Below are 115343 nucleotides of genomic sequence, written 5' to 3'. Positions count from 1 at the left end.
GCGAGCCGATCGACATCAAGGCCGGCGACGCCCTCATGTTGCCGGCCAACACCACTGGCGTGTGGGACATACAAGAAACGCTGCGCAAAACCTATGTACTGATTTTCTGAGGATCTATTCAAAGTTTCGCGAGCTAGAGCAATGCAAGGCAAAAACAGGCGAAGAACGCACTGGGCTCGCACTCGAGTTTACGCGCTGTAAATGAGCATTACTCGCTGCGCTCGCCCCTTCGGGGCCGCACTGAAGTGCGTTAGCCGCAAGCGGCTTGCTGAGCCTGTTTTTAACGCAGCAGTGCCGACGCGCAGCAGACTTTGAACAGATCCTGACTGCTGCCTCCACAACATCGACAACAATCGTTGAGGTCTCCCATGCTGAAATCGCTCATCCCGCTCATGCTCGTCGCCTCGGTCAGCCAGGCAGCGCAGGACGTACGCATCTACAACTGGACGGACTACATCGCTCCCGACACCCTGAAGAACTTCCAACAGGCCAGCGGCGTAACGCCCCACTACGACGTCTACGACAGCAACGAAACCCTCGACGCCAAGCTGATGGCCGGCCGCTCCGGCTATGACGTGGTCTTCCCCTCCAACCACTTCATGGCCCGGCAGATTCAGGGCGGCGCGCTCAAGGAGCTGGACAAAAGCCAGCTGCCCAATTGGCAGAACCTCAACCCGAAGCTGCTCAAGGCGCTGGAAGGCAACGACCCGGGCAACCAGCATGGTTTCCCCTACCTGTGGGGCAGCACCGGCATCGGCTACAACGTCGAGAAGGTCAAGGCCGTACTCGGCGATGACGTACCGCTGGACTCCTGGGATCTGATCTTCAAGCCCGAGCTGATGGCAAAACTGAGCACGTGCGGCGTGGCGATTCTCGACAACGGCCCGGAAATGCTGCCCATCGCCCTGCACTACCTGGGCCTGCCGCACCACAGCCAGAAGCCCGAGGACTACAAGAAAGCCGAAGCGCTGCTGATGGAGATGCGCAAGAACGTCGCCTACTTCCACTCATCCAAATACGTGGGTGAACTGGCCAATGGCGACGTCTGCATGGCGGTGGGTTTCTCAGGCGACATCATGCAGGCCAGCGCCCGTGCCAAAGAGGCCGGCAACGGCGTCGACATCGCCTACGTGATTCCCAAGGAAGGCGCGCCAATGTGGTTCGACATGGTCGCCATCCCCAAGGATGCGCCCAACGAAAAGGCCGCCTACGCCTTCATGAACTATCTGCTGGAGCCCAAAGTGATCGCTGGCATCAGTGACTACGTGCACTACGCCAACGGCAACAGCAAAGCGGACGCGCTGGTCGACCCGGCACTCAAGGCCGACACCACCGTCTACCCGCCCGATGACGTCATGGAAAAGCTATATGCGCTGGAAGCCATGCCACTGAACATCGACCGCATCCGCACGCGGATCTGGACGAAAGTGAAGAGCGGCACCTGAGGTATCTGACGTAACGGCGAAGGGCTGGCGTTCGCAATGAGCGCCAGCCCAGCCGTCAGATCCACAGATCGTTTATCGCCGTACGCTCACCGCCCTCCTCTCCGGTATTCAGCACACCACGCGGCTCGATGAGCATCAGCTTCACCTCTCGTTCGGCGTAAGGCTTGTGCTCCACACCCTTGGGCACCACGTACAGCTCGCCGCTGCCCAGCGTTACCTGGCCGTCACGGAAATCGAGTCGCAATTGCCCATCGAGGACGAAAAAGGCTTCGTCCGTCTCGGCATGGGAATGCCAGATGAAATCGCCCTGCAGGCGCACGACCTTGAACTGGTAGTCGTTCATTTCCGCGACCACTCTGGGTGACCAATGATCATGGATCAGGGCCAACTTCTGCTCGAGGTTGACGGGGTGTTTCGATGACGGATTCTGGCTGGACATAGGCGGCTCCTCGGTTGGTTTTCACCACTCTAGCGAGGCGCCGGAGCGCTATCTTGTACGATCCTGCAACCCGACCATGCTCAGCCAGCGGGCCGGAGACAGGCCGAAGCTTCTGACGAAATGACGCGTCATGTGGCTCTGGTCGAAGAATCCGGCGATCAACGCCGCGTCTGCCAGGCCGATACCCGCCAACGCCAGCTCACGGCAGCGATCCAGCCGGCGCATCGTCACGTAGCGGTAAGGACTGGTGCCGAACAGCGCGCGAAAGTCACGGGAAAGACTCCAGCGCTCGCGCCCGCTGACATGCTCCAGCTCGTCCAGGGTGATGCTCGCCCCATTGCGGCTATGGATGTAATCCCTGGCCCGCTGCGCAGCGCGATAATCGAACACGCGACGCCCGCGACTCTTGCCGGCGACCGTATCCAGCGCGCGAGCGAGGTCATGGATGGCGTCGTCTTCCTCCAGCGGCTCGAGAGGGTGATCCATCGCCTGCATGAACGTCTCGGTGGCCCAGCGCAGACGCGCGTCATCGCTGAGCCCACCCGCGATGAAGGGCAGCGGTTTGCCACCCAGCACCTGCTGGATCAGCACGGGATCGATATAGAGCATGCGATAGCGAAAACCGTCCTCGGTGCCTGCCATCCCGTCGTGCAGCTCGTCTGGATGCAACACCAGCGTGCCGCCAGGAAGGCTGTGCCGCATGGCCCGCCGGTAACGAAAACTCTGCACGCCGGACAGCGTGCGGCCAATGGCATAAGAGTCGTGGCGATGCGGGTCGTATCCGTGGCCGCTGAAATACGCCTCGATACGTTCCACCCGACCCGGCACGTGGCTGCGCAGCACCCAGTCGCGGCCGTTCGTATCTGTGCCCATGACTCGACTCCCCTGCCGCTGCGCTATCTGACGCCGCAACAGTAAATCGACTTGGGCTGGAAGTCTCTTGCCGTGTGCTTCCGGCTGGAAACGAGCGACGGCGCCAGAGGGGCTTTCTCCATAGATCCAGCCCTCTGGCGCCGCCATCACCGGCTAGCGGGAGTTCTCCGCTGTGGCCTGCTCGACCTCGTCTCGGCGGTGCAGCCACTGATAGAGCGCTGGCAGCACCAGCAGGGTCAGTGCGGTGGAGGAAAGAATTCCGCCGATCACCACGGTCGCCAATGGCCGCTGAACCTCGGCCCCGGTACCGGTGGCCAATGCCATGGGCACGAACCCCAGCGAGGCAACCAAGGCGGTCATCAGCACCGGTCGCAGGCGCGTCAGGGCTCCCTCGGTGATCGCTGCGGACAACGGGCGCCCCTCTTCGCGCAGGCTACGGATGAAGGCGATCATCACCAGGCCGTTGAGAACGGCCACTCCGGATAATGCGATGAACCCCACGCCTGCAGAGATCGACAGGGGAATATCACGTAACCACAGCGCCATCACACCGCCAGTCAGTGCGAAGGGAATACCGGTGAAAACCACCAGGCCATCCTTGAGGTTGTTGAACATCATGAACAGCAAAGTCAGAACCAACAGCAGTGCAACCGGCACCACGATCTGCAGCCGCTTGGCCGCTGACTGCAACTGCTCGAACTGGCCGCCCCAGGTCGTCCAGTAGCCAGTGGGTATCTGCACGCCTTGCTCGATACGTTGCCCGGCTTCCTCCACGAACGAGCCCAGGTCACGACCGCGAACGTTCGCACTGACCACGACCAGGCGCTTGCCGTTTTCACGACTGACCTGGTTGGGCCCCAGCACCAGATCGAGGCTGGCGACATCCGCCAGGGTAATGAACTCGATCTGATCCGCCGCACTGCCGGGGCGCGGCGGGATGGGAATGAGTAGGCGCGACAAACCCTCCACGTCAGTTCGCAGTTGATCCGCAAGGCGCACGACGATGGCGAATCGGCGGTCGCCCTCGAACACTGTACCGGCCTGCTGCCCGCCCACCGCGAAGGCGATGGTGTCCTGCACGTCGCCGATGTTCAGGCCGTAGCGCGCGACTTTTTCGCGATCAACGTTGATGGTCAGCATCGGCAAGCCGGACGTCTGCTCGACCTTGACCTCGGAAGCACCGCTGATCGATTCCAGCACCTCGGAGATTTCGCCAGCGGTCTTGTTGAGTACGTCCATGTCGTCCCCGAATACCTTGACCGCCACATCGCTCCTCACCCCGGAAATGAGCTCGTTGAAGCGCAGTTGAATGGGCTGCGACAGCTCGTAATTGCTCCCGGCCACCGTGGCACTGACACGCTGCAGATCGGCGATCAGGGCTTCCCGTGACTTGTCCGGATCGGGCCACTGCTCTTTGGGCTTGAGCATCACATAAGCGTCGGAAATATTCGGCGGCATCGGGTCGGCGGCAATTTCCGCGGTGCCGGTTCGGGCGAAGACGCGCTCGATCTCCGGCATGTTTTCCATCAGCGCGGTTTCCAGACGGCGCTGCATTTCCACCGACTGTGTCAGGCTGGTTCCGGGTACCCGCAGCGCCTGCAGGGCAAAGTCGCCCTCGCTCAGGCTGGGCACGAACTCGCTGCCCATTCGCGTGGCGACCAGGCCGGACAGCGCGACCAGCAGCAGAGCGGCGGTGAACACCGGGGTACGATGGCTCATCACCCACGCCAGAACCGGCTGGTAAGCGCGGCGGGCCGAGCGCATCACCACGCCCTCCTCTTCCTTCACCTTGCCGGTGACGAACAGCGCAATGGCGGCGGGCACGAAGGTCACGGACAGAATCATCGCCCCCAGCAGCGCAATCACCACCGTGAACGCCATGGGGTGGAACATCTTGCCCTCGACACCGGTGAGGGCAAAGATCGGCAGGTAAACGACCATGATGATCAATTGACCGAAGATCAGCGGACGCCTGGCTTCTCTGGACGCCGCGAACACCTCGCGGAATCGCTCCGCGCGGGTCAGCATGCGGCCATGGTGCTGCTGCGCATGGGCGAGCCGGCGGATCGAGTTCTCCACGATCACCACCGCCCCATCGACGATGATGCCGAAATCCAGTGCCCCCAGGCTCATGAGGTTGGCGCTGACGTTGTTGGCGAACATCCCGGTGAAGGTGAACAGCATCGACAGCGGAATCACCATCGCGGTGATGATTGCCGCACGGATATTGCCCAGGAAGAGGAACAGCACGGCGATGACCAGAATCGCCCCCTCGATGAGGTTCTTCTTGACGGTGGCGATGGCCTTGTCGACCAGGTTGGTTCGGTCATACACGGCGACGGCCAGCACCCCTTTCGGCAGCGAGCGGTTGATCTCCACCAGCTTGGCCGATACGGCTTGAGACACGCTGCGACTGTTCTCGCCGATCAGCATGAACACGGTGCCGAGTACCACTTCACGGCCGTTCTCGGTCGCCGCGCCGGTGCGCAACTCACGGCCAATCTGTACATCCGCAACGTCACTGACGCGAATCGGCGTACCGCCGGCGTTCGAAACGATGATGTTGGCGATGTCTTTCTCGTCCGATACCTGCCCTGGTGCGCGAACCACCAGCTGTTCGCCGTTACGCTCGATGAACCCCGCGCCCACGTTGGCATTGTTGCGCTCGAGCGCGGTGATCAGGTCGCTCAGGGTCAGCCGGTAGGCGGCCAGCCGCCGGGGATCCGGGGCGACCTGAAACTCCTTGGCGAAACCACCGATGGTGTTGATCTCCGCGACACCGGGCACGTTGCGCAATTGCGGCTTGATGATCCAGTCCTGGATGACCCGCAGATCGGTGGCGGTATAGGCGGTACCGTCTTCCTTGGTGGCGCCGGGCTGGGCTTCGACGGTCCATAGAAAGATCTCCCCCAGCCCCGTGGAAATCGGCCCCATCGCCGTTTCCGCGTTCACGGGAAGCTGTGCGCGTGCCATCTGCAAGCGTTCGTTGACCAACTGCCTGGCGAAGTACAGATCCGTACCGTCTTCGAAAATGACCGTGACCTGAGAAAACCCAGAGCGCGACAGAGAACGTGTCTGTATCAGTTGCGGCAGACCTGCCATCGCGGTTTCGATGGGAAAGGTCACGCGCTGTTCGGTTTCCTGTGGCGAAAAGCCTGCAGCAGCGGTGTTGATCTGCACTTGGACGTTGGTGATATCGGGGACGGCATCAATCGGCAGCTTCTGATAGCTGGCGATCCCGACACCAGCCATCGCGAGTACGAAAAGCAGCACGACGAAGCGCTGCTCGATAGCGAACTGGATAATACGTTCGAACATGAGATTTCTCGCTGGTAGCCGTCAGTGGGCGTGGTCTGCGGAGCCTTTGCCAAGCTCGGACTTGAGGATGAAGCTGCCCTGCGAAGCAACGGCGACGCCGGCACTCAAACCCTGCGTGACCTCGACGAAACCATCGCTGGCCACGCCCAGCCTTACCGGCTGAGCGACGAATCCTTTCGCGACCCTGACGAACACCTGAGGCTGCTCATCGATACGCTGCACGGCAGCTGCGGGGATGGTGACGGCAACCTCACGCGATGCGGTCGCCACCTCGATGGCGACGGGCAAGCCAGGCCGCCAGGCACCATCGGGATTGGTCAGCACCGCACGAGCGGTCGCGGTGCGCGTCTGCTCGCCCAGCAGGCTGCCGATGTAGGAAATACTGCCCTCCACTTGGGTCTGCAGCTCAGGTGACAGCACCTGAACCTTCTTGCCGACCTGAATGGCCGCCAGATCCTTTGGCGCGACGTTGAACGTGGCCCACACATGATTCAGGTCGGTGAGGGTGAAGGCGTTGCTCGATGCATCGACCACCTCACCCAGCACGAAATGCTTCTCCACGACGGTGCCGTCGAACGGCGCACGCAGCTCGTAGCGATTGCCCTGGGATAACGCTCCTTGCCCACCCAGCGCGTTCATCTTCTGCCTGGCATTACCGAGGGCGATATCCGCCTCCTGCGAGAGCTGGCGTGCCTGCAGATAGTCCTGCTCGGCGGAGATGCCGTCCTGCCATAGCTGCTTCTCGCGGTCGAGGGTGGTTCTGGCCAGCTCGCTGCGGCGCTGTGCTGCGGCCAGTTCGCTGCGCTGATCGGAGATCTGCTGGCTGGCGATTACCGCCAGCGTCTGGCCCTTGCTGACCATGTCGCCCAGATTGACGGGCACACTTTCAACCACGCCGGTAATTCGTGGAACCACATGGGCGGTACGATCCTCGTCGAAGCGAATCTCGCCGGGGAGCCGAGCCGTGGAGTCGATGACCCGAGGTTGCGATTTCTCGCTCTCGATCCCTGCAATGCGAATCTGCTGCTCCGTCAGTTCGAGCAGCCCTTCGGTTTTCGAGTAGGCGAACTCGAGGGCTTGCCCCGCCTCTCGCACGATGATCTTGGCATCGAAGAAATGCGGTTCAGCGATGCCTGTCTGACTGACGAAGGCAGCCTCCTGCGGCGTGAATACAAGCGTCACGAGCTCACCCGAGGCGCGCTTGACTTCGAGGATGACGGTAGTACTTGCTGACGGGGCGATGGGCTGATCATCTTTCGACAGGTAGATGGACATCGGCTTAGAACCGTCCTCGCTTTCTGGAGCCACCAGTTCCAGGCTGAAGACACCCTGGGTATAGATTTCGCCGCCGTTGGGCCCGGCCTCGTCCTCGTCATGCCCGCTCTCGCTGTCGGCGTGCCCCTCCTCTCCATGACCGGCGGCACCTTCGCTCGCGTGATCGGCCGAGCGTTCATTCAGGTACCAGGCGCCACCAGCGGCCACGCCAATTCCAAGGGCGAGGCTGATCGCCAAGGCCAATTTCTTACTCATGAATACTCCCGAATGGATAAGCCGGGCACCTACCGAAGCAGCAGGCGCCCCATGGCGATTCTGAAAATGGAAACCTGCGTAATAGGCTCACTCGACAGCGGTGACGTCACCAAGGATGCGTTCGAGCTGCACCCAGGATTCAGTGGCCGCAGACAACGCCTGGATGTATTGCCCACGCGACTGGATCAACGTGCGCTGCGCGTCGAGCACATCGAGGAAGCCGAACTTGCCCATCTCGAAACCACGCGCGGTGCTTTCAACGGCGTTCTGGGCCGAGGGCAGGATCATCGATTCGAAGGAGCGGATTTCCTCCTTGGCCATCAGCCACTGATCAGCCGACGTGGCGATTTCGTTGCGCAGCCGCAGCTCGGTGGCATTGCGCTGGTCACGGCTCTGATCAGCTCGGCGCGCCGCCGCCAGGATATTTCCCTGGTTACGATTGAAGAGCGGCAAGGGCATGGATAGCCCGACCAGGTTCACGCGCTCGCGGTCGGCAGCGCTGTACTGGCTGCCGATGCTGACGTCCAGATCAGGGATGCGCTGCGTTCTTTCCAACGCGAAAGAAGCCTCCTGCTGTTCGATGGCCAGCCTCGCAGAACGCAACTCGGCACTGCCGCCAAGTGCCGACAGCAAACGGGAAACGGACGGCAGCTCCGGAATACGGGTCGCATCACCTTGCAGCCGAAGCGTGTCGGCAACCTGTTCCTCGCCCAGAACGAGGCGCAGACGAGCCTTCGCGATGCCCTGATCACGGGTGGCTCGACTGGCTTCCAGCTGCAGTTCGGCAAGTTGCACCTGGGCGCGCGTCAGCTCTATCGGTGAAACCTTGCCGGCCTTGACTCTGCCCTGTGCAATGCCGAGCGCGCGCTGCGCAACTTCACGGGACTCGTTTGCCAGCTCGACCCGCATGCCGGCCTGCAGGGCTGCGTAAAAAGCCTGGATAACGTCCGCCCTCAGCGCGTTGCGGCTCTGCTCTACCGTGAGGGCAGCGACATCCATGCCACGCTCGGCGAGATCGACACGCGCCCCGCGCTTGCCGCCCAGTTCGATGGGCTGAGTCAGTTGCACGGTGGTGGTTCGCGTATCGCTGCGGGTGTCTTCAACCTCCCACGACAACTGCGGGTTGGGCAGCAACCCGGCCTGTTTACGTTCGGCCTTGCTGATATCCAGCTCCCAGCCGGCAGCCGCCAACGTGGGGTTGTTCTGTTGGGAAAGCCGCAGCGCCTCAGGCAGCGTCAGAGCCGCGGCACTGGCATTGGCCTCCCCCGCCCACAGAAAAACCGTCGCGGCGAGCACCAGCGTTATGCCTCGTGGGCATCTAAAAAAACCTGGATTGGCAAACAATTATTAAGCCCCCAATCAATACAGTATCGGCACCACAGTGCGGCAGCCGAACGATCGATAACTATTCGAAGTAGTGATTGGGGCCAAATCTAATTAGGCGCGCTTATCGCCAAGGTGACTGCAAGATTACAAATATGTAATCCACTCTTTCAGGGAAAAATTTTGCATTAAGATCGCCTCGCCAAATAACCCTGCCGGCAAGCGCTCATGTCGCTCGGTCACTGGCAAGCCCAACGTCCGCAAAAATCGGAAAGACCTCTCACAGGGCTGCGTCAGGTTGCCACAGCCCCCGTAAATAGAGGTCAAGGGCCTTTACCTTGAAGTCACTACAGGGTTTAGGATTTCTTGATCCGCTATAGAGTTTTGTCCCCAAGAACAACGATCAGAACAATTACCAAATCAATCCCTTCAGGTAACTCACTATGCGAATCCTAATTATCGAGGATGAGCCTAAAACTGCCGAATACCTCCATCAAGGCCTTAGCGAAAGCGGTTATGTGGTAGATAGAGCAGCAACAGGTATCGATGGCTTACATCTGGTCAAACAACATATTTATGATTTGGTAATACTCGATGTGAACCTGCCGGAAATGGATGGCTGGGACGTACTCGAGAACATAAGGCGCAGCACCAGCACGCGCGTCATCATGCTCACGGCGCGCGGTAGGCTGGCCGACAAGATCAAAGGGCTGGACCTTGGCGCAGACGACTATCTGGTAAAGCCGTTCGAGTTTCCCGAGCTGCTGGCCAGGGTCAGGTCACTGCTGCGGCGAACGGAGCAGGCGCCGGTACCAGACGTCCTGAAAGTGGCCGATCTCGAGCTGGACCCGGGCAGACACCGGGCCTTTCGCGGCGCTCAGCGGATCGACCTGACGACCAAGGAGTTCGCGCTGCTTCACCTGCTCATGCGCCGCTCGGGTGAAGTGCTCTCACGCACGCAAATCATCTCACTGGTGTGGGACATGAACTTCGACTGCGACACCAACGTGGTCGAGGTTTCCATTCGACGCCTGCGCGCCAAGATCGACGACCCGTTCGACCACAAGCTGATCCACACCCTCAGAGGCGTTGGCTACGTGCTCGAGGAACGCCCGTGAAGCCCGCCAGGCTGTCCATGCGCCTCGGCCTTTCGGTGGTGTTCATGGGCGCGGCACTGGTGGTTCTGCTGACGATGCTGGCCTACTTCGCACTGACTCACGAGCTGTCTTCGCTGGCGACCGAAAACCTGCGCGGCAAGCTCAGCCAGATGGAGCACAGGCTCGCTGAAGACAAGCTGACCATCCGCGACCTGAGAGGCCAACCACACGAACTGCTAGACCTGGTGCTCGGCCATGACAACCTGCGCCTGACCATCTATGAGTCGGGCGCCCAAGTGCGCGAGCTGCTCAGCATCAACGATTTGCCCGCTGCTCCGCCTGCCAATGACACGGCGCAGGGCAAGATCACCTATGGCAAAAGCACCGATAGCCGTGACCACAACATCCTCATTGCCACGACGGCGATGCGCCTCGTCGATGGTGAAAAGATCATCGTGCGCCTCGCCATGGACCGTACCAACGACGAAGACCTGCTCAGCGCCTACTTCAAATCCACCCTGGCGGCACTGCCGTTCGTGCTCCTGTTCATCGGCGCCGGTGCTTGGTGGGTGGTGCAGCGTGGGCTCAAACCGCTGAAGCGCTTCGGCAAGATAGCCTCACTGGTTTCCACCCAGGATCTGACCCATCGCATACCGGTGGAACATCTTCCCAAAGAGCTGGGCGAGTTGGCAGAAGGCATCAATTTCATGCTTCATCGCCTGGATGGCGGTGTTCAGCAGCTCTCACAGTTCTCCGACGACCTTGCGCACGAGCTGCGCTCGCCCATCTCGAACCTGATGGGCAAGGCCCAGGTCTCGCTGTCCAGGCAACGCACTCAGGAAGAGTACAAGGCGGTTCTCGAGAGCAGCATCGAAGAGCTCGAAAGAGTCAGCCGTATCGTTTCCGACATGCTGTTCATCGCCCACGTCAGCCACCCGGCTGCGCTGGTGAAATTCGAAGCGATCAGCCTGAGCGATGAAGTGAGCCGGGTTGTCGATCTGTTCCATATGGCAGCGGAAGAAAAGCACATAACCCTCACCATCGAAGGTACCGGCACGCTGCGTGGTGACCGGCTGATGATCCAGCGAGCCATTTCCAACCTGCTCTCCAATGCGATCAGGCATACACCGACAGGCAACACCATCGACCTGAACATCGAAGAACGCGAAGGCTCGACGACACTGTCCATCCGCAACCCCGGCAGCGGCATACCGCAGCAGCACCTACCGCATATCTTCGAGCGTTTCTATCGCGTCGACGCCAGCCGGTGCCGGGCAGATGGCGGTACAGGGCTGGGGCTGTCCATCGTGCGTTCGATCATGAGCCTGCACCACGGCAGTGTCAGTGTTGACTCCACCGTCGGCCAGACAACTATCTTCCGGCTGACTTTCCCCAGCTAGAACTTCCTGGTTATTGAATAGACGCTTTCAAAAGCGTTTCCTGTCAGCAATGTAATATTCACGCCACGCTGGCGATAGCATCGACAACAGATAATGACTGCACATTTAAAGAGGAGTGTAGTTATGAAAATTAGTAAGTATCTGGTTGCCTTTGTCCTGCTGAGCGGTGCGTCTTTTGCTCAGGCCAAAGTGTCAGTCGAGAAACTCCACGAGAAGTACCAGAACGAAAGCAGCGCCATCATGCAGGAGTACGCGGCGAGCACGGGCAAGCCCGCCCCGCTGATTCGTGACTATGCCTATGGCATGAAAATCGACGTGGCGAAGTTGGTGCACACGACAGAAGACATCAGCACCTGCGGAAACTTCAAGAAGATCATGAGTTACGAAGACTCCCAAGGGAAGCTGCATTCCGTGCGCTATACGATGCCAGGGCAATGCGTCAACCAGCGATGATGCTGAAGTGACGTCTACGAAAGCCGCCTCGACAGGCGGCTTTTTACTGCCTGCGATTCGCTACTCCCTGAACAGGAAAAATGGCAACGATGACGTTATAAACCAAGCATAAAAAAGGCGCCCACCAGGGGCGCCAGGATTCACCTCTTCCAAAGGAGCATAAATGCTTCAAAGGTGAATAGGGTGAGCGCTCGAAGAACTCCGAACGCTGCAAGGGACATGCAATGACTATATCCGGCGAAGATAACAAGAGCGTTGTTGGAACATTACAATCCTGCAATCAATCACTAGTTACCTTTACATACACAGCACCTACTAGAGAACGCTGAGTGGGTATTCGACTATCAAGCGAACTTCGTCCAGATCCGACTCGAACTGAGTCGCCCGTGTGTTGGCCTGACGAATGCGGAAGCTCATATCCTTGAGCGATCCAGTCTGCACGATGTATTTGGCTTCGAAGTCCCTCTCCCAGCGCTTTTGGTCGGTCAACGGATTGCCATCTGCATCCCGGCGCATGTAGACGCTGTTGGCATTGGAATAGTCGGCGTCCGTTCCTTTGCCATACCGCGCCATGAAGGACAGCCCTGGCACGCCGTAGGGCGCCATGCTGAGGTCGTAACGGAGCATCCAGGACTTTTCCTTGGGCGAGTTGAAGTCGCTGTACTGGATCGAGTTGTCGAGGTAGATGGAGTCGGCCTGGCGCAGGTAATCGAAGTCGTCGTCACCATTGTTGCGCTGGTGCGTCAGCGCCAGTGTGTGAGCACCGAACTGCACGCCAAGCTTGCCGCTCCAGATGCTGTTGTTGAATTCACCCAGTTGCTGGGAGCCTTCGTCCACCGCCTTGTAGTAATTGAAGCCACCGATCAGTGCCACCTCATCGCTGATCGGGTAGCGCAGGGATGTACCCACGTAGTACTGATCCCATGCATCTTTCAGTCGGCTGCTGTAAGCGCTGAAGCTGACGTTTTCATTGAGGCTGTAATCACCACCGAAGTAGCCGACCCACGGCGAATCGACACCACCCGCGTAAAAGGTCGCGAAGTTGTCGCGCATGTTGCTCGACACCGGCTGGCTCATCGAGTGCAAACGACCACCCTGCAGGGTCAGCCCATCCAGGCTGTTGTTGACGAAGGTAACGCCGCGGAAGGACTCGGGTAACAATCGCGAGTCACCGTAATGAACGACCGGCGTGGCAGGAAATACATCACCGACCGTCACCGTGGTATCGAATGCCCGCGCCTTCAGTGCGCCACCGACCTTGCTGTAGTCGTCGCGCGCCTCGCCATCGCGATCCACCGGCAGGACATCGAACGAACTGCGCCCGCCATTACGGCCACCGCCGGTGTCGAGCTTGATACCGAGCATGGCAAAGGCATCGACGCCAAAACCAACGGTGCCCTGGGTGAACCCAGACTCGAATTTGCCAATGATGCCGTGTGCCCAGGCCTCGGAATAACCGGCACCACCCGGCGCGGTTTCGCCGTTGCGATGATCACGGTTGAAATAGAAATTACGGTTGAGGATGCTCAAACTACTGCCTTCGATGAACCCCTCCTTCTGCTCATCCGCAATTGCACAATTGCTTCCAACGATCGCTGACATGACGGCAAGCGACAGTGCGGCTTTTTTCTTCATGGTTGCTCCAGACGTTAAGGCAGTTTTCTTATAGATAGGTGGCGCTTTTGTAATTCGTGAAACGTTGGCCAAACGCTATCTTCCGCCCGGGAGCTAACGCCAAGGTGATGGGGAAATTACAATTCTGAAAGGAATGAGTAGCCACGCGAACCATGCGTTGACGGCCACTTTTACGGGATGTCTGCCATTACGAGAATGAGCAGGAAGTTGCCCGCGAGTAGTCTGAAGACCGGGCCTACTGCAATTGAAAACGGCCTTGCAAGGCGAGCATTGCTCTGGCGGCGATGCGGGTATCGATGGGCTTCAAGGAGGGGTTGGGTCTGGCACACACCTGGTGCCGATCGGCGAATTGGCGATTTCGCGGTGAACGGCGGGTTGTATGGGAAATCCCCGGGGCGGCTTGCCCGCCCCGGGGTTCAGGACTTACTGATTACGTGTCACGCGCCAGATGGTATTGGCGAGGTCATCGGCGATGATCAGTGCGCCTTTCGGGTCAACGGTGACACCCACCGGCCGACCGCGGGTTTTGCCCTCGTCGGTACGGAACCCTGTGGCGAAGTCGATGGGCTCACCAGCCGGACGTCCGTCATTGAACGGCACGAAGATCACCTTGTAGCCCACCGGATTGTCGCGGTTCCAGCTACCGTGCTCACCGACGAAAACGCCATTGGCGAACTGCTCGCCCATCTCCGGGATGGAGAAGTCGACACCCAGCGCGGCGACGTGGGAGCCCAGGCTGTAGTCCGGTTTGATGGCACTTGCCGCCTTGTCCGGATTACCCGGTTTCACCCGCGTATCAACTGTTGTGCCCCAGTAGCTGTAGGGCCAGCCATAGAACTCGCCTTCACGCACCGAGGTCAGGTAATCCGGCACCAGGTCAGGGCCCAATTCATCGCGCTCGTTGACCACGGCCCACAGCTGCCCGGTCTCGGGCTGAATGGTCAGTGCCGTGGGGTTACGCAACCCGGTCGCGTAGGGCTTGTGAGCACCGGTCTCGGCGTCGACCTGCCAGACCAGCGCGCGGTCGGCTTCGACTTCCATGCCGCGCTCGCCAATATTGCTGTTGGAGCCGATCCCCACGTACAGGTACCGACCGTCCTCGCTGATGGTCAGCGCCTTCGTCCAGTGATGGTTGATCGCGGACGGCAGGTCGGTGACCTTGGTCGGTGGGCCACCGGCTTCGGTCTGCCCATCTTCATAATCGAAGCTGACCAGTGCATCCTGGTTGGCGACGTACAACTTGCCCTCGAAGAAGGCCAGGCCGTAAGGCGCGTTGAGGTTTTCGGCGAACACCGTCTGCACCTCGTAGGTGCCGTCGCCATCGGCATCACGCAGCAGGGTCAGGCGATTGCCACTTTTGACCTTGGTATTGCCCTGAGCCTTGATATAACCCGCGATCACGTCCTTGGGCTTGAGCTTCGCAGCGTTGCCGCCGCGGCCTTCGGCGACGAGGATATCGCCATTGGGCAGCACAAGCGTCTGACGCGGAATACGCAGGTCAGTGGCGATCGCCGTGACGCTGAAACCCTCGGGCACGGTAGGCTTTTGATCGCCCCACTCCTCTGGTTCGGCGATCTTCATGCTGGGTAAAAAACCGCGTTGTGGTTCCGGCAGTTTGGGATCCGGGCCACGGTGCATGGTGGTATCCGCTTCGCCGCCGCAGGCGCTCAGCAACAGCGCCATGCTCAGGACAGTCAGTGAGCTTGCAGTTCTCATTCGACACCTCCCGAACGCAGGCCGCTAAGACCGATCCACGCCGTAATGGTGATCAACAGGGTCACTATCACCGACAGCACCAGGCTCGCCGGCATGATGGCCCAGGCGTCTTTCGCGTGCTCGAAGGCGTTGACCAGCCCGAGTACCCAGGTAATCAGCAACAGCAGGAAGTACATGACCGGGCGCCCGGCCTTGCGGTCGGCACGGATCAGATTGACCAGCGCGAACAGCAACGCCAAACCGGAGAACAACAACCCACCAGCGATTAGCCAGGCGGCGAAGTTGCTCCACTGGATCTGGAAGGTCTTGTAGTAGGCGACGTCGCTCAGCAAGGCGCCGAGAAACAGGGGGACGGCTCCGGCAAGCAGGATCGCATGTAGCGGGCTTGGCGTGCGTCGATAGACGGGGTGGGTGGTAACGGTCACGGCGGCTCCTTATCGTTCAGCGACACTGGATCGAGGCTCGGTACGAATGCACCAGCCCGTCAGGCTCGCGCTGACTGCGCATAGGAAAGGATCGCGCTGCCGGAACGTTAGTTCACCTCCATTTCCCGACGGAAATATTTTGAAAAATCGACTGCATTGCTCAACAGAGAATCTTCCACAATCGGCTGCCTGGAGTGAAAGTGCCAGGCAGCCGATTGCACCTCAACGTGCAGTACTGCTGCATCATCGGCGTATGCAGCAGTCGTTCAGGGCTTGGGCAGATAGCCCGGCAGTGCCTCTACCCGCTCGAGCCACCGCGCGACGTGGTGGTACGGGCTGAGATCCACACCGCCTTCAGGCGCCAGCACGACGTAAGGGTAAACCGCACAATCGGCGCCACCCGCCTGGTCACCTGCGCAAGCCCGAACTACCTGCGCAGCGCTCCGACCATCGACACACCGCAATCACTGAGCGAGCACGCCTGCATCGCGCTGGCCTCGCAAGGCCGCCACTGGTACTACCGCCACTAGGGCAAGGAACTCACCGAAACCATCACACCTAGGCCGGTATGCAACCAGATCCGCGCTGCCAGCCAGGCCAGCGTGGAAGGGTTAGCAGGCCGTTGAAAAACGTTGGCGAGGCAGCCAGCGCAAGGCAAAAACAGGCGAAAAAGCGGAGTTTACGTGTTGTAAATGAGCATTTTGAGCCTGTTTTTAACGCCGCGATGGCCACGCAGGTAGTTTTTCAACAGCCTGTTAGGCATCACCCGGCTGATGCATTACCAGGTGGCGGACGAGCTCGCCAATGACCGCCTGGTGAGAGTCCTAGAGGATTTCGAGCCGGTGGATTTGCCGATCCAATTGATCTACCCGCATTCCCTGCAGCTCTCTCCGCGGGTGCGCGCACTCGTGGAGTGGGCATGCCCGCAGTTGGAGAAGCTTGTGCCAGATCCTTGCAGCCCATGACGATCAGCCCAACAACCCCTTGAAGAACTGCGAGGCGTTTTCGTCGAGGGTGGCGATGTCGTAGCCGCCTTCCTGCACCACCACACAAGGCAGGCCAAAGGCGCGGATACGGCGCCCCAGTTCCCTGAAGCCGGCATGGCTAACCGAGACCTTGGACTGCGGGTCGTTCTCGTAGATGTCGAAGCCCAGCGAGAGCACCAGCACCTGCGGGGCGAAGTCGCGAAGGGCCTGTTCGGCCTGGCCGAGGTAGGCGAAGAAATCCGCTTCGGATGCGCCATGGGGCATTGGCAGGTTGAGGTTGTAGCCCTCCCCTCGGCCACTGCCCTTCTCGTCATCGAAACCTGCCACCACCGGGTAGAAGTTGGTCGGGTCGCCATGGATGGAGATGTACTGCACATCGTCACGCTCGTAGAAGATCTCCTGGATGCCCTGGCCGTGGTGCATGTCGGTATCGAGGATGGTCACCTTGTCGAAGCGCGCCCTGAGCACTTCGGCGGCGATGGCGGCGTTGTTGAGGAAGCAGAAGCCACCGGCTCCTTCGGCACGGGCGTGATGGCCCGGCGGGCGGCACAGGGCATAGGCCTGCGGCTCGCCGTCACGCACTGCAACAGCGGCAGCGACTGCCGCTTGCGCTGACCAGTAGGCGGCCTGCCAGGTGTGCTCACCGATAGGGCAACTGCCGTCGGCCAGATAGCGTGCGGTCTTGCCGAGGATGCCGCGCAGCGGATTGTTCTCGCGGATGAAGATGTTCGACATCACCTCGTCGCCCCAGTCTTCGTCCACTTCGTGCCACTGCGTGTAGGCGTCTCGCAAGTACTCCAGATACGCGCTGCTGTGCACGGCATTCAGCGGCGCAAGGCCGTGATCCTCGGGTTCGATCAGCGCGAAACCGAGCTGGCGCGCCATGGCCAGCAGCGGATCGATACGCGCCGGTACTTCCTGGGGCTCGCGCATCTGCCCGCGGGACAGGTAAGAGCGTGGGTGATGCAGACGTTGGTGCGGATGGAAGAAAGTCTTCATGGCGATTCTCGTCAAAGCGTTGGTCTCGCGGTGCCGGCGGCCAGCACCGGGGCTGACGGCCAGCAGCGCTTGTCGTTTCAGTAGCCCAGTTCGGCGTCGACCTGATTGTTCAAGGGCAGGCCGGCGTTCAGGCGTTCGAGGTTGTCGGCGATCTGGCTGGCGATGCAGGCATCGGAGGCGGCAGAGGCCATGTGCGGCGTCACCCACACACCAGGCACTTGCCACAGTGGCGACTCCTTTTGCAGCGGCTCCTCGGCGAACACATCCAGCAGCGCGCCGCGCAGTTGACCGCTGGCCAGCGCTTCGAGCAGGTGGCTCTCTTCCACATGCTCGCCGCGGCCGCAATTGACCAGCGCAGCACCCTGAGCCATGCGTGCGAACACCTCATGGTTGAGCAACCCGCGAGTCGCTGGCGTCAGCGGAAGCAGATTGACCAGCAGGTCGAGGCCGCCAAGAAACTCAGGCAGCGAGGCGTCCCCGGCGAAGGTGGCGACATCCGGGAGCTGCCGCGCGGTGCGGGCCCAGCCACGAACGGTGTAGCCCGCCTGCGCCAGCCGCAAGGCCACCGGCGTACCGATGGAGCCCAGGCCCATGACGCCGACCTTGAAGTCCCGCGCGGTACGTTGTACCGGCCGCTGCCACTGCAGGCTCTGGCGACCATTGAGCACCTGGTCGAAGCCGCGGTGAAAATGCAGCACGCCCCAATGCACGTATTCGGCCATGCCTTGGGTATGGTCGGGGTCGACCACACGGCAAACGGGAATCGAACCCGGCCGCGAAGGGTCATGTTCCAGATGATCCACGCCGGAACCGATCGAATGGATCAGCCGCAGCGCCGGCAGCCGGCCCAAACTTCCGGCCGCGGGATACCAGCACACCGCGACCTCGGCCTGCTCGGCGCCCTCCTCGCCTGGGCGCAACACCTGCAGATGCGGCGCATGTCGAGTGAACAGACCGGCCAGCCAGTCTTCCAGTTTCGGCTCTCGGCAGAGCAATACGATGCGCGCCATGAGCCTAGCTGCACCAATCGTTGCGCTGATCGTCGATCAGGCTCAGGGCGGCCTGCCAGGCCAGGTCAATGATGCCCTCGACTCCATCGCGGGAGAACTGCGCCGCGGTATGCCGGCACACTTCTTCACTGGGGATGTTCAACGCCACGCCTGCCGCCATCGCCTGAATCTGCGCCTGGCAGGCACGCTCGAGAAAATAGATCTCGTGGAAGGCATGCGCCACGCTCTGACCGCCGGCCAGCAAGCCGTGGTTACGCAGGATCATCGCGTTGTGCGTGCCCAAGTCGGCGACCAAGCGAGCACGCTCATCCAGCGATAGCGCGATGCCTTCATAGGTGTGATACGCCAGGTTGCCATAGAACTTCAGGGCATGCTGAGTGAGCGGCAACAGGCCGTCACGCTGGGCAGCCACGGCCATTCCGGCGGCGGTGTGGGTGTGCACGATGCACTGCATGTCCGGCCGTGCAGCGTGAATCGCCGAATGGATGACAAAGCCGGCCGCGTTGACCCGACCCTGGCCGTCCAGACGATCCACGACATTGCCGTGCAGGTCGATCAGCACCAGATCGCTGGCGCGCATCTTCTCGAAGGCAACGCCATAGCGGTTGATCAGAAAGTGATGCTCGGGCCCTGGCACGCGCAGGGTGATGTGCGTGTCGATCAGGTCGGTCATGCGGTAGTAGGCGACCAGCCGGTACAGCGCGGCCAGGTCGCAGCGGGCCTGCCATTCGACCTCGGTGAGGGTATTGGGTTTGCTCATGGGGTAACGGCCTCCGGGTTGGTCAGGCTGACGGGTTGCCGCTCGCTGGCGCGCAGGTGGGCCAGGCCGATGACGCCAACCAGCGACATCAGCGCGAGGATGCTGAAGAACAGCGCCAGCGGCCACCACTGCCCGGCGTACTGCCCGGCCAGGTAGGTGCCGATCAGCGGCGTCAAACCACCGGTCAGGCCGCTGCCCAGTTGATAGGCAATCGAAATGCCGGAGTAACGCACCTGCGCTGCAAAGGCTTCGGCCATGTAGCCGGCGATCGCCGAATACAGCGCCGCCAACAGCAATACGGCCAGGGCGATACCTGCCGTCATGTAGATGAGGTTACCGGTCTGCACCAGCATGAACATCGGGTACGGCACCAGCATGCACAGCCCCGCCACCCATTTGAGGAAGCGCCCCTCACCAAAGCGCTCGGCGAGCAGTGCCGAACACGGCTGGGAGAGGAACTGCAGAATGGTCACCAGGAACAGGCAGTCGAGAATGGTCGACTTGGATATGCCCTGATACTGCGTCACGTAAGTGATCATGAAGGTGTTGGTGAAGAAGAACCCGCCGGAACCGATGGTCACCGCCAAAGCGGCGAACAGGATCTGCCGCCAGCTATGGCGGATGACATCCTTGACCGGGCTCTTGGAGGTCTGCTTCTGCTCCTTGACCTTAGCGAACTCCGGCGACTCGGGAACACCGAAGCGGATGAACAGCCCTACCATCATCAATACGCCACTCAGCAGGAACGGCACACGCCAGCCCCAGCTCATTAGCGCGTCCTGATCCATCTCGCTGATGGCGCGAAAGGCGATCAGCGCCAGCAGCAGGCCAGCCGGGCTACCCAGTTGCGCGAAGGAGGCAAAGAACACCTTGCGGCCCTTGGGCGCGTGCTCGCTGGCCATCAGCACAGCGCCGCCCCACTCGCCACCCACCGAAATACCCTGCAGGAAGCGCAGCGCGACCAGACCTATCGGGCCCCAGATACCGGCCTGGGCGTAGGTTGGCAGCAGGCCGATGCAGGTGGTCGCCACGCCCATCAGCACCATGGTGAACAGCAGCATCTTCTTGCGCCCGAGACGATCCCCGAGATGACCGAACACCACCCCAGCGAACGGCCGCGCGATGAAACCGACAGCGAAGGTGGCGAAGGCGGCCATGGTGCTCAGCACCGCGTTGTCACTGGGGAAGAACAGCTGCCCCAGCACCAGCGCGGCGGCGAAGGCGTAGATGTAGAAATCGTAGAACTCGATCGTGGTGCCGATGAAGGCGGCCGCCGCGGCACGGCGCGGCGTGGAGGTGGGTGTAGTCATCGCAAGCTCCCGGATTCGTTTTTATAGGCAGGAGAAAAAGCACATCCCAGGTGCGGGATCGGTCGCACTCTGGCGGTGCATTGCCAGATCATGCCCCCGCCCCTATGCTAAGCAAAGCTTCTAATATCAATACTCAAGTATAAGCAATACGGATAATCGAACACCCATGAACCCCGGCCACCGCAACCCCGAGGCCCGTCGTTTCCTCAACGACCGGTTGGACTGGAACCTGCTGCGCACCTTCCTGGTGATCGGCCAGGAAGGCAGCATCAGCCGCGCCGCAGCCCGCCTGCACCTGAGCCAGCCAGCCGTCAGCCAGGCCCTCAAACGCCTCGAGGAACAGCTGGAAAGCGCCCTGGTAATTCGCAGTGGCCCACGCATCGCGCTGTCCAGGGCCGGCGAGGAAGTCATGCAGATCGCTGCCGAACTCTACGGCACCGTCTCGCGCCTCGGCCCGGCGCTGGACGCCCCAGAGGAAAACGTTGCCGGCAAGATCCGCATGCTGATGATCAGCCGCATCCAGTCGAGCTTCTACGACGACTTCCTGGCCAACTTCCATGTCGACTACCCCAGGGTCGAGTTCGAATTCGACGTGCTGCGCAGCTCCGACGTGGTAAGCGCGCTGCTGCAGAAAACCGCCTCCTTCGGCCTGAGCCTGTGCCGAACGCCGCAGTCACGCCTGGAACAACGGGTGATGCTCAAGCAACGCTATGCGTTCTTCTGCGGCAAGCGCCACCCCCTGTTCGGGCGCAAGAACCTGAAACTCGGCGACCTGCAAAGCGAGAACTTCGTCAGTTTCACCAGCGACCAGATCGGCGGCAACCTCTCGCCACTGACCATATTCCGGGATCAGCAGGGCTTCACCGGCCGCATCGTGGCCTCCTCGCCCAGCCTCGACGAAATACGCCGCCTGGTCGCCGCCGGCTATGGCATCGGCTGCCTGCCGGAACATATCGTCGCCAAGGACGTGCAAGCCGGCGAAGTCTGGCGCCTGCCGCCTGCCGAAGGTGTCATCGACGTGGACGTCTACCTGCTCTGGAACCGCGACCAGAAACGCACCCACGCCGAAGCGATCTTCCTGGAGCGCTTCGAGCAAGCGTTGCGGGCGACGGAGTTGCAGGATCGGTTTTGAGCAGCGATGCAGGGGCAACACCGCCTGCATCAGCCTTGCGCACCGACTAGAGAAATTCCACCCCTTCGCACTTGTAGGCACCGATGAACAGGTCGTCGGTGAGAATTTCACCGTCGAGGTTGAAGCAGAACAGGTAACTCTCGGTGCGATCACCGATCTCCACGCTCTTGAGGCCGATGCATTCGTTGGGGTGGCCGGGTACCAGCTTGAACGAGGAAATGCCGCGCTCGGGCACTCGTTCACCAATCTCCAGCACTTGAATGTCGCTAAAATCCTCACTGGCGATTACCAGCTTGTTGCTACCTCTCTCGCGACCGTCGACCTCCTCATCGAAGGGCTCGGTAGATACCTTGCGGGGGAAAAACAGCCATTGGCGTCGGTACGGATGCCATTCAGCCGCCTCATGGATCACGTACCCCTGCTCGCCCACGCCCAGCGCTTCGCGGATCAGTGCATAACGATCCTGCCAATCGATGCTCTGCAGGCCGTAGTCACGGCCGACCACCTTCACCCACTCCTCCTCGGGACGCTTGCCGTGGCTACCGACTACCAAGTGATCGCCCCAGAGCGTGGCCCATTCGCTCTTGAAGCCCTTGAAGCGTTCATCGCCGCTGCCGGTCATGAGGATCTGTCGCGGGATCAGCTGGTTGTGCTCGCGTATCTCGCAGACTAGACCGGTGCGGTCGTCGAAGGTCAGCAGGCGCTTGCCGAACATCACCAACTCGGAGAATTCCGCACCCCGACCGCCTTCGGCGATCAAGCTGACCAGCTGGAATTCGCCACCTTGCTCGGGCAAGATTTCCTCGAAGCGATAATGCGCGCGACCCGCTTCGTCAACAACGCGGTGCAGGCGGTCATGCCGCAAGGTCGAGCGCCAGGCGACCTGACCATCTTCCAGTTCGATCTGCGAGGCATGGTCTTCGTCGGTGATGATCGCCAGCAAGTATTCATTGGTCTGGTCATCGTATCGCTCCAGGCGCTGGCGGTCGGCATCGAAGTGGGTCATTTGGGTAGTACCTTTACTGGATTGCAACGGCAGACCCCCGCCACGGCACCTCAGTTCAGAACAGTTGCAACGGCTCAGCGATTTCGAGGACGTGGGCAGCACACAGAGAGAGATTCGTCCCCTATTGTTCTATAGCGCTTCGGTAGTTGCCGGATCAGGCGCCAGCTTTGCGGCATTTCCACAGCGGGCGGTTTCGGTCAACAGCACCGCCGACGCGTTGATCTGCTGGCCATTGTAGTAAGACACCACCGGCTCCGTACTCAGCGCGCCCTGACCCGCCAAGGCATAACCGCGCTCACCACACAGCTTGCTCGCCTTCTTGTCGATGGCCTTCAGTAAGGCCTCTTTCGACTGGAAAATGTTGCCGTGAGCGGTAAGACGATACTCACCGGGTGCCACCTCCTGGTAATTGGTGATGGCGCAGCCGGTCAAGCACAGCAGGGGAATAAGCAGTAGTGAACGCATGATGGCCTCCTTGGCCTTATTCGAAATCAGGGAACAAATAGGCCGCAAATAGGGGCAGACCACGATTGGTGGGGCGTTAATCGTGGTCTGCCCCTATTTTTCACTCGCCCAGTTCTACGGCCAGAAAATAAATCTGTCCCCTTTTCTATCATGTGAAAAATAAATCTGTCACCTTTTCTCTGTCACCTTTTCTCTATTCCCACTCAGCTCCTGCAATCGCCCTAACCTACCATCTCCTTTATGAAGCGAAGCCCCGCTTCATCCCGAATTGCATAGATACTTTCATACTGAAAAGAAAGAATGAACCTACAGCTTTCCCTCTCAGCCAGGAAACTCAAAAAGCGCTTAATATCATCATAACTTTCTGCAAGAAGATTACCCGGACAATGAAATGCGCCTCTTACCCCTACCCCCCAACTTACATTTATTTCTTCAGTCACGACCTCCTCAAAACCATGACACTCTCGAAATACAAAGTAAGCATTAGATCCCTCAAAGTTTCCTGACACCCCATCGCCATCAACGGAGATTTTTGCTCCGAATTTAGATAATACTGAAGAAATCCCCCTCATTGAGATACCAGACTCCACTTCAAGACTCATAGTTATTGTCATTTTGCAACCTCGATGACCTTAAACTCACCATTCTTCATAAGATATAGCTTCTTCAAACCCTCAACCGGCCTGAGGGTCAAAGCACTCTCGAAAAAGGGGACAGATTTATTTTTCTGACACTTTCCTAGGCCTACCCTGACCCCGTAGCTCTATCCGTTGTCCTTGGACTCTCTCTATTTCATCCACAAAACGAGCACTACCGGTTAACTGCCCTCTCTGAAGTGCAGTCCGGATCAGTTCAATTTCACTTGACGTTACAGCTTGGCGCATGAACTCCATATAACGGATACGACGCCTTTCAGGCGTATCGCCAAGTGCGATGAAGCAAGGGTCAATATCCAACCAATCACTGTCCGCTTGATCAGTGGCGCGCATCTGGTAACTCGACCAGGGGTAGTCACCTGCCTCGGCAACCATACGGGCCCGAACCGGGTTTAACTCGATATAGCGGCAGCAGGCAAGTAAGTAGGCGTCTGACTCGACCACACTGGACTTGTAACGGCTCTCCCAGAGAGTGCCGGTGCGCCCTTCCAGACGATTTCTATACCGCGTGGCACGCGCTGCCAACGCCTTCATCAACAGTCCCAACCCAGCGATGGCCTCACCGGGCGCCAGCAGTAGATGGACATGATTTGTCATCAGGCAGTAGGCGTAGACCTTGATCCCGAAGACGTCTTTCAACTCGCGCAGATCAGCAATATAACGTTGATAATCCTGATCGCCGACAAAGACCACCTGCCGATTATGGCCTCGCTGCACTACGTGATGCGGGTAGTTAGGCACCACAATGCGTCCCATCCTTGGCATAACAACCTCCTTCCATTAAGGCTTTCAGCTTAGTCGATCATGTGAAAAATAAATCTGTCCCCTTTTCTTACATCCATTCCCCCTGCGACCGCACCGAGCGATGAAAAGACGGTCTCTGTCCTATACGATCGCCACCAGGCAACGATTCACCGCGCCACAGCGTGACCTATTCAGACACAAGGACTATCCCCATGAAAGCCTTTCAGATCGGCAACCAGCAAGGCCTGGACAGCCTCACCGCAACCACTCGCCCCGCCCCGATTGCAGGCCCGGGCCAAGTGCTCGTCGCCCCACGCCTGGTCAGCCTGATCAGCCGCGATGTGCAACTGCTGCGTGGTGTCTACGGCGCGCGCCAGGCACCAGAAAGGATTCCGGTCTCCGAAGGCGTCGGCGATGTCATCGCGGTAGGCGCAGGTGTGAGTAACATCAAACCTGGCGATCGCGTGGTCTGCGGGCATTTCCCCAACTGGCTGGAAGGTGAATTCCGCCCCGATGTATTCGCCCATGACATCGGCATATCCCACGACGGCTGGCTGGCCGAACGGGTCGTATTACCCGCCGCCGCGGTTATTCAGGTGCCGGCTTCGCTCGCCGACCAGGACGTTGCCGCACTGGCCTCGGCCGGCCTCACCGCCTGGAACGCGCTGATCGAAGTGTGCAAGGTCAAACCGGGCGAGCTGGTGCTTTGCCTGGGCACCGGCGGCGTTTCGCTGGCAGCGCTGAAACTCGCCAAGCTGCGCGGCGCACGCGTGGCCATCACCTCCTCCAGCGACGAAAAATTGCAGATCGTGCGCCAGCTCGGCGCCGACATCACGATCAACTATCGCCAGCATCCGGACTGGGCCGCCCAGCTCATGGCCCTGACGGATAACGGCGGCGCCGACGTGATCATCGAAACCGGCGGCCAGGACACCCTGGGCCAGTCCATCGCGGCAGTCGCCGCCAACGCACGCATCGCCGTGATTGGCGTAACCCCTGGGCAGCAATCGCCGATTCCGAATTACCTCTCGCTGATCCTCAAGAACGTGACCATCCGCGGCATCGCCAATGGCAGCCGCACAATGTTCCAGGAACTGCTACGCGCCACCGAAGCGAACCGTATCGAAACGGTGATCAGCAAGACCTTCAAATTCGAGGAGGCGCCGGCCGCCTATGCGTACTTCGCGGCGCAGAAGCAGGTGGGGAAGGTGTTGATCGAGTTCGGTTGAGCGACTTTAGTACGGGAGCAAAACAGGTAGGCGAGTTATCTGTCCGCCTACCTGCTTAGCTCAGGGTGCTCCCGATACTCCCCGCCAATTTCCGTAACGTTTCGCAGCACCACTGCCCGGCAATGGTTGATGCTCAGTCAGCATTGAAGCAGATGCCGAGTACGGGAAAAGGGGACTGGATGCGAGCCAGAAAGGGGAAAGGGGACAGATTTATTTTTGGCCCGCAGAACTGAGCGAATAAATAAATCTGTCCCCTTTTCCCCTTTTCCCCTTTTCCCCTTTTCCCGATCTCCTTCAATTGAGACCCTCAGCTTAGCCAATCAGGAGGAAAATAAATCTGTCCCCTTTTTCCCTTTCTTTTCCGCTTTTTCCCTTAAGGCGTTAAGGCGCCGGTACACCTGGGAACACTTTATTCCACAATATTCCCACCAAGTAGCTTTTAGCATCACTTTTATCATCTGCTGGATAGACAACATAACTGTCATTATCAAGCAACTCAACCCAAAGAGCAGATTGATCATTAAAAAGCCCAAGCAATTCATGCTCTATTTTTTCTCTCTGACGCTTATCATTTAGCACACGCCCCAAAGCAGCGAATGCCTCACTTTCATCCAAACCAACATCCACCGAAAATATAGAGCAGAGTAGGTTTTTTATAACTGGATAATCCTGCATAACATCACCTAGATGGGAATATGGTTATAGTTTCCCATTTTTTTGTAACTGCAAAAAGGGGACAGATTTATTTTTGGCCCGCAGAGCTGAGCGAATAAATAATCTGTCCCCTTTTTCCTTCGTCCCCGCCCCCCGAAACCGACTATAAATATATCATGTCCAGTTCTCATCAAACTCGGCCCTATAGCCATTCTCAATACGCTCAACGAGTAGCGGCGCACTAATAATGCCGTCAGTAGGATACTTTAGCTCATCAGTCGTTAGCTTTCTTTCAAGCCTAAAAAATTCAGTACCATCCCATAGCCAAAGGGAACCGCCAGCCCCCCCATTCCTAGCACGAAAAGTAGGAAAGCTTTTCAATACTTCAGGAATTTCAACATTCACGACAACAGAAACAAGCCCTTGGTTGACAGCAGATTGGGCAACAAAAAAAGCAGAAAACTGCACTCCACCTGCAACAACAACAGAAAAATCCTTAGGCTGCTGATTATAAAACCCTTGAAAAACACGGATCAAAAAACCAAACTCTGGATGTTTATGGGTGACTTGTGCGTATGATACACCCTCTGAAGTCAACACCTGTAACACATCGCCCAGCTTTATTCTTTTGGCCATTTAGAACCCCTCACATCCGGCATCTTTCAAAAGTTTAGCACCCCAAACCAAAGCAGCTTCATACTTTGTTGGATTTTTTACGGAAAAAAGGGGACAGATTTATTTTTCTGACACTTCCTAGGCCTCCCCTGACCCCGTAGCTCTATCCGTTGTCCCTGAACTCTCTCTATTTCATCCACAAAACGAGCACTACCGGTTAACTGCCCTCTCTGAAGTGCAGTCCGGATCAGTTCAATTTCACTTGACGTTACAGCTTGGCGCATGAACCCCATATAACGGATACGACGCCTTTCAGGCGTATCGCCAAGTGCGATGAAGCAAGGGTCAATATCCAACCAATCACTGTCCGCTTGATCAGTGGCGCGCATCTGGTAACTCGACCAGGGGTAGTCACCTGCCTCGGCAACCATACGGGCCCGAACCGGGTTTAATTCGATATAACGGCAGCAGGCAAGCAAGTAGGCGTCTGACTCGACCACACTGGACTTGTAACGGCTCTCCCAGAGAGTGCCGGTGCGCCCTTCCAGACGATTTCTATAGCGCGTGGCACGCGCTGCCAGCGCCTTCATCAACAGACCCAACCCAGCGATGGCCTCACCGGGCGCCAGCAGTAAATGGACATGATTTGTCATCAGACAGTAGGCGTAGACCTTGATCCCGAAGACGTCTTTCAACTCGCGCAGATCATCAATGTAACGCTGATAATCCTGATCGCCGACAAAGACCACCTGCCGATTATGGCCACGCTGCACTACGTGATGCGGGTAGTTCGGCAACACAATACGTCCCATCCTTGGCATAACAACCTCCTTCCATTGAGGCTTTCAGCTTAGTCCATCAGCAATAAAATAAATCTGTCCCCTTTTCCTGTCCCCTTTTCCTGCATTCAAATTACCCTTGCGGGCTAGGTGCAACCTCTTCACCATTTAAATATACTGAAACTACGCTACCCTCCCATCCGTAGCAAATAATGCCCTTATCGAAATATTCGACTTCGAAACACCCATTCCCCCCAGCTCCAACAACATCAACCGAGACACCAGGCTCAAGCAAATACTCCTCAGCCCAAGGCTCGATAATAAGCAAAATACATTCAGACGTCCCATTAACACAGCTTATCTTCATAAAATGTCAATCCCAATTATCTAAAATCTTCTGCATGAGTGCAACACGATTCCTAGCAGTGAGATTGTTTGAATTTCTATTAAACTCATTAGAGTAAAAATCTCTCCACTGAGCAGCCATTTGTTTCGTCAATCCTTGCGCTTGCATTGAGGCAACTTCTGAGTGATTGATAGTATCGATGCGATTGAGTGCTCCCTCTGGCCTAGCCCCCCAACCAATTACGTCTTTCCCAAATTGGCTTTGAGTCATTCCTTGAGGCACTAATGGTCGATCTAGCTTAGGAACTGCAGGATTAGTTACTCCTTTAGGAGTATCAGTAGCGGCATTACTCCCTTTGATATCAGGTTTAGGCGTTGTCGAGTTTACACTGATTACCGTTTTACCGCCCTTACCAGAAACAGATCCAGTGAGAATACTACTAATCAACCCACCACCATTGATCAGTTTCTGATCAGACTCGTATGTCTCGGGCTCTAAATCATATCCTTCAATTTTCTCTGCAATAAGCCTGCCCGCAGCTTCGTTGAGTGAGTCAAGATAATTATTTATGCTTTGCCCAATATCTGTTTGAGCAAACGCTTGCTCAACAGCAAATTGAATGATCCCTTTTGGCCCACTCAAGCCCGCCACTACTATCCCAACCGCTAGCGCATTCTTGGGGTTTTTATCGATATAAATCTGAACATTTGCGGCATGATCTAAGATCTGCTGCAAAGCATTCGGATCAGCCGGATTAACCGTATCAGGCTTCAGAAGCACGGGAATGCGACCATCCGAAGCTGTGTTTACCTGCGGCTTTTCTTCATCTATACCGGGTATATCTTTGGCGGACATACCAAGTGCGGACGCGGCCTCACGAATCTGCTCTTCGGAAATTCCATTTATCGCATTAAGCTGAGCAAGTACGTTCTGCTGAAAGCCTGCATCGCCCACAATAGCCTTGGCATCCTTGAGCTTCATGCCGTTCAACAGCAGCACTTCGAGCCCGTCTTCAGCGATATTAGCGAGTCCCGCTTGCCCGGCGCCTGCAGGCCGATCGATACCTAGAATTTTTTCCAAGCGGTTGTAGCTAACATTCAGACCAACACTGATTTGCCCCAGATTCTCCTTGGCCGTCTCATCATAGTTAGCAAGCGCTGTAGCCCATTGCTTAACAGTGGCCTTAGGGTTCTTCAAAGCATCGATGGACGACTTACTCACATACAGGTCAGTACGGCTCTCCTCGTCCTTGGTGATCTCGTACGCACTGCCCACGTCTCGATTGAGACCTGCGGTCGAGTCACCGCCTGTTTCCGCGTCGCGACGTACAATAATTTCGCCTTCACCAACAGTGGCGCGGGCTATTTGCTCACGCTCCCGCTCGTATTCGTAGCCCTCCACACTCCATCCAGTTTGGCCTTTTTCACCTTTACCGGACTGACTCTTATCCTGCTGACCAGTACCGTAGCTGCCACCCACGTTGAGGTAGTAACTGCGCTCACGGTCCTCGCCATGAATATCGCGGAAGCCCAAGGTGTCGGTTTCCAACTTGAGATTGCCGCTCTCAGAAGCAATCACCGCCCCATCGATTTGAGTGTGTTCGGCAGTGTTTATGTCCAGGCGATCTCGAGCGATAACGCGCGTCTGATCGTTCACCCAATCGGTCTTGCCACTGGTCTCCCCGAAACCAACCGAGCCGCTGACGCTAGCGCCGTAGCCTATAGTGACCGTGGCACTGACGTCGTACTCCTTACCTGAGGCTTTACCGGTATCGGGCACAGAGGAAATAGTGATATTACGCCCCACATCACCTTTTACGTTCTCGCCCTCCACGTGAGCACCGGTGATGCTGGTATCGCGGCCACTGACGAAATTCACATCGCGCCCTGCATACAAATAGGCGTTCTGCATCTGCTCGCCTTCGCGATCAAGCTTGCCTTTGCCCAGGCTGGCACTGACGTAAACACCGAAACCTTCGCTACCTACAGTAACGCCAGCCTCCCCGCCCGCGTTGCGCCGGTCGTTGTCGGTACTGCTCTGGTTCTGCGCCGCGCCAATGAGCAGGTCGTTACCTGCATTCAGATTGATGTCTCGCCCGGACTGTGCGTGGGTACCGATCAGGGTGAGGTCATTACTCGCGTCCAGATTGACATCCCGACCTGCTAGCAACTCACTCGGGCTAGACGTACCTTGTCGCCCTTCCTGGGTAGCTGTACCGGCACTTGCACCGACACCGAGTTTGAAACCACCCGAGGTTCCACCTTTAATCCCGCCCTTACCTTGTTGTTGCTCACTATCAACGACGTATTCGCCCCGAGCGACGCCTATCGAAACGTCATTGCCCTTGATATTGATATCGCGCCCGGTCTGCAGGCGGCTGCCGTCGATAGAGACATCGTTGCCAGCAACCATATTGATGTCGTTACCAGCCTCCAGGCTGGAACCACGACCACTGACCTCCGTTTGGCTGACACTTTGGCTCTGGCTGCTGCTGCCCAAGTGGCCATCGAACGTCGGGCCAGACATAAATTGGCTAACGCCATCTATAGCCTTGAGCGTGCTTGAGTGCTGGCTGACCGTGTTTTCACCTTTGCCAGCGCCGCTTACCGCGTCCTTGGTACGCTCGAAGTTGTGGTTGACTGTCGTGCTCGTACCATTGCGCTTCTGACTCTGCTCTCTTTCAATGCTCGACTGTTCACGGGCGGCATCGACGACAATGTCGCGCCCGGCCTTCATGTTCAGGTCATAACCGGCCTGCATGTCCGAGCCTTGCTGCCGGATATCGCGACCAGCGCGCACATCCAGATCGAGCCCGGCATTGATCTGGCTGGCGGCAGCGGTTTGTTCGGCGGTACGGGTCTTGTCCTTCAGCGCTTCAGCGCCTACGAAGGTGGTAAAGCCGTTGCCATCGGCGCTCTGGAGCAGGCCCACAGTCTTGGTGTTCTTCCACGAGGTGATCTGTTCGCTGCTGCTACCTGCGACGACGTTGACATCACGCCCGGCATCGAGCAGCACATTGCGACCCGCGCTGACGCCGCTGCCGACCACATTGATATCGCGCTCGGCGATCAGCGAAGCATCGCGCTCGGCATTGACCTGGCTGCCTACGTTGGTGGAGCGGATGCTTTCCTGGCCGCTCTTCTTGGCACTGGAGATGGCAATGTCACCACCCCAGCTTGGCGTGCCCACGGCCAACCCGACTGCGTCGCTGCCTGACAGACCGAACTTCTTCTTATACGACTCGCTGCGGCTATACGCTTCGTCATTGGCCGCTACCAGGTTGATATCACCCGTGTCCTTCACCAGCCCGGCGCGCAGCTCGACGTCGTTTCCTGCATCGGTGGTACTGGCGCGCAGGCGAATATCGTTACCCGCCGCGATGACCACGTCGTTGCCCGCTTCCAGTTCGCTGGCGACCTGGGTGGCACTGGTCTTGAGCTGGCTGCTGCCACTCTTCGAGAGGCCGAGGAAGCCGGATTTGGTTTTCTTCGAGTAGGAGCCATGCTCTTCGACACCGGACAGCACAGCCACATCGCCTGTGCCGCCAACCAGTAGGTCGTTACCCGCAGTGAGCTGGCTGCCGATGACGGTGACGTCACGACCACCATCGAGATTCAGGGCGCCGTTAGCAGCCTTGCTGGTATTGATTGTGAGGTCGTTGCCCGCCTCGATCACTGAGGCGACGTTGGTGCTGTCGTAGCTTTCAGTCTGCGTGGTCTTACTGCGTCCGAAGGAGCCTTTTTTCTTCTTGAAGTAGTAGGAGGCGTTTTCGTCCATGGCAGACAGAATCTGCACGTCTTGCCCGGCGTCGAGATCAACGTCTTCGCCGGCCTGCACACGGCTGGCGACCAGCCCCAGGTCATTCCCAGCGGCCAGACGAACATCCTGTCCAGCCTGCAACACACTCGACTGCTGGGTGATCTGGTCGCGACTCTGGGTGACTTTCTTGCTTTGTGAGAAGGAGTGACTTTCATTGGCTGCGCTGGTAATCAGCAAATCACGCCCTGCTTTCAGGTCTAGATCGCCAGCAGATTGAACACGACTGGCCACCACGCTCAGATCGCGGTCAGCGGCGATCTCAAGATTGCCGCCAGCATTTAGGTCGCTGCCGTATTGGGTAATACGCTCATCCCGGTAGTAGTTGCCACGCGTGCTGCTCTGTACCTTCTGTACGGCACCGAGTTCGACATCGCGACCGGCCACCAGCGACATCTCCGCATCGCTGGACAAGGCACCCGCGCGGTTGAGTATGTCGCGGCCTGCCGTTATATCCAGGTTGCCAGTTGCCTCGAAGCGTGCGGCGTTGTCGACATAATCCTGCTGCCAGCGCTGTGAACCGATGCGGCCAGTGTTGGTGGAAACGGTACGCTCGTTCACCACATCGCCAGTCAGTGCACTTGCACTGACATCTCGCCCGGCGATTATCCCGCCTTGCGCGTTGCGAATGCTTTCTGTAGCCATCAGCTGCAACTTGCCATTGGCCTCCATCAGACCGACGTTGGATACATTGCCTGCTTGAGCCGTGAGTTCCAGTGCCCGCAAGGTGCCTTGGTTGCTCAACTGGCCACCGGTGATCAGAGCGACGTCCTGGCCTTGGATTAGAGCGCCAGTCGGTGCCAGCCGGCCGTTCGCCTGGGCCATATAGAGCACGGGGGCCAATACCTTCTGGCCCGCCACCTCACGCTCTTCCATCCATACGATATCGTGGGTCAGTGCCGCGACCTGCTCAGCTGACAATGCAACACCCAGCGATAGGTTCAGCGCGTCCTTGCTCGCGATGGCGTTATCCATCAGGTAACGGAACTGTTGCTCGTCGCTGGTGATACCGGCCAGGAAGCGCTGCCCCGTACGGGCGATGATCGCGTCTCGTATGAGCTTCTGCTCATAAAGTCCATCCCCCAGCCGCCGTTGCATCTGATCAGGCGTAGCACCCAGGCGATCGATCATGTAGTCGGAGCTCAGGAAACTTGCCAAATCGGCAAAATCTGGATTGGTCTCGATCAGATAAGGGTGTTGGGTATTGGTGTTGACGCTGAATAGCCCGTTCTGCCCGGCCGGCAAAGAGAAGCTCGGCAGCCCGAGGGGATCTATGGCCTTTTGAGCGAGATCCGGCGGCAGCTGAGCATTGAGCAGTACCAGCGGGTTGGCATTACCGCTCACGGCTGTATCTACAGCCTGCTGTTGGCCATCGACGTAGGCGACGTTTTCACGTGTTACGCCATTTTCCAATCGATTTGCAGCGTTGATGAGTACCTTGCCGCCCGCTTGGACGATGGCGTCAGCAGCCGTACCGATATTGACCGACTGCTCGGTGGAGCTGGCCAACGAGTAGCCCAGAATTCTGGAGGGGACTGCGTATCCAGCTGCGGGATTGAAGTTTGGATTTACGCGATTTGTTATTTGCCGGTCGGGGGAAACAGGAGATGGCGGCTGCCCCTCATCGCGCGGATTTCCATTAATGAGATAGGAGTGAATAAAGAGCGAGTTGTACTTGTTGTATTCAGAGACTCCTCCACCACTACCGACCAACCCGAAGAAAACTGAGCTATTTTCCGAGTCACCCGGGTTACGAAACGTGCGGTTCCTTACCACACGCTCCTGCGAAGCCCCCTGACTTACGAAAGACTCGACTGAAATATCAACATCGCCGGCAGCTGACACCACGCTTTGCTGGTTATCAAACGTTTTACCCGCATGACTGAAGTTGCCGCCTGCTGTAATGACTGACGCTGCTGAGTCCGAAGTGACAACGCGCTCAAAATTCTCGGATACGTAATAGTAGAGATCGTAATGACGCCCTTTGCAGTCAATACACTCATAACGAATACTGCCTGAGAGCAGGCGTTCGGAGACGGTGAAGGCGTCCCGTCTATTGAGCAGCTTCTCTGCGTTCAAGCGCATGTCTTGTGCACTTTCGATTTCTGCAGAAATGTTTTCCAGAACCTTAGCGCTAGAAGATGACGCACCAACGAGAGTAAGACTCCCTTGGCTGTATATATTGGCAAAGCGGTTGGTCAGCTGGTCAGTGCGGAGTTCGAGGTTCCCGCCGCTGAATATCAGCCCGTCTTCGTTATGAACCTTCTCAGCAACGATGAGCAGTTGGCCTGCCGCCCCGGTGGTTCCTCGGGTCTCCAGGGATTTGGCCGCTAGTGCCAACCAAGAGCCGGTAGTCATCTTGCCGCGGCTCACTAAGTCGCCCAACGCAGTCAGCTTGCCATATCCGCCGCTGCGCACCTGCGCGCCTGTACCGAACTCCATGTTGTCGGCTCGCAGGTCAAGATTCCCTACGGCCAGCAGACTGCCTTTACCGCGGTAATCGCCACTCAGGCGCAGATCAATATGGCCGTTGGTTTCAATGCGACCATCATTGACCCAGCTTTCACCTTCAGTGATCAGGCTGTTGCCTGCCAATAGCCCGCCGGTGGAGGTCTGGGTCAGGCGGTCGATATCGAGGGTGATGGAGGCGGCCTGCAACAGGCTGGTATTGACCCACTCTTCAGCACTCAGGGTTACTGCGCTGTTGGTGATGAACTCGCCACCGGCCTGACCGAGCAGCTCCATGTCTAGGTTCAGACCGCCAGTGCCGAGGTGACGCACGACACCGCGCTGGTTACTGAGCGACTCAGTGTCGAAGGTCAGCGCCGCATTGCCCATTTCCAGCAGACCGTCATCGTTGTTCAGGCGGGTGCCGATATCGAAGCGGCTTTCGCCCGTGCTGCCCAAGGCACGCAAGCGGCCATCAGCATTGCTCAGGCTGTCGGCCTTGATGTCGAGGCGGCTGCCGGCTTCGACCAGACCACCATCATTGTTGAAATCGGTGGCAACTCGCGCTTCTATTGCCCCGCCAGCCGCCAGGGTGCCAGCGCTGTTATCGACAGATTCAGCTTTGATCGCCAGCGCTTGGCCAGCCAGGGCGCTGCCTTTGCGGTTGTCCAGCGTCTGGTTATCGAACGTCAGGTTGCGCTGGGCGACAACTTCGCCACTGCGGTTGTCGAGCTGCTCGGCCTTGAGGGTAGCGTTGCCCGCCACGGTGATCTTGCCACTCTGGTTGTCGAGCTTTTGTAGATCGGTGTTCAGGGTGCCATGGCTGGTCAGTTGACCGGCGTTGCGTACGTTGCCACCGTCGAGCTGCAGATGGCCGGCGCTGTTGGTGCTGCCGTTGGCTCGCACGCCCGCCTCGATGATGCCGGCGTTGTCCAGCTGCGCCGCTTGTACAGTTACCCGCTCACCGCCTGCCAGGCTTTCTTTAACCACGGTTTTGCCAGCGGCAGTGACCGTCGCATTGCGCCCGGCATAGGTATCGGCATTGAGCTCGATGGCATCGGCCACCAGGGTGACGTCACCGCTGGCCGCCATGCGGTTGGTGGTCAGTTGCCCATTGGCATCGATCTGAATATCACCGGCGCTGGCGGCCATGTCGCCGGCCAGTTTCACACCCACGCCTGCTTCGGTACCCACCAGGCGAATCGCCCCCGCGTACATGCCGCCCAAGGCCGAGCTGTCGATGGCCAGTTGCGGTTTATCGCTGCCGTCATCGGCCTTGGCGGTGGCCTGCAGAGTGGCGGCATCCACGTCGTTGCGGCCGGTGATGACGTTCAGGCGTTTGGCGTGGATCTCGGCGTTTAGCTTGGCGCTACGGGTGATCAGGTCGAACTGGTCGACGTTACCTGCGTTGAGACCAGCGCCTTCGATGGCGATGTCGCCGCCGTTGACGTCGAAGCCCTGCAGGCGACCGTTGTCGACCACCGGGGCGCCGGTGGTCAGGGTCGCGCGCGGGGTGTTGATGAAGCCGCAACCGTCACAGGTAATGCCATGGGGATTGGCAACGATGACGTGCGCCGACTGCCCGGCCACTTCCGTGTAGCCCTTGAGTTGGCTGCGGTTGCTGCCGGTGACCTCGTTGAGTATGACGTTGGCGGCACCGTTTTTTAGATTCGGGTTGCCGGTGATGTAGCCGCCCAGCTGGGTCGGTACGAAAGCCTGGGCGCCGTTGTTGAGGATCAGCCCCTGCTGCCCGACGTTGTAGTCGGTGAATTTGTTGTGCGACAGACCACTGCCGTTGGGCGTGGCGATGTTCACCACTGGCACGCCATTCTGTGCCTGGCCGATGGCGGCATTGCCGCCGGCTTGGGCATCGAGGCTCAGCTCGGCCGCCACCGTGACGATGGGATTAAGGAACATCACCCCTGCGACGATCAGGGCAATGTTTTGGAAGAATGGGCTGCGAACGTCCATGTAGAGTGCTCCGAGGCGTAAGCGAATCAGGAAATCAGAAGAAGAAGTCGACGCGGAAATGCACCGGGCGCTCGCGCTCGGTGATCACATCGGGGCGTTCCAGGGAATGGGCGAAGGTCACGGCGGCGGCCAGGTGCTCACCACGGGCGCTGAACTCCACGGCGTTGCCGCTCATGCGGCCGCTGGCGAGGCCGTTGTGCTCGCCGCGCTGGATAACGCCAACGTCGTAGGCCAGCGCCATACCGTATTGCTGCACGAAGGGTTGCAGCGGCGCCCAGGTGACGGGGCGGGTCCAGCGCAACTGGTTGCGCCAGTAACCACCGCTGTCGCCCGACAGGGACTGATCCTTGAAGCCACGTACCGAGTTGAGCCCGCCAATGCTGATGCGTTGCGAGCTAAACAGTACGTCTTCACTTTTCTGGCCGGTGGCCAGGCTGTCGAAACTGAAGCGCTCGCCCCACAGGCTGAAAGGCTGCAGGTAGCTGAGGGTCAGGCTGTATTTGTTGTAGCGCGCCACGGGCTGGTCACCACGAGGGTCGCCGTTGCCCTGGGCATCGAAGGCGCCAATGCCGCGTTGCCAGCCGATATCGGCGTTGACGAACGCACTGCCGATACGCCGGCCATGGTTGAAGCCCAATTGCCATTCGCTGAGGCGGTTGCTGGACAGATCCATGCGGTTGCCGAGGATAAAGTTGTTGGTGCGGACATGGCTTACGCCGGTGTTGAAGGCGGTCTTGCTGACGCTGTCACGGTGCAGTACACGCTCGGCGCGCAGGGCGTGCTGCTGGCTGTCACCGTCGGTCTCAAAGGGAAAGCCATCAGCGGTCTGGCCCAGGGTGCGGTAGTAGCTCTGGCTGTAGCTGTAGTCCACGCGCCACCAGCCGTAGGGGATGCTGTAGGACAGACTCTGGGCATGGGAATGACGGAAGCTGTCACTGACGGCATCGCGGCTGGCACGCAGGCTCAGTTGGTCGGCCAGGCCAAGCGGGCTGTCCCAGGTCAGGCCCAAGCCCCACTGCTGCTCGCCGGTGCTGCGCTGGCCATCGTTGTGGCGATTGATATTGGCGTGCCACGGTTTGCTGCGCTCGCCCTTGAGTTGCACCCGGCTGCCACCGACCTGCTCGCCAGGCACCAGCTCCAGTTGGGCAGGCCGCGACGGCAGGCGGTTGAGGTTATCCACCAGTTGCTCCAGTTCGCGCAGGTTGAGCACGTCGCCCACGGTGCCGGGAAAGCCCATGGCCAATTCACGGTCGCTGGCCAGAGCGGAACTGTCCAAGCCTTCCAGGCGGCCTTCGACCACTACGACTTTCAGCGTACGCGCCGACAGATCCTGCTGCGGCAGGTAGGCCCGAGTGGTCACGTAGCCACGGTCGATGTAGTGGTCGGTCAGCGCCTTGAGCAGGCCGTTGAGCTGGCTAACGCCCAGGCAATCGTCGGCGAATGGCGCGAGGATTTGGGCCTTGTCGACGGCTGACAGTGAGGTAGCGCCGCTGATCTCGATCTGCTCGATGGCGAAGCAGCGCTCATCGCTGGGCGGCGCCTCGGCAGGCGCTTCGACCGTACGCCCAGGCAACTGCTGCAACTCCTGCAAACGCTGTTGCTGCTCCTGCAGCAGGCGCTCCTGGCGGTCGCGGATCAAATCCTGGGTCAGCGGCGAAGGCAGGTTCGCAGGCGGAGTCTGGGCGAGGGCCATGAACGGCGCGGCCATGAGAAACAAGGGGAAATACGAGCGCATGAAAATCCGTACCTGGAGAAAATAAGAGCATCCCTGACGATGGGCGGCATTCTGCCAGTACCGTAAAAAACGACATGAGATGTACTGCTCATTTTCCGACCAGGCGGTTGGCTTGTTACAGTCTCTTGCGAACTACGACCGCATTCCTGTCCGCTGGGCGAATCGTTTCAGGCACGCGAGCAGCCAAGCCCGCGCTGAACATCGCGCAGCTCCCTCGATAGAACAAAGCGGGCTCGAATGCCTAAAGACATCCAACGCGGTGAAGAAAGCGTTAGGTATCGAAGCTGGCCTCATTATTCAGTGCGGTGCGCATTTCACTGTAAACGTGCATCACCACGGGCGTGATATTTGCTCGCCCGTATCTACGCCTATTAAGTCAGCGGCAAAGGGCTTGGTGATCCATGCCCGAACGGAATCAACCTTCGATGGGCTACGGCAACGAGCGAGCGGCGTATCATGGCGCGAGTGTTCGAGCGTGGTGACGGCCCGACGCTATCCTCCGGAACCAGCACCTACGCTGTGGCCAGTGCAATGTGGAGGAGCGGCCAGATTCTCGATGTGCCGTCTGCTGAAGTTACACCCCTTATGCAAGCGCGCAGCTGAGCCACCTCGTACCGTTTTAGCTAAATCCAGCGCCGCACCTGGGCCTGATAACCCGTAAAAGACGCCCCGAAGCGCTCCGACAAGACACGTTCCTCCGGTGCGATCTGGAAGCGGTTGATGTAGACGATGAACCCGACTACGCCGATGACCGCTTGTGGCGTGCCGAGAACGATCGCCCACGACAGCAGTACGACAGCAAAGCCCAGATACATCGGGTTGCGGCTGTGCCGATAGATGCCGGTGCTGACCAGACTGGTAACCTCCTGCGGTACCAGCGGGTTGACGGTGGTGCGCGCTCGACGAAAGCTGTTTACCCCTGCCAGGCAGACCGCGACGCCCAACAGTAATAACGGCAAGGCGATAACCAGTCGTGCCGCTGAAACATGGCCAAACGCGTCCGCCGAACTGAGCCATATCAGCACTGCAAACACGCAGGCAACAAGCACAGGCGGGAAACGGTTGTTCAGAAAATCCATCTTGAAAACTCCTTGGCCTCGTAATCAGACAGCCCCTTGGGAACCGTGGACATCCTCCAGCCGTACCCACAAGGTAATTATCGAGCGCTCTTGTCGAGCTCGCTTCTGATCAGGTCGTAAAGCTGCTGAGCACCGAACTGGGTGAGCGGTCGGCCATTCACGAAGAACGTCGGCGTGCCGCGTACGCCCAGGCGCTGGGCGTCAGCAGTATCTTTCTCCAGCGCGGCGTTAATGTCGGCCGACATCATGTCCTCACGCGCCTTCGGCACATCCAGCCCGGCACGCTCCGCTGCCTGCCAGGCGGCAATGACCTGAGGGTCGTCATGCCAGGCAGGCTGAGAATCCAGCACGGCCTCGATCACCGGGATGAACAGATCCTGTTTTCTCGCCGCCTCGATGATCCGTGCGGTTTCTTCCGAGCCCTTATGGTTGAGCACATAGCGCAGAACCAGCCTGATATCCCCTGGGTGCTTGTCCATCATCTGTTTGACGATTGGATAGAACGCCCTGCACGCCTCGCATGAGGGGTCGAAAAACTCGACGACTGTCACGCTCGCATTGGCTGGGCCGAAGCTCGGTGAATGAAACCGCACCAGGTTCGCAGCGCGCGGTGCCTCGGTGGCTCCTGTATCAGCCGGGACTGGCTGGTAGACAGGCGCCTCTTCTCTCGGATAGAGAAACCCGGCAAGAGCGAAGCCAATGACAGCAAGGACGATAACGGCAACGACCACGATACGGCGACTCATGCAACTGACCTCCGGCGAACGAGCAAAAGTAGAACAGCGATCAAGCTGAAGACCCCAAGGGACAGCAAAGGCAACGGCACGCTGCCGAGTACCGTCATGTCGGCGCCAGAGCAAGACGGGCCCATGCCGCAGGGTTTGATGGCTTCGGGGATGACTCGGAAATACAGCAGGTTGTGGTACAGCGCGACCAGCAGACCGGCGATGGCGACAGGCAGGGCATAACGCCAGACACCCGCATCGGACAGGTAGCAGGCGACCCCCAGGATGACCACCAGCGGAAACATGAAGGCACGCTGAAACCAGCACAGGTTGCAGGGAACCTGCCCCATGACCTCACCAACGAACAGCACCGCCAGCGTGGCAAGCAGCGCCAATAGCCAAGCAGTGAGTAACAGAGACCAAACGCTAGACCTGAGGTGGTTCATACACATCCCGTATTGCTGGCCACAGCAGGCAACGACTTGCGCTGCTGCCAAATGATGGCGGGCAACATAAAGGCTGTAGCGACTACAGAGTCAACTGTTTTGGAGGCTGATTACGCCCCGCTATCTTCGCTGCCTCTCTGAATGCGAGCGCCGATTCGCCACCTGCAATACGCCGAAAGTGCTCTGCCCGTACTTGGCCCGATAAACTGCCCCAAAAATACAAAACCCCTGACTCGTGGCTAAGTGCAGGGGTTTTGTATTAGGTACGAGATGCCTTTGGTGAGGGCATCAGGGCAGTGTTTTAGCGGCTAACCACCTCCATCGACTTCACCGCCACTACCTTGGCCTGCCTCAACGCGTGCTCGACCACGACGGTTTCAATATTGCGAACGCTGGTTCCCAAGCGTTTCTTGGCTACCGCAAGACCGTATGCAGCAAGCTCATCGCTAGGGATATCGCTGGCCATAAGCGGCACTTGAACCATCAGCACACCATCGCTCAGTACCGTTACCTGAAGGTTCAACAGCTGCCCATTGGCCAACGTGACGACCCCCTCCACCGACCTGGAGCCAGAGCGTTGCAGCACAGGCGCCTGGCGGCTTCCGGTATCGGCCAGTTCCAGCGTGATGCTATTGCCCATGTCAGTCGCGGCGTACTGACCTTCTGCACTTAGCGGCTCACCCGAACGGGTTCGATAAATTGCCAGACTTTTACGCACTGCGGGCTCTGAGCGACCATCGAGCAGCGCCAGGCTCATCCTGCCGTTACCAGTTAGAACAGCATCCTGAAGAACCAACGCGTCACCCATGCCGATGCTTGCTGGGGTCGTTGCTAGGCTGGGCGTATCGCTGAACAGCGCCGTAGACAGAATCGGCTGAACAGTGGCTTGGCCCTCCACGATCACCTGATTATCAGGCCGCTTAACCGCTACGCCAGTGCCATTAACGCCTTCCGGTGCATTGATCAAACCAACCGGTGTGAAGAATGGCGGCTGAATGCTGGCGACGCCGATCACTGGCTGATCAGCCAACAGATAGTTGGATGCGTCGCCACCCTGCAGTTGCAAATCGGTAACGCTTACAGTTTTCCCTTGGCCCGCCGTCGGTGTTTCAAACGAAGCGTTCCCCGTTGCACCGACAGCATCGCCGACAACGATACCGTCAACAGTGATATCCCGGATGATGGCCGTGCTACTGCCGTCGTACGGCTTGTCGGCAATATCAACCCTGACAGTCACCACCTTACGGTCGATATCGGCGGTGCCGATCTGCGCATCGGTGTCGAATGCGTAGTTGTTCGCCTCATCGCCGGTCAGGGCGATGCCCGAGCCGGTAACCGATTTGTCCTGCCCCGCATTCTTGTCGATGAACGCGCCCTTGTCGCCACTGCCGGTGACCTTGCCCTGGTCGCCATCGACGATGCCGATCAGCGAGATATTGCTCAGGTCAGCAACCGTGGTGCCGTCGTAGGTTTTGTTGGCCACGTCGGCGGTTGCGGTCAGGGTTTTGCGGTCGATGTCCGCAGTGCCGATCTGTGCATCGGTGTCGAATGCGTAGTTGTTCGCCTCGTCGCCGGTCAGGGCGATGCCCGAGCCGGTAACAGACTTGCCTTCGCCCGCGTTCTTGTCGATGAAAGCACCTTTGTCGCCACTGCCGGTGACTTTGCCTTGATCACCATCGACGATACCAACCAACGAGATATTGCTCAGGTCAGCAACCGTGCTGCCGTCGTAGGTTTTGTTGGCCACATCGGCGGTTGCGGTCAGGGTTTTGCGGTCGATGTCGGCGGTGCCGATTTGCGCATCGGTGTCGAATGCATAGTTGTTCGCCTCGTCGCCAGCCAGGGCGATGCCCGAGCCGGTCACCGATTTGTCCTGACCTGCGTTCTTATCGATGAACGCGCCGGTGCCACCACTGGTGTTCACTTTGCTTTCATCACCGTCGACGATGCCGATCAGCGAGATATTACTCAGGTCAGCGGTGGTCGTGCCGTCGTAGGTTTTGTTGGCCACATCGGCGGTTGCGGTCAGGGTTTTGCGGTCGATGTCGGCGGTGCCGATTTGCGCATCGGTATCGAACGCGTAGTTGTTCGCCTCGTCGCCGGTCAGGGCGATGCCCGAGCCGGTAACCGATTTTTCCTGACCTGCGTTCTTGTCAATAAAGGCGCCGGTACCACTGGTGCTCACCTTGCTTTCATCACCGTCAACGATGCCGATCAGCGAGATATTGCTCAGGCCAGCAACCGTAGTGCCGTCGTAAGTTTTGTTGGCTACGTCGGCGGTCGCGGTCAGCACTTTGCGGTCGATGTCGGCGGTGCCGATCTGTGCATCAGTGTCGAATGCGTAGTTGTTCGCCTCGTCGCCGGTCAGCGCAATGCCCGATCCGGAGACCGATTTGTCCTGACCTGCGTTCTTGTCGATAAAGGCGCCGGTGCCACCACTGGTGTTCACTTTGCTTTCATCACCGTCGACGATGCCGATCAGCGAGATATTGCTCAGATCAGCAACCGTGGTGCCGTCGTAGGTTTTGTTGGCTACGTCGGCGGTCGCGGTCAGCACTTTGCGGTCGATGTCGGCGGTGCCGATTTGCGCATCGGTATCGAATGCATAGTTGTTCGCCTCATCGCCGGTCAGCGCGATGCCCGAGCCGGTAACCGATTTGTCCTGGCCTGCGTTCTTGTCGATGAACGCGCCTTTATCGCCAGTGCCGGTGACCTTGCCTTGGTCGCCACTTACGATGCCAACCAGCGAGATGTTGCTCAGGTCAGCAGTGGTAGTGCCGTCGTAGGTTTTGTTGGCTACGTCGGCGGTCGCGGTCAGGGTTTTGCGGTCGATCTGCCCCACATCACCACTTACGCTGGAGGCGTCGACCTGGTAGCCGTACACCTTGACGTTTCCATTGGTCGCCTCGGAAACCTCGACGTCGTCTACCGTTACGCCCTTTGCGGCGCCGGCATTCTTGTCGGTGTAATAGGCATTACCAAACGAGAGCACGTCGATGGTGTCGCCATCGATTGCGCCGCTCATGTCAAAGTTTGCATTGTTGACGGTCGCGGCGGTGTCGCCGTCATAGGTCTTGCGAACCTCTCCCTGCAGCTCAACCTTCACCTTCGGTGCATAGCTGTACAGGTGTCCATTGCCGCTACCCAGCACCGTATCGCCATACTGCGCGGCGTACTGTTTGAAAGCGACATCCAGGCCGCCACGCGTATCATCCAGAGGACTGCTGGAATAGGTGAGCCAGCGGCCATTGTTGGCAACCAGCGCGCCCGCGCCCGCGTTGTTGACGAGGTTACGCTCGGCGACCAATACGACGGCGTCACCGCTGCCCTGAGCGGTGACTGTGCCGCTGCTGCCAATGACGATATCACCGGTGCCAGCCTGGGCGATGATGTGTCCGCTGGAGTCAGTGTTGCGCAGCGCGCCATCGATCTGGATATCACCGTTGAGCAGCGTCAGGTTGTTGTTGGCGCTGAAGCCAAAGCCGGAAGCTTCAACGGTCGTGGTACCTGTACCGTCGGCACGGCCGATGGTGAGGTTCTTGATTCCCACCAGTTTGCTGATATCGGTCGCAGGCGCGCTCGCATCCAGGAAGATGCCGCCACCAGCGTTGCCGCTGCTGCTGTCCAGCTGGATATTGGTCGTCGCGTCGTAGGGCTCCAGGCGAATACTTGCCGTGGACAGGTTCTGCAAGGTCGCCTGGCTGAAGTCGACGTTGTTGGCGCGCAGGGTCAGCAGGTCAGTGCCAGTGTCCAGATTGACCGTGCTGGTGAAGTTGATTGCGCCGTCGGTAAATACCGAGGCGCCTCCTTTCATTGTTAGCGGTGTGCTGAAATTTACATCGCCACTCAAGCTCAGGAGACCAGCCAACTGTTTTTCACCAGTGGAGGTACCAAGCCCCTTGGTACCCATGGCATCACCAAAATATAGGCGGCCTGTACCGAGGGTTATGTCTCCACTCAGCGTGGCTACACTGTTGTAGGTATTAGAACCGCGCGTAGTGTCGCCGAACGATAGATACAGGTTGCCGCCGTGCGTGGTGATTGGAGTGGTGATACTCAAATCGCCTCGGCCACCAGTGTCAGAATCGCTGGACAGTCGTATATAGCCGCCTTCGGTGGACAGTGAGCCAGCGATGGTCAAGCCATCGGCACCAAGCAAAGTAATGCTACCGGCACCTGGCGTACCACTCCCGATTACATCGACATCATGATCTGGCAGATCAGCAAGAGCAGGGTTCACGCCTGTGCCCTTGGCGACGAGGTTGAACACGCCGTTTATAGACCCCGTACGGGTGCCCCCAGCCTGCATGTAAATGCTGCCGTTCCCGGAAACCTCCAGCGTGTTGTCTTTGTTAGCGAAGCTGATGGACGTAGCGGTATTGCCGCTGTTGAGCACCTCGGCACGGAAGCTGACATCTTCCTGCATGGTGATCGTGCCATCGCCGCTATTCAGATTCAGATCGGCGAAACGAATGCTATCCGTGGCCTGCAACAGCACGTTGGCCGTCTGCTCCTCCAGCGTCTTCTCGTACACCGTCACGGCACCGCTGCCGTTCGACCAGTCGCCACTGGTGCCGCTGCCACCGGAAACGGTGATGGTGGTCGGATCAAGCAACAGATCACCCGTACGCCCCTTGGCTGCACGCGCGTCGGTCTTGCCCGCATACTGAAGCGTTTGCTTGCCAGAGACTTCAGCCTTGCCGCCGTTACCTGCCTGCTCACCACCACGGATCGAGATGTCGCCCGCGAAACGGTTGTCACCGTCCGACCAGAACACCACCGTGCCGCCATCACCGGCCTGGGTCGCGTCGGCTTTGACCTTCACGTTGCGCTCGACCGTCACCTGCGAGGCATTGGCCACGCTGGCATCCTTGCCCTGCCAGCCGCCGCCGACCTTGATCGTGCCGCCACCTGCGGTGCCGCTGGCATCCAGCTGCGCATCGGCAATGGCGATACGCTCGCCCGTCACGACGATGTCGCCGCCCTTGCCATGCACGGAGGAAGCGTCGAGCGTACCTGCGATTTGCGTGAGGCCACCCTCGGCATCACCATCCAGAAGAATGCGCCCACCACGCTCCACCAGGCCGTTGGCTTCGATGATGCCGGTGTTGTTGATCACGCTGTTCAAGGCAGCATCAGCCGATCGCGCACTCAACGCCACCAGGCCGCCGTCGGCGCTGATGTGACCTTCGTTTTTAACCAGAGCATCGAGCACACCACGCTCGATGTTGACACCGACCAGGCCGTCGCCCTGGAAGTCCAGTGTCACCTTGTCGCCAGCTGCCATTACCGTGCTGCCACCCGGCGTCTGGATTATCCCGCTGTTGCCAACCTGGGGGCCGACCAAAGCAACCACGCCACCTTGCGCTGCATTGATGGTGCCCTGGTTGAGCACTGCGCCCGCACCGGCACCGCCGTTCAAGGTGGTTTTACCGGCGAGGAAATCCTGGTCGCTGATCTGCAGCGAAGAGGCAACCAGCCCACCGACGTTGACCTCGGCGCCCTTGCCGATCACCACGCCGTTCGGGTTGAGCAGCCACACCTGGCCATTGGCATCGAGTTTGCCGAGAATCTGGCTGGCATTGCCGCCACCGATCACGCGGTTCAGGGCAATGCTGTCGACGCCAGGCTGGTGGAACGTGACACTGGCCTCGCTGCCGATATCGAAGCTATTCCAGTTGGTAACCAGCTTGCCACTGTGCTGATCGATAACCATATGGCTACCGTTCTGAGAAATATTGCCGCTGCCACCGACGATGGCTCCGCCAGTCGGAAGATCGGCCGCCAGGGCCATACCGCTGCCCAGCAGACCGACAGCGGCGAGGAAACCGATGGCGCCGCCGCGCTTGCCGCGTGAGGTGGAATGTTCTGCTACAGCGACGAATGCCTGATCGGCATCGCTCCAGACCAGACGGTAAAGATGGTTCAACGAAGCCCGCTTCATGGTGTGCTCCTAAAATTCTTAAATAACCGCAATGACTTGATCAGAATGCGTACGAGGCTTGAATCCAGGCGCGCCAGTCGCTGGCACGGCTGTCTGCATCCAGGCCGGACAAACCACGACCTGGGTTGTTATCGAGCGTGCGCGCGACAGCGGTACGGACACTGAAATCACCCGCCCACAGGTTGGCGCCTATGCCCACGGCATGCAGGTCGTAGCGGTTGGTGTCGCCGGCATTGTTGATCGAACCAGGCCAGGGGTTCTCGTGCAGCCAGACACGGCCGGTGTCGAAGAACCCAAGCCCCTGCAGTGTCACGCCGGGCAGGTTCAGATCGAGGTTGCGGCGCAGTTCAAGGGTGGCCAGCCAGCCATGATCCGCAGAGGCTTCGCCGACCGGATAAGCACGTACACCGGCTGGGCCACCCAGCAGGAATTTCTCGGAAGAGTCGAGGTTGTCACTGGCCCACTGAGCTGAAATGCCGCCGAACAACGTCCACGGGCTCGCGGCACCCAGGCTCTGCAAGCGCGACACGCGCAGGTTCAGCTTATGGAAGCTGCCATCGCTGTCAGCGCTCACGCTGTCGGCGAACTGGTCGTCACGGTTGCCGGACAGGTCGAGCTCACCCAGCGTCAAGGCCAGCATGGCGTCGGTCACGCCGCCGCCGGCAAAACCGTCAAAACGGTTACCACTCATGGCCAGAACGATATTGTTCAATTCCCGATCGCGCAGGTTGGTACCCAGCGCACGATCCTCCAGCGCCTTGTACTCGTAGGTCGCCGATAGATTGAGGTTCTCCAGTCGCGAGCGAATCAGCGGGTAGCTCAAGCCCAGCGAACCGCTGCGCGCAGTACCGCGCAGATCGAGGGGGCGGAATTGCTCCTGGTCGACGTCATAACGCAGGTAAGAGCCCGCGGCATTCAGACGTAGCCCGGAAGCGGTCAGCGGCAGGCTGTAGGAGCCACCGACAATATCGCTACCAGTGCTTTTGCTGACGCCGATATTCAGTTGATCACCAATGCCCAGCGGATCGTTGAAGCTCAACTGTGCATTGGCGCGCGCCGTGCCGGTGCTGCGATTGCCATAGTTGTCAGTCGACACGCCACCATTGAGCAGCGGGCCCGGTTTGGCATTTATCAACAGGCGACTGGTGCCGGGCTCGACGCCGCGTTCCAGCGCCGACTGCGCACTGATGCCCGGCTGATCGTTGATCAGCAGCAACGCCCGCTCCAGATCTTCGACGCGCAACACCTCGCCTTCGGCAAGGGCGCTGTCGGCGATCCCATGCAAACGCTCGTGGCTGCTGCGGGTAGCGCCGCTCATTTCGATGCGCGAGGCCCCGGACTGCAGGCGGCCCTTGACCAGGGCGATCTCCAGCTGGCCTTCGGTCAGGTCCTGACGCGGCAGATAAGCACGAGCCAGTACATAGCCGCGGCCACGAAGATAACGAGTAAGGCTGTCTACAAGTTGCTGAAGACCGGCATGGTCGAGGGTCTTGCCCAGAACGGGTTTGATCAGCTCTTGCAGATTCTCGGCTTCGGCCAGCGCGGTATCTCCGCTGAAGCGGATTGCTTTGAGCTGCACCCGAAGGCCGGAGTCCCCTGGCTGGTTGGTACCCGATGGCAGTTCGAAGGCAGCTGGCGGCTGAGTGGAGCGAGGTTCGGAAGGTTGGGTCTGCTGGTGCTCGTTAAGTAACTGCCCTGCGTCGGGCACAGCCTGCGCAAACACCAGCGGGGCAGCACTGGAACCCGCCAGAACGACGGCGCAATACAGCAGATGCTTGCCCGCGCGAACGGAATCCTTGTGAGGAACTGGCATCGTACAACTCCATGAAATTTGGGAAACCAACCATCGGGTCAAGCCGATGGATGAAGAGCCCGCGGAGTCTACTCACGCCATGAACGATCAAATTTTGCCCAACCGGATGGGACTTTTGCCGCAGCGGATATCCGTGATTATTTTGCAAAGCAGGCCGAATGAGAGCGGCGAGCCGGCTACCTCGAAGCGAACTCACGTACGCGGCTGTGCAGCCTGAGAAGGCGCCCGAATGAATCGCGAACATCGCTAGTACTGAGCTCGCCAGGTCATGCCGAGACTGCGCTGCGGGCCTGGTAAAACACCGTAATCTCCAGAGCCCAGGGTGGCGTACACCGCACTGGCATAATCCTGGTCGAACAGGTTTTTAGCCCATAGTTCGAGTGCCCACTGCTGATCGATACGGCCTATGCCGATACGCAGATCGGTCAGCCCGTAGGCAGGCTGATAACTGCCAGCACCTCGTTCCAGAACCCCGTATGAACCACTGCGCCAGCTGTAATCCAGCGCCCCAAACAACGCCAAGCCGAGCACCAATGGTCGTTGGTAATTCAAGCCGGTTGCCGCGCTCCACTGCGGGGCATTGAACAGCCGCTTGCCCGAAAGATCACACGACAATGCTGCGCTTTGCGGCGCGCAGGGCGCATTCTCGAACGAGCGGTAGCGTGCATCGCTCAAGGCTGCAGCAAGATGCCACTGCCAATGGCCACTCAACAGCACTCGACTATCGAGCTCCACACCGCGCAGGCGTACCTTGCCCACGTTGATAAGGCTGTCGCGCAGTGGCGGTGACAGATCATCGACCGCCTTGCTGTTGCTCAATGCCTGGTAGTCGTCGACGTCCGTTTGGTAGAACGCCATGTCTACAAGCAGCCGCTCCTGCCACCAGCGGCTTTTGAAGCCGACCTCCATCGAGGTAGCCCGCTCCGGGCCGAATGTCGGTGGCACCCGCTGCCCCGTCACTTCGAGGTTGATGCCACCGGCCTTGTAGCCTCGTGACCAGTTGGCATAGCCAGTAACCGCATCGGTCAATTGATAGCTGATCGCTAACTGCCCGGAAAGGTTATGTTCCTCGATGCTGTTGCGGCGCAGGTACTGGCCGCCCAGCGCAACATCGCGCAGCAGCGTGCCACCGAGCTGCGACACCAGATCGCTGCCGAGCGGAGCCAGGCCATCGACGGACCGGGTAATACGTCCGCGTTTGCGCTCGCGGGTGTAACGCAGCCCCGGCGTGATGGCGAGTCGCTCGCTGGGGCTCCAGGTGAATTGCCCGAACACCGCCTGACTATCGCTTTTCTGCTCCCCACGAATGTCCTGATGGGCACCTTGCAGCAATGTCGACGGCACCATGCCAGGGGTTACGCCAAGCGACGTCAGTTCCGCACGGTCGCCAAGAAAGAATGCCGCGGCATCAGGGCCAAATCGCACATCACTCTGGCGCTGGAAGCGTTGCCGCAGGTAGTAGAGACCCAGCACATAATCGAACTTTTCATCGAGCGTCTGCGCAAGGCGTAGTTCCTGGCTGAACTGGCGATGGTCGATATCCACGGCCGAACGAGCTATCGACAGCGCCATACTGTCGGCGTCGCTCTTGCTGTCATAGGCCCAATCCCGATAGCCCGAGATGCTGCTCAGGGTTATGCCGTGATCGAGATGGTTGTCGAGTAGCAGTGTCAGCCCGCGTTGCCGGGTCTCCAGGCGGTTGGCTTCATCGTGATCGACGCGGAGGGCGTAGGGGTCTACAGGCAGCGGCGAATACCCGACAAAGGCGGCACGCTGACGAGTCACCGCACTCAGGTTGCTGGCAACCAGCACAGCGCTCTCATCCTGCACGGCATACTCACCGATCAACCGAGCACTGAAGAACTCGTTAGGCTCCCACAGTAACTGCCCTCGCCCGCCCTGCCTGTCCTCACCTGCCACTGCACGTCCGCTATAGCGATTCTCGATGGCGCCGTCGCGCGCAGCGTCGTAGAGGCTCAACCTGCCAGCCAGCACTTCATCGATCAGCGGGCCTGACAGGCTCGCACGGTATTGGCGCAGGCCATCCTGGCCCATGCTCACCTCGGCACTCCCCTCGCTGACGAAGCTGGGTGCCCGGCTGAGGATATTGATCGCGCCTGCCGTGGCGTTCTTTCCATACAACGTGCCCTGCGGGCCGCGCAGCACTTCGACCCGCTCTATATCGCCAAGATCCTGCAGGGACATGCCCTGACGGCCGAGATAAACGCCGTCCGAGAACAGCGCAACGCTGCCATCGAGCCCGTCGTTGGCGGAGCTCGACCCCAGCCCGCGGATTCCGTAGGCGGCGTAGCGAGGGTTGGGAGCGCTGAGCGTCAACCCGGGAATGCGCGCAGCCAGCGCATTCATAGTATCCAGGCCGGCACCGCCGAACTGCGCTGCGTCCACCACGACAAGACTGATCGGTACTTCCTGCACGCGCTCTTCACGATGACGAGCGCTGACATTGATTTCATCGAGTTGCAGGGCGGCAGTTTGTGCCCATACCGCGAACGGCGACATCAGGCCCAGTAAATGCGGCAAGGTTCGTCTGAGCCTCATCATGCTGACCCCTGCCGCTGTGCGCCGCTTCGGCTGAGGGTATCGATGCAGGCCATCAGATCCCGGCTCGATGCCGGTTTGAGCAACGTGGCATCGAAACGCAGTTGCGCTGACATGCCTGCCGGGCGCAACGCGGGCGCCGCCGAATACAGCAGCACTGGCAAATCGGGCCAGCTCAAGCGCAGGGTATGCAGCAGTTCCCAGCCGTCCATACCCGGCATGCGCTGATCGGTGACGAGCAGATCGGGCGTGTCGCGCTGCAACCATTCGAGCGCCTGAAGACCGTTCTCGGCGCAGTCCACATCGAAGCCGTAACCGGACAGCAAATCGCACAACCACTCACGATTCTGCTGCAAGTCATCGACCAGCAGCACACGCCGGCCATTGCCCTCTACGTCGATGCCATGCTCGTCGATGAAGCTGCTTTCCAACTCATCCTCACCGGCCGACTCCAACACCAGCTCGAACGCGAAACAACTGCCCCGTGGCTCCAGCCGTTCCAGCTTCAGTTCACTGCCCATATGGAGCAGCAACTGAGTGACGATGGACAGCCCAAGCCCGCTGCCATCATAGGATTCGACACCTCGGCCACGCTGGAATGGCTTGAGCAACTGCTCTCCTGCATGAGGATCGATACCGATGCCGCTGTCACTGATCTTGAGGCTCAGTCGCACCCGCCCGTCCGCTTCGGCACTGGCATCGACTTCGAAGCGAATCCAGCCGTCGTGGGTGAATTTCGCGGCATTACCCAGCAAGTTGAGTAATACCTGGCGCAAGCGGCGAAAATCCGCCCGCACCAATGCGGGTAGATCAGCGGCAAAACGGCACTCGAGCCGGTTGTTCTGCCGTGCAGCCAGAAAGGCCACCTCTTCTTCCAGCTCGCGCAGGAAGCCGTAGAGATAACCTGGCGCCAGCGTCAACTCCAACTGCTGCAGCTCGCTGCGGGAAAACTCCAGCAACTCGTCGATCAGCTCCAGCTGTTGCCGAGCATTGCGTTCGATTTTGTGGGGAAAATCATCACGTGCGACACCTGCCTGAACGAGGCGCGCGTAATCGATGATGCTCACCAGCGGGGAGCGAAGGTCATGGCTGATTCGCGCCATCAGCGTACTGCGGGCACGCAGCGACTCGCGCAGCTGGCTGGTGCGCAAGGCGACAGTGCTCTCCAGCCTTTCCTGCTCGGCCTTTTGCTGGCGCTCCAGGGCGGTCAGCGCGCGCTTTTCCCTTCGCCGGCTACGGCTGACTTCGGTGATCAGCGTGCAGACCAGTATCGCCACCCCCGGTAACGTGGAAGACAAGCTCAACACACTGCCGCGGGCCTGCCAGGGCAACTGGTCGAGTTGCAAGACATAGCGCACCAGGAACTGCAGCAGCATGAAGCCAGGCACTGCCCAAGCCATCCAGCTGAGCGGCAGGCCTCTTCGCCAGGCCGTAAACAGTGTCGCAGGCAGCAGCAGATAAGCGGCGACCCGCGTGCACCACTCAGCAAGCGGTCGCCCCTGGGCCGAATCGACCAGAAGGCCCCAGAGGCACGCACAGATGAATAGCAGCAGGATCAGATCGTAGAGCCTGCCCCAAAGCGCAGGCAGGCGGCGAACCTGTAACAGTTCGCGGGCGTAAGCCAGGAAAAACAGAAAAGACAGTACGCTCAACAGCGACCATATCGGCAGACTCCAGGGCATCAGCGCAGGCCAGGTAATCAGATAGCCACTGGCGACCCAGGTCACCGTGACGTAACTGAATACGGTTGCCGCGTGAACCGCCAGCAACCGAGAGCGCACGATCCAGCCGACGATCAGACTGAAAGGCACCACCAACAGCACGATGCCCAGAGTAATACCGTCGCCCAGCGAAACCCGCTGCCTATCTTTAAGCAGAGCGGTTTCACTCCACAGAACCGGGTGCAACAGCAGCAGCGTGGGTGTGGTGACCCGGACCAATACCTGGGCGCGCTCACCTGGCTCGAGCACCAGTTCGAACACCGGCTGGCGCTCAGCGAGCGGCCATTGCTCGAGCGGGTACGCCGCACCGGCAACCTGCGTTTGCCAACGGGTGCCGCGCAACACATGCAACTGAATGTCGTGCAGCCGCGGCTCGCCGACGGTCAACCAACGCTGGCAGATTCGCGTATCTCGATTCTCGACCTCGAAGCGCAGCCAGAAGGCTGAATGGCTGTACTCCTGCCCAAGCAGCTCAGGCGATGCCGGGCTGAATTTCGAGGCGGGCAGCTGGGAAACCTGCAAGGCATCGAGCCTGGCGTCGGAATCCTCGAGCATCTGTATCTGTGGTGCCAAATCCACGCGTGCAGCCTGGCAGACGTCGACAGCCCAAACCAGAGGGCTGCACAGGCACATGAGTACCAGCAGGAAGGCACTTAGCCAAACCCTGCTCATGCCCACACAGGAGCGAAGGGGGAGCACGGTGTCGCACCGGATGAGCCTTGCATAATGGCTAGTCCGCATCAGTTCGCTGCGACGAACCCTTGTTATGGGCTTGCTGGCGATACTGGCTTGGCGTCATGCCCACGCGCTCTCGAAATGCCGTAGTGAAATTGCAGGCGCTGCGAAACCCGACCTGATCGGCAATGTCCTGAATATCCATCGCACTCTCGGCCAGCAGTTCCTGGCCACGCCGCAACCGGGCTTCGCGAATGTAGGCGAACACCGTACAGCCCAGATGCTCGCGAAAAATGCTCGAAAGCCGCTTTTCGTGGGTACCCGTCTTGCGGGCAAGCTCTGCCAGGGAAGGCATCTCATCGAGGTGCTGAGCAATCAAACGCATGGCCACACGCAGCGAAACCTGGTCATCACTGCCCGGCTCTGCGGGAACCTGGGTTTGCTCGGGCGCCGTTTCACGCCATGCCAGTTGCAAGTGGATTCGGATGCGCGCCAGAACTTCCTGAGGGTCGCAGCCTTTCAAGACGTAATCGACGCTACCCAATGACAACCCTTCGAGTCGCTCCTCCACAGCTGCGGAGGAGGTCAGGAATATGATCGGAACACGGCAGGTTGCAGGCGCCTCGCGCAACAAGCGGCAGAGGGTAAACCCATCCATACCCGGCATGCGGACGTCGAGCAGAATCAGGTCGGGCTTTAGCGACAGGGCACGCTGGTAGCCCTGCCTGGCGTCGCTGGCCATGGACAACTGCCAGGCTTGCTGACGCAGGACGACTACCAACCCCCGAATTTCCTCGGGCGAATCGTCTATCAGCAAAATATGCGGTGCATTGTTGGAATTGTTCTGCATCACTCCAGCCCAATTAACGTCATGGGTTCGGCCGACGACCGGTAATAGATCAACGCGATTATCCTTGCGAGCAAAAGCGCTGTCCGGCGTAACAAAAGGCCTAACATCAGGAGCGCGATAAGATAACGCAAAGCCTCGTGGATAGACATGATGCAGCGTCCCATATACGACCACACGTCGTCCCAAATACCGGCGCCTCAATACTCACTGCGCGCTGCCAATCTGGTCGATCTGTATTGGCTGGTTCATGTGGTAGAGGCGGGTAGTTTTTCTGCCGCCGCCCAGCGGACCGGAGTCGCCAAATCCAATTTGAGCAGGCGAATCATCCAGCTCGAAAAGCGCATGGACGTGCAACTACTTATCCGCAAGCCACGGGCTCTTCATCTCACCCCGATCGGCTCACGCATTTATTGTCATGCGCTGGATATGCTTGACGCTGCCAAAGCGGTCGAGGAGATCGCCAGGGATGCCAATGGCCCACCACGTGGCCCCGTTCATCTATCCGCGCCCAGAGTATTGTCGCCCTGGTTCTATTCCTGCCTGCGCACGTTCAGAGATCGGTATCCAAATGTCGAGTTCTACCTGAGTGAGACCGATGGTGAAACTGAACTGGCGAACAATCACCTGGATATATCGCTCAGCCTCCATGAGGTGCCTGGCGATAGCACCGACATCGTGTCGAGGGCCATAGCACGCCTGGAAATGGTGATTGTGGGCAGCCCCGAGAAGGTGGGTAACCTTGGTAACCCCAACCGATTGGATGAGCTGAGCGATATGGATCTTCTTACCACCCGATCCTCCACGGGCCTACGGCCCTGGCTATTGGTAGATGGGGAGAAGGCGCTGGACAGGGCAGCGCTATGCTTACACGATTACCAGTCGATGCTCGACGCCGCCCGTGCCGGCCTAGGCCTGGCCTGCGTACCGCTGCACAGTTGCATCGACGATCTACGAGCCGGGCGCCTGCAACAGGCCTGCCCAGCCGAACACCCGAAAGCGGCAGTGCTGTATACGCTCACCAATCCCCACCGCAGCATAACGCCTGCAGCCCGTGCTTTAGTTCAGCACCTTCGTGACGAACTCGAGGTTCAGCCAGCCGCCGGCATGTCTGCTTTGATGAGCCTGGCTGCCGTTCAAGAATGAAGGTTATGACTGAAATCAGCCCCTAAAGCCCCATCAACTGTCGCTTCAGAACCCTTCAAACAAAACTGCTATGCCTCTAGAGCACGTTTGTCGAAACGAGCCATCTCGCAATCTGCTCGTCGCCCAGATGACATTTCATCGGCCAACTGCGCTGCGCGCCAACATGAGCTGAATCCTTCTGGTTACTGCGTAGTCATACCTCATCAGTAGCAGCACATTCGCTTGATCTTTCTTCCGGCCGGCTACAGGCCACCGCCGAGGTGCAGATATGGCTACGCATAGTGAGATGGTGCTGGAACAGGCCATGTTGGCCGTTTTGGGTGCATGTATCGACCTGGGTTATGACGTCGACAAGCTGGCCCAGACAGCCCAGGTGCTGATCCTGGACAACAGCAAGTACAACCACGTCGAGCAGCCCCTCGCCTCAACCCCACACGAGGCGATAGAAAGAGCGCTTTCAACCGTGAAAAGCGCACCGCGCCTCTAGCCGCAACAGCTTCAAGATCAAGCACGCATCGACACTAGCGGTGCGTCAGCTTGGCTTCCTGGAAGCCCAGCCCACTGTGAAACGCTGTGAAATTTTCAGGCGTTTGCGAATTGCTGTGAAGGCGATGCGCAGTGGCCATTTGCTTGCTGATAACGTCCGTGGCGAAGGCAGTATCGCTGCCACGTGTCATCAATCCACTGAGGGAGCAGGTCGATGTCTACTACCGTTTCACCTACTGGCGGTAACCCGAATACTCCGAGCTCGTCGACTTCGGTATTCGATGCGAAGTTGGACATCGCCAAGTCCAGCAAAACCCTCGCCGATTACATGCGCCAGAACGGCAAAGGTGCGATTACCAAACAGGAAGTCTCGCAACTGGCCAGCGATACCTCGGGCAAGGTGCCAAGCGATGTGGTCGAGGCGGCCAAGTACATGCAGCGCCATCCTGACGTATTCACCGCCATCGAAACTCACGATGTGGCTGGCGCGGACGATCTGTCCGGGGTCTGGAACCTCGACTGGGCAGCCAGTGGCGGGCTGAAAGGAACGCCGACCGAAGCCATCGCCAAGATGCAGGACACCTTCGATTACGCGATTGCCAAGTCCGCACAAATCACCGAGATCACCACCGCCAGCAAGGCCGAGCTGGACTCGACCAAGCAGCGACCGAGCAACTGATACCGCGGCGCTCTGCTCCGCTGCAAACGCCAGGGTGCCTGCATGCGCCCCGGCGTGGAGGCTCGTTTAAACGGAACGCCTCAAGGATCGAGGCGCCGACGAAACCACGACAACGGCGCCAGTAGACAGAACACCGTATACGCCAGCAAACGTGTAGGGATGCGCGCCGGCAACGGCGCCGGGCGCCAGCGTGCTTCGGGTACGAAGCTGCCAGGCGGGCGAAAGTGCGCCAGCGGCCGCGTCAGAAAGCCATGCCACAGGCCCTCACGCGATATCAGCACACGCAAATTTTCCGGGATGAAGAAGCCCGAGTGGGGATAGGTGTCTGTGCGCACATTGAGAACGGTCTTTGCGTCGTACCCCGCTACCCCACCGGGGCCCGCGCCGGGAATGGCGTATTGCGCATAGGACACCGCTCCATCTTGACCGCCGACATGGTTCAGCACCGCTTCCACGCGGCCTTCTGCGACAAGCCGATCCCAGTCGAAATCCGGGCGCACGATGCTCGCTGCGGTGATGATGCGGCCGAATTTCAGGTCGGCGAATTCCGCATCCGCCAGTACACGCGACAGCAGCAATGTGCCAAAGCTGTGGGCGATGATGTCCGGCGCGGTCGGCAGGTCGCTTTTCTCCGCCTGCCGGATGGCAATCCTCATGCGTTCGCCCATCTGCCGGGCGAGGCGGCGGTGCAGCCAGCGGGTGAACACGTCGATGGTCGCCCAACCGTATTTGTAGATGAGCACGGGAGCGGAATAGCTGAGCCGATTGGCGATTTCCCAACTGAACTCTTCCTGCCATTTAGCGCGGCTGTTCATGCCATGGATAACGATCACCCAGCGGATATCGCGACTGGTTTCGCCCACGAGACGGTAGAAATGCTCGGCGATGACCTCACAGCCTTCCTGCAGATAGTCGGTGTGACAGTAAGGGCATGACGTAGGCTGGCCGCCGGGCGGCAGCACCCTGTCGCAGCCGCGTACCGGGCAGCGATAGGAATCGATTCTGCGTGCTGCCGTGGATGCGACCAGGTTGTCGAGGAAGGCCTGCAGTGCTGTGTCGCTGTCCTGGGCACCGACTACCCCTGCGAACTGCGCCAGGGTAAATTCCAGCTCGACGCCCTGCTGCAGGCGCCGGTCGATTTCCGCTTGCCAGCGGTCATGTGATGACGGGCTCATGGCGCGTTGTTGTACTCCCAGAGCAGCTCGACGATACGCACGATGTCCTCGCGCTTACACTGCGCCCAGATCCGCAAGCGCGCCTCGCGCCCATAAACCTGAACGGCGATACGGCGGCTGGTGCCATGCTCTTCGGCGGCAAAATGCAGCATGCCCTGCGCCCTGTCGAACTGCTCGGTGTCTACAGCCTGCAGCACCACACGCACCGGCTCCACGGCGTCGATGCCACCTTCTGCGAGGGTCGAGGCCATTTCTACATAGCCGCCGTCGAGCTCGAAGCGGGTGGAGTGCACGCCCTTGCCCTTCATCGCCGCCACTTTCACCGCCTGGTCGAGGGGAATCGGCAGCGGCGCGACATCCGGGCAGCCGATCGCCGCCAGGGTCATTCGCACATCCTGGAAAACGGCTTTGTGATCGATCTCGGGGTTACGGTGAATGAGGATCGCACAATAGGGATCGCCGAAGCGCCATTCATAGCGCACCACGCTGCGATCCAGGCGCTGCCGGTAGGCGTCGAAGCGATAACGCTCCAGGCCCTCGTCGATGGCGAAGTCCTTGGGTTTCCAGCGGTTCCAGCCAGCCTTGCCCTGATGCCAGAGCATCGACAGACCGCCCTCCCCCAAGCCGATGTGCTTGAGCTCCAGCGCCTGGGGGAAATCCAGGCTGGCACTTGCCTGCTGCAGAGCGGCATGGGGGCTGGCCGCGATACCGGCAGCCAGCGCGCCGATCTCCACCTGCGGCGGCTCGATCAGATAGAGGTGCTGATCGCCCCAACCTTCGACTTCTGCTAACCAAGCTTCCAGGGTTTCCTGAGTCAGCTCGTCGGCATCGATGGCGGCATCCAGATTGGCGGCGAAGTCTTCCTTGGTCGCACCGATCCGGACACTGGTGCCACGCAGCAGTTCCTTGATGAAGGCATTGCCCTGGGCGACGATGACCCGTCGCACCAGCTCCTTGAGTTGCGCTTTGCTCAGCAGATCCGTGCCCATGCCCTCTCCCGACGATGCGCAGCGTCATGCCGGCGCACCACTGGCGCGAGGCACGACATAGCTATACGCCATCATACTGTGAGAACAGGTGTTTTGCTTGGCCCAAATCCAGGCAGCGAGCCGCGCGATGTTGTCCGAGTCTTGCGGCGCTGCCGCGTACCTGCGCCACTCAAGCGTGGTGCAGATACCAACGCCAATCCTGCTCGCCGACCTCGGCCATGAACTGGCGGTACTCGGTTTGCTTGATCGCCAGAAACACCTTGAGAAACGCTTCACCCAACGCCTCTCTGGCCCAACTCGATTGCTCCAGGGCACACAGCGCAGTGAGCCAGTCGGTCGGCAGGAACTCGGTGGCCTGCTCGTAACCGTTGCCGACGATGGTTGCGCCCGGGTCGATCTGCTCGCGAATGCCGTGGTGGATGCCGGCGAGAATCGCCGCTGCCGCCAGATAAGGGTTAGCGTCAGCGCCACAGATGCGGTGCTCGATATGGCGGCTGTTGGCCGGGCCACCCGGCACGCGGAACGACACGGTGCGGTTGTTCACGCCCCAGCTCTTGGCCAGCGGTGCGTAGCTGTTGGCCTGGAAGCGGCGGAACGAGTTGGCGTTGGGGCAGAAGATCGCCAGCGAGTCGAGCAGCGTGGCCATCATGCCGCCGATGGAATGGCGCAGCAGCGGCGTGCCTTGTGGGTCTTCGCTGGCGTAGAGGTTGTTGCCCTGCTCATCGGCCAGGCTCACGTGCAGGTGCAGGCCACTGCCGGCCAGATCGCCGAACGGCTTGGCCATGAAACAGGCCTGCAGCCCGTGCTGGTTGGCGACGCCTTTGACCAAGCGCTTGTAGCGAATGCCTTCGTCGATGGCCTGCAGCGCATCGAAGCGGTGCTCCAGGGTCAACTCGACCTGGCCAGGCGCGTACTCGGAAATCGCCGTGCGCACCGGCAGGCCCTGCACGTCGCAGGCGGCATACAGGTCGTCGAGGAACGGCTGCAACTGCTCCAGCTCGTACACGCCATACACCTGCGGCGCCTGAGGTCGCACGCCATTGCTCTGCAGCGCCGGTTGCGGGCGGCCCGTGGCGTCGCGCTGCTTGTCCAGCAGGTAGAACTCCAGCTCCACGGCCATCACCGGGTAAAAGCCGTCGGCCTTGAGGCGTTCGATCACTCGCACCAAGGCATGCCGAGGGTCGGCCGGCGTGGCGGGCAAGCCCTGGGTCGGGTGCATGCTCACCTGCACTTGCCCAGTGGGCGAGCTGCGCCAGGGCTGCAGGGTCAGGCTGCCGGGCAGCGGGTATGTCCAGCAGTCGGCATCGGCCACTTCCCAGACCAGGCCAGTGGTTTCGACGTCTTCACCCTGAATGGTCAGGGCCAGAATCGAACTGGGCAGCGGCCGGCCATGCTCATAGATCGCCAGCAGCTCATCACGGTGCAGCAGCTTGCCACGCGGCACGCCGTTGGCATCGATCAGCATCAGCTCGATGCTGCGCACTTCGGGGTGGGCGGCGAGAAAGTCGCGGGCTTCCTGGATATCGGCGAATTGCATGGTCAGCTCTCGTAAAAAATTGCAGGAAACACCGCTGTAATCCCCTGCCCGCCTTCAGGGCGTGGCAGGAGGATCACGGCGGTCAATCGACATCTCTGGTCACGCACGGGCACCGGGAATTGCCAGCAGCTCGGTCAGCCCTGCATCGAGGGTGGCGAGCAGCTTGTCGACGTCGGCGGTGCTGGTATCCGGGCAGCACAGGGTCATGTTGTGGAACGGTGTGATGAGGATGCCACGGTTGATCAGGTACAGGTGCAAGGCCATCTGCAGGCTGTCATGGAAAGCGGCTTCGGCTTCGGCACCGGTCTTTGGCGCCGTGGCGCAGAACTGGAATTCGCAGCGCGCCCCCAACTCGGTCACCGACCAGTTCAGCCCGTGCTTGCCGATCAACTGGCGCAAGCCGGCGGCCAGGCGTGCAGCCTGGGGGAGCATGTGATCGTAGGCCGCTGGCGTCATCACCTCTTCCAGATTCACGCGCATGCAGCGCATGGCCAGCGCGTTGGCTGACAGCGTGGTACCCATGCCGCTGTGGCCATGGCCGTGGCTGGTTTCACTGGCATGTTGCTGGGCCAGGCGCATGGCCTGCGCCATCTCGTGGCTGCAGCCGTACACCGAGCACGGCACGCCGCCAGCGATGGGCTTGCCGAGGGTGATGAAGTCCGGCTTGAGGTTCCAGGCGCGGGTGCAGCCGCCAGGCCCGGTGGAGATGGTGTGGGTTTCGTCGATGATCAGCAGGCTGCCGTACTGCTTGCTCAGCTCGCGAACCTTTTCCATGAAGCCCGGCTCGGGCAGCACCATGCCGATGTTGGTCATCGCTGGCTCGCAGAGAATCGCCGCGACATCGCCTTGAGCGAGGGCTGCCTCCAGCCCGGCGACATCATTGAACGGCACGGCGCGGCTGGTCTTGGCCAGGTTGCGTGCCTGGCCGATCAGGCCGCCACGGTGCACGGTGCGGCCTTCCTTGCAGCGCACCATCACGTCGTCGACGGTGCCGTGGTAGCAGCCGTCGAACACCAGCAGCACCTTGCGCCCAGTGATCGCACGGGCCCAGCGGATCACGTAACGGTTGGCGTCGGTGGCGGTGGTCGCCACCTGCCAGAACGGCAGGCCAAAGCGCTCGGCGAGCAACTCGCCGGCGATCACCGCGTCCTCGCCCGGCAGCATGGTGGTCAGGCCGTTGGCGCCCTGCTCGGCGATGGCCCGGGCAATCGGGTCAGGTGAATGGCCAAACATGCTGCCGGTGTCGCCCAGGCAGAAGTCGATGTACTCGTGGCCGTCCACATCATAGAAACGCGCGCCCTTGGCTCGGCTGACGAACAGCGAGCTGGGCATCGACCAGTCACTCATCCAGTGCATCGGTACGCCACCGAACAGCGACTTGCGGGCACGCTTGGCCCACTCGACGGATTTCGGGTTGCGCTGCAGAAAGCGCTCGCGTTCACCGGCCACGAAGGTTGCGACTGCCGACTCGCTGATTCCACTGTTGAACATGAAGGACACTCCAAATGTTGTATGAACGGGTCGCCGCAACGCTCAGTTGCCGGCCGACACACCGCAGTCGATTGCCATGTCCGCGCCGGTGATGGAGCGCGCGCTGCTCTGGCAGAGGAAATACGCCAGGTCGGCCACTTCGCCGGGCTGGATGAAACGCGCCGCGTCGCCTTGCGGGTACTTGGCCAGCAGATCCTGGTAGTACGCCTGCTGGTCGCCATTGCCGTAATGCTCGGCCTGGAACTTCAGCATCGGAGTCTCCACATCGCCCGGCGACACGCTGTTGCAGCGCACGCCTGAAGGCGCCAGATCCAGCGCCAGCGCCTTGGTCATGAGGGTCACCGCGCCCTTGCTGGCGCAGTAGGCGGCAGCATTGCGATTGCCCTGCCGGCCGGCGTCGCTGGAGATGTTGACGATGGCGCCCTTGCTCTCGCGCAGCGCCGGGATGCTGGCCGAGCACATGAAGAAGGTGGCCTTGAGGTTGACGTCCAGCACGATGTCGAAATCCTCTTCGCTGAACGATTCCAGCGGGCCTTCACGCCACACACCGGCGCAGTTCACCAGGGCGTCCAGCCGGCCGATGCTGGCGAGCAACGCCGCGACGACGTCTTTGCAGGCGCTCGGTTTACGAATGTCGGCGCCATGCGCGCCGGCCAGCTTGCCTTCGGCCTGCAGCGCGGCGAGCGCGGTGGCGTCCAGATCCGTGCCGAAGACCTGCCAGCCACCCGCATTGAAACGCTCGCACATGGCCTGGCCGATACCGCCCAGGGCACCGGTAATCAGAACGACGGGTTGCATCGGTTCACTCCTCGGCCCGCAGGCCGCTCGAGGGGATAAAAGAGGGGTTGGCGCTCAGGGCGCCTTGTTCTCGATCAGGCTGTTGCCGCCATCGATCACCAGCGACTCACCGGTGATGTAGCTCGCCTCCGGTGAGGCCAGAAAGGCCACTGCGGCGGCGACTTCTTCGGGATAGCCGGCGCGGCCCACGGGCACATAGGCCGCAGCGCGCTGTTCTTCGGGGTGGGTGGCGGCGGTAGTGATCCACCCCGGCGCTACCGAATTGACGGTGATGCCCTCGCCGGCCACTTCCAGCGCCAGTGACCGGTTCAAACCGAGCATTCCGGCCTTGGCCGCGCTGTAGCCGGCCTCCCCCGGATTGCCAACCCGCGTGCCAGTCACCGAGCTGACGTGTACGACACGGCCATATTGGCGCTGCTGCATGCCCGGCAGCACGGCGCGGGTGAGCAGAAATGCGGAAGTCAGGTTGCGCGAGATCGACAGGTTCCAAACGTCGAGGCTCATCTTCGACACCTCGACGAACGGCTCGGGGCTGCCCTGCATGGCCATGCCGGCGTTGTTGACCAGGATGTCGATGCGCCCCCAGAGCGCCTCCGCACAGTCTGCGAACGCCTGCGTCTGCGCTTCGTCGGTGAGGTCGACTGCGCAGCCCTCGGCCTCGAAGCCCGCGGCGCGCAGCTCGGCTACACGCTCGGCGATGCGCGCGCTGCTGGCGGTGACGATCAGCTTTACGCCAGCCGCCCCGAGCCTGCGCGCAATGGCCATGCCGATGCCGCTCTCGCTACCAGCGCCGCTGACCAATGCCACCTGACCTGCCATTGCCCTGAACATACCGACCTCATCCCGCGGGTTTGATGGGCTGGATGCTAAGCGCATAAATCTGATACAAAAAGACGACTGTTATCAGGGAAACTGACAACCATGGTATTCACCAGCGAATCGCTTCGGGTATTTCTCGCCGTCATCGACGAAGGCTCGTTTTCCGCGGCAGCGCGCGTCTTGGGCCGTGTGCCCTCGGCCGTGAACATGGCGGTGTCGCAGCTGGAGGCAGAACTGGATCTGATCCTGTTCGATCGCTCGACCCGCAAGGCGCTGCCCACCCCAGCCGCCCGCGCACTGGAGCCCCAGGCCAGACAGGTGGCCAGTCAGCTGAACCTGCTCGACGCCCATGCACTGCAGTTGCACAAGGGCCTGGAAAGACGGCTGGTGCTGGCGATGGCCCCGGAGCTACAGACCGGCGCCTGGAGCCAGCCGCTGATTACCCTGGCCCGGGAATTCCCCACTCTGGAGATAGAGATTCGCTCGGCTGCCCAGGCCGATGCGGTGCGCATGCTGCACGACGGCAGCGTGCACGTGGCGTTGATGTTCGAGCGCCCCGGCATCGACGAGCGCGAAGCCTTCGCCGAAGCCGGCAGCCAGTTGCTTACCGCAGTCGCCGCGCCAGGCTACCCGTTCACCAGCGAGGGAGAACCACTGGACGAAGCGCACATGGCGGACACACGGCAGATCGTGGTGGCCAGCGGCGACCCCAACGCCTCCGACCCGCAGATCGTGCTTTCCCACCGCGTGTGGCTCACGGACAGTTACCTGGCCACCCTCGACCTGGTGCAAGCCGGCCTGGGCTGGGCCTACCTGCCGCAGCCGCTGGTTCAGCCGATGATCGCCTCGGGCGTGCTGTCCGCGGTCAAGTTCGACAACATGGCCAGCCAGATACGTCTGTGGGTCGATGTCATCTGGTACAAGAGCCGCCCCCTGGGGCTGGGGGCACGCCGTTATCTGCAACTGCTGCGCGAGCAGGTCGAGGCTGGGCCGGCGCGTTCGTAAGTGCCTGGCTCTGCTGCAGCGTTCCGCACTTCATCGACCCGCCGCCAACGCTCTGTTAGGCAACGATTCTCGGCAGGTTGCCCGAAGCCCAGGAAACCGGGGTTCTCGCTGCTGTCGCCTGGCCCAGATCGCTCACCGCATCAAGGCGAGCGATCTGCTCGGCCGACAGTTCGAGCGCCAGGGAACCAAGATTGTCGGTGAGCTGCGCCAGGGAACGTGGCCCGATGATCGGCACCGAGCCGTGAGTACCGGCCCAGGCAATTGCAACCTGGCCAGGGTTGACGCCCAGCTCATCGGCAACCGCGATCAGCACGTCGAGAATCTGCGTGCGCTGCGCCGAGTTCTCGGCCTGGAATACCCGCCCACCGAAGCCTTCGGCCCGGCCCTTCTCGCCCTGCCGGTATTTGCCAGTGAGCATGCCGCCGCCGAGCGGAGACCAGGTAACGATCCCCAGCCCCAGAGCATGGGACGCCTGGAACAAATCGGCCTCGGGATCGCGGTGCACCAGGCTGTGCTCGAACTGCGCCGCCGCGATGGGAACGGCGCGGGTCAGTTGTGCCAGGGTGGCAGCATGGGCGAGACGCCAGGCCGGAAAGTTGGACAGGCCCGCGTAGAGAATCTTGCCGGCGCGAGCAAGATCATCCAGACCGCGAACCACTTCTTCCATGGGCGTAACAGCGTCGGGATGATGCACCCAGTAGATATCGATGCGGTCGGTTTTCAGGCGCTTCAGGCTCGCCTCGACCGACGCGACCATCGCCTTGCGGCTGTTACCGGTGACCAAGCGGTTGGCATCGGGTGCCGCGCCGTTGGTGAACTTGGTAGCGAGGACGAAATCCTCGCGGCGCCCCTCCAGCAGCGTACCGAGCAGCGCCTCGGACTGGCCGAACTGGTACACGTCGGCGGTATCGATGAAGTTGCCGCCAGCTTCGGCGTAGGCGTTGAAAACGGCCTCGCTGGTATCAGGGTCGGCACCATAGCCCCAACCGGTTCCAAAATTGCCGGTGCCCAGCGCCACCTGGGAAACCTGCAGGCCCGTTTTGCCAAACGTGGTGTATTTCATGCTGTTCTCCACCGCCGTCAGGCGGCCACTGTTAGAGGTCGATTAGCGCTATTGCTCAGGGCGACGAGGCACCACCAGATTGCCCACGGAAACCTGCACGACCTGCCCATCCTGATTCAGCGTGGTGGTGCGCATTTTGACCAGCCCTTGAGTAGGCTTGGATCTGGATGGCCGCACCTCCAGCACCTCGAGTTCCACCCGCAGTTCATCGCCAGGCCTGACCGGCAGCGGCCAGCGCAGCTCGTCGAAGCCGGCGCCGACAATGCCGCCGGCGAGTTTCGGCTCGCAATCGACCAGCAGGCGCATGGTCAGCGCCGCGGTGTGCCAGCCACTGGCGGCCAGTGCACCAAAAATCGAAGTACTGGCAGCGGCTTCGTCGAGATGAAATGGCTGGGGGTCGAACTCGGCAGCGAAGGTCTTGATGGCCTCCGCGTCGAGGCGAACCCGGGTAGTGCCAGCGAAGCGTTGACCCGGTTGCAGGTCGTCCAGGTAGTAGATGGTCATCTTTCAGGCTCCCTCTTTTTACGGGCCGCAGGTGCGGCGTGAAAACTACTGTCATCAGCCAAGCACAACGACGGTGCGATGCCGCTAGCTCGCGTTCTCGGGTATGGCTGCCAGGATCTGCGAACGACACAGGTCGATGATCTCGTCTGCCAGCGGGGAATCGTCCGGGCAGGCGCGGGACAACACGATCGCCCCGACTGCCTGGGCGAACAAGCCGATCATTTGCGCTCGCGCGTCCTGCCCTTGCGTATCGCCCTCATGATCGAGCGTCGCTAGCATGCCTTCGATGCCCTGCGCGAATATCGCCTTGATCTCGTCCGGTTGACGCGTCGCGTCGCCGCCAAGCGCGGCCATGGTGCAGCCAGACCCGCGCTCATCACGGTGCTGTCGAGAAACGTAGAAGTTGAAGAACGCGGCGGCGTCTACACCGCTACTGCGCTCCAGCGTTTTTGAAATGCCGCACGCGGCCGATTCCGCCATCAGGTCAGCCTTGGAGCCGAAGTGCTTGTAGAACCCGCCATGCGTGAAGCCGGCAGCGGCCATCAGATCCGCCACGCCCACGCCGTCATAGCCGCGCTCACGAAACAGAGCAGAGGCTGTTTCGACGATCAGCGCTCGGTTCGCCTGGGCCTGAGCCTTGGTCACTCGCATATCCACATGCCTCCTGGTGCATCGCCTATCAAGCGTCAAGCATACATTGATGTCGATCATAATCAATTTTATTGACATAAAAGATTACGACCATCATTTTAAATACGCCGAGTCCAACCAAGGTGCGCCTCCCCACGTCGAATGAGGGCATTCGTGATGCAGACGCCGCCCGTGCTGCTTGGAGGTATTCGCGCCATGAATGGCGGGCGTATCAGCGTAGTCCTGGTGTTGCCAACAAGCTGAATGTCGTGTTCATGTGGGCGACGCTGCGCTGGCTTCACCAGGCTGTGCTGGCCCGAATAATGGCTGCGTGATCAGCCTGGCAGCGCCCGCTTGGCGCTGCCGAATTCTCCGATTCACCGTATTAGCAGTACCGCTGAATATGCAGCGGCCACTAACCCAAATGGAGCGTGTCATGTCCGACGATGTACTGTTCAGCCCCTTCAAACTGAAAAGCCTGGATCTGCCCAACCGCATCGTCATGGCGCCCATGACCCGTGCCCTGGCGCCCGAAGGTATTCCCGGCGAGCAACATGCCGAGTACTACCGTCGCCGCGCTGCCGGCGGCGTGGGCCTGATCCTGACGGAGGGCACAGTGATCGACCGCCCGGCCTCGCGCAACATGCCAGGTATCCCGTTCTTTCATGGCGATGCAGCGCTGGCTGGCTGGGCTGAAGTGGCCAAGGCCGTACACGCGGCTGGCGGTCGCATCGGCCCACAGATCTGGCACACCGGCTCGACCCGTTCCCGTGGCGAATGGGTGCCTGATGCGCCGGTGGAAAGCCCGTCCGGGCTGGTGGCCCCCGATGATCCGCGCGGCGTGACCATGACCCTGGAAGACATCGCCGATACCGTGGCGGCATTCGCCAGCGCTGCAGCGGATGCCAAACGCCTGGGCTTCGACACGGTCGAGCTGCATGGCGCCCATGGTTACCTGATCGACCAGTTCTTCTGGCCAGGTACCAACACCCGCACGGATGCCTTCGGTGGCGCCACCATCGCCGAGCGTTCGCGCTTCGCTGCAGAGGCGGTACGCGCCGTTCGCGCGGCCGTCGGGCCGGACTTTCCGCTGATCCTGCGGGTCAGCCAGTGGAAGCAGCAGGACTACGCCGCACGCCTGGCGACCACGCCTGACGAGATGACCCAGTGGCTGACGCCGCTGGTCGAGGCTGGCGTGGATATCCTGCATTGCTCGCAGCGCCGCTTCTGGGAGCCGGAGTTCGCGGACATCGACGGCGAGCACGGCCTCAACTTTGCGGGTTGGGCGAAGAAACTCACCGGTGCAGCGACCATCAGCGTCGGCTCGGTAGGGCTCGATGGCGACTTCTTCGGCGCCTTTGGCGGCAAGGGCTCCGATGCCGCCGTGCTGGATAATCTGCACCTGCGCCTCGAGCGTGAAGAGTTCGACCTGATCGCCGTGGGCCGTGTGCTGATCTCCGACGCACAGTGGGCCAACAAGGTTCGTAACGGTGAGCCACTGCCAGGCTTCAATGCCGCCGACCTCGCCACGCTAGCCTGACGATTGACGCACGCAATGTGCGCTTGAAACACGGCAGGCGCGGGGGTCAAATCTCCGCGCTTTGCTCGTCTTCACCCAAAGCCGTCAGTGCGGCAATTCACCACGCAAGGTGCCCTCGCCAAACCTTACCGCGGTGGTAAAGTTCGGCCCCATGAAATTCGCCCGCGATGAACGGTCACTGATTGCATGGATGCTCTACGCCAGCGTCCTGTTCAGTCTGTTCGTCTGCGGTATTCATCACGGGCAAATGAGCGGCCTTGCCCTCAGCGGCCTGAACGGCGGTTACTGCGCTTCTGGCAGTGATCACGGCCAGCGTTACGATGACGGCAGCTCCAGCCAGTCCCAGCAGATGAGTGCGCAATTCAACTGCCCGCTGTGCTCGTCTTCTTCCCTGGCCATCGCCCTCAATACCGCAAGCTGGAACATTGGCCACCGGCTCTCGGCGAGGCCGTCGCCAATCGTCGTGCGCAGCCTGGCGCAACCGCCACCGCGCTATCTATGGCCCTCCCTGAATCCTCGCGCCTCCCCTTCCCGCTTCCTCGCCGTGTGACCCAATCAGCCTGATTCCATCGGCCTGCGCCCGCGCGCGGTCGGGAAACAGCGCCACCCATTCCGCGTGGAAAAACCTTTGATGAAAACAACAGATACCGCTCTGCTGCTGCCGCTCGCGCGCCGTTCGGCGCCAACCGTCATGCTGTCCTGCCTGTTCGCCCTCACGCCGCTGAGCCAGGCCGTTGCCGACACCCGCAACACCGGCGATTCGCTCGTCACACTCGGCGCGGTCAGCGTCGTTGCAGGGCAAGCCGGCCCGCTGGCCAGCCACAACATTCTCAGCTCGGTCGATGTACTCGGTGCCGACATCCTCGAAAAGCAGCCGGTGCAATACAGCTGGGAACTGTTCAGCCGAGCGCCCGGTGTAATGCTGACCCAATTCAATCAGGGCACCACCTCCGGCAAGTTGTCGTTTCGCGGCTTCAACGGCGAGGGTGAGGTGAATGCCGTCAAGCTGCTGATCGACGGTATTCCCAGCAATACCAACGACGGCAACATGCCCTTCATCGACATGGTCTTCCCGCTGGAGATCGACAGCCTCGAAGTGGTGCGCGGCACCAACGACCCGCGCTACGGGCTGCACAACATCGCCGGCAACGCCAGCATCAATACCCGCCAGGGCGGCAACGAAGGCAAGTTGCGGCTGCGCTATGGCAGCTTCGACACCCGTGAACTGCAACTGGTGAAGGGCATCGAAGGCGGCAACTGGAGCCAGAACTACGCCTTCAGCTATCAGGGCAGCGATGGCTATCGGGATCACGCAAAGGCCGAGCGCATGAGCTTCGCCGGCAAGTGGTTCTATACCGCAGACGATGACGCCTGGCGTGCCGGGTTGATCGCCCGGCACTACACCGTCGATGCCGACGAAGCCGGCTACCTGAGCCGCTCTGACTCCCGCAACCGGCCACGTCAATCCTACGCCAACAACGCCACCGACACCGGTGAACGGGAAATGAACCAGCTCAGCCTGCACCTCGACGCCAACCTCTCGGAGACCCTGAGCTGGGCCAGCAAGGCCTACGTGAATACCTTCGAAGACCGCCGCTGGACGCAGTACTGGCGCACCTCATCGCAACAGGAACGTTACGCCGACGAAACCCAGTACGGCGCGCTGAGCAGCCTGACCTGGCGCCCCGAGGTGGAGCATCTGCATGCCTTCGCCCTGGAGGGTGGTGCCGAGGTACAGCGCCAGGAGAACGAAAGCCTGCGTTACCGCACGCAGCAGCGCAACCGCGTGGCGCAGACCCGCGATCAGCAGTTCGACCTGAATGTTTACGGCACCTATGTGCAGGCGGTGATCGAGCCCAGCGAGTCGCTGAAGATCATCCCCGCGTACCGCGTCGACAAGCTGTATGGCGGCTACGTCAATGGTTTGAGCGGTGAGCATGCCGACGTCAACGACTATGGCCTGATCAAACAGCCGAAGATCAGCGTCGTCTACTCGCCCTGGGAGCAAGCCAGCCTTTATGCCAACTGGGGCCGCAGCTATCAGGTCGGTGTCGGGTCGGCGGCTTATCGCCTGGCGACCCTCAGCGACGACCTGAAACCGTCGATCAACGATGGCTGGGAAACCGGCATCAAGTTCAAGCCAGCCGCCTGGATCGATGGCCGTATCGCCTACTGGGAGCAGAAGGCCTCGGATGAAGTGCAGCGCAAGCTCAACGACGCGGTTGGCGATGCCGAGAACGTCGGTAAAACCTTGCGCAAAGGCTGGGATGTGCAGCTCAACCTGTACCCCAGCGACGCCAGCAGCATCTGGCTGTCCTACTCGCGGCAGTTCTCGGAGATCCTCGAGCCCAATCCCAACCTGCCGGCCAGCAAGGGCAAGGAGATGGATCACGTGCCTCATCACCTGTACGCCGCTGGCTCGACCTATCAGCTGACGCCTGAGCTCGAGCTGTCCGCCTGGGTCAACGGCCAGAGCGACTACTACCTCGAACGCACCAACAGCACCGGCAAGTTCGGCGATTACCTGCTGCTCAATCTGGGGGCGACTTATCAGGTCACGCCAACCCTGAGCGTCGATGTGCAGGCCAAGAACATCACCGACCGTTACTACGAATACGCCTGGTATGACGACAGCGCCGGTGTGCAGCAATCGCTACACGCGGCAGGCGATGGTCGGGCAGTTTATGCGGGGCTGACGCTGGACTTCTAGACCACGGCCATGGCCACGTAGCGACTGGCTACGTGGCCATGGCGTACCCACTCACTGCTCTTCATCACGCAGTTGGCTGCTCAAGCGGTCGCAGCTCTCGACCAGTTGCTCAACCAGTCGGGCAGTGGCGGGGACTGTTCGCGCAAGTTCAGTTCCAACGCGAACTCACCTGGCGATACGTTGCCTTTCGGCCCACGGAACAAGCCGCGCATGATGACCACGCCCAGCACCCGGCCATCCCTCACGAATCGGTGTTCGATAAAGCTCCATTTTTCATCCCAACCCAACATCCGGGTATGCACTTCAAAAGCCTGGAACAGCTTCAGTTCGCGACGGAACTTGCCCCATACATCACCGACGATAGGCAGGGCACGATGACGCAGCGCTACCCGAAACGCACCGCTGCGCAGTACGTAATCCATACGCCCGACATCAGACAGGGTGAAGTAGCGGCCATTGGTGACGTGGCGGTTAAGGTCGAGATCAAGCGGCCAGACTCGCATGCGCACGACGGTGGTTTCGAACGCAGATACAGGCCGGCGCCATGGCCGGCGCAGCAGCATCAGAAAAAGGCGAAACCAAAGATTCATAACGCGAACACCTGCTCGAACGAAGACGTGCACTGTAAACACGTCGCGCCAAGCAAGGTAGTTGCAGAACTGCCTTACCCCATGGGATTTATGCAAAAACGATGGTGCTTTCGCCCGGCTGCCAATAGAGGCGATGACGTTCGCTGCACATCGAGTATCTGTTCAACACAGGGCTAGCAGCGCGGAGCAGGGCCGGTATCTTTCTTAGGCATATGCGCCGAGGAGGCAAGCCTCCTGTTTGGTTCCAGCACCCTATTGGTTTGAGCGATGAAGTCGAGCATCACGGCTTGCACCAAGGCGCAGTTTTCCAGTTGGGCCTTACTCAGACACCTGCTCCCCACGCATTGCCCGTCCGCTGACATCGCTTTGAAGCATATGCCGGTTGGGCCTTTTTCAAGGTCAAGTCGGCAGCCTGTTTCAGAGGTAAATCTATTTATATAGTTGTCCATAATAATGTGAGGCAACGATGGGCAAATCGGTTCGCACTGTATTGATACCGCTCGTCATACGGTTCGTTTGTGTGAACCTATCGGAGCGCTCACGCTCTCGGCCAACGCTGAAGATTCTCCTCACTATCAGCAAGCTAAGGCAGCAGTGAGGACGATCAGCCAACGCCTGTCGGCCCCTCGATGACCTGGCGCACTTTGCGGGCCAGATCGGTCGGCACGTATGGCTTGGATATCACCTCGAATTCACTGCCGGCAGCGTCGGTGCTCTCCAGAGAACTCTCGGAGTAACCCGTGGTGAGCAGTACTTTCAGCCCCGGTTTGCGACGCCTGGCTTCGCGGGCGAGCATCACGCCATTCATTCCACCAGGCATGATCAGGTCGGTGAACAGCAGGTCGTAGTCGGCCATGTCGAGCATTAGCAGCGCTTCACGGGCGTTCATGGATATCTCGGCGATGTAGCCATAGTCTTCGAGCACCATCTTGGCCAGATCGGCCACATCCGGCCGGTCTTCCACGATCAGCACGCGCTCAGTGCCATTGCGCTCGCCTGGCTGCTCCTTGGCAAGACGCTGGGTAACCTGGCTGTCATCTGCGGGGAAATACAGACGCAACGTCGTACCAACACCCTCTTCGGAATAAATCCGCACCGTGCCGCCGGACTGTTTGACGAAGCCATAGACCATCGACAGGCCGAGGCCTGAGCCTTTGCCCTCCTCCTTGGTGGTGAAGAAGGGATCCATCACTCGTGTACTCACGCTCTCGGCCATGCCGATGCCGTTGTCAGTGATGGCGATGCTGACGTAACGCCCCGGCATCAAACCGTCATAAGACATGCTGCCCAAGTCGTCGACCACCACGTTCTTGGTTTCGATATCGACCGTCGGATGCTCACGCCCTTCAAGCGCATCGCGGGCATTGATAAGGATATTGAGAAAGGCGACTTCGGCCTGCGTCGGGTCGATTCGGCAGTTCCAGAGCGTCTTCTCGAGCGTCAACCGCAGGGTGGACTGCCCCAGGGTTCGCTCACCCAACTCCTGGAAGCCGTTGATAAGCCCGTTGAGGTTGAGCACGCGGCCCTCGAGCTTCTGCTTGCGCGCAAACGCCAGCAGTTGCTGGGTAAGGGTGGCAGCACGATCAGCGGCATTACGGGAGTTGCGCACGTAGCGCTGCATGCGCTCCTGGTCGTATGCAGGCTTGGCTATCGTGCGGTCGAGCACCTCGAGGTAGCCGATCATCACTTGCAGCAGGTTATTGAAGTCATGGGCAATACCGCCCGTGAGCTGGCCCAGCGCTTCCATTTTCTGCGCCTGGCGCAAACCTTCCTCGGCATCGCGACGACGGCTGATATCCAACTGGGAAGAAAAGAAATAAATCAGCTCACCGGCGTCGTTGTAGACCGGCGAAATAAACAGCGCACTCCAGAACGTCGAGCCGTCTTTTCGGTAGTTGATCAGCTCGACGGCCAGTTCTTGCCTCATCGCAACCGCTTCACGAACCTGCGCGACCACCGCGCGATCCGTTTCCGGTCCCTGCAGGAAACGGCAGTTCCTACCGACGACTTCTTCAGCGCTGTAACCGGTCATCTCCAGAAAGGCGTTATTGGCGAAGATGATCGGATTATCGTCACGATTCGGGTCGGCGATTATCATCGGCATGCGGGTGGTTTCTACCGCCGCAAAGAAGATGTTCTTGCCGGAGCCGGAGATGTCCCCGGACGAGGTGTTATCGACACGGAAACTCTGTTTGCCGCTATTAACCATTGGCTTCCCCTGTATGAATGGGCGCAACCAGCGAAACGGCCGCTCTACAAAAATTCGAGCAACTGGCCATCAATAAGTTCTACAAACAGAATTACCTGTACAAGTTTTCAACCGTCATCAGCGAGCCAATTCAGCGCGTTATGACGGCTGCGAATCAGCCAACTTCGGCTGTTGAAAGCAATGCCCCTGTGAACCACCACGTCTCTGATGGCAAACTCTCCACGTCGTCCATCCGCCAGCGCAAGGTGCTCCGTGCAATCCACCCTCAAAGATTTCGATTGGGCTTTGACACCGCTCGGAGCGACAGATAACTGGCCGGACGCGCTGCGCACCGCCTACGGCATCATGAACACCAGCAGCTTCGCCATGTGCGCAACCTGGGGGCCGGAGCGCACGCTGATCTACAACGAGGCCTACATACCCTTCCTGGGTGATCGCCATCCCAAGGCACTTGGCATGGCGATACATGAAGTCTGGAACGACGTGTGGGACACCATTGGCCCGCTGGTGGACAAGGTGCTGGCTGGCACTCCCATTCATGACCAGAACATGCACCTGGTCATGACCCGCAACGGTTACCCCGAAGATACTTACTGGACGTTTTCCTACAGCCCCCTGGAGGACGCTTCAGGCGCAATCGCCGGCTTCCTCAATGTGGCCATCGAAACCACCCAGGTGGTGACGATTCAACAACCCGCTATCGCCAACGCCGAGCGGGTGCAACTGGCCCTGGCTGCGGGAGCCATAATCGGCACCTGGTTCTGGGATCTGCCCACCAACCGCTTCACCGTAGACGAAGCCTTCGCACACAACTTCGGCCTGAATCCCGCGCTGGGTCGTGAAGGTTTGAGCCTGCAGCAGGTCGTCGAAACCGTTCATCCCGATGATATCGAGAGCCTGCTCGAGGCCATCAACGAAGTCATCTCCCGTGGCGGCCCCTACGCCCACCAGTATCGCGTGCGCCGTGCCGACGGCTGCTATTACTGGCTGGAGGCCAATGGTCGCGTGGAACTGGCTGCCGATGGCAGTGGGCTGAGCTTCCCTGGCGTACTGATCAACGTGGAGGAGCGGCGCGCCATCGAAGGCGAACGTGATCGTGCCATTGCACGGGTCATGGCACTCAACGCCGAACTCGAACAGAAAGTCATCGCGCAGACCTTCGAGCGCGGTCGTACCTGGCAGATAACGCCGGACCTGCTCGGCGTACTCAACGACGACGGTTATTTCGAGGCATCCAACCCCGCCTGGCAGACGACTCTTGGCTGGTCGGAAGAGGAGCTGGCTGACACCCACTTCCTGGCATTCGTGCACCCTGCCGACCAAGCCGATACGCAGCGCGTCTGGCAGCAGGTCAAGCTGGCCGGCGAGCCCGCACTGGGCCTGGAAAATCGCTTCAGTTGCAAGAGCGGTGAATGGCGCTGGCTGTCTTGGGTGGCCGTTCCCAGTGGTGGCAAAACGTACTGCTCCGCACGGGATGTGACCCGGGAAAAGCTCAACCGTGCCGAGCTGAAAAAACGCACTGCCGAGCGCGACCGCCTGTGGGAAAGCACCAACGATCTGATGGGTTCCGCAGGGCTAGACGGTTACTTCAAAACCATCAATCCGGCCTGGACTCAGTTGCTAGGCTGGGAAGCCGAGCAACTGCTCAGCACACCGTTTATCGAGATAGTGGTGGAGGAAGATCGGGCAGACGTTTTCGGGCTCCTGGAGCGCCTGAGCAAGGGCGAAAAGGTCAGCGGCTTCACCAGCCGCCTCCGTTGCAAGGCGGGTGATGCGCGATCGTTCCTGTGGACAGCGGCTCCGGACTCCGTGAGTGATGTATTCCACTTCGTCGGCCGCGATGTCACCGCCCAGCACATGGCCGAGGAGTCGCTGCGACAGTCCCAGAAGATGGAGGCGATCGGGCAATTGACCGGCGGCATCGCCCACGACTTCAACAACCTGCTCGCGGGCATCTCCGGTTCGCTGGAACTGATGCATCTGCGCATCGAGCAGGGCCGCTTCCATGAACTGACCAAGTACATGAGCTCGGCAGAAACTGCCACCCGCCGTGCCGCCGCCCTGACACATCGGCTGCTGGCCTTCTCACGGCGCCAAACGCTGCTGCCCAAGCTGACGGACGTCAACCTGCTGATCGCGGGCATGCTGGAAATGATCCAGCGTACCGTCGGCCCGAGCATCCACTTGGAAAGCGAACTGCAGCCGAACCTGTGGACAGCTCTGGTCGATGCATCGCAACTGGAAAACACCCTCCTCAACCTGTGCATCAACGCCCGCGACGCCATGCCCAACGGCGGCGTGATCAAAGCGACCACGGAGAACCTGTGGATCGATGCCAAGCGCGGCGCCACCCTCAATCTGCCCGAAGGCGACTACCTGAGCCTGGCGGTGCTGGACAACGGCGTGGGCATGCCGGCGCAGATCGTCGCCCGCGCAGTGGAGCCGTTCTTCACCACTAAACCGATGGGCGAAGGCACGGGGCTTGGCCTGTCCATGGCATACGGTTTCGCCAAGCAGTCAGGTGGCCAGATGCGTATCACCTCGACGGTGGGTGAAGGCACGGTCGTGACCCTGTACCTGCCCCGCCACAACGGTAAAGCCGAAGTCGAGGCGACACCCTCGGCGATCGCCGGGCTCGATCTGGCAGCCGAGGGAACCGGCAAGACGGCGCTGGTGGTCGATGACGAACCGGCCATACGCATGTTGGTAACCGAGGTACTCGAAGAACTCGGCCTCAACGTGATCGAGGCCGGCGACAGCGCTGCCGGACTGAGCATTCTGCAATCCGAGACCCAGGTCGATCTACTGATCAGCGATGTTGGCTTGCCGGGAGGCATGAACGGCCGGCAGATGGCCGATGCTGCGCTGACCAGCAGGCCCAGCATGCCGGTACTGCTGATCACCGGCTACGCGGAAAACTCGTTGCTCACCGACGGCCAGCTAAGCCCGGGGATGGCGGTGCTGACCAAGCCTTTCACCCTGGAAGCGCTGGCTTCGCGGGTACGCGAATTGGTGACGGAATAACGCTTCCAACACCCGGCTGCAGCACCAGCCCTCTCAGCCCAATGCTTCCTCGTAGTCCTTGACGTAGTCGGTCGCCAGCGCGATTTTCTGCTGCTGGGTGAGCATCTTCCCGGCCTGCTGGAAGAAGGTGTGCTCCTCGTCTTCCAAGTGATGGAAGATCTTGTCCTTGAGTTTGCGGGCGGTAGCGAGCCACGAAGGGCTGGACGGGTCGGTTTCTTCCAGGGTCTCAAGCAACTCATCCATCTCGTGGTGCTCGGCAACGCCGTGGCGAGACAGATCGACGCCGGAGTCGTGCTTCATCAACGGCGAGTAGAAGAACCGCTCTTCCGCTCGAGCATGGGCGAGCAGCTCCTCTTTCAGTTCACGGTAATACTGGGCGCGCTCTGGCGAATCGCCCTGGGTGGCGACCAGCGCCTCGGCCATTGCCCGCTGGCGATCGTGGCTTTCACGTAATGCTTCGAAGATCTGCATAAGGTTCTCTCATCAGGTTACGGATTGTCCGTGGCCTTTCGAGGCCATCTGCAAGGTCAGACCGAGGCGGCAAAATCGTGGTTCAACCAATTAACGCGCGCAGCCGAGCACACCGGCGAATGCGGCAAGACGAGAATCGGTTGTTATGAGAGGCGTATCAATGCTGCGAAAGAATGGCGCTCAGCAGCCCGGGGAAGCGCGTATCCAGCTCGGCGCTACGCAAGGAGTTCATGTGCGTGGTGCCGATGTTGCGCGTATGCACCAGGCCGGCATCGCGCAGCACCCGGAAATGGTGAGACATGCTGGACTTGGGGCGGCCACCATCGAGCTCACCACAGGTGGCCTCAGTCACACCGGCCAGGCAGCGAACGATCTCCAGGCGAACGGGGTCACTCAAGGCGTACAGCAGACGCTCGAGTGTCAGGTCACGGGGATCGGGATGTTTGAAGGGGCGCATGCTGCACATGATAACGGGGCTATCGACAATTGCCATAGTTCGATTATGATCGAACTAAAGTAACGAACGAATCAATCTGGAGTTTGCCCATGTCTGCGCTGTTCGAACCCTTCAAGCTGAAAGACGTCACCCTTCGCAACCGCATCGCCATCCCGCCGATGTGTCAGTACATGGCCGACGATGGCCTCATCAACGACTGGCACCATGTGCACCTGGCCGGCATGGCGCGTGGCGGCGCAGGCCTGCTGGTCGTCGAGGCGACCGCCGTTGCCCCGGAAGGCCGTATCACCCCCGGCTGCGCCGGCATCTGGAGCGACGAACACGCCCAGGCGTTCGTCCCGGTGGTGCAAGCCATCAAGGCCGCCGGCTCAGTGCCAGGCATCCAGATCGCCCACGCCGGCCGCAAAGCCAGCGCCAACCGCCCATGGGAAGGCGACGACCATATCGCCGATAACGATTCGCGCGGCTGGGAAACCATCGCACCGTCGGCCATCGCCTTTGGCGCCAACCTGCCGAAAGTGCCACGCGCCATGACCCTGGAAGATATCGCCCGGGTACGCCAGAACTTCGTCGACGCCGCCCGCCGCGCCCGTGACGCCGGCTTCGAATGGATCGAACTGCACTTCGCCCACGGCTACCTGGGCCAGAGCTTCTTTTCCGAGCACTCCAACCAGCGCACCGATGCCTACGGCGGCAGCTTCGACAACCGCAGCCGCTTCATGCTGGAAACCCTCGCCGCCGTTCGCGAAGTCTGGCCTGAGCACCTGCCGCTGACAGCCCGCTTTGGCGTGCTCGAATACGACGGCCGTGACGAGCAGACTCTCGAAGAGTCCATCGAGCTGGCCCGCCGCTTCAAGGCCGGTGGCCTGGATCTGCTGAGCGTCAGCGTCGGCTTCACCATCCCTGATACCAACATCCCATGGGGCCCGGCCTTCATGGGCCCGATCGCCGAACGCGTGCGCCGCGAGGCCGACCTGCCGGTAACCTCCGCCTGGGGCTTCGGCACGCCACAACTGGCGGAAGAAGCAGTCAAAGCCGGTCACCTCGACCTGGTATCCATCGGCCGCGCCCACCTGGCCGACCCGCACTGGCCATACTTCGCCGCCAAGGAGCTGGGTGTCGACAAAGCCTCCTGGACGCTGCCAGCCCCCTACGCCCACTGGCTGGAACGCTACCGCTAAGCGGTATTTCCGCCTGGCTAGCTGACTAGTCAGCCATTCGTCGCTTTGGGTGCCCATTCCAGGCACCTGCAGCCTCGCTTGAGTTCGATAATCGATGGCCCTCGCAGTGTTTGCGCAACCATCACAAAGCCGCCTCTGAGCGAGGAAGTCCGCCCGCCCGCTCCCTTCACAAGTTGCTTGCCGTCCATTGGGGCACAGCGCATCATGCCGCCAACCCTGCCTGCGGTACCCTCCGATGCCCCATCGCCCTGCCCCCTTCCCGCCTGATGAGGAAGAGCGCGTTCTCTCACTCGAACACCTCGAAATCCTCGACTCCGCGCCGGAGCAAGGCTTCGATGATGTCGTGCAGTTGGCGACCACGTTATGCGAAACGCCGATTGCGCTGGTGTCGCTGGTCGACCGTGAGCGGCAGTGGTTCAAGGCCTGCATTGGCCTGGATGTCAGTGAGACCCACCGCGACCTAGCGTTTTGTGCCCACGCGATTCTAGAGCCGGACAACGTGCTGGTGGTGGAGGATGCGACCCAAGATCCACGCTTCCAGCACAGCGCGCTGGTGCTCGGCCCGCCCTACATTCGCTTCTATGCCGGGGCCCCCATTCGCACCGATGCAGGCCACCTGCTGGGCTCCGTGTGCGTGATCGATACCCGCCCACGCACGCTCAGCGAGGCACAGCGCCAGGCCCTACAAGCTTTGGCGCGGCAAACAGCGGCCCTGCTGCACTTGCGTCTGCTTGAAGTGCAGCGTGAGCGGCGCGCCAGCGAACTGGCAGATCAACTGGAACATGCCCAGACCCAGCACCGCGAAGCTGAAGCGTCGCTGCGCCATGCGCGACGGGTGTCATCCCTGGGAATGCTCACGGCAAGCATCGCCCATGATGTGAACAACCTGCTGCAAGTACTCAGCGCCAGCCTGCAGATGGCTCATCTGCGTGCGCGTCGCCCCGCAGAGGTGGAGCGTTTCTGTCAGACCGGGCTGCAGGCGGTGGAGCAAGGCGGCAAGCTGATCCGTCAGTTGCTGGCCAACGTACGCCAGGACGGCCCGGAGCTGGCCTGCATCGATATCAGCGAGCGCATAGAACGATCCCGTGACCTGCTCGCCGGCACCCTGGGTAATGGCATCGAACTGAGCTTCGACCTGACAGCCAGAGACGTGGCCGTGATGTGCGACGAAGTACAGCTGCAGGCCGTGGTGCTCAACCTGCTCAGCAATGCGCGCGACGCCATGCAAGGCAGTGGTCAGGTGCAGATCGCCACGCGCCAGCAACAGGTCACGGGGGACTCGTTACTGGGTGACGGCGCGTATCTGGTGCTCAGCGTCAAAGACGACGGGCCGGGCATGTCCGAGGAACTGGCAAGCAAGGTGTTCGACCCGTTCTTCACCACCAAGCAGGCAGGCCACGGAACCGGGCTGGGCCTGGCACAGGCACGTGACTTCGCCAACAACACCGGCGGTGATGTGCGGGTCGAGACCGCACCAGGCGCTGGCACCAGCATGAACCTCTACCTGCGTGTGCTGGGCCGTATCAGCGTCGTCGATCGAGCAGGTTGACCACCAGGCGATCCAGCCAGCCCCACAGGCGCTGACGCAGACGCTTCCAGAACGGCCGCGCCTGCCACATCTGCAAGTCGACCTCACGGCTCTGCGGGAAATCGGTTTCGAAGCTTTGCTGCACCGCCGCGGTGAAATCCGCATCCAGAGTTTCGACGTTGGCATCCAGGTTGAAGCGCAGGTTCCAGTGGTCGAAGTTGCAGGAGCCGACACTGGTCCAGTCGTCCACCAGCACCATCTTCAGGTGCAGGAACCGCGGCCGGAATTCGAAGATGCGCACCCCGGCCTTGAGCAATCGCGGGTAGTAACGCTGCCCGGCGAAACGCACAGGGGGGTTGTCGGTGTGCCGGCCACTGAGCAGCAAGCGCACGTCGACACCCCGCGCCGCAGCCTTGCGCAGCGCCCGACGCACTTTCCAGGTCGGCAGGAAATACGGTGTGGCCAGCCACACGCGCTGCTGTGCACCATTCAAGGCACGAATCAGCGACTGCAGGATATCGCGGTGCTGTCGTGCATCGGCATAGGCCACTCTGCCCCAACCCGTCCCGGTTGGCGGCAGTTGGGGCAGCGGCTTGCGGTGCGGGGTGAGATACGGACGCCAGGCAAAGCGTGCATTGTTGGCCTGCCACTGCCGGTCGAACAGCTGCAACCAGTCGACCACCAGCGGTCCGTCGATTTCCACCATCACTTCGTGCCAGGCACTGACCGGCTCACCGGGCGTCCAGAACTCATCGGTAGAACCGGTGCCGCCGACGAAGGCGACCCGGTCGTCGACCACCAGCAACTTGCGGTGGTCACGGTACAGATTGCGCGCGCCGCGGCGCCAGCGTATCGGGTTGTACCAACGCAGCTGTATGCCGGCATCGAGCATCGATTGCCGGTCACGCTGACTGAGCCCCTGGCAACCGAACGCATCGAACAGGCAGCGCACCGCCACGCCGCGCTGCGCGGCTTCACACAGGGCACGCAACAGGGCATCGGTACAGGCGCTGCTGACCACCAGATATTGCTCGAGCTCGACCGTCTCACGGGCCGCGTCGATGCAGGCGATCATCCGCGGAAAGAAGGTCGGGCCGTCGTTGAGCAGGGTGAAGCGATTACCTTCCCGCCAGGGAAATACCTGACCGGGCATCAATTACGCTCACAGGGTGGAAGGAAGGACGACGGGCGCATGGCATCTCGGCCGAGGGCTGGGGATGCGCCACGATAGCCGCCCGGGTGCGCCTTGCAAAGCACCTCACAGGCGAAGCCACGGAAGAGGTGCATCAAGGCCGCTGGCCGCACATCCGGCAGCGGTCGCCGACCATCACGCCGGTGCAGCGCTGGCAGTCGCCGTTCAGGGTGCCGCGGCGCCAGCGCCAGATCTGCAGCAGCCGCTGCGCGGCCCACAGCGCACCGCAAGCCGGCAACAGGATCATCCAGGGAAAAATCGCCCGCACGGTCGGTGCCCAGGATGCCAGCGCAGCGCCCTGCTGTGACAGCAGCACCAACGCCATCATCAGGATCGCGCCGCCGATGATCAGGATGAAGGGCAAAGCCAGGTTTCTGACGAAGAACATCGGCGCACACACTCAAAACTATCGGACGCACATGGTAAGCAAGGTTGCGGCAAGACTGAACCTGCTCGTTCGCGATCATCACCGCGTGCCCTGTCACACAAGCATCATCGAAGCTTCACAGTGGTGACACCCGCCCTGCCTAGCCTGCAGTTGTTTCCTGAGTTTGCTCAGGTCAGCAGGCCAATCCGGTTCGAGTGCGCAGCAGGGCTGCCCCGACCCGCAACGGAGGTAAGGCATGACCCAGAACGCCATGGCACCCGCGCGCAGTACCGCTCCCCGTCGCCTGCAGGCAGAACGCCTGACCACCTCGCGCGCCTTGCGCGAAGCACAGGCCCTGCGCTTCCGTGTGTTCAGCGCCGAGTTCGACGCCAAACTGAAAGGCGCCGAGCTGGGCCTGGACATGGATGACTACGACCTGCACTGCCAACACATCGGCGTACGTGATCTGAACAGCGGCGAGCTGGTAGCCACCACACGCCTGCTCGACCACCATGCAGCCGCTGGCCTCGGGCGCTTCTACAGCGAAGAGGAATTCGCCCTGCATGGGTTGCGTCACCTGCAAGGCCCGGTGCTGGAGATCGGCCGCACCTGCGTGGACAGCGCCTACCGCAACGGCGGCACCATCGCCGTGCTGTGGGCCGAGCTGGCCGAGGTGCTCAACGAAGGTGGTTATCGCTACCTGATGGGTTGCGCCAGCATCCCCATGCAGGACGGCGGCATTCAGGCACAGGCAATCATGCAGCGCCTGCGCGAGCGCCACCTGTGCACCGAACACCTGCGTGCGGAACCGAAAACCCCGCTGCCCGCCCTGGAGCTTTCCGGCAACGTCATCGCCGAGATGCCGCCACTGCTCAAGGCCTACATGCGCCTGGGCGCCAAGGTGTGTGGGGAGCCGTGCTGGGACAAGGATTTCCAGGTCGCCGACGTGTTCATCCTGCTCAAGCGTGACGAGCTGTGCCCACGTTATGCGCGGCACTTCAAGGCGGCAGTCTGAGTGAAAACTTGCTGGTGGCGGCCGGACGCGGTAAATAATGCGCCGCTGGCCGCTGCCTTCGATTCACGGCGGCAGCCAGCGCATGCGTCCATCAACCGCCCAGCAGGTCAGAAACCGCCTATGAGTAAACTGCGTTTGTATGTGCGCCTGATCCGCCTGCTGGCGGTGATCGCTGCAGGTACCCTGCTCGCCGCTTCTCTGGTTCCCATCGAACGTCTGACTCGCCGTGACCTGATGGGCCTGCGCCAGCGTATGACCCGCTGGTTCATGGCGCGCCTGAGCAACGCACTGCCCTTTCGTGTCAGCGTTAGCGGGCAATTGCCGCAAAAGCCCATGTTGTGGCTGAGCAATCACATTTCCTGGACAGACATCCCGTTGATTGGAATGCTGGCGCCGCTGTCGTTCCTGTCCAAGGCCGAGGTACGTACTTGGCCGATCGCCGGCTGGCTGGCACACAAGGCAGGCACCCTGTTCATCCGCCGCGGTGCGGGCGATGGCGGATTGCTCAATCAGCAGCTAGGCCGACACCTGAACGGCGGCAGGCACCTGCTGATCTTCCCCGAGGGCACCACCTGCGATGGCACGGCGCTGCGCACGTTCCATGGCCGTTTGCTGAGCAGCGCCATCGAAAGCAGCATCGATCTGCAGCCAGTGGCCATCCGTTACCTTCGTGATGGCCAGCGCTGCCCTGTAGCGCCCTTCATCGGCGACGACGACATGCTCTCGCACCTGCTGCGCCTGATGAGCAGCGATGTCGCCGAGGTGCAGATCCAGTTGCTGGAACCGATCGACAGCAGCTCGGGCAACCGTAACGAGCTGGCCCGGCGCGCCCATGCAGCCGTCAATACAGCGCTGTACGGCGCAGACGATAGCCAGGACGCCGTCCAGGCTGCCTGAAGCTGACGCTAGCGCATCGAGAGCTGATTCTCCTGGCGCAGCCAGCGCCGGAAAATCGGCTCGGCGAAGAACAGCACCAGGAACAAGCGGATCACCTGCATAGCAGTCACCAGCGGCACAGCCAGCTGCAGGGTTTCCGCTGTCAGGCTCATCTCGGCGATCCCACCCGGCATCATGCCCAGAGTCAGGGACTGGAAATCCAACCCGCTCGCCCAGCCGATCAGCACGGCCGCCACGAACGCCACCAGCATCATCGCCAGGGTGGTGATCAGGGTGCGGGCCAGAAACGACGGCGCATAACGGAAGAAGGCTCGGTTGAAGAAGCAGCCCAACGCGCTGCCGATCATCAGCTGCCCAACCTGGCTGGCACCGGCCGGTAGCGTGCTGCTCAGGTCGAAACCAATACTGAATAACGCGCTGACCAGCAGCGGCCCGAACAACCAAGGGTTGGGCTGTTTCAACCGGTGCAGCAGCCAACCGGCGGCGCCTGCCAGCGGCAGAATCAACGCCAGCCAGGGCCAATCCGGGTTGGATGCGTGCAGGTGAACCTCGCCCTCGCCCATCATGAACTTGAACAACGCCGGCACCAGCAACACCACCGCAACCACCCGCAAGCTTTGCGCCGCCGCGACACGGGTAAGCTCGGCACCATTTCGAGCCCCCAGATTGACCATTTCTCCAGAGCCGCCGGGCATGCTGGAAAAGTACGCAGTGGCCATGGTTTCCCCGGTACGGCGCATGAACCAGACGCCAACGATGCTGCTCAGCACGGTAATCAACGCACCGATGACGATGGGCACCAGGTGCCCGGCGATCTGCCCGACCAGCGCTGGGGTGAAGTGCAAGCCAATACCGATACCGATGATCCACTGACCAAATTTGCGGCCGCCGGGGAACGGCTGTAACTGCCAGGCGGTGGTGCAGCGCACCAGAATGACCGCCACCAGTGAGCCGATCATCCAGGGTAGCGGCCAGCCGATGGCGCTGGCGATCAGAGCTCCCATCACGCCAACCAGCGGCGTTCCCAGGTAATTCAGCCAGTGGCCTTTGAACATTGTTTCCCCTTAGGTGCATGCAACTGCAGTGCGGCGGCAACGCGATCGGATGGGCCGGCGCGGCGGATGATCGAGCGCCGATGGCGCTGGAGAGAATTAGATAGGCCGCAGACAATCATGACTTTTGTCACCATGCAGCTCATCCATTCGCAGGAAAAACCGAGATCAACCCCTCTAAAACGAGTTATCTCAGCTAATCAACGCTGGCAATATTGCTCTTAATTCAAACAAAAAACAATATTCACTTATCGTAACCAGGCACTGCGGGATCTTTGCGCGCAGCCGATTACGTAGCAGAATGCAGCGCCTGGCTGAGGAAATCGGCCACACCAACAGCACCCCAAACAACAATTCGATGCCCACTGCCATGGCTCAGGAAAACACCAACCCGATGGTTCTCACTGCTTTGCAGAAACGCGTCGCCCGCGAGGTCATCGCCTACGTTCGGCATGAGCGCCTGCCCGTCGGCCATCACTTGGCGGAGTCCCACCTGGCGCAGACTCTCAATACCTCGCGTACGCCAGTGAAGTTTGTGCTGAACCATCTCACCGAGCGCGGCATGCTCAAGCACGACCGCAACCGTGGCTTCTTCCTCGCCCGGGCTGCAGACGATCTCAACGACCTGGTGCTGGAGATCGCCGAAGCCGAAGAGGATTCGGTGTACATGAAATTCGTCGAGCTGCGCCTGTCGCGTCAGCTCCCGGAGCACCTCAGCGAAATCGACCTGATGCGCCAGTTCGGCGTATCGCGCACTGAGCTGCGTTCGGCGCTGCTGCGCATGCAGCAGGAAGGCTGGGCCGAACAGCGCACCGGCCAGGGCTGGCGCATGCTGCCGGTGATCGACTCGATAGAGGCCTACGAGGAAAGCTTCAGTTTCAGGGTGACCATCGAGCCGGCCGGCCTGCTCTCACCGACCTTTCAGGTCGACCAGAAGGTACTGGCGCTGTGTCGTCAGCAACAGGAATACATCGCCGCCACCGGCTACCTGACGATGACCACTCAGGAGTTGTTCGAAGCCAACTCGAAATTCCACGAGATCATCGCCGGCTTCTCGGGCAACCGTTTTTTGCTGCAATCGTTGAAACGCCTCAACGGCCTGCGCCGCCTGGTCGAGTACAGCGTGGATCTGCCGCGGCCGACACGCCGCAAGCAGGTGCTGGAGCATCTGGAGATTCTCGACCTGATCGAGCGCGGCGACCGCCTTGGTGCCGCGGATCGCCTGCGCGCGCACCTCGAAGGAGCCAGGCGCAACAAGCTCAACCCGGCACTGCTTGAACGACTCGGCCTGCAGAACGAAGACTAACCTCGCTGCTCGCGGGCGAAGGCCATGAGCTGCGGGTAGAAGGCGCGGAAGTCCTCGCTCAAGGGCTCGTACAATCGGCGCAAGTCGTCCAGACCGCCATCCAGCAAGCCAGGCCGCGACAGCCGCCGTGACATCCCGGTGATCACCTGGCCGAGCACCTCGAAATCCCGGTAACTGCCCAGCCAATCCTGAGCGGCCATGCGCGGTGCCATGTGCTGCAGGTGGCCGGGTAACTGCGACTCGGCGGCCAGCACCTGGTAAACGCGGGTGGTGAAACGATCCAGCGGCTGATCGCTGTAACGCTGCCAGTCCCGCGCCAGGCAATGGTCGAAGAACAGATCGAGAAATATCCCGGCAACCCGGCGACGCTCTGCGGGAAAGCGTGCCCGGGCCTGAGCCTGCAGCGCATGGCTGTCGGTAAAGGCGTCGATTCGCCGGTGCAGCGCGATGCCGGCTTCGATGGTGGCCGGCCACTGCCCGGCCAGCGGCCCTTTGACGAAATCGCCATACAGGCTGCCGAGCAATTCGGCGGGCGCATCACCGCCCAGGTGCAAATGTGCGAGGTAATTCATGGCGTACAGAGTAAAGCCTCGGCCGGCCGGCGGCGAGGGGCGCGCCATCACACCGGTCGATATGCACTATCTGCCTGAACGATCTGTATATCGCCAAGTCCCGATATAGAGTTCGCTGCATCGCGATATTGCGCTGCACCGATATCAGGAGAACCGATGAGTAACGACGACATCGATCTGGACGACGTGATCAAGGCCCTGGCCCATCCGGTGCGGCGCGACATCCTGCGTTGGCTCAAGGAGCCCGAAGCGAATTTCGCCCTGCAGGATCATGCCCTCGACATCGGCGTGTGTGCGGGCAAGTTCGACGAGCGTACCGGCCTATCGCAATCCACCGTATCGGCGCACCTGGCCACCCTGCAGCGTGCCGGTCTGGTGACCAGCCGCAAGGTCGGCCAGTGGAATTTCTTCAAACGCAACGATGCAACCATCGATGCCTTCCTGCGCCTGATCGGCGAGGAACTACGAATCGCCGCCTGATCGCCTGGCGCTGACCGTTTCTAACCGCACCCCCGTACATCAACCCGTTCTGAGCGAATGACCCAAGGATCCTGACCATGACCACACTGTTCGACCCCATCAAGATCGGCGATCTGGAACTCGCCAACCGCATCATCATGGCACCGCTGACCCGTTGCCGCGCCGACGAAGGTCGCGTGCCCAATGCGTTGATGGCCGAGTATTACGTCCAACGCGCATCGGCCGGGCTGATCATCAGCGAAGCCACCTCGGTCACGCCGATGGGCGTCGGCTACCCGAATACTCCGGGCATCTGGTCCGATGACCAGGTGCGTGGCTGGAGCGGCGTAACCAAGGCGGTGCACGCCAACGGCGGCAAGATCGTTCTGCAACTGTGGCACGTGGGGCGGATTTCCGACCCGTCGTACCTCGACGGCGAGCTGCCGGTAGCCCCCAGCGCCATCAAGCCTGACGGTCACGTCAGCCTGATTCGTCCGATGAAGGAATACGTGACCCCGCGCGCCCTGGAAACCGAAGAGATCGCCGACATCGTCGACGCCTACCGACTGGGCGCAGAAAACGCCAAGGCTGCCGGCTTCGACGGCGTGGAAATCCACGGCGCCAATGGCTATCTGCTCGACCAGTTCCTCCAGGACAGCACCAACCAGCGCACCGACAACTACGGCGGCTCCCTGGAAAACCGTGCGCGCCTGCTGCTGGAAGTTACCGATGCGGTGCTGAGCGTCTGGGAACCGGGCCGTGTCGGTGTGCATCTATCGCCTCGCGCCGACAGCCACGACATGGGCGACTCCAACCGTGCGCAAACCTTCACCTACGTGGCTCGCGAACTCGGCAAGCGCAACATCGCCTTCCTCTGCGCCCGCGAACGGGAAGCCGATGACAGCCTGTCGCCGAGCCTGAAGGAAGCCTTTGGCGGCGTGTTCATCGCCAACGAGCGCTTCTCGAAGGATCAGGCGAATGCCTGGCTGGCCAGCGGCAAGGCCGATGCCGTGGCCTTCGGTGTGCCCTTCATCGCCAACCCGGACCTGCCGGAGCGCCTACGCCAGGGCGCAGCGCTGAACGAAGCGCACAGCGAAACCTTCTACGGCTCGGGCCCGGTCGGCTATATCGACTACCCGCGCCTGTAATTTCCGCCGCGCAAAGAAAAGCCCGCGTTCTCACGCGGGCTTTTTCGTTTCCGAGCGCCGGGTGTCGTTTAGCGGGCGTCGATCTGCTGCTGCAGGTTCTGAATCTGCGCCTGCAGCGTGTTGACGCTGCGCGTGGTCTGCGCGCGGAACGAATCGAACTCGGCGGTGCTGCTACCACTGCTGCTGGCAGCCGGACGATTATCCATCTGGCTCTTGAGCACCAGCAGATCCTGCTCCAGGCGATCGACAGCTGCATTGGAATTGCCGGCCTTCTTCAGCGCCTCGATGTCACCCGCCAGGCCCTTGACCTGGGTGGCCAGCTTGCCGGCATCCGCCTGGCCACTCTTCAAGGTGGCGAGTTCGGTTTTCACGGCAGCCAGTTCGCTTTTCAGCGAGGCCTGCTCGCCGCCCAGAGTTTTCAAGCTGTCGTCGTACTTGCCGCTGTCGCCCTGCTGGGCCTTGAGGTCAGCGATCAGTTGCTCGATGCGCTTGTCCTGGCCACTCTGCTGGCCGCCAGCAGCCTGCTGTTGCTTGGTCAGCTCGGCAACTTTGCCTTCCAGCTGACGCACCTGCAGCCGCAGGGCCTCACTGCCGGTGGTGACGTTAGATTCAGCCGCCACCACCTTGCCGGAGATGTCCTGAATGCGGCCTGCCGCTTCTTCGCTGATGCGTGCGAAGCTTTCCTGCGTGGCGACCAGTTGCTGCTCCATCAGGTTGATCTGCTGGAAGCTCCACCAGCCCACGGCGCCCAGGGCGATGCTCAGCGCACCCACCAGCGCCCACAGCGGATCGGTGCTGGCTGCACGAGGTGCAGCGGCGGCCTTGCCAGGAGCAGCGGCACGCGCATAAGGCTGCGGCTCGGGGTCGAAATCATCCTGATCGCGGCGATCCGGCGTCAGGCTGGGCACGTCATCGAATTCGTCGTGGGCATCGTTACGCATGTAGGGAGACCTTGAGAAAACCACGGTGGAGGCAAATTGCCGCGCAGTATACCGATTCGCACGCAGCGCTTCAGTGTCGTGCCTTCAGGAAATGGCTGCACCGCTGCGGGGCGTATTGCGCCAAAAGACCCACGCAAAGCCGCTCAGGTTCCGCAGCCTGTGAACTGGTACACACCTTGCTAAACGTTCAGGGCTGACCGCGATGCTGTATCGCACTCCACCGGAGAGACAGCTTCCATTTCACAAGCACGGGATCGCTCATGGAATTGAACAAAGAAGTGTTGGACTGCATGAAGAATCTGCGTCGTCGTTTGCGCGAGGAACTCGCCGTGGACATCCGCCTCAGTCAGCAGGATGCAGTAACCGCCATGTTGAGCGCCTGCCTGCTCTCCAATGACCAGCAGACCCGGGATCTGGGCTTACGCCTGGCTCAACTTAGCGACACGCCCATGGCAGAAGCTGCGACCCCGCACCACGCCAACGGCATTCATCTGGCAAGCACCTCGGTGCGCGTATATCGGGGCCAGCGCGTCTACGCCTGAGCCCGCCACCAGCGACAGAACTCATCGAGCGCCGGCCATAAACCAGCCTTGGCTTGGTAATCCAGGTGATGCTGTGCCTGGCTGATATCCAGCGAGAAGTTACGGCTCATCACATCCACGGTCAGCCGTGACAACGACGGCTCGGGGCGCCCCGGCAAGAGGCTGCAGAGCCCTTCATTGAGCGTTGCCACGCTACGCGCCAGACCGACCGGCACGTGACGGGTGACCACCGGCAACTCCAGTTGGCGCAGCACGTAATTGACCACATCCCAGAGCGGCACCGCTGCACCATTGCTGATGTTGTAGGCCTTGCCCAAGGCTGGCCCGGCGGCCAGCAAGGCGCTGAGCAGCGCATCGTTGAGATTGTGCACGCTGGTGAAATCGACCTTGTTCAGGCCGTTGCCGATGATCGCCAGACGCTTCTTGCGCTGCATGGCGATCAGCCGCGGGAAGATGCTCACATCGCCCGCCCCGGTAACAAAACGCGGCCGCAGGGCGACCACTTCCAGACCGAACTCCTGGGCGCCGAACACGCGCTGCTCGGCGAGAAACTTGGTACGTGCGTAGTGGCTGGAGAAACGCTTCGGCACCTGCTCTTCGCTCAAACCGACATGATCGCGCCCATCGAAATAGATCGACGGCGAGGACAGATGAACGAGCCGCCGAACCCGACGCTTGAGGCACGCTTCGATGACGTTCTCGGTGAGCAGCACGTTGCCGCGATGAAAATACTCGTAGCGCCCCCACACGCCCACGGCACCGGCGCAATGCACCACAGCCTCGACGTCGCTGCACAGCGACAGGGCCAGCTCCGGGTCGTTGAGGTCGCCGGGCATGAACTGCGCGCCACGGCGAACCAAGTGCTCCACGGCCTCTTCTCGGCGCCCGGTCACGCGCACGTCCAGGCCTTGCTCCAGGGCATAACGGGCAAAGCGCCCGCCAATGAAACCGCTTGCTCCGGTGACCAGAATCTTCATCACGTCCTCCGCTCGCTCGTCGGCGCACTATAAAGCCTGGCGCCCGGTCGCAGCAGACCGCTCAAGCTAATGGCACCAGATAGTCACCTGCATGACGATGCAAATGCCCGGTCAGGCGGTCGAGCAACTCGCCGCCATTGCGCCAGTGGTGCCAGTACAACGGCACATCGACTGGCCGGTCGGCAAGCAGCTCGACCAGCTCACCGCTGGCCAGCGCCTCGTGCATCTGCGGCTCGGGCACCATGCCCCAGCCGAGGCCCTCGGCAGTCAGGCGCAGGAAACCTTCCGACGAAGGACACAGGTGATGCAGAAAGCTGCCCGAGAGGCCCAGCTCACTGAGGTAGCGGTGCTGCAACTGGTCATCCGGGCCGAACACGATTGCCGGCACATGGGCCAGGCGCTCGGGCGTCACGCCGTTGGGAAAATGTCGGGTGATGAAGGCTGGGCTGGCCATGGCCCGGTAGCGCATGGCGCCGAGCGGCAGGCTGCGAGCACCGGAAACCGGGCGCTCGGCCGCACACACGCAGGCCGCCACATCACCCGCGCGCATGCGCTTGAGGCCCACTTCCTGATCCTCGACCACCAGTTCCAGCAGCACCCGGTGACTGGCGCAGAAGTCCGCCACCGCCCTTGCCCACCAGGTCGCCAGGCTGTCGGCATTGACGGCGATGCGCAGCCGCTGGGTTTCGCCGTCGACCTCCAGAGCCGGCACCTGCTCCTGCAGATCACGCTCGAGCAGGCGCACCTGCTGCACATGATTGAGCAAGCGCCGACCGACATCGGTGGGCGTCGGCGGCATGGCCCGCAGCAGCACCGGCTGCCCGATGCGCGCCTCCAGCAGCTTGATGCGCTGAGACACCGCCGATTGCGACAGCCCCAGAACCTGGGCGCCGCGCTCGAAGCCAGCCTGTTCGACGACCGCAGCAAGGGCAGCCAGCAACTTGTAATCGAGCAATCGATTCTCCTAATGAGCGATCAGCAATATTGTTTTTTCTTATACAAGCAATCACCGCAGACTGATAGCCATCTCTCCCCTACTCAGGATGCATCGGTCATGTCAGCTCTCGGCAATTTCCTTCTCTCTCATCCAGAAAGGGCGCACTGATCATGTGGCAGAGCTACAGCAATGGCCTGGCGATCACCGCCGGCCTGATCATCGCCCTCGGCGCACAGAATGCGTTCGTCCTCGCCCAGAGCCTGCGTCGTGAGCACCACCTGCCGGCGGCGCTGCTGTGCATCGTTTGCGATGCGTTACTGATCAGCGCCGGGGTGTTCGGTCTGGCGACCCTGCTGGCGCAAAGTGAACTGTTGTTGAGCGTCGCACGCTGGGGCGGCGCGGCCTTTCTGCTCTGGTACGGCGCCCAGGCTCTGCTGCGTGCCTGCCGGCCGAACGCCCTCGAGGTACAGGGCAGCACGCCTCGTTCGCTGCGCGCGGTGTTGCTGGCGACCCTGGCGGTAACCCTGCTCAACCCCCACGTTTATCTGGATACCGTGCTGCTGATCGGCTCCCTCGGCGCCCAGCAAAGTGTCCCCGAGGCCTACGCGGCGGGTGCCGCCAGTGCCTCGCTGGTGTGGTTCATGTGCCTGGCGCTCGGCGCTGCCTGGCTGGCGCCGTGGCTGGCTCGGCCGCTGACCTGGCGAATCATCGATCTGCTCGTCGCCGCGATGATGTTCGCGATTGCCTGGCAACTGATCGCCAGCCCGATTTGATCCCAGACAGGGCTCAGAATCGGCGCCAGTGCTATGCTGCGGCCCCTGTCGAAATCTGCCGGAGCCTGCGTGGAAACCAGCGTCTTTCTCATGGTCATCGCCTCGGCGGCCCTGCACGCAGGCTGGAACGCGCTGCTGAAAATCGGCCTGGATCGCTTCCTCACCGCCTCGCTGATCCAGATCGGCGCTGGTAGCGTCGCGCTGCTGGCCCTGCCATTCGTAGCCATGCCCAATGCCGCGGCCTGGCCGTGGATCGTCCTCTCGGCAATCCTGCATATCGGTTACAACGTCTTTCTCAGCCGCGCCTATCGATACGGCGACCTCGGTCAGGTCTATCCAATTTCCCGGGGCAGTTCTCCGCTATTGGTAGCAGGCCTCTCGGTGCTGTTGTTGGGTGAAGTCCTGCCTGCCGGGCAACTGCTCGGCCTGGCGGTGCTGGTCGCCGGCATCTGGCTGATGGCGGTTCGTGGTGGCAGCGGCAAAGCCAGTGGCGGCCTGCTGTTCAGCGCGCTGATGACCGCCCTGTTCATCGCCGGCTACACGCTGTCCGACGCCAGCGGTGCCCGTGCCAACGGCGACCCGCTGTCCTACTCGCTGTGGTTGTTCGCCGTGAACGGCCTGGTGATGGCCCTGGTGATTGTCGGCCAGCGCGGTGCACGCATCGTTCGCGAACTGGGCCCGCACTGGAAAGCCGGGCTGCTCGGCGGAGCGATGTCGATGTTCGCCTACAGCATCGTCATCTGGGCGATGACCCAGGCACCGGTGGCGCTGATATCGGCCCTGCGCGAGACCAGCGTGGTGTTCGCCCTGCTGATCGGCAGCCTGTGGCTGAAGGAAAGCCTGCCGCCGATTCGCCTGCTGGCCTGCCTGATCATCCTCGCCGGTGTGGCGACGATGAAGATCGCCTGAAGCGCTTTCAGGGTTGATTGGCCTGATGCCCGACGAGGGCTCTATCCCGCACAGTTGCTGCGTGGTTATAGAGTAGCCCCGGTGCTATGATCCCTGCCCTGCGTCGCAAAGGGTATAAACCCGCCGACGCATGTTTGGCCGCCCGTGATCGGCCTTGCGCTCATCGCAACAGACCTGATTAGGAGAATAACCATGGCTTTCGAATTGCCGCCGCTGCCTTATGCACACGATGCTCTGCAGCCGCACATCTCCAAGGAAACTCTGGAGTATCACCACGACAAGCACCACAACACCTATGTCGTGAACCTGAACAACCTCGTGCCCGGTACCGAGTTCGAAGGCAAGAGCCTGGAAGAAATCGTCAAGACTTCCTCCGGCGGCATCTTCAACAACGCGGCCCAGGTATGGAACCACACCTTCTACTGGAACTGCCTGAGCCCCAACGGCGGCGGTCAACCGACTGGTGAGCTGGCCGCGGCCATCGAGAAATCCTTCGGCTCTTTCGAGAAATTCAAGGAAGAGTTCAGCAAGGTCACCATCGGCACCTTCGGTGCTGGCTGGGGCTGGCTGGTGAAGAAGGCTGACGGCTCCCTGGCTCTGGCCAGCACCATCGGCGCCGGTTGCCCGCTGACCGCAGGCGATACTCCGCTGCTGACCTGCGATGTGTGGGAACACGCCTACTACATCGACTACCGCAACGTCCGTCCTAAGTATGTCGAGGCGTTCTGGAACCTGGTCAACTGGGACTTCGTGGCGAAGAACTTCGCTGCCTGATCCCCCGCTGCAGCGTTTGCCTGCAAGCGCACATGCAGCATCGAGATGCCCTCCGGACGCGAGTCAGGGGGGCATTTTTTCATCTGTAATCAGCCTGTTGCGATACCCCCAAAGGTACGCCGGGATCGACGGACGGTACTCAAGACTTGAGGGCTGCCTCCGAAACAATGCAGGTGCTGCGGGAAACCGGCACTATTGGATGATCGCCGTGCAACTCTGGCCTTTGACTGCTACCGCGACTTTGCCAATACTCAACCCCTATCCGGCGCCCGGTATCGCAAAAGGAACTGCCATTTGAAGCTGGAACTCAAGCACAGTCTGTCCGTGAAACTGCTTCGCGTCGTGCTGTTGTCCGCGCTTGCGGTTGGCGTGGTGCTGAGCCTTGGCCAGATCGTGTTCGATGTCTACAAGACCCGCCACACCATCACCAACGATGCCCAGCGCATCCTCGGCATGTTCCGCGACCCCTCGACGCAGGCGGTTTACAGCCTCGACCGGGAGATGGGCATGCAGGTCGTCGAAGGCCTGTTTCAGCATGAATCGGTGCGACAAGCCGCCATCGGCCACCCTGGCGAGCAGATGCTGGCCGAGAAAGATCGACCACTGTCCGAGCTGCCCATTCGCTGGCTAACCGACCCGATTCTCGGCGAGCAGCAGCAGTTCACCACTCGCCTGGTCGGCCGTGAGCCGTATAACGAATACTACGGCGACCTGAACATTACCCTCGACACCGCCCTGTACGGGGAAAGCTTCATCACCAACTCGGTGATCATCTTCATTTCCGGCGTACTGCGCGCGCTGGCCATGGGGCTGGTGCTGTACCTGGTCTATTACTGGCTACTGACCAAGCCGCTGGCCAAGATCATCGAGCACCTGAGCAGCATCAACCCGGATCGGCCCAGCGAGAACAAGCTGCCCATGCTCGCCGGCAACGAGAAGAACGAGCTCGGTTTGTGGATCAATACCGCCAACCAGTTGCTCGCCTCCATCGAACGCAATACTCACCTGCGCCGCGAAGCCGAAAGCAGCTTGCGACGCATGTCCCAGTACGATTTCCTAACAGGCCTGCCGAACCGCCAGCAGCTGCAACAGCAGCTCGAACAGATCCTCGAAGACGCCGGACGACTGCAGCGCCGGGTTGCCGTGCTGTGCGTTGGGCTGGATGACTTTAAGGGCATCAACGAGCAATTCAGCTACCAGACCGGCGACCAACTGCTGCTGGCGTTGTCCGACCGCTTACGTAGCCACAGCGGCCGCCTGGGCGCCCTGGCGCGCCTGGGTGGGGATCAGTTCGTCCTGGTGCAGGCCGATATCGAACAGCCCTATGAGGCAGCAGAACTGGCGCAAAGCGTGCTGGACGACCTCGAGGCGCCATTCGCCCTCGACGACCACCTGGTGCAATTACGCGCAACCATCGGCATCACCCTGTTCCCGGAAGACGGCGACAGCCCCGAAAAGCTGCTGCAAAAAGCCGAACAGACCATGACCCTGGCCAAGAGCCGCTCGCGCAACCGCTACCAGTTCTATATCGCCAGCGTCGATAGCGAGATGCGCCGCCGTCGCGAGCTGGAAAAGGATCTGCGCGACGCCCTGGCACTGAATCAACTGCACCTGGTTTATCAGCCGCAGATCAGCTTCCGCGATCACCGTGTGGTGGGCGTCGAAGCCCTGCTGCGCTGGCAACATCCGCAGCACGGCCTGGTCGCGCCGGATCTGTTCATTCCATTGGCCGAACAGAACGGCAGCATCATCGCGATTGGCGAATGGGTGCTGGATCAGACCTGCCGGCAGTTACGCGAATGGCACGATCAGGGCTACAGCAACCTGCGCATGGCGGTCAATCTGTCCACCGTGCAGTTGCACCATGCCGAGCTGCCACGCATGGTCAACAACCTGATGCAGATGTATCGCCTGCCCCCTAGCAGCCTGGAACTGGAAGTGACCGAAACCGGCCTGATGGAAGACATCAGTACCGCCGCCCAGCACCTGCTCAGCCTGCGTCGATCCGGGGCGCTGATCGCCATCGACGACTTCGGCACGGGTTATTCGTCACTCAGTTACCTGAAGAGCCTGCCGCTGGACAAGATCAAGATCGACAAAAGCTTCGTACAGGATCTACTCAACGACGAAGATGATGCCACCATCGTTCGCGCCATCATTCAGCTCGGCAAGAGCCTGGGCATGCAAGTGATCGCTGAGGGCGTGGAGACTGCCGAGCAGGAGGCTTACATCATTGCCCAGGGTTGTCATGAAGGTCAGGGCTACTTTTACAGCAAGCCATTACCAGCCCGTGAGTTGACCCAGTACCTCAAGCAGTCCAGCCGTATGCAGCAGCACATCAACCCCGCCACCCTTTAGATCGCACAAGCGTCTAAATCACTGCCAAGCGATGCTTCGCGCCGCGTTAAAACCGGCGCAAGCACACCCAGGCTTTGCGTAAAATGAAAATCTTTCGCATTATGTTGCAGCTCATGTGGATAACCACGTGCGCTCCCCATTAACACGCAAAGGATTTCGTCATGATTCGTATGCCCCTGGCCTCTGCCAGCCTGCTGACAATCGCTATTGCCCTCGCGGGCTGCGGTGAAGACAAAGCGCCTGCCAACCAAGCCGCCGCGCCGGCTCCGCAAGCGAGCACCAGCAGTGCACCAGCAGCAGCCAGCGCCTTCGACGAAGCCGCTGCGCAGGCCGTGGTCAAGCACTATGCCGACATCGCATCCGCCGTGTTCGACGACGCCGCCAGCACCGCAAAAACCCTGCAGACCGCTATCGACGCCCTGCTCGCCACGCCTAACGAGGAAACCCTCAAGGCCGCTCGCGAAGCCTGGCTGGCCTCGCGCGTGCCCTACATGCAGAGCGAAGTGTTCCGCTTCGGCAACACCATCGTCGACGACTGGGAAGGCCAGGTTAACGCATGGCCACTGGATGAAGGCCTGATCGACTACGTCGCCGCCGACTACCAGCACGCACTGGGCAACCCGGGTGCCAGCGCCAACATCATTGCCAACACCGAGATCCAGGTCGGCGAAGACAAGCTCGACGTCACCGAAATCACCCCGGATCTGCTCGCCAGCCTGAACGAGCTGGGCGGCTCCGAAGCCAACGTCGCCACCGGCTACCACGCCATCGAATTCCTGCTCTGGGGCCAGGACCTGAACGGCACCGGCCCTGGTGCTGGCGAGCGTCCGGCTACCGACTACGTAGTCGGTGAAGGTGCTACCGGCGGCCACAACGAGCGTCGTCGTGCCTACCTGAAGGCCGCTACCGAACTGCTGGTCGCCGACCTCGACGAAATGGCTGGCCAGTGGAAAGCCGGCGTGGCCGACAACTACCGCGCCACCCTGGAAAGCGAATCCGCCGAGAACGGTCTGCGCAAGATCCTCTTCGGCATGGGCAGCCTGTCCCTCGGCGAACTGGCCGGCGAGCGCATGAAAGTCGCGCTGGAAGCCAACTCCACCGAAGACGAGCATGACTGCTTCAGCGACAACACCCACAACTCGCACTTCTACAACGGCAAGGGCATTCGCAACGTCTACCTGGGCGAGTACAAGAAGGCCGACGGCACCAGCCTGTCTGGTCCAAGCCTGTCGTCGCTGGTTGCCAAGGCAGACGCCGCAGCCGACACCACCCTCAAGGCCGACCTGGAAGCCACCGAAGCCAAGCTGCAGGCCCTGGTCGACAGCGCCAACAAGGGGCAGCACTTCGACCAACTGATCGCCGCCGACAACGCCGACGGCCAGCAACTGGTGCGCGACGCCATCGCCGCCCTGGTCAAGCAGACCGGCGCCATCGAGCAGGCGGCTGGCAAGCTGGGCATCAGCGATCTGAACCCGGATACCGCCGATCACGAGTTCTGATCCTAGAACCTCAGGCGTAGACCAGGCCGATGCGACTCACCTCGCATCGGCCTTTTTCATTTCTGCGCTGTGGGCCGTCTACACATGCAAATCCATCTTATTTAAAGCTGCATAGGCTGCTAAGATTCCCGCCCTTGATTTTCCTGTCACGGACTCTGTCGATGCCTGCGCCATCCGGTCGTTTGCTGCCATTGTTGGGCCTGGCCCTCAGCCTGGCGGCGTGTGACCAGTCCCCGCGCTTTACCGAAGCAGAGCCTGGCGAAGCGCTTTCCGGCGGCACAGCCACGGTTTCGCGCAGCGACCACAACGCGTTCTCCCTGCCCTCCGCCAACCTCAAGGCCGAGCGTCGCCTGGATTTCAGCGTGGGCAATAGTTTCTTCCGCAACCCCTGGGTGATCGCGCCGTCCACCACCACCGCTCGGGACGGGCTCGGCCCGCTGTTCAACACCAATGCCTGCCAGAACTGCCACATTCGCGATGGCCGTGGTCACCCACCCGAGCCCGGCAGCGTCAACGCCGTGTCGATGCTGGTGCGTCTGTCGATTCCTGCCGGTAGCGCGGATGAGTGGATCATCGAGCGCCAGGGCGTGCTGCCCGAGCCGAAATACGGCGCGCAGCTGCAGGACATGGCCAACCCCGGCGTAGCGCCCGAAGGCAAGGTACGCGTTGAGTACAGCACCCACAACGTGCAGTTCGACGACGGGTACAGCATCGAGCTGCGCAAGCCGCAGTTGAACATCAGCCAGCTCGGCTACGGGCCGATGCACCCGGATACGCAGTTCTCGGCGCGGGTCGCCCCGCCGATGATCGGTCTTGGCCTACTCGAAGCCATCCCGGAAGCAGCCATTCTGGCCAACGCCGACCCCGAGGATGGCGATGGTGACGGCATTGCCGGGCAGCCCAACTGGGTGTGGGACGATGTGCAGCAAAAGACCGTGCTCGGCCGTTTCGGCTGGAAGGCCGGGCAACCGACCCTGAATCAGCAGAACGCCCACGCCTTCGCCCACGACATGGGCCTGACCAGCAGTGTCGTGCCGCGCGACCAGTGCACCGATACGCAAACCGCCTGCCGCGAGGCGCCCCACGGTGGCGAGCCGGAGGTTAGCGACAACATCATGAAGATGGTGCTGTTCTACACCCGCAACCTCGCCGTACCGGCTCGTCGCAAGGCCGACGACGCCCAAGTGCTGGCGGGCAAGACCCTGTTCCATCGCGCGGGCTGCCAGAGCTGCCATACGCCAAGCTTCGTAACCGCAGCTGATGCCGCCGAACCGGAACTGACCAACCAGACCATTCGCCCTTACACCGACCTGCTGCTCCACGACATGGGCGACGGCCTCGCTGATGATCGCAGCGAATTCCGCGCCAGCGGCCGGCAGTGGCGCACCGCACCATTGTGGGGTATCGGCCTGACCGAGAAGATCAGCGGCCATACCCAGTTCCTGCACGACGGCCGCGCACGCAACCTGCTCGAGGCGATTGCCTGGCACGGTGGCGAAGCCGAAGCCGCCAAACGCCACGTGCTGACATTTTCCAGCGAGGAGCGCGCCGCGCTTCTGGCCTTTCTGAACTCACTGTAAAGGAGCCGCGCATGATCCGTTCTCCGCTGACCATCGCCCTGCTGGGCCTGACTCTGGCCGCCTGCTCACCTGCGGATCCGCAGACAACGGTCAGCGCCGCGCTGGCCGAAGGCGTGCTGCTGCCCGCCCACATCACCTGGAAAGAAGCCGATACCGGCCTGGCCAAAAGTGCCAAGTCGTTCTGCGCAGGCGAGGAGGATCGGGCTGCCGCTCGCCAGGCCTTCCTCACCGCGCAGAGCGCCTGGGCAAGCCTGCAGCCACTGGCCGTAGGGCCGCTTGCCGAAGGCAATCGCGCCTGGCAGGTGCAGTTCTGGCCGGACAAGAAAAATCTGGTGGCACGCCAGGTTCAGGCGCTGGTCAACAGCAAGCCACAGCTGACAGCAGCCGACCTGGAGAAATCCAGCGTCGTCGTCCAGGGGCTTACCGCCTATGAGTACCTGATCTTCGATGCAGAGATCGATCTGCAAAATGCCGAACAGAAGGCCCGCTACTGCCCGCTGCTGGTGGCCATCGGCGAACATCAGCAGGCACTGGCGAGCACCGTGCTGGCGCAGTGGCAAGACCAGGCCGGCGCACTCAGCCAGTACAAAACTTTTCCCAACGAGCGCTATGCAGAAGCCGGTGAAGCCATCTCCGACCTGCTGCGCACCCAGGTCAGCGCCATCGACGGCCTGAAGAAGAAACTCGGCGCGCCGCTGGGCCGCCAAAGCAAGGGCGTACCGCAGCCTTACCAGGCAGAAGCCTGGCGCAGCCAGGCCAGCCTCGCCAACCTCGGCGCGGCTCTGACCGGTGCCGAGCAGCTCTGGCACGGTGCCAAGAACGACGGTATCCAGGCCCTGCTGGGCAGCGATCAGGATGCGCTCAAACAGCGAATCGATGCCGCCTACGCAGACACCCGCAAGCAGCTCGCCGGCCTGCAACGCCCACTGGGCGAACTGCTGGCTGACGAGGCAGGGCGGCAGACCCTCAACGCCTTCTACGACAGCCTAAACGTGCTGCACCGTCTGCACGAGGGCGAGCTGGCACGGGCACTGGGCATCCAGCTGGGCTTCAATGCTCACGACGGAGACTGATTCATGGCGATCAAACGCAGAGCCTTTCTTGGCTTGAGCGCCGCGGTACTCGCTGCAGGCGCAGTGGGCGGCTGGAAGCTCAGCCACGACGGCGGCCAGCCACTGCTGCTTTCGGCTCGCAATGACGAAGGTGGCAAGCACTACGCAGTCGGCTATCGGCTCGACGGCCAGCAGGCATTCGCCACTCAAGTCAGCGAGCGTTGCCACGACGTGGTGCCGCACCCGAACCTGCCCATGGCCTTGTTCGTCGGGCGCCGGCCGAGCACCGAGAGCTATCTGGTGGACACCCGCGACGGACGCCTGCTGCAAACGCTACACAGCGAGCAGGATCGGCACTTCTACGGCCACGCGGTGTTCCACAAGGATGGTGAATGGCTGTACGCCACCGAGAACGATACCCGCGATCCCGGTCGCGGTGTGCTCGGCGCCTATCGCCTGGAAGGCGAGCGCCTGCTGCGCCGCGACGAGCTGTCCACCCACGGCCTGGGCCCGCATCAGGTGCTGTGGATGCCGGATGGCGAAACCCTGGTAGTGGCCAACGGCGGCATCCGCACCGAGGCGGAAAGCCGGGTGGAAATGAACCTCGATGCCATGGAAGCCAGCCTGGTACTGATGGCCCGCGACGGCACCCTGCACAGCAAGGAGCAGTTGCCCGAGCAGATGAACAGCGTGCGCCACCTGGCCGTGGCCAGCGACGGCACCATCGTCAGCGGCCAGCAGTACATGGGTGATGCCATGGACGCTGTGCCGCTGGTGGCGATCAAGCGTCCGGGCCAGCCGTTCCAGCACTTCCCGATGGCCGATGCGCAACGGCAGATGATGAACCAGTACACCGCCAGCGTAGCGGTGCACAGCGACCTGCGTCTGCTGGCGATGACCGCCCCCAGAGGCAACCGCCTGTTCATCTGGGATCTGGACAGCGGTGCGGTACGCCTGGACGCCTCGCTACCCGATTGCGCAGGCGTCGGTGCGGTGGAACACGGCTTCGTGGTCAGCGCCGGCATCGGCCGCTGCCGCCTGTACGACTGCCGCAGCGAACGTATCGCCATGCAGCCCTTGGAACTCCCGGCAGGGCTATGGGACAACCACCTGCGCCTGGCATGAGCGCCGGCAAAAGCAGCCGTTCGCGTAACTTGTAGGAGGGGCTTTAGCCGCGAGCTTTTTATCAAGGCAAACAAAGAGCTCGCGGCTAAAGCCGCTCCCACAAAAGCAGCAGCGCTCTATGTCCGCTCCCGCCACTTTCCTGCCTTCTCTTAGCATCTACACGCTTTGATGATGGCCCCCACGCTCCAGCGTGGGGGCCCAATCCAGGGCGCTCTACGCCCACCAGGCCTCGACATCGGACGCAGAGCGTCCCTGCTGGCATTCCCACGCGGAGCGTGAGGAACGATCAGATCAGAGCCCCATGACGAATGTCCGCTATCGCCACGCCGCTGCCTGATTACCTAGCCGTTTAGAGCAGACCGAGCTGCTCGGCGCGGGGTTCGTTGTCGGTGTATGGGGGCAACGGCGGCAAACCCGGCAGGCGTTCGCTCAACGACTGGTGAAAGCGCAGCGCCTGGGCGGCGGCGAGGTGGTTGTCCGGGGTGTGCAGGAATACGTAGGGCGTCAGGCCCTGCTCGATCCAGGCCGCGACCTTGTCCAGCCAGGGCTCGAGAAAGGGCTGATTGGCGTCGATATCTGGCCCACCGATAAAACGCACCTGCGGGCTGTCGCTGAACGCCGCCGGGCGAATCGGCAGACGCGGCTTCTTCGATTGCGCATGCAACACCGCCGGATCGCTGGAGCGGCAACTGAACAGCGCCCGGGAATCCAGACAGATGCGCTCGACACCCCGCTCGTGCAGCAGTCGATTGAGTGCGCGCTCTTCATCGCCCTTGTCGAAGAAGGCCGGGTGGCGTACCTCGACGGCCAGTCGGCGCTGGGCGAATTCGTCCAACCACACCGCCAGTTCGCTCAGCCGTGAAGGCCCGAACATCGCCGGAAGCTGCAGCCACAACGGCGCCACTCGCTCCCCCAACGGCGCCAGCAGGTCGAGAAAGGCCTGGGTGCTGTCGAGCTGATCGCGCAGATCCCCTTCGTGGCTGATGTCTTTATGCACCTTGGCGCAGAAGCGAAACTGCTCGGGCATGCGCTGCACCCAGCGAGCCAGCTTGTCCTGATCAGGGCGGGCATAGAACGTGGTATTGCCCTCCACCGCATTGAAGACGCGGCAGTAGTGCTCGAGGCTGTCAGCCAGATTGAGATCAGCCGGGTAGAAACTGCCGCGCCAGGCGGTCTCGTTCCAGGAGGGGCAACCAAGGAAATAGGGAAGCATGGCAAATCGCTGACGGGTCAAAGGCCGCTATTGTGCCTTGTGTACAGCGATAGAAGCATACCGGAAGTCGATCAGGCGTACAGATCGAGCCCCAGCACCTGCTGTGCATCCATGTCGCGCACGTAGGCTTCGGTGCTGCTGTAGCTGGCGATGGCCTGGGCGGCGCGACTGCTCATGGCTGGCTGGTAGGTCACATCCAGAGAGCGCACCGGGAAGTTGTCGGTGCTGGCGTTGGTCTGCTGCACGCGACGAATTTGCGGGGTCTGCTCGAAGCCCTGGGTAGCCGCGGTCGATGCCGGTTGCTCGCGCTTTACTTCCTCTTCCCGGTTCGCCTCGCGATAGGGCGTAACCGCAGTCCCCGAGCGGGGGCCACGATCCGGTGAGTAGGGCGCGATGTTACCGTCGATACGCATCAATGAAGGCTCGGCAGAAAGGCGTGCGGAAGTGCTGGCAATTTAGCTGCACCACACGACCTTGGCAATGCATGGCGGGAAGTTGACGACAAAAGGACGGCTCGTCCGTCGGCAAATTCAGAATCCAGCCGGTGGCGGCATCTTGGGCGTAGCGACCTTGTCACGCAAGTAGATCGGCTGCGCCTGATCGGCGACCACCGCCTCACCCCGCGCCCAGGCGAAACGCGCCAGGCTCAGCAGGTCTTCGGCGTGGGGCAGCATGCCGTCGTCACTGGCAGCGACCTGCGCGGCGATACGCGGTGCGAAGGTGCCCCAGCCAGTGCCGGCACCGAACCAATCGCCAGCGGCGTCGGTCGGCAGCAGTGCCTGCTCGGGCGCCAGTACAGCCTCATGACCAACCAGACGCATCTCGCCTTGCTCGGCGCGGTAACAGCCCCAGTACACCTCATCCATACGCGCATCGATGGCCGCTGCGACCTGGGTGGCACCGTGTTCACGCAGCGACCGTTGTGCCAGCACGGCCAGGTTGGACACCGGCAATACCGGGCGATCCAGCGCGAACGCCAGCCCCTGTACCACGCCAATGGCAATGCGCACGCCGGTAAAGGCACCGGGGCCACGACCGAAGGCAATGGCGTCCAGCGCCGACAGCGCTACGCCCTGCTCGCCCAGTAGCGCCTTGATCATCGGTAACAGCCGCTGCGCATGCATGCGCGGGATCACCTCGTAGTGGCTCGTCACTCGACCATCGTGCAGCAGGGCGACGGAACAGGCTTCGGTGGCGGTATCGAGGGCCAGCAGAGTGGTCATGGTGATCTGTAGAGGTGGCTGAGCGGGCGGGCATTAAAACGGTTTGAGGCGTTTTTTTCCAGCACAGCGGGTCAAGAGGCGGGTTATAGATCCCGTGAGGCGGTGCGGCGGTGCGCTGTAACGCGCGCGCCGATGCCCCTGACAGGCACCGGCGGGTCTTCGAGTCAGCCCACCAGCAGGCGGGCGGGCTCGCTTACCACTTCTCGATGACGGGTTTGGCGTCCCAGCCCTTCAGGGGCTCTTTCGACCAGGTGCCATAGCCGGAATTGGGGAACACGATCCACTCGGTGCCCCATTTTGCAGACTCGGCTTCGGCGGTCGCGCGCTGCTCCGACACCGGCGTCTTGCGGAAACGTGCATCGAAATCATGCAGGGTGTCGCCGAGCAGCATCACGATGCGGTAATCCTTGGCGACCAGCGCACGACGCTCAACCTTGGGCGGCCCGAGTAGCAGCACGCTTTCTGCGCTGACCTGCGGCAGATCAAGTTTCTTCAGCGCCGTCAGGGTGTATTCCTTCTGCTCTTCCGAACGATCCGATACATAGCGGATGGCCACGCCCAGCTTGTCGGCATGCTCGAGGAACTTCTTGGCGCCCGGAATCAGCACCGGATTGCCATCGCGCTCCCAGGGCAGCCAGGTGTCCCAGCCGTCGTAGGTATGGCAATTGGCAAGATCGCGCGCCAGCAGTGCGGAGTTGTCGATGATGGTTTCATCCACATCGGAGACGATGGCCAGTTTCGAAGGATCTTCTGCCGCTGCCACCGCTGCGTCCAGTTTCTCGGTGGCGATGTTGTAAGCCTGCATCTGCAAGGCCCGAACTTCCGCTGATTGCTGCTGATACCGCAGCGCCATGGTGAACTGGTCAACTGAGCACTCGCCCTTTTTTTCCGGGGCGCCGTCGGCCAATGCGACGGATGCGCTCAGCGCCGATGCCACGATGGCGATGGGCAAGCAGGCAAATCTTCTGTTCTTGGTCATGAAATTCACTCTGATGGGGTGGTTGATGTAAAGCCGCCTTCCTCAACTGTAAGTGACGGTCGATGAAACCAGGAGAGCAGCTCGGGGCCGTAGCCGCCATAGGCCGCTTACCCTGGAATAGTGATGCATGCCGAAGGTGGCAGCTCGATGCTGGAAAGGCCTAACCCGCTCGATACTAGATAGGCCGTCGCTCCATTCACGGTTCAGGAACGACCTTGGCCTACCCCGTACAGCCATCGACATGCCCAAAAACGACAACGGCCCGCAAGCGGGCCGTTGATGTCAGGTAAACATGGCTTAGCTGAGCGCCGCCAGTACCTTGGAGGTGATCTGCTCGACCGAGCCGACACCAGCGATGGCACTGTACTTCGGCGTGCCTTCGGCGGCCGAAAGCTTCTGGTAGAAGTCCACCAGCGGCTTGGTCTGCGAGTGGTAGACCGACAGGCGATGACGCACGGTGGCTTCCTTGTCGTCGTCGCGCTGGATCAGATCTTCACCGGTTTCGTCGTCTTTGCCGGCGACTTTCGGTGGATTGTGCTCGGTGTGGTATACGCGCCCGGAGTTCGGGTGTACCCGGCGGCCGGCAATGCGCCCGACGATTTCTTCGTCATCAACGGCGATTTCAACCACGAAGTCGATCTGCACGCCTGCATCCTTGAGGGCCTGAGCCTGAGGAATGGTGCGCGGGAAGCCGTCGAACAGGAAGCCATTGGCACAATCCGGCTGAGCGATACGCTCCTTGACCAGATTGATGATCAGCTCATCGGAAACCAGACCGCCAGCATCCATCACGCTCTTCGCGGCCAGACCCAGCTCGGTACCGGCCTTGACCGCTGCACGCAGCATGTCACCGGTGGAAATCTGTGGAATCGAGAATTTCTTGGTAATGAAACCAGCCTGAGTACCTTTGCCGGCACCGGGCGCCCCCAACAGAATCACGCGCATCGATGTGCTCCTCAAGTTCTTGGTAGTGATGGTGGACTCGCCTCGTGGGGCCAATCTCGAACAATTTCGGCAGGCCGGCCAGAGGCCGTACTGCCAGAAGGTCGACCAAGATACACAGCGCCCCTGAGCCGCACAAGCCACTGAAAGACGCAGGCAAATGCGACCAAGGCCTCATTTCCAGGCGACATCACGCAGCTTGCAGCATATTTTCGGTTCGCCGCCATACAACCAAAGTCCAAACCGACACGATCTGAACAAAGAGCCGCTCTTATACGACTTTTTGCTGCCATTAACGGCATATTTTGCATATCGCAATAATACGCCCGTGTCGCACCCGAGACCCTTAGCCTGTATTGCGTAACCCCGCTGCGATACCGGCTACGCTGACCAGCAACGCCTGCTCCAGAGCGCTCCCCGCCTCCTGCTCACGCTGTCGAGAGCGTGCCAGCAATTCAGCCTGTAGCAGATGCAACGGATCCAGGTAAGCGTTACGCACGGTGATGAACTCTAAGGTTTCGGGGCTGTGCACAAGCAACTGCGATTGCCCAGTCAAGCCCAGAACCACCTCGCCCGCCTGCGACAATAGGTCGCGCAAATGCACGCCCAACGGATGCAATTCAGCATCAACCAGACGTTCGTCATAAAGCCTGGCGATAGACTCGTCAGCCTTGGCCAAGACCATTTCCAACATGTCGATACGCGTACGGAAAAATGGCCAGTGCTCGCGCATATCTCGCAATACCTCACCTTCACCACGCTCCAGCGAGCCGCTCAAGGCGGCTTCCCAGCCCAGCCACGCGGGCAACATCAAGCGCGTCTGCGTCCAGGCGAAAATCCATGGAATCGCCCGCAGACTTTCCACTCCCCCCTCACGCCGCTTGGCCGGTCGGCTGCCCAACGGCAGACGGCCAAGCTCCTGTTCCGGCGTCGCCTGGCGAAAGTACTCGACGAACTGCGGATGCTCGCGCACCACACTGCGGTAGGCAGCCACACCATCGGCAGAAAGGCGATCCATTTGCGCGCGCCAGGCCGGCTCAGGCGCGGGAGGCGGCAGTAAAGTCGCCTCTAGCACGGCAGCAAGATAGAGGTTGAGGTTTTGCTCGGCGATGTCCGGCATGCCGAACTTGAAACGGATCATCTCGCCCTGCTCAGTGGTGCGGAAGCGCCCGTTCACCGAGCCCGGCGGCTGCGACAGGATCGCCTCGTGGGCAGGGCCGCCGCCGCGCCCCACGGTGCCACCGCGGCCATGGAACAGCAGCAATTCGACCTGATGCTGGCGGCAGATCTCCACCAAACTCTCCTGAGCGCGGTACTGCGCCCACGCAGCGGCCGTGGTGCCAGCATCCTTGGCGGAATCGGAGTAGCCAATCATCACTTCCTGCGGGCCGTGCAAATTCGCGCGGTAGCCCGGCAAGCCGAGCAACTGCTCGATGGCGGTTGCGGCGTTATCCAGATCCGCCAGGGTCTCGAACAATGGCACCACGCGCATTGGCCGACGTAACCCGGCTTCCTTGAGCAGCAGTTGCACGGCGAGCACATCGGACGCGGCACCGGCCATGGAGATCACGTAGGAGCCGAGGGACGCGGCAGGCGCGGCTGCCACTTCACGGCAGGTCGCCAGCACTTCGGCCGTCTCGCCAGCAGGGCGGAAATCGGCGGGCAGCAGCGGTCGGCGGCTGGCCAACTCAGCCTGCAGAAACTCCAGGCGTTGCGCTTCATCCCACTCCTGATAACGCCCCAGGCCCAGGTAATCGGTTATTTCACCGAGCGCAGCGGCGTGGCGCGTCGCGTCCTGGCGCACGTCCAGGCGTACCAGAAACAAACCAAAGGTGCTGACCCGGCGCAAGAAGTCGAGCAACGGCCCATCGGCGATAACGCCCATGCCGCATTCGTGCAGCGAGCGGTAGCAAAGGTGCAGCGGCTCATAGAGCTCTCGGTTGTCATGCAAGACGGCAGCCGGCGGGCTGAGCGGCCCGCCGAGCGATTCATGGGCCCAGCTGCGTGTCGCACGCAAGCGCTCGCGTACCTGCTTGAGTAAGGCGCGGTAAGGCTCGGCACTATCACCAGTGCGCGCATGCAATTCGGCACTGGCCTGCTGCATGGACAACTCGGCGGCCAGGTTGTCGATGTCGCGCAGGTACAGATCCGCAGCCATCCAGCGCGCCAGCAACAGCACTTCGCGGGTCACCTTGGCCGTCACGTTGGGGTTGCCGTCACGATCCCCGCCCATCCACGAGGCAAAGCGAATTGGCGCCGCCTCCAATGGCAGGCGCAATCCGGTTTCCCGGTGCAGCGCTTGGTCGGCTTTGCGCAGCACAGTCGGGAGGGCGTACCACAAGGAGTTTTCAATGACCGCAAAACCCCACTTGGCCTCATCCACTGGCGTCGGACGCACGCGGCGAATCTCCTCGGTGTGCCAAGCCTCGGCGATCAGCCGCTGCAGGCGTGTGGAGATCGCTTCGCGCTCGGCAGCAGAGAGATCACGGTGATCCTGCTCAGCCAGTTGCGCGGCAATGGCGTCGTATTTCTGGATCAGGGTACGCCGCGCGACTTCGGTCGGGTGAGCAGTGAGCACCAGTTCGATATCCAGCCGCCCCACCTGGCGCGCCAAGGCTTCGCGGTCATGGCCGCCTGCGCGCAGACGCTGCAGCAGCTCATCGAATATACGATTCTCGAACGGTTGCGCTTCGTTCGCCTCACGCCGACGTACACGGTGGTACTGCTCAGCGATATTGGCCAGGTTGAGGAACTGGTTGAATGCGCGAGCCACTGGCAGCAGTTCGTCGTCGTTCAGTTCGTCAAGGGTGTCACTGAGCTGCTGGGCGCCATCCGCCGAACCCTGGCGCGCCGCTTTGGCACCCTTGCGGATACGCTCGATCTTGTCGAGGAAAGCATCGCCGTACTGCTCACGGATGGTGGTGCCAAGCAGCTCACCAAGCTGGTGAACGTCCTCGCGTAGACGTGCGTCGATTTGCGTCATCCGATATCCCTCCGCCGCTGCATGAACCTTCAGAGTGCCCAGCCTCGCAGCGCCTGACAAGCAGGTCTGCGACCAAAGCAGCAGAACGACGGCGGCAATCGTCAGCGCAGGTGCGTCAGTCGGAACGCAGCCAGAGGGCTCAGGTCAGTAACAGAGAACCCGCCCCACTTCGAGGTACCTATGAAGATTCGCGAACTCGTCCAGCAATGGGAACAGAACGCAACCGGCCGCTTGGTCAGCACGCCTTATCAGGTGCACCTGGATGTGGAGTCGGCCGCACGCCTGGCAGCGCTCAGCCACATGTATCCCAAACGACGTCCGGAAGAGCTGCTCGCCGAATTACTGGGAGCTGCGCTGGAAGACCTCGAAGCCAGCCTGCCCTACGTGCAGGGCACTCACGTGGTCGCCACCGATGAAGAAGGTAATCCCGTCTATGAGGACGTCGGCCCAACCCCACGTTTTTTGGAGTTGGCACGCCATTACCTGCAGGAAATCAGTGACCAGAAGGACGAACCAGCTCGTTAAGGGCGAGGTTACGCGTTTAGCGTAGCGCTACCGGCAAAACACCGGGCGGCGCGGCTTACGGCATTTTTCTGACGACACGATCCTGGCAGTCTGCATTTTTTTGCTGAACGTTTCCTGTACCAGCCAACTCACAGGGTTATGCCGTGATGACCGCTGGTCGCCGGGGAAAAACCTACTCAGCGACTATCGCGCTTGAGTTGCCCGAACGGCAGGTGACCCTCGTGGGAACCGACTGTTTGCCAGGAATTTACCAATGGAGTTGCACACCATGACCACTAAAACTGCCCCAAACGCTCGTACTCAACTAGCCGGCTGGAAGGTTGCGGCACTGGCTATCGGCAGCAGCTTGCTGCTCGTCGGTTGCGCGGGTAATCCGCCCAGTGAGCAACTGGCTGTGACCAAGTCGGCCGTCAACGAAGCCGTAAGCTCCGGCGGTACCGAATTCGCCGCGGTCGAAACCAAGTCGGCTCAGGACAAACTGAAGCAAGCCGAGCTTGAAGTCATCGAGAAAAACTACGAAGAAGCCAAGCGCCTGGCTGAACAAGCCGAGTGGGATGCACGCGTAGCTGTGCGTAAAACCCAGGCGGCCAAGGCCGACAAGGCGCTGAAAGATGCCCAACAGGGTATCGAGGAACTGCGTCAGGAAGGTCTGCGCAGCGCTCAGCCAGCTCCGACCCAGGCTCAGTAACGGCCTCGTCAGACTTCGCTAATTGAATAAAGGATGAACGACCATGCGTAAACAAGTGATGATTCCAGCCCTGCTGGCTCTGAGCGTTGGCCTCGCTGCCTGCTCCACCCAACCGAATGTCAACCTCGAGCAGGCGCGCAGCGGCTACTCCACGCTGCAGACCGATCCGCAAGCGGTGAAGGTTGCAGCACTGGAAACCAAGGATGCCGGTGAAGCGCTGGAGAAAGCCGAGCGCGCCTTCCGTGAGAAGGAAGACGAGAAAAAAGTCGACCAGCTCTCCTACTTGGCCAACCAGCGCATCGAAGTCGCACGCCAGACCATCGCCCTGCGCACCACCGAGGCGAGCCTGGAACAGACTGGCGCCCAACGTGCTCAGGCCCGCCTGGAAGCCCGTGACGCGCAGATCAAGCAACTGCAGAACAGCCTCAACGCCAAGCAGACCGAACGCGGCACACTGGTCACCTTCGGTGACGTACTGTTCGACCTGAACCGTGCCGAGCTCAAGCCAGGTGGTTTCGCCAACATCGCCAAACTTGCCGAGTTCCTGCAGGAAAACCCGGATCGCAAGGTGATCGTCGAAGGCTACACCGACAGCACCGGTTCGGCTGACTACAACCAGGGTCTGTCCGAGCGTCGCGCTAATTCCGTACGTGCCGCGCTGGTACGTCAGGGCGTAGGTCCGGAGCGCATCGTCGCCCAGGGCTACGGCAAGGAATACCCGGTTGCCAGCAACGCCGACTCTGCCGGCCGCGCTCAGAACCGTCGTGTGGAAGTGACCATTTCCAACGACAACAAGCCGGTTGCTCCACGCTCGTCCGTTAGTAACTAAAGGCCCCGGCCTGCCTGGGACTCTCTGCGTTCCCCTCGGGGGAACTCAGAAGCCCACTCAACAAGCCCCGCTTTTGCGGGGTTTGTTGTTTCTGGGCACTTCACTCGTTACAGCGCACCGCCCGTTTGCGGTCATCCACCAGCACACCGCTGAGCCCCTTCTGCTGCATGTCGAACAGCACCAATACGCCGTCAATGCATTGGGCAACCTGATCGGCCGGCTTCAGACTCACCTTGTAATCCTCGCCAGGAACGGTCTTGAGCATGGTGAACTCGGACAACAGCAAGGCATCCTCCGGCTTGGCGAAGTGCAGGTAGCCGTAAAAGCCGAGCACCATGACCGTACCGGCGATACTGCCGATGGCAGTGAGAATCAAGGGAATGGGGTTGCGCTCACTCATACACACATCTCGAAAAGCGCCCCGGCCGAGGCTGGCGGCAGGACGTTGAAGTGGGAATCGGCCAAGCGCTGCTCCGCCAAATCCCCCTCCAGCACGCAATCAGAGAATATTGGCGTAGTCGGCTTCGATCCGATCCAGGCTCAGGTGGTTGAGGAAGTTGGAGAAGCACATCCAGGCCGACAGCGAATTGAGGTCACGGAACTGCTGCGGCAGGTACTTGGGCGGGCTCACCAGGCCTTCATCGACCAGCTGGCGTAGCGTACGCATATCTTCGAGCGTGGTCTTGCCACAGAACAATAAAGGTATCTGTTCCAGCTTGCCTTTGCGCACCGCGAGCTGGATGTAGTTGTAGATCATGATGAAACCCTTCAGGTAGGACAGATCCTTGGTGAAGGGCAGACCGTTCGGGGCGGAACCGCGGAACGCGCGGCTGGCGTTGCTGTAACTGTCTTCCAGGCTGAAACCCTGCTCGCGATAGAAATCACAGACCTGCAGGAAATCCGCACCCTGCTCGGCCATGTGAATAGCGCGAGTGCGGTTGGTGAGTTTGCGCAGGCGACTGGGATAGGAGGCGAAGGCGATCACTTCCATGAGGATCGCCAGGCCTTCCTGAGTGACCGTCGACGAGGGCGGCCCCTTGGCCAGGAAGGTGCAGATCGGCTGGTTCTGGCCATTGAGCGTGGTGGCCACGTGCACCAGGCCCTCGTGCACTTCCAGTGCCTTGACGTCGCGCTCGTTGAACATGGCGTCGCTACGGATCTTGATGTAATCGGCGCCGGCGGCGGCATCGGCAAGAATGCCGTCGGACTCGAACACGCGAATGGTGCTGTCGCTCTCCCCGAACACCAGGTTCAGCCGGTTCTGCAGCAGCGCGACGGCATCCTTGGCATTCAGCGTCTTGGGCTCGTCCTTCAAGTCGCCACGGCTGTCGATGTTGTTCAGGTAACCGGAAAACATCAGCCCCAGATCGGCCAGGGTCGGGTCACCGGCATGGAAGGCGTCGGACGCCGCGCCGTACAGCTCCTGGGAAATCAGCCCGAAATCCGAGGTACCACGGGCCTCCAGCATGCGGATGACCATGCGGTACTCGCGGCACATGCGCCGCATGATCTGCCCCACCGGGTTGAACTGGCCGAGCTGGCGAGTGATGTCGCGCTCGATGTTCTGGAACTCCAGCTTCTTCGCGGCCGGGTCGAAGGCCAGCGGTCGGCTGTCGTAGTAGCCACGATCGATGGCTGGCAGCTCTCGGCCTTTGTTCTTGAGAAAGGTCTGGCGAATGGAGTCGTCCCATTTCACCGCATCGAGTACACGGATCGGCGTCTGCGCCTCGACGATACGATCGGACAGCGCGCGCACGACCAGTTGGTAACCGTCGAGCCCTGTGTGGCTGTTCATGAGAATCCTCTTTGCGTTGCTGGAATTGCCGAACCGGCTCTCATGGCCCGGTTCGCTGATAGCGCGCCACCTCGACAAACACATCGGAGTTGGCCGGATCATTGAGGTAGGCGAATACCTGTTCCAGGCCACTGGAGACCAGAACGCCATCGCCCTGCGGCATCTCCACGGTGCTGCCCTTCAGCTCACCGTTGTCGATGGCCTGGAGAATGCGTTCGACGTCGAGGTTGAACAGCACCAGTTCATTGTTGTGGGTCAGCTCGAAACCGCCGATGGCGAAATTCGCGCCCATGCGCTTGGGCACACCCGCCGACAGGTACCAGCGCCGGCCATGGTGGGCGACGGTAAAGCTGTAGCTCTGCAGGCTGGCGACGTTGTCGATGCTGTCGGTGTAGGCATCGGCCTTGTACAGATTGGAGCCCGAACGGCTGATATCCAGAAAGCGCAGCTCGCCCCACTCGTCGGTGCGCGACCAGGTGCCAAGCAGCGGAATCGGCGCCGCCTCGTTGGCCGGGATCGGCTCCTTGAAGGTCACCAGGCAACCGCTCAACAATAGAAACGACAGCACCACCAGTGCACGCCAGGCTTTCATCATGCTCTCCTTGAAACGATCGTGGGGCCGCCACGAGCTGATAGTCCATTCCCTCGACGCAGCACGTCAAGCATCCAAACCAGTTGTCCATCAACAGGATAGGCGCTGAATCACAGGTAATAAAAAGCCGCCCGAAGGCGGCTCTGGTAAACCCTTAGAGTTCCGGACGCATGTGCGGGAACAGGATGACGTCGCGAATCGACGGGGAGTCCGTCAACAACATCACCAGGCGGTCGATGCCGATGCCCTCACCGGCAGTCGGCGGCATGCCGTATTCGAGGGCGCGAACGAAGTCGGCGTCGAAATGCATGGCTTCGTCATCACCGGCGTCCTTGTCGGCCACCTGCTGCTGGAAGCGCTCGGCCTGATCTTGCGCGTCGTTCAACTCGGAGTAGGCGTTGGCGATCTCGCGGCCACCGATGAACAGCTCGAAGCGATCGGTGACGCTCGGATCGTCGTCGCTGCGACGGGCCAGTGGCGACACTTCGAACGGATAACGGGTAATGAAGTGCGGCTGCTCGAGCTTGTGCTCGACCAGCTCTTCGAAAATCATCACCTGCAGTTTGCCCAGTCCCTCGAAGCCGAGCACCTTGGCGCCGGCTTTCTTGGCGATCGCGCGCGCCTTGTCCAGATCCTGCAGATCGGCAGCGGTGATGTCCGGGTTGTACTTGAGGATCGAGTCGAATACCGAGAGGCGCACGAATGGCTCACCGAAGTGGAACACCTTGTCGCCGTACGGCACGTCGGTGGTGCCCAGCACGCTCTGGGCCAGCTCGCGGAACAGTTCCTCGGTCAGGTCCATGTTGTCTTCGTAATCGGCATAGGCCTGGTAGAACTCGAGCATGGTGAACTCGGGGTTATGCCGGGTCGAAACGCCTTCGTTACGGAAGTTGCGGTTGATCTCGAAGACTTTCTCAAACCCGCCAACAACAAGCCGCTTGAGGTACAGCTCAGGCGCGATGCGCAGGAACATGCCCATGTCCAGCGCATTGTGGTGGGTTTCGAACGGCTTGGCCGCCGCGCCGCCGGGAATGGTCTGCAGCATTGGTGTTTCCACTTCGAGGAAGTTGCGCTCGGCGAGGAAACGGCGGATGTGGGCGATCACCTGGGAACGCACGCGGAAGGTTTCGCGCACTTCCTCGTTGACGATCAGGTCAACGTAGCGCTGGCGATAGCGCTGCTCGGTGTCGGTCAGACCGTGGTGCTTGTCCGGCAGCGGACGCAGCGACTTGGTCAGCAGACGCACGTCGGTCATCTCGACGTACAGGTCGCCCTTGCCGCTGCGGGCCAGGGTGCCGACAGCGGCGATGATGTCGCCCATGTCCCACGATTTGACCGCTGCCAGGGTTTCTTCAGGCAGGGTCTTGCGGTTGACGTAGACCTGGATGCGCCCGCTCATGTCCTGGATGACCATGAAGGAGCCACGGTTGAGCATGATGCGACCGGCAACCTTGACCGGAATGGCAGCGGCTTCGAGCTCTTCCTTGGTCTTGTCGACGTACTGTTTCTGCAGATCGGCGCAGAGGTTGTCGCGACGGAAGTCGTTGGGGAAGGCGTTGCCCTGCTCACGGATGGCAGCAAGCTTTTCCTTACGCAGGGCAATCAGCTTGTTCTCTTCCTGTTGCAGTTGCTGCTGGTCGGGTTGTTGGTCGCTCATGTTCGTCGGGATTCCATCACGGGGTAGTCGCCGCCCCCACTGGGGCGGAACCAAAAGGTATTACAGGCCTTGTTTCAAGCTGGCTTCGAGGTACTGGTCGATGTCGCCATCGAGAACCTTCTGGCAGTCGCTACGTTCGACGCCAGTACGCAGGTCCTTGATGCGCGAGTCATCGAGCACGTAGGAGCGGATCTGATGACCCCAGCCGATATCGGACTTGGTGTCTTCCAGCGCCTGGGAAGCCGCGTTGCGCTTCTGCATTTCCTGCTCGTACAACCGGGCCCGC

The 115343-nt window shown here is 60.8% G+C and carries 93 protein-coding genes and 4 pseudogenes (2 of these 97 cut by a window edge); 36 read left to right on the top strand and 61 right to left on the bottom strand.

The window, feature by feature from the left end:
• Positions 1 to 110 carry the 3' portion of a cupin domain-containing protein gene (locus K5Q02_RS11260; RefSeq protein WP_225839222.1) on the top strand. 232 nt of this gene lie to the left of the window's left edge, so only the last 110 of its 342 coding nucleotides appear in the window; its start codon lies off the left edge, out of view; its stop codon occupies positions 108 to 110.
• 258 nt (positions 111 to 368) lie between these two features.
• A complete protein-coding gene (locus K5Q02_RS11255) occupies positions 369 to 1445 on the top strand; it encodes a polyamine ABC transporter substrate-binding protein (protein WP_225839221.1) in 1077 nt (358 codons plus the stop codon).
• 55 nt (positions 1446 to 1500) lie between these two features.
• Here the strand turns inward: K5Q02_RS11255 and K5Q02_RS11250 are convergent, their stop codons facing one another.
• The 5 genes from K5Q02_RS11250 to K5Q02_RS11230 all read right to left on the bottom strand — a co-directional run bounded on the left by K5Q02_RS11250 (position 1501) and on the right by K5Q02_RS11230 (position 8901).
• On the bottom strand, positions 1501 to 1884 hold the full coding sequence (locus K5Q02_RS11250; RefSeq protein WP_225839220.1) for a cupin domain-containing protein: 384 nt from the start codon (positions 1882 to 1884) through the stop codon (positions 1501 to 1503).
• Positions 1885 to 1932: 48 nt separating this feature from the next.
• Entirely contained in the window at positions 1933 to 2757 is an 825-nt protein-coding gene (locus K5Q02_RS11245) for an AraC family transcriptional regulator (protein ID WP_225839219.1), read from the bottom strand.
• Positions 2758 to 2910: 153 nt separating this feature from the next.
• Positions 2911 to 6075 (bottom strand): CusA/CzcA family heavy metal efflux RND transporter, encoded by a 3165-nt coding sequence (locus K5Q02_RS11240; protein WP_225839217.1) that lies wholly within the window; start codon positions 6073 to 6075, stop codon positions 2911 to 2913.
• A gap of 21 nt (positions 6076 to 6096) precedes the next feature.
• A complete protein-coding gene (locus tag K5Q02_RS11235; protein WP_225839653.1) occupies positions 6097 to 7350 on the bottom strand; it encodes an efflux RND transporter periplasmic adaptor subunit in 1254 nt (417 codons plus the stop codon).
• A gap of 342 nt (positions 7351 to 7692) precedes the next feature.
• A complete protein-coding gene (locus K5Q02_RS11230; RefSeq protein ID WP_225839215.1) occupies positions 7693 to 8901 on the bottom strand; it encodes a TolC family protein in 1209 nt (402 codons plus the stop codon).
• A 470-nt stretch (positions 8902 to 9371) separates the two neighbouring features.
• On the opposite strand from K5Q02_RS11230, the gene K5Q02_RS11225 reads away from it, so the two are divergent.
• The 3 genes from K5Q02_RS11225 to K5Q02_RS11215 all read left to right on the top strand — a co-directional run bounded on the left by K5Q02_RS11225 (position 9372) and on the right by K5Q02_RS11215 (position 11878).
• Positions 9372 to 10046: a heavy metal response regulator transcription factor gene (locus tag K5Q02_RS11225; protein WP_225839212.1), complete on the top strand. Its 675-nt coding sequence runs from the start codon at positions 9372 to 9374 to the stop codon at positions 10044 to 10046.
• Complete coding sequence (locus K5Q02_RS11220; RefSeq protein WP_225839210.1) at positions 10043 to 11425, top strand: heavy metal sensor histidine kinase; 1383 nt, start codon at positions 10043 to 10045, stop codon at positions 11423 to 11425. Before K5Q02_RS11225 ends, K5Q02_RS11220 begins: the two co-directional genes overlap by 4 nt.
• 123 nt (positions 11426 to 11548) lie before the next feature.
• Positions 11549 to 11878: a DUF2790 domain-containing protein gene (locus K5Q02_RS11215; RefSeq protein ID WP_225839208.1), complete on the top strand. Its 330-nt coding sequence runs from the start codon at positions 11549 to 11551 to the stop codon at positions 11876 to 11878.
• 315 nt (positions 11879 to 12193) lie between these two features.
• Here K5Q02_RS11215 and K5Q02_RS11210 read toward each other — a convergent pair whose 3' ends face one another.
• From K5Q02_RS11210 to K5Q02_RS11195, 4 genes and pseudogenes are all read right to left on the bottom strand, one after another.
• On the bottom strand, positions 12194 to 13480 hold the full coding sequence (locus tag K5Q02_RS11210) for an OprD family porin (protein WP_442963999.1): 1287 nt from the start codon (positions 13478 to 13480) through the stop codon (positions 12194 to 12196).
• A 456-nt stretch (positions 13481 to 13936) separates the two neighbouring features.
• Complete coding sequence (locus K5Q02_RS11205) at positions 13937 to 15229, bottom strand: PQQ-dependent sugar dehydrogenase (RefSeq protein ID WP_225839205.1); 1293 nt, start codon at positions 15227 to 15229, stop codon at positions 13937 to 13939.
• Positions 15226 to 15654, bottom strand: a complete 429-nt coding sequence (locus K5Q02_RS11200) for a DUF2231 domain-containing protein (RefSeq protein ID WP_225839203.1) — start codon at positions 15652 to 15654, stop codon at positions 15226 to 15228. The genes K5Q02_RS11205 and K5Q02_RS11200 overlap by 4 nt, the downstream gene beginning before the upstream one ends.
• A gap of 266 nt (positions 15655 to 15920) precedes the next feature.
• Positions 15921 to 16049, bottom strand: a pseudogene (locus K5Q02_RS11195) (glutathione S-transferase); the annotation flags it as partial.
• On the opposite strand from K5Q02_RS11195, the pseudogene K5Q02_RS11190 reads away from it, so the two are divergent.
• Positions 16032 to 16265 (top strand): annotated as a pseudogene (locus K5Q02_RS11190) (LysR family transcriptional regulator); the annotation flags it as partial. The pseudogenes K5Q02_RS11195 and K5Q02_RS11190 overlap by 18 nt on opposite strands.
• Positions 16266 to 16409: 144 nt before the next feature.
• Positions 16410 to 16619, top strand: a pseudogene (locus K5Q02_RS11185) (LysR substrate-binding domain-containing protein); the annotation flags it as partial.
• A gap of 3 nt (positions 16620 to 16622) precedes the next feature.
• On the opposite strand, the gene K5Q02_RS11180 reads toward K5Q02_RS11185, so the two are convergent.
• From K5Q02_RS11180 to K5Q02_RS11165, 4 genes are all read right to left on the bottom strand, one after another.
• Complete coding sequence (locus K5Q02_RS11180) at positions 16623 to 17639, bottom strand: histone deacetylase family protein (RefSeq protein ID WP_225839201.1); 1017 nt, start codon at positions 17637 to 17639, stop codon at positions 16623 to 16625.
• A 77-nt stretch (positions 17640 to 17716) separates the two neighbouring features.
• Positions 17717 to 18649 carry a 2-hydroxyacid dehydrogenase gene (locus K5Q02_RS11175; protein WP_225839200.1) on the bottom strand — a complete coding sequence of 311 codons (933 nt, stop codon included), beginning with the start codon at positions 18647 to 18649 and terminating at the stop codon, positions 17717 to 17719.
• A gap of 4 nt (positions 18650 to 18653) precedes the next feature.
• Complete coding sequence (locus tag K5Q02_RS11170; RefSeq protein ID WP_225839198.1) at positions 18654 to 19409, bottom strand: class II aldolase/adducin family protein; 756 nt, start codon at positions 19407 to 19409, stop codon at positions 18654 to 18656.
• The gene (locus K5Q02_RS11165) at positions 19406 to 20719 is read right to left on the bottom strand and encodes an MFS transporter (RefSeq protein ID WP_225839196.1); all 1314 of its coding nucleotides are present in this window, start codon (positions 20717 to 20719) and stop codon (positions 19406 to 19408) included. Before K5Q02_RS11165 ends, K5Q02_RS11170 begins: the two co-directional genes overlap by 4 nt.
• Positions 20720 to 20885: 166 nt before the next feature.
• Between K5Q02_RS11165 and K5Q02_RS11160 the strand changes: the two genes are divergently transcribed.
• Entirely contained in the window at positions 20886 to 21851 is a 966-nt protein-coding gene (locus tag K5Q02_RS11160) for a LysR family transcriptional regulator (protein WP_225839195.1), read from the top strand.
• A 46-nt stretch (positions 21852 to 21897) separates the two neighbouring features.
• Here the strand turns inward: K5Q02_RS11160 and K5Q02_RS11155 are convergent, their stop codons facing one another.
• From K5Q02_RS11155 to K5Q02_RS11140, 4 genes are all read right to left on the bottom strand, one after another.
• Complete coding sequence (locus K5Q02_RS11155; RefSeq protein ID WP_225839193.1) at positions 21898 to 22857, bottom strand: hypothetical protein; 960 nt, start codon at positions 22855 to 22857, stop codon at positions 21898 to 21900.
• Positions 22858 to 22986: 129 nt separating this feature from the next.
• Positions 22987 to 23322: a hypothetical protein gene (locus K5Q02_RS11150; protein WP_225839191.1), complete on the bottom strand. Its 336-nt coding sequence runs from the start codon at positions 23320 to 23322 to the stop codon at positions 22987 to 22989.
• A gap of 221 nt (positions 23323 to 23543) precedes the next feature.
• Complete coding sequence (locus K5Q02_RS11145; RefSeq protein ID WP_225839189.1) at positions 23544 to 23924, bottom strand: hypothetical protein; 381 nt, start codon at positions 23922 to 23924, stop codon at positions 23544 to 23546.
• Between the two features lie 117 nt (positions 23925 to 24041).
• Positions 24042 to 24743: a transposase gene (locus K5Q02_RS11140; protein WP_225839188.1), complete on the bottom strand. Its 702-nt coding sequence runs from the start codon at positions 24741 to 24743 to the stop codon at positions 24042 to 24044.
• Positions 24744 to 24934: 191 nt separating this feature from the next.
• Here K5Q02_RS11140 and K5Q02_RS11135 point away from each other — a divergent pair, with 191 nt between their 5' ends.
• Positions 24935 to 25951 carry a zinc-dependent alcohol dehydrogenase family protein gene (locus K5Q02_RS11135; protein ID WP_225839186.1) on the top strand — a complete coding sequence of 339 codons (1017 nt, stop codon included), beginning with the start codon at positions 24935 to 24937 and terminating at the stop codon, positions 25949 to 25951.
• A 381-nt stretch (positions 25952 to 26332) separates the two neighbouring features.
• Here K5Q02_RS11135 and K5Q02_RS11130 read toward each other — a convergent pair whose 3' ends face one another.
• The 13 genes from K5Q02_RS11130 to K5Q02_RS11065 form a co-directional block, all read right to left on the bottom strand.
• Positions 26333 to 26626, bottom strand: coding sequence for a hypothetical protein (locus K5Q02_RS11130; RefSeq protein ID WP_225839185.1), 294 nt, complete (start codon positions 26624 to 26626; stop codon positions 26333 to 26335).
• 153 nt (positions 26627 to 26779) lie between these two features.
• Positions 26780 to 27241, bottom strand: coding sequence for a hypothetical protein (locus K5Q02_RS11125; protein ID WP_225839183.1), 462 nt, complete (start codon positions 27239 to 27241; stop codon positions 26780 to 26782).
• 77 nt (positions 27242 to 27318) lie between these two features.
• On the bottom strand, positions 27319 to 28041 hold the full coding sequence (locus K5Q02_RS11120) for a transposase (RefSeq protein WP_225839181.1): 723 nt from the start codon (positions 28039 to 28041) through the stop codon (positions 27319 to 27321).
• Between the two features lie 331 nt (positions 28042 to 28372).
• Positions 28373 to 36580 carry a DUF4951 domain-containing protein gene (locus tag K5Q02_RS11115; RefSeq protein ID WP_225839180.1) on the bottom strand — a complete coding sequence of 2736 codons (8208 nt, stop codon included), beginning with the start codon at positions 36578 to 36580 and terminating at the stop codon, positions 28373 to 28375.
• 34 nt (positions 36581 to 36614) lie between these two features.
• Entirely contained in the window at positions 36615 to 38315 is a 1701-nt protein-coding gene (locus tag K5Q02_RS11110) for a ShlB/FhaC/HecB family hemolysin secretion/activation protein (RefSeq protein WP_442963983.1), read from the bottom strand.
• A 623-nt stretch (positions 38316 to 38938) separates the two neighbouring features.
• Positions 38939 to 39394: a methyltransferase family protein gene (locus K5Q02_RS11100; RefSeq protein ID WP_225839178.1), complete on the bottom strand. Its 456-nt coding sequence runs from the start codon at positions 39392 to 39394 to the stop codon at positions 38939 to 38941.
• Positions 39395 to 39471: 77 nt separating this feature from the next.
• Positions 39472 to 40140, bottom strand: coding sequence for a DsbA family protein (locus tag K5Q02_RS11095; protein ID WP_225839177.1), 669 nt, complete (start codon positions 40138 to 40140; stop codon positions 39472 to 39474).
• Positions 40137 to 40565, bottom strand: a complete 429-nt coding sequence (locus K5Q02_RS11090) for a disulfide bond formation protein B (RefSeq protein ID WP_225839176.1) — start codon at positions 40563 to 40565, stop codon at positions 40137 to 40139. Before K5Q02_RS11090 ends, K5Q02_RS11095 begins: the two co-directional genes overlap by 4 nt.
• Positions 40566 to 40866: 301 nt before the next feature.
• Positions 40867 to 46509 carry a YDG domain-containing protein gene (locus tag K5Q02_RS11085; RefSeq protein ID WP_225839175.1) on the bottom strand — a complete coding sequence of 1881 codons (5643 nt, stop codon included), beginning with the start codon at positions 46507 to 46509 and terminating at the stop codon, positions 40867 to 40869.
• 40 nt (positions 46510 to 46549) lie between these two features.
• Entirely contained in the window at positions 46550 to 48322 is a 1773-nt protein-coding gene (locus K5Q02_RS11080) for a ShlB/FhaC/HecB family hemolysin secretion/activation protein (protein ID WP_225839174.1), read from the bottom strand.
• 246 nt (positions 48323 to 48568) lie between these two features.
• Positions 48569 to 50884, bottom strand: a complete 2316-nt coding sequence (locus tag K5Q02_RS11075; protein WP_225839173.1) for a TonB-dependent receptor — start codon at positions 50882 to 50884, stop codon at positions 48569 to 48571.
• Positions 50881 to 53274, bottom strand: a complete 2394-nt coding sequence (locus tag K5Q02_RS11070; protein ID WP_225839172.1) for a hybrid sensor histidine kinase/response regulator — start codon at positions 53272 to 53274, stop codon at positions 50881 to 50883. The genes K5Q02_RS11075 and K5Q02_RS11070 overlap by 4 nt, the downstream gene beginning before the upstream one ends.
• Positions 53275 to 53332: 58 nt before the next feature.
• Positions 53333 to 54127, bottom strand: a complete 795-nt coding sequence (locus K5Q02_RS11065; protein ID WP_225839649.1) for a response regulator transcription factor — start codon at positions 54125 to 54127, stop codon at positions 53333 to 53335.
• Positions 54128 to 54274: 147 nt separating this feature from the next.
• Here K5Q02_RS11065 and K5Q02_RS11060 point away from each other — a divergent pair, with 147 nt between their 5' ends.
• The 3 genes from K5Q02_RS11060 (at position 54275) to K5Q02_RS11050 (ending at position 56435) form a co-directional block, all read left to right on the top strand.
• The gene (locus K5Q02_RS11060) at positions 54275 to 55270 is read left to right on the top strand and encodes a LysR family transcriptional regulator (RefSeq protein ID WP_225839171.1); all 996 of its coding nucleotides are present in this window, start codon (positions 54275 to 54277) and stop codon (positions 55268 to 55270) included.
• Positions 55271 to 55538: 268 nt separating this feature from the next.
• Positions 55539 to 55757, top strand: a complete 219-nt coding sequence (locus tag K5Q02_RS11055) for a hypothetical protein (protein ID WP_225839170.1) — start codon at positions 55539 to 55541, stop codon at positions 55755 to 55757.
• Positions 55758 to 55970: 213 nt separating this feature from the next.
• Entirely contained in the window at positions 55971 to 56435 is a 465-nt protein-coding gene (locus K5Q02_RS11050; RefSeq protein WP_225839169.1) for a hypothetical protein, read from the top strand.
• An 80-nt stretch (positions 56436 to 56515) separates the two neighbouring features.
• Here K5Q02_RS11050 and K5Q02_RS11045 read toward each other — a convergent pair whose 3' ends face one another.
• From K5Q02_RS11045 to K5Q02_RS11020, 6 genes are all read right to left on the bottom strand, one after another.
• Positions 56516 to 57610, bottom strand: a complete 1095-nt coding sequence (locus K5Q02_RS11045) for a hypothetical protein (protein ID WP_225839168.1) — start codon at positions 57608 to 57610, stop codon at positions 56516 to 56518.
• On the bottom strand, positions 57607 to 58599 hold the full coding sequence (locus tag K5Q02_RS11040) for a hypothetical protein (RefSeq protein WP_225839167.1): 993 nt from the start codon (positions 58597 to 58599) through the stop codon (positions 57607 to 57609). Before K5Q02_RS11040 ends, K5Q02_RS11045 begins: the two co-directional genes overlap by 4 nt.
• A gap of 169 nt (positions 58600 to 58768) precedes the next feature.
• Positions 58769 to 60136: a glutamine synthetase family protein gene (locus tag K5Q02_RS11035; protein ID WP_225839166.1), complete on the bottom strand. Its 1368-nt coding sequence runs from the start codon at positions 60134 to 60136 to the stop codon at positions 58769 to 58771.
• Between the two features lie 99 nt (positions 60137 to 60235).
• Complete coding sequence (locus K5Q02_RS11030; protein ID WP_225839165.1) at positions 60236 to 61627, bottom strand: aspartate aminotransferase family protein; 1392 nt, start codon at positions 61625 to 61627, stop codon at positions 60236 to 60238.
• A gap of 42 nt (positions 61628 to 61669) precedes the next feature.
• Positions 61670 to 62425, bottom strand: a complete 756-nt coding sequence (locus tag K5Q02_RS11025; protein ID WP_225839164.1) for an SDR family NAD(P)-dependent oxidoreductase — start codon at positions 62423 to 62425, stop codon at positions 61670 to 61672.
• A 54-nt stretch (positions 62426 to 62479) separates the two neighbouring features.
• Complete coding sequence (locus tag K5Q02_RS11020; RefSeq protein WP_225839163.1) at positions 62480 to 63256, bottom strand: SDR family NAD(P)-dependent oxidoreductase; 777 nt, start codon at positions 63254 to 63256, stop codon at positions 62480 to 62482.
• Between the two features lie 90 nt (positions 63257 to 63346).
• Here K5Q02_RS11020 and K5Q02_RS11015 point away from each other — a divergent pair, with 90 nt between their 5' ends.
• Positions 63347 to 64249, top strand: a complete 903-nt coding sequence (locus K5Q02_RS11015; protein ID WP_225839162.1) for a LysR family transcriptional regulator — start codon at positions 63347 to 63349, stop codon at positions 64247 to 64249.
• 55 nt (positions 64250 to 64304) lie between these two features.
• Here K5Q02_RS11015 and K5Q02_RS11010 read toward each other — a convergent pair whose 3' ends face one another.
• The 3 genes from K5Q02_RS11010 to K5Q02_RS11000 form a co-directional block, all read right to left on the bottom strand.
• A complete protein-coding gene (locus tag K5Q02_RS11010) occupies positions 64305 to 65312 on the bottom strand; it encodes an aldo/keto reductase (RefSeq protein ID WP_225839161.1) in 1008 nt (335 codons plus the stop codon).
• Positions 65313 to 65360: 48 nt separating this feature from the next.
• Positions 65361 to 65816: a MaoC family dehydratase gene (locus tag K5Q02_RS11005; RefSeq protein ID WP_225839160.1), complete on the bottom strand. Its 456-nt coding sequence runs from the start codon at positions 65814 to 65816 to the stop codon at positions 65361 to 65363.
• A gap of 84 nt (positions 65817 to 65900) precedes the next feature.
• Positions 65901 to 66467 carry a TetR/AcrR family transcriptional regulator gene (locus K5Q02_RS11000; RefSeq protein ID WP_225839159.1) on the bottom strand — a complete coding sequence of 189 codons (567 nt, stop codon included), beginning with the start codon at positions 66465 to 66467 and terminating at the stop codon, positions 65901 to 65903.
• 415 nt (positions 66468 to 66882) lie between these two features.
• Here K5Q02_RS11000 and K5Q02_RS10995 point away from each other — a divergent pair, with 415 nt between their 5' ends.
• The 3 genes from K5Q02_RS10995 (at position 66883) to K5Q02_RS10985 (ending at position 70696) form a co-directional block, all read left to right on the top strand.
• Positions 66883 to 67986, top strand: a complete 1104-nt coding sequence (locus tag K5Q02_RS10995) for an NADH:flavin oxidoreductase (RefSeq protein ID WP_225839158.1) — start codon at positions 66883 to 66885, stop codon at positions 67984 to 67986.
• 151 nt (positions 67987 to 68137) lie between these two features.
• Positions 68138 to 68536 (top strand): DUF2946 family protein, encoded by a 399-nt coding sequence (locus tag K5Q02_RS10990; RefSeq protein ID WP_225839157.1) that lies wholly within the window; start codon positions 68138 to 68140, stop codon positions 68534 to 68536.
• A gap of 141 nt (positions 68537 to 68677) precedes the next feature.
• Positions 68678 to 70696, top strand: a complete 2019-nt coding sequence (locus K5Q02_RS10985; RefSeq protein ID WP_442963998.1) for a TonB-dependent receptor — start codon at positions 68678 to 68680, stop codon at positions 70694 to 70696.
• Positions 70697 to 70747: 51 nt separating this feature from the next.
• Here K5Q02_RS10985 and K5Q02_RS10980 read toward each other — a convergent pair.
• Together K5Q02_RS10980 and K5Q02_RS10975 are read right to left on the bottom strand one after the other, a co-directional pair.
• Positions 70748 to 71286 (bottom strand): annotated as a pseudogene (locus tag K5Q02_RS10980) (thioesterase family protein).
• Positions 71287 to 71890: 604 nt separating this feature from the next.
• The gene (locus K5Q02_RS10975) at positions 71891 to 73495 is read right to left on the bottom strand and encodes a histidine kinase famiy protein (RefSeq protein ID WP_225839155.1); all 1605 of its coding nucleotides are present in this window, start codon (positions 73493 to 73495) and stop codon (positions 71891 to 71893) included.
• 207 nt (positions 73496 to 73702) lie between these two features.
• Between K5Q02_RS10975 and K5Q02_RS10970 the strand changes: the two genes are divergently transcribed.
• Complete coding sequence (locus K5Q02_RS10970) at positions 73703 to 76519, top strand: PAS domain-containing protein (protein ID WP_225839154.1); 2817 nt, start codon at positions 73703 to 73705, stop codon at positions 76517 to 76519.
• Between the two features lie 33 nt (positions 76520 to 76552).
• On the opposite strand, the gene K5Q02_RS10965 is transcribed toward K5Q02_RS10970, so the two are convergent.
• The gene (locus tag K5Q02_RS10965) at positions 76553 to 76990 is read right to left on the bottom strand and encodes a hemerythrin domain-containing protein (RefSeq protein WP_225839152.1); all 438 of its coding nucleotides are present in this window, start codon (positions 76988 to 76990) and stop codon (positions 76553 to 76555) included.
• A 157-nt stretch (positions 76991 to 77147) separates the two neighbouring features.
• Positions 77148 to 77483 (bottom strand): ArsR/SmtB family transcription factor, encoded by a 336-nt coding sequence (locus K5Q02_RS10960; RefSeq protein WP_225839151.1) that lies wholly within the window; start codon positions 77481 to 77483, stop codon positions 77148 to 77150.
• Between the two features lie 53 nt (positions 77484 to 77536).
• Here K5Q02_RS10960 and K5Q02_RS10955 point away from each other — a divergent pair, with 53 nt between their 5' ends.
• Together K5Q02_RS10955 and K5Q02_RS10950 are read left to right on the top strand one after the other, a co-directional pair.
• Entirely contained in the window at positions 77537 to 78628 is a 1092-nt protein-coding gene (locus K5Q02_RS10955) for an NADH:flavin oxidoreductase/NADH oxidase (RefSeq protein ID WP_225839149.1), read from the top strand.
• 235 nt (positions 78629 to 78863) lie between these two features.
• Positions 78864 to 80177: a sensor histidine kinase gene (locus K5Q02_RS10950; RefSeq protein WP_225839147.1), complete on the top strand. Its 1314-nt coding sequence runs from the start codon at positions 78864 to 78866 to the stop codon at positions 80175 to 80177.
• Here K5Q02_RS10950 and K5Q02_RS10945 read toward each other — a convergent pair.
• Together K5Q02_RS10945 and K5Q02_RS10940 are read right to left on the bottom strand one after the other, a co-directional pair.
• A complete protein-coding gene (locus K5Q02_RS10945; protein WP_225839146.1) occupies positions 80152 to 81309 on the bottom strand; it encodes a phospholipase D-like domain-containing protein in 1158 nt (385 codons plus the stop codon). The genes K5Q02_RS10950 and K5Q02_RS10945 overlap by 26 nt on opposite strands.
• Positions 81310 to 81442: 133 nt before the next feature.
• Complete coding sequence (locus tag K5Q02_RS10940) at positions 81443 to 81736, bottom strand: hypothetical protein (protein ID WP_225839144.1); 294 nt, start codon at positions 81734 to 81736, stop codon at positions 81443 to 81445.
• Between the two features lie 235 nt (positions 81737 to 81971).
• Between K5Q02_RS10940 and olsB the strand changes: the two genes are divergently transcribed.
• Both olsB and K5Q02_RS10930 read left to right on the top strand, forming a co-directional pair.
• Positions 81972 to 82730 carry an L-ornithine N(alpha)-acyltransferase gene (gene olsB / locus K5Q02_RS10935; RefSeq protein WP_225839143.1) on the top strand — a complete coding sequence of 253 codons (759 nt, stop codon included), beginning with the start codon at positions 81972 to 81974 and terminating at the stop codon, positions 82728 to 82730.
• Positions 82731 to 82850: 120 nt separating this feature from the next.
• The gene (locus K5Q02_RS10930; RefSeq protein WP_225839141.1) at positions 82851 to 83627 is read left to right on the top strand and encodes a lysophospholipid acyltransferase family protein; all 777 of its coding nucleotides are present in this window, start codon (positions 82851 to 82853) and stop codon (positions 83625 to 83627) included.
• An 8-nt stretch (positions 83628 to 83635) separates the two neighbouring features.
• On the opposite strand, the gene K5Q02_RS10925 is transcribed toward K5Q02_RS10930, so the two are convergent.
• Complete coding sequence (locus K5Q02_RS10925) at positions 83636 to 84682, bottom strand: AbrB family transcriptional regulator (RefSeq protein ID WP_225839139.1); 1047 nt, start codon at positions 84680 to 84682, stop codon at positions 83636 to 83638.
• A gap of 298 nt (positions 84683 to 84980) precedes the next feature.
• Between K5Q02_RS10925 and K5Q02_RS10920 the strand changes: the two genes are divergently transcribed.
• Complete coding sequence (locus K5Q02_RS10920) at positions 84981 to 85985, top strand: GntR family transcriptional regulator (RefSeq protein WP_225839138.1); 1005 nt, start codon at positions 84981 to 84983, stop codon at positions 85983 to 85985.
• Here K5Q02_RS10920 and K5Q02_RS10915 read toward each other — a convergent pair.
• Positions 85982 to 86557 carry an acyl carrier protein phosphodiesterase gene (locus K5Q02_RS10915; RefSeq protein WP_225839135.1) on the bottom strand — a complete coding sequence of 192 codons (576 nt, stop codon included), beginning with the start codon at positions 86555 to 86557 and terminating at the stop codon, positions 85982 to 85984. The genes K5Q02_RS10920 and K5Q02_RS10915 overlap by 4 nt on opposite strands.
• A 156-nt stretch (positions 86558 to 86713) precedes the next feature.
• Here K5Q02_RS10915 and K5Q02_RS10910 point away from each other — a divergent pair, with 156 nt between their 5' ends.
• Both K5Q02_RS10910 and K5Q02_RS10905 read left to right on the top strand, forming a co-directional pair.
• Positions 86714 to 87037, top strand: a complete 324-nt coding sequence (locus K5Q02_RS10910) for an ArsR/SmtB family transcription factor (protein ID WP_225839133.1) — start codon at positions 86714 to 86716, stop codon at positions 87035 to 87037.
• A gap of 77 nt (positions 87038 to 87114) precedes the next feature.
• Complete coding sequence (locus tag K5Q02_RS10905; RefSeq protein ID WP_225839132.1) at positions 87115 to 88164, top strand: alkene reductase; 1050 nt, start codon at positions 87115 to 87117, stop codon at positions 88162 to 88164.
• A gap of 68 nt (positions 88165 to 88232) precedes the next feature.
• On the opposite strand, the gene K5Q02_RS10900 is transcribed toward K5Q02_RS10905, so the two are convergent.
• On the bottom strand, positions 88233 to 89105 hold the full coding sequence (locus K5Q02_RS10900) for an ATPase (protein WP_225839130.1): 873 nt from the start codon (positions 89103 to 89105) through the stop codon (positions 88233 to 88235).
• A 260-nt stretch (positions 89106 to 89365) separates the two neighbouring features.
• Here K5Q02_RS10900 and K5Q02_RS10895 point away from each other — a divergent pair, with 260 nt between their 5' ends.
• A complete protein-coding gene (locus K5Q02_RS10895) occupies positions 89366 to 89647 on the top strand; it encodes a hypothetical protein (RefSeq protein ID WP_225839128.1) in 282 nt (93 codons plus the stop codon).
• Here the strand turns inward: K5Q02_RS10895 and K5Q02_RS10890 are convergent.
• Both K5Q02_RS10890 and K5Q02_RS10885 read right to left on the bottom strand, forming a co-directional pair.
• Positions 89638 to 90624 carry an NAD-dependent epimerase/dehydratase family protein gene (locus K5Q02_RS10890; protein ID WP_225839127.1) on the bottom strand — a complete coding sequence of 329 codons (987 nt, stop codon included), beginning with the start codon at positions 90622 to 90624 and terminating at the stop codon, positions 89638 to 89640. The genes K5Q02_RS10895 and K5Q02_RS10890 overlap by 10 nt on opposite strands.
• A gap of 61 nt (positions 90625 to 90685) precedes the next feature.
• Entirely contained in the window at positions 90686 to 91579 is an 894-nt protein-coding gene (locus tag K5Q02_RS10885; protein ID WP_225839125.1) for a LysR family transcriptional regulator ArgP, read from the bottom strand.
• 152 nt (positions 91580 to 91731) lie between these two features.
• Between K5Q02_RS10885 and K5Q02_RS10880 the strand changes: the two genes are divergently transcribed.
• The 8 genes from K5Q02_RS10880 (at position 91732) to K5Q02_RS10845 (ending at position 101631) form a co-directional block, all read left to right on the top strand.
• Complete coding sequence (locus tag K5Q02_RS10880; RefSeq protein WP_225839123.1) at positions 91732 to 92334, top strand: LysE/ArgO family amino acid transporter; 603 nt, start codon at positions 91732 to 91734, stop codon at positions 92332 to 92334.
• Positions 92335 to 92403: 69 nt separating this feature from the next.
• Entirely contained in the window at positions 92404 to 93243 is an 840-nt protein-coding gene (locus tag K5Q02_RS10875; RefSeq protein ID WP_225839121.1) for an EamA family transporter, read from the top strand.
• Between the two features lie 192 nt (positions 93244 to 93435).
• Positions 93436 to 94017, top strand: a complete 582-nt coding sequence (gene sodB, locus K5Q02_RS10870; protein WP_042551802.1) for a superoxide dismutase [Fe] — start codon at positions 93436 to 93438, stop codon at positions 94015 to 94017.
• Positions 94018 to 94311: 294 nt separating this feature from the next.
• Positions 94312 to 96375 (top strand): putative bifunctional diguanylate cyclase/phosphodiesterase, encoded by a 2064-nt coding sequence (locus tag K5Q02_RS10865; RefSeq protein ID WP_225839119.1) that lies wholly within the window; start codon positions 94312 to 94314, stop codon positions 96373 to 96375.
• 161 nt (positions 96376 to 96536) lie between these two features.
• The gene (locus K5Q02_RS10860; protein WP_225839117.1) at positions 96537 to 97874 is read left to right on the top strand and encodes an imelysin family protein; all 1338 of its coding nucleotides are present in this window, start codon (positions 96537 to 96539) and stop codon (positions 97872 to 97874) included.
• 161 nt (positions 97875 to 98035) lie between these two features.
• Positions 98036 to 99454 (top strand): di-heme oxidoreductase family protein, encoded by a 1419-nt coding sequence (locus K5Q02_RS10855; RefSeq protein WP_225839116.1) that lies wholly within the window; start codon positions 98036 to 98038, stop codon positions 99452 to 99454.
• Between the two features lie 11 nt (positions 99455 to 99465).
• Positions 99466 to 100527, top strand: a complete 1062-nt coding sequence (locus tag K5Q02_RS10850) for an imelysin family protein (protein ID WP_225839114.1) — start codon at positions 99466 to 99468, stop codon at positions 100525 to 100527.
• A 9-nt stretch (positions 100528 to 100536) separates the two neighbouring features.
• Positions 100537 to 101631 (top strand): DUF1513 domain-containing protein, encoded by a 1095-nt coding sequence (locus K5Q02_RS10845; protein WP_225839647.1) that lies wholly within the window; start codon positions 100537 to 100539, stop codon positions 101629 to 101631.
• A 349-nt stretch (positions 101632 to 101980) separates the two neighbouring features.
• On the opposite strand, the gene K5Q02_RS10840 is transcribed toward K5Q02_RS10845, so the two are convergent.
• From K5Q02_RS10840 to ppc, 6 genes are all read right to left on the bottom strand, one after another.
• Positions 101981 to 102844: a DUF72 domain-containing protein gene (locus K5Q02_RS10840; RefSeq protein WP_225839112.1), complete on the bottom strand. Its 864-nt coding sequence runs from the start codon at positions 102842 to 102844 to the stop codon at positions 101981 to 101983.
• A gap of 71 nt (positions 102845 to 102915) precedes the next feature.
• A complete protein-coding gene (locus K5Q02_RS10835; protein ID WP_225839110.1) occupies positions 102916 to 103257 on the bottom strand; it encodes a hypothetical protein in 342 nt (113 codons plus the stop codon).
• Positions 103258 to 103374: 117 nt separating this feature from the next.
• Positions 103375 to 104067: a tRNA (adenosine(37)-N6)-threonylcarbamoyltransferase complex dimerization subunit type 1 TsaB gene (gene tsaB / locus K5Q02_RS10830; protein ID WP_225839109.1), complete on the bottom strand. Its 693-nt coding sequence runs from the start codon at positions 104065 to 104067 to the stop codon at positions 103375 to 103377.
• A 193-nt stretch (positions 104068 to 104260) separates the two neighbouring features.
• Positions 104261 to 105046, bottom strand: a complete 786-nt coding sequence (locus K5Q02_RS10825) for a 5'-nucleotidase, lipoprotein e(P4) family (protein ID WP_225839107.1) — start codon at positions 105044 to 105046, stop codon at positions 104261 to 104263.
• A gap of 297 nt (positions 105047 to 105343) precedes the next feature.
• A complete protein-coding gene (adk, locus tag K5Q02_RS10820; protein WP_225839105.1) occupies positions 105344 to 105991 on the bottom strand; it encodes an adenylate kinase in 648 nt (215 codons plus the stop codon).
• Between the two features lie 343 nt (positions 105992 to 106334).
• Positions 106335 to 108971, bottom strand: coding sequence for a phosphoenolpyruvate carboxylase (gene ppc, locus K5Q02_RS10815; protein WP_225839103.1), 2637 nt, complete (start codon positions 108969 to 108971; stop codon positions 106335 to 106337).
• A gap of 180 nt (positions 108972 to 109151) precedes the next feature.
• Between ppc and K5Q02_RS10810 the strand changes: the two genes are divergently transcribed.
• The 3 genes from K5Q02_RS10810 (at position 109152) to K5Q02_RS10800 (ending at position 111013) form a co-directional block, all read left to right on the top strand.
• Positions 109152 to 109496 (top strand): pilin assembly protein, encoded by a 345-nt coding sequence (locus K5Q02_RS10810; RefSeq protein ID WP_225839096.1) that lies wholly within the window; start codon positions 109152 to 109154, stop codon positions 109494 to 109496.
• 253 nt (positions 109497 to 109749) lie between these two features.
• Positions 109750 to 110184, top strand: coding sequence for a DUF4398 domain-containing protein (locus K5Q02_RS10805; RefSeq protein ID WP_225839094.1), 435 nt, complete (start codon positions 109750 to 109752; stop codon positions 110182 to 110184).
• A gap of 43 nt (positions 110185 to 110227) precedes the next feature.
• A complete protein-coding gene (locus tag K5Q02_RS10800; protein ID WP_225839092.1) occupies positions 110228 to 111013 on the top strand; it encodes an OmpA family protein in 786 nt (261 codons plus the stop codon).
• Between the two features lie 100 nt (positions 111014 to 111113).
• On the opposite strand, the gene K5Q02_RS10795 is transcribed toward K5Q02_RS10800, so the two are convergent.
• The 5 genes from K5Q02_RS10795 to prfB form a co-directional block, all read right to left on the bottom strand.
• Positions 111114 to 111413 (bottom strand): hypothetical protein, encoded by a 300-nt coding sequence (locus K5Q02_RS10795; RefSeq protein WP_225839089.1) that lies wholly within the window; start codon positions 111411 to 111413, stop codon positions 111114 to 111116.
• A 99-nt stretch (positions 111414 to 111512) separates the two neighbouring features.
• Positions 111513 to 112808 carry a flavohemoglobin expression-modulating QEGLA motif protein gene (locus K5Q02_RS10790; protein WP_225839087.1) on the bottom strand — a complete coding sequence of 432 codons (1296 nt, stop codon included), beginning with the start codon at positions 112806 to 112808 and terminating at the stop codon, positions 111513 to 111515.
• Positions 112809 to 112848: 40 nt separating this feature from the next.
• Positions 112849 to 113400: a hypothetical protein gene (locus tag K5Q02_RS10785; protein ID WP_042551820.1), complete on the bottom strand. Its 552-nt coding sequence runs from the start codon at positions 113398 to 113400 to the stop codon at positions 112849 to 112851.
• Positions 113401 to 113554: 154 nt separating this feature from the next.
• A complete protein-coding gene (gene lysS, locus K5Q02_RS10780) occupies positions 113555 to 115057 on the bottom strand; it encodes a lysine--tRNA ligase (RefSeq protein ID WP_225839085.1) in 1503 nt (500 codons plus the stop codon).
• Positions 115058 to 115117: 60 nt separating this feature from the next.
• Positions 115118 to 115343, bottom strand: a protein-coding gene (prfB, locus tag K5Q02_RS10775; RefSeq protein WP_225839083.1) for a peptide chain release factor 2; it runs 870 nt beyond the window's last position. Within the gene, positions 115118 to 115343 belong to an annotated coding region that runs on past the window's edge; the region does not span the whole gene.

The sequence above is a fragment of the Pseudomonas sp. MM211 genome (assembly GCF_020386635.1).
Lineage (GTDB): Bacteria > Pseudomonadota > Gammaproteobacteria > Pseudomonadales > Pseudomonadaceae > Aquipseudomonas.
This window is presented reverse-complemented; position numbering and strand designations above follow the sequence as displayed.

What these genes read in the sequence shown, in the direction of transcription:
- K5Q02_RS11075 (WP_225839173.1), bottom strand. Translation starts at nt 50,884, where the DNA reads ATGATGAGGCTCAGACGAACCTTGCCGCATTTACTGGGCCTGATGTCG.
- K5Q02_RS10950 (WP_225839147.1), top strand. Translation starts at nt 78,864, where the DNA reads ATGCCCCATCGCCCTGCCCCCTTCCCGCCTGATGAGGAAGAGCGCGTT.
- K5Q02_RS11085 (WP_225839175.1), bottom strand. Translation starts at nt 46,509, where the DNA reads ATGAAGCGGGCTTCGTTGAACCATCTTTACCGTCTGGTCTGGAGCGAT.
- K5Q02_RS10810 (WP_225839096.1), top strand. Translation starts at nt 109,152, where the DNA reads ATGAAGATTCGCGAACTCGTCCAGCAATGGGAACAGAACGCAACCGGC.
- K5Q02_RS11050 (WP_225839169.1), top strand. Translation starts at nt 55,971, where the DNA reads ATGTCTACTACCGTTTCACCTACTGGCGGTAACCCGAATACTCCGAGC.
- ppc (WP_225839103.1), bottom strand. Translation starts at nt 108,971, where the DNA reads ATGACGCAAATCGACGCACGTCTACGCGAGGACGTTCACCAGCTTGGT.
- K5Q02_RS11125 (WP_225839183.1), bottom strand. Translation starts at nt 27,241, where the DNA reads ATGGCCAAAAGAATAAAGCTGGGCGATGTGTTACAGGTGTTGACTTCA.
- K5Q02_RS10925 (WP_225839139.1), bottom strand. Translation starts at nt 84,682, where the DNA reads ATGTTCAAAGGCCACTGGCTGAATTACCTGGGAACGCCGCTGGTTGGC.
- K5Q02_RS10995 (WP_225839158.1), top strand. Translation starts at nt 66,883, where the DNA reads ATGTCCGACGATGTACTGTTCAGCCCCTTCAAACTGAAAAGCCTGGAT.
- K5Q02_RS11115 (WP_225839180.1), bottom strand. Translation starts at nt 36,580, where the DNA reads ATGGACGTTCGCAGCCCATTCTTCCAAAACATTGCCCTGATCGTCGCA.
- K5Q02_RS10805 (WP_225839094.1), top strand. Translation starts at nt 109,750, where the DNA reads ATGGAGTTGCACACCATGACCACTAAAACTGCCCCAAACGCTCGTACT.
- K5Q02_RS10850 (WP_225839114.1), top strand. Translation starts at nt 99,466, where the DNA reads ATGATCCGTTCTCCGCTGACCATCGCCCTGCTGGGCCTGACTCTGGCC.
- K5Q02_RS11175 (WP_225839200.1), bottom strand. Translation starts at nt 18,649, where the DNA reads ATGGCGCGCATCGTATTGCTCTGCCGAGAGCCGAAACTGGAAGACTGG.
- K5Q02_RS11000 (WP_225839159.1), bottom strand. Translation starts at nt 66,467, where the DNA reads ATGCGAGTGACCAAGGCTCAGGCCCAGGCGAACCGAGCGCTGATCGTC.
- K5Q02_RS10900 (WP_225839130.1), bottom strand. Translation starts at nt 89,105, where the DNA reads ATGCGTAACGATGCCCACGACGAATTCGATGACGTGCCCAGCCTGACG.
- K5Q02_RS10970 (WP_225839154.1), top strand. Translation starts at nt 73,703, where the DNA reads ATGGCAAACTCTCCACGTCGTCCATCCGCCAGCGCAAGGTGCTCCGTG.
- K5Q02_RS11020 (WP_225839163.1), bottom strand. Translation starts at nt 63,256, where the DNA reads ATGTTCAGGGCAATGGCAGGTCAGGTGGCATTGGTCAGCGGCGCTGGT.
- K5Q02_RS11135 (WP_225839186.1), top strand. Translation starts at nt 24,935, where the DNA reads ATGAAAGCCTTTCAGATCGGCAACCAGCAAGGCCTGGACAGCCTCACC.
- K5Q02_RS11145 (WP_225839189.1), bottom strand. Translation starts at nt 23,924, where the DNA reads ATGAGTCTTGAAGTGGAGTCTGGTATCTCAATGAGGGGGATTTCTTCA.
- K5Q02_RS10795 (WP_225839089.1), bottom strand. Translation starts at nt 111,413, where the DNA reads ATGAGTGAGCGCAACCCCATTCCCTTGATTCTCACTGCCATCGGCAGT.
- K5Q02_RS11015 (WP_225839162.1), top strand. Translation starts at nt 63,347, where the DNA reads ATGGTATTCACCAGCGAATCGCTTCGGGTATTTCTCGCCGTCATCGAC.
- K5Q02_RS10945 (WP_225839146.1), bottom strand. Translation starts at nt 81,309, where the DNA reads ATGCCCGGTCAGGTATTTCCCTGGCGGGAAGGTAATCGCTTCACCCTG.
- K5Q02_RS10915 (WP_225839135.1), bottom strand. Translation starts at nt 86,557, where the DNA reads ATGAATTACCTCGCACATTTGCACCTGGGCGGTGATGCGCCCGCCGAA.
- K5Q02_RS10920 (WP_225839138.1), top strand. Translation starts at nt 84,981, where the DNA reads ATGCAGCGCCTGGCTGAGGAAATCGGCCACACCAACAGCACCCCAAAC.
- K5Q02_RS10895 (WP_225839128.1), top strand. Translation starts at nt 89,366, where the DNA reads ATGGAATTGAACAAAGAAGTGTTGGACTGCATGAAGAATCTGCGTCGT.
- K5Q02_RS11250 (WP_225839220.1), bottom strand. Translation starts at nt 1,884, where the DNA reads ATGTCCAGCCAGAATCCGTCATCGAAACACCCCGTCAACCTCGAGCAG.
- sodB (WP_042551802.1), top strand. Translation starts at nt 93,436, where the DNA reads ATGGCTTTCGAATTGCCGCCGCTGCCTTATGCACACGATGCTCTGCAG.
- K5Q02_RS10890 (WP_225839127.1), bottom strand. Translation starts at nt 90,624, where the DNA reads ATGAAGATTCTGGTCACCGGAGCAAGCGGTTTCATTGGCGGGCGCTTT.
- K5Q02_RS11215 (WP_225839208.1), top strand. Translation starts at nt 11,549, where the DNA reads ATGAAAATTAGTAAGTATCTGGTTGCCTTTGTCCTGCTGAGCGGTGCG.
- K5Q02_RS10965 (WP_225839152.1), bottom strand. Translation starts at nt 76,990, where the DNA reads ATGCAGATCTTCGAAGCATTACGTGAAAGCCACGATCGCCAGCGGGCA.
- K5Q02_RS11055 (WP_225839170.1), top strand. Translation starts at nt 55,539, where the DNA reads ATGGCTACGCATAGTGAGATGGTGCTGGAACAGGCCATGTTGGCCGTT.
- K5Q02_RS10990 (WP_225839157.1), top strand. Translation starts at nt 68,138, where the DNA reads ATGAAATTCGCCCGCGATGAACGGTCACTGATTGCATGGATGCTCTAC.
- K5Q02_RS10790 (WP_225839087.1), bottom strand. Translation starts at nt 112,808, where the DNA reads ATGAACAGCCACACAGGGCTCGACGGTTACCAACTGGTCGTGCGCGCG.
- K5Q02_RS10905 (WP_225839132.1), top strand. Translation starts at nt 87,115, where the DNA reads ATGACCACACTGTTCGACCCCATCAAGATCGGCGATCTGGAACTCGCC.
- K5Q02_RS11160 (WP_225839195.1), top strand. Translation starts at nt 20,886, where the DNA reads ATGAACCCCGGCCACCGCAACCCCGAGGCCCGTCGTTTCCTCAACGAC.
- lysS (WP_225839085.1), bottom strand. Translation starts at nt 115,057, where the DNA reads ATGAGCGACCAACAACCCGACCAGCAGCAACTGCAACAGGAAGAGAAC.
- K5Q02_RS11255 (WP_225839221.1), top strand. Translation starts at nt 369, where the DNA reads ATGCTGAAATCGCTCATCCCGCTCATGCTCGTCGCCTCGGTCAGCCAG.
- K5Q02_RS11040 (WP_225839167.1), bottom strand. Translation starts at nt 58,599, where the DNA reads ATGGGCACGGATCTGCTGAGCAAAGCGCAACTCAAGGAGCTGGTGCGA.
- K5Q02_RS11225 (WP_225839212.1), top strand. Translation starts at nt 9,372, where the DNA reads ATGCGAATCCTAATTATCGAGGATGAGCCTAAAACTGCCGAATACCTC.
- K5Q02_RS11140 (WP_225839188.1), bottom strand. Translation starts at nt 24,743, where the DNA reads ATGCCAAGGATGGGACGCATTGTGGTGCCTAACTACCCGCATCACGTA.
- K5Q02_RS11130 (WP_225839185.1), bottom strand. Translation starts at nt 26,626, where the DNA reads ATGCAGGATTATCCAGTTATAAAAAACCTACTCTGCTCTATATTTTCG.
- K5Q02_RS11155 (WP_225839193.1), bottom strand. Translation starts at nt 22,857, where the DNA reads ATGACCCACTTCGATGCCGACCGCCAGCGCCTGGAGCGATACGATGAC.
- K5Q02_RS10825 (WP_225839107.1), bottom strand. Translation starts at nt 105,046, where the DNA reads ATGACCAAGAACAGAAGATTTGCCTGCTTGCCCATCGCCATCGTGGCA.
- K5Q02_RS11210 (WP_442963999.1), bottom strand. Translation starts at nt 13,480, where the DNA reads ATGTCAGCGATCGTTGGAAGCAATTGTGCAATTGCGGATGAGCAGAAG.
- K5Q02_RS11060 (WP_225839171.1), top strand. Translation starts at nt 54,275, where the DNA reads ATGATGCAGCGTCCCATATACGACCACACGTCGTCCCAAATACCGGCG.
- K5Q02_RS11170 (WP_225839198.1), bottom strand. Translation starts at nt 19,409, where the DNA reads ATGAGCAAACCCAATACCCTCACCGAGGTCGAATGGCAGGCCCGCTGC.
- K5Q02_RS10975 (WP_225839155.1), bottom strand. Translation starts at nt 73,495, where the DNA reads ATGGTTAATAGCGGCAAACAGAGTTTCCGTGTCGATAACACCTCGTCC.
- K5Q02_RS10855 (WP_225839116.1), top strand. Translation starts at nt 98,036, where the DNA reads ATGCCTGCGCCATCCGGTCGTTTGCTGCCATTGTTGGGCCTGGCCCTC.
- K5Q02_RS11120 (WP_225839181.1), bottom strand. Translation starts at nt 28,041, where the DNA reads ATGCCAAGGATGGGACGTATTGTGTTGCCGAACTACCCGCATCACGTA.
- K5Q02_RS11095 (WP_225839177.1), bottom strand. Translation starts at nt 40,140, where the DNA reads ATGAGTCGCCGTATCGTGGTCGTTGCCGTTATCGTCCTTGCTGTCATT.
- K5Q02_RS11100 (WP_225839178.1), bottom strand. Translation starts at nt 39,394, where the DNA reads ATGGATTTTCTGAACAACCGTTTCCCGCCTGTGCTTGTTGCCTGCGTG.
- K5Q02_RS11205 (WP_225839205.1), bottom strand. Translation starts at nt 15,229, where the DNA reads ATGAGAACTGCAAGCTCACTGACTGTCCTGAGCATGGCGCTGTTGCTG.
- K5Q02_RS10955 (WP_225839149.1), top strand. Translation starts at nt 77,537, where the DNA reads ATGTCTGCGCTGTTCGAACCCTTCAAGCTGAAAGACGTCACCCTTCGC.
- K5Q02_RS11065 (WP_225839649.1), bottom strand. Translation starts at nt 54,127, where the DNA reads ATGCAGAACAATTCCAACAATGCACCGCATATTTTGCTGATAGACGAT.
- K5Q02_RS10910 (WP_225839133.1), top strand. Translation starts at nt 86,714, where the DNA reads ATGAGTAACGACGACATCGATCTGGACGACGTGATCAAGGCCCTGGCC.
- K5Q02_RS11240 (WP_225839217.1), bottom strand. Translation starts at nt 6,075, where the DNA reads ATGTTCGAACGTATTATCCAGTTCGCTATCGAGCAGCGCTTCGTCGTG.
- K5Q02_RS10860 (WP_225839117.1), top strand. Translation starts at nt 96,537, where the DNA reads ATGATTCGTATGCCCCTGGCCTCTGCCAGCCTGCTGACAATCGCTATT.
- K5Q02_RS10930 (WP_225839141.1), top strand. Translation starts at nt 82,851, where the DNA reads ATGAGTAAACTGCGTTTGTATGTGCGCCTGATCCGCCTGCTGGCGGTG.
- K5Q02_RS10785 (WP_042551820.1), bottom strand. Translation starts at nt 113,400, where the DNA reads ATGAAAGCCTGGCGTGCACTGGTGGTGCTGTCGTTTCTATTGTTGAGC.
- adk (WP_225839105.1), bottom strand. Translation starts at nt 105,991, where the DNA reads ATGCGCGTGATTCTGTTGGGGGCGCCCGGTGCCGGCAAAGGTACTCAG.
- K5Q02_RS10960 (WP_225839151.1), bottom strand. Translation starts at nt 77,483, where the DNA reads ATGGCAATTGTCGATAGCCCCGTTATCATGTGCAGCATGCGCCCCTTC.
- K5Q02_RS10835 (WP_225839110.1), bottom strand. Translation starts at nt 103,257, where the DNA reads ATGCGTATCGACGGTAACATCGCGCCCTACTCACCGGATCGTGGCCCC.
- K5Q02_RS10985 (WP_442963998.1), top strand. Translation starts at nt 68,678, where the DNA reads ATGCTGTCCTGCCTGTTCGCCCTCACGCCGCTGAGCCAGGCCGTTGCC.
- K5Q02_RS11070 (WP_225839172.1), bottom strand. Translation starts at nt 53,274, where the DNA reads ATGAGCAGGGTTTGGCTAAGTGCCTTCCTGCTGGTACTCATGTGCCTG.
- K5Q02_RS11150 (WP_225839191.1), bottom strand. Translation starts at nt 23,322, where the DNA reads ATGCGTTCACTACTGCTTATTCCCCTGCTGTGCTTGACCGGCTGCGCC.
- K5Q02_RS11090 (WP_225839176.1), bottom strand. Translation starts at nt 40,565, where the DNA reads ATGAACCACCTCAGGTCTAGCGTTTGGTCTCTGTTACTCACTGCTTGG.
- K5Q02_RS11045 (WP_225839168.1), bottom strand. Translation starts at nt 57,610, where the DNA reads ATGAGCCCGTCATCACATGACCGCTGGCAAGCGGAAATCGACCGGCGC.
- K5Q02_RS10800 (WP_225839092.1), top strand. Translation starts at nt 110,228, where the DNA reads ATGCGTAAACAAGTGATGATTCCAGCCCTGCTGGCTCTGAGCGTTGGC.
- K5Q02_RS11235 (WP_225839653.1), bottom strand. Translation starts at nt 7,350, where the DNA reads ATGTCCATCTACCTGTCGAAAGATGATCAGCCCATCGCCCCGTCAGCA.
- K5Q02_RS10880 (WP_225839123.1), top strand. Translation starts at nt 91,732, where the DNA reads ATGTGGCAGAGCTACAGCAATGGCCTGGCGATCACCGCCGGCCTGATC.
- K5Q02_RS11035 (WP_225839166.1), bottom strand. Translation starts at nt 60,136, where the DNA reads ATGCAATTCGCCGATATCCAGGAAGCCCGCGACTTTCTCGCCGCCCAC.
- K5Q02_RS11245 (WP_225839219.1), bottom strand. Translation starts at nt 2,757, where the DNA reads ATGGGCACAGATACGAACGGCCGCGACTGGGTGCTGCGCAGCCACGTG.
- K5Q02_RS11110 (WP_442963983.1), bottom strand. Translation starts at nt 38,315, where the DNA reads ATGCGCTCGTATTTCCCCTTGTTTCTCATGGCCGCGCCGTTCATGGCC.
- K5Q02_RS11010 (WP_225839161.1), bottom strand. Translation starts at nt 65,312, where the DNA reads ATGAAATACACCACGTTTGGCAAAACGGGCCTGCAGGTTTCCCAGGTG.
- tsaB (WP_225839109.1), bottom strand. Translation starts at nt 104,067, where the DNA reads ATGACCACTCTGCTGGCCCTCGATACCGCCACCGAAGCCTGTTCCGTC.
- olsB (WP_225839143.1), top strand. Translation starts at nt 81,972, where the DNA reads ATGACCCAGAACGCCATGGCACCCGCGCGCAGTACCGCTCCCCGTCGC.
- K5Q02_RS11030 (WP_225839165.1), bottom strand. Translation starts at nt 61,627, where the DNA reads ATGTTCAACAGTGGAATCAGCGAGTCGGCAGTCGCAACCTTCGTGGCC.
- K5Q02_RS11080 (WP_225839174.1), bottom strand. Translation starts at nt 48,322, where the DNA reads ATGCCAGTTCCTCACAAGGATTCCGTTCGCGCGGGCAAGCATCTGCTG.
- K5Q02_RS11165 (WP_225839196.1), bottom strand. Translation starts at nt 20,719, where the DNA reads ATGACTACACCCACCTCCACGCCGCGCCGTGCCGCGGCGGCCGCCTTC.
- K5Q02_RS11025 (WP_225839164.1), bottom strand. Translation starts at nt 62,425, where the DNA reads ATGCAACCCGTCGTTCTGATTACCGGTGCCCTGGGCGGTATCGGCCAG.
- K5Q02_RS10940 (WP_225839144.1), bottom strand. Translation starts at nt 81,736, where the DNA reads ATGTTCTTCGTCAGAAACCTGGCTTTGCCCTTCATCCTGATCATCGGC.
- K5Q02_RS11180 (WP_225839201.1), bottom strand. Translation starts at nt 17,639, where the DNA reads ATGAAGACTTTCTTCCATCCGCACCAACGTCTGCATCACCCACGCTCT.
- K5Q02_RS10840 (WP_225839112.1), bottom strand. Translation starts at nt 102,844, where the DNA reads ATGCTTCCCTATTTCCTTGGTTGCCCCTCCTGGAACGAGACCGCCTGG.
- K5Q02_RS11005 (WP_225839160.1), bottom strand. Translation starts at nt 65,816, where the DNA reads ATGACCATCTACTACCTGGACGACCTGCAACCGGGTCAACGCTTCGCT.